Source organism: Oxynema mangrovii CENA135 (assembly GCF_016632315.1).
GTDB lineage: Bacteria > Cyanobacteriota > Cyanobacteriia > Cyanobacteriales > Laspinemataceae > Oxynema > Oxynema aestuarii.
In genome coordinates this window covers 420,066-535,408 of the sequence record NZ_JAEOXH010000002.1, presented here as the reverse complement: position 1 = coordinate 535,408, position 115,343 = coordinate 420,066, and the positions used below count along the sequence as shown (strand labels likewise).

General features: G+C 51.5%; 81 protein-coding genes, 1 pseudogene and 1 riboswitch (1 of these 83 only partly in view). Of the genes and pseudogenes, 44 read left to right on the top strand and 38 right to left on the bottom strand.

The window, feature by feature from the left end; all coding sequences use genetic code 11:
* The 3 genes from JJD41_RS16075 to JJD41_RS16065 form a co-directional block, all read left to right on the top strand.
* Positions 1–209 carry the 3' portion of an HD domain-containing phosphohydrolase gene (locus JJD41_RS16075; RefSeq protein ID WP_200669231.1) on the top strand. The gene continues 1,195 nt to the left of window position 1, outside the view, so 209 of the gene's 1,404 nt are visible here — the last part of the coding sequence; its start codon lies off the left edge, out of view; it ends in the stop codon at positions 207–209.
* A 30-nt stretch (positions 210–239) separates the two neighbouring features.
* Positions 240–842: a pentapeptide repeat-containing protein gene (locus tag JJD41_RS16070; RefSeq protein WP_200668241.1), complete on the top strand. Its 603-nt coding sequence runs from the start codon at positions 240–242 to the stop codon at positions 840–842.
* A gap of 123 nt (positions 843–965) precedes the next feature.
* The gene (locus tag JJD41_RS16065) at positions 966–1,733 is read left to right on the top strand and encodes an LmeA family phospholipid-binding protein (RefSeq protein ID WP_200668239.1); all 768 of its coding nucleotides are present in this window, start codon (positions 966–968) and stop codon (positions 1,731–1,733) included.
* A 102-nt stretch (positions 1,734–1,835) separates the two neighbouring features.
* On the opposite strand, the gene JJD41_RS16060 is transcribed toward JJD41_RS16065, so the two are convergent.
* The 3 genes from JJD41_RS16060 to lepA form a co-directional block, all read right to left on the bottom strand.
* Positions 1,836–3,230 (bottom strand): UDP-glucose dehydrogenase family protein, encoded by a 1,395-nt coding sequence (locus JJD41_RS16060; protein WP_200668237.1) that lies wholly within the window; start codon positions 3,228–3,230, stop codon positions 1,836–1,838.
* A 139-nt stretch (positions 3,231–3,369) separates the two neighbouring features.
* Positions 3,370–4,302 (bottom strand): UDP-glucuronic acid decarboxylase family protein, encoded by a 933-nt coding sequence (locus JJD41_RS16055; RefSeq protein WP_168570992.1) that lies wholly within the window; start codon positions 4,300–4,302, stop codon positions 3,370–3,372.
* Between the two features lie 202 nt (positions 4,303–4,504).
* On the bottom strand, positions 4,505–6,316 hold the full coding sequence (lepA, locus tag JJD41_RS16050) for a translation elongation factor 4 (RefSeq protein WP_200668235.1): 1,812 nt from the start codon (positions 6,314–6,316) through the stop codon (positions 4,505–4,507).
* A gap of 284 nt (positions 6,317–6,600) precedes the next feature.
* Here lepA and JJD41_RS16045 point away from each other — a divergent pair, with 284 nt between their 5' ends.
* The 13 genes and pseudogenes from JJD41_RS16045 to sds all read left to right on the top strand — a co-directional run bounded on the left by JJD41_RS16045 (position 6,601) and on the right by sds (position 24,914).
* A complete protein-coding gene (locus JJD41_RS16045) occupies positions 6,601–6,810 on the top strand; it encodes a hypothetical protein (protein ID WP_200668226.1) in 210 nt (69 codons plus the stop codon).
* Positions 6,803–7,030, top strand: coding sequence for a type II toxin-antitoxin system CcdA family antitoxin (locus JJD41_RS16040; RefSeq protein ID WP_168570990.1), 228 nt, complete (start codon positions 6,803–6,805; stop codon positions 7,028–7,030). Before JJD41_RS16045 ends, JJD41_RS16040 begins: the two co-directional genes overlap by 8 nt.
* Positions 7,031–7,414: 384 nt before the next feature.
* Positions 7,415–9,274 (top strand): GAF domain-containing protein, encoded by a 1,860-nt coding sequence (locus JJD41_RS16035; protein ID WP_200668224.1) that lies wholly within the window; start codon positions 7,415–7,417, stop codon positions 9,272–9,274.
* A 425-nt stretch (positions 9,275–9,699) separates the two neighbouring features.
* Positions 9,700–10,753, top strand: a pseudogene (locus JJD41_RS25755) (RNA-guided endonuclease InsQ/TnpB family protein).
* 119 nt (positions 10,754–10,872) lie between these two features.
* Positions 10,873–11,523, top strand: coding sequence for a DUF3386 domain-containing protein (locus JJD41_RS16025; RefSeq protein ID WP_200668206.1), 651 nt, complete (start codon positions 10,873–10,875; stop codon positions 11,521–11,523).
* A 130-nt stretch (positions 11,524–11,653) separates the two neighbouring features.
* Positions 11,654–11,896, top strand: coding sequence for a NifU family protein (locus JJD41_RS16020; RefSeq protein ID WP_168570979.1), 243 nt, complete (start codon positions 11,654–11,656; stop codon positions 11,894–11,896).
* A gap of 408 nt (positions 11,897–12,304) precedes the next feature.
* Positions 12,305–15,706: a beta strand repeat-containing protein gene (locus JJD41_RS16015; protein ID WP_200668204.1), complete on the top strand. Its 3,402-nt coding sequence runs from the start codon at positions 12,305–12,307 to the stop codon at positions 15,704–15,706.
* A 218-nt stretch (positions 15,707–15,924) separates the two neighbouring features.
* Positions 15,925–18,159 (top strand): glycoside hydrolase, encoded by a 2,235-nt coding sequence (locus JJD41_RS16010; protein WP_200668202.1) that lies wholly within the window; start codon positions 15,925–15,927, stop codon positions 18,157–18,159.
* A 35-nt stretch (positions 18,160–18,194) separates the two neighbouring features.
* Complete coding sequence (locus tag JJD41_RS16005) at positions 18,195–19,091, top strand: TIGR02587 family membrane protein (protein ID WP_200668200.1); 897 nt, start codon at positions 18,195–18,197, stop codon at positions 19,089–19,091.
* On the top strand, positions 19,066–19,551 hold the full coding sequence (locus JJD41_RS16000) for a TIGR02588 family protein (protein WP_370583862.1): 486 nt from the start codon (positions 19,066–19,068) through the stop codon (positions 19,549–19,551). Before JJD41_RS16005 ends, JJD41_RS16000 begins: the two co-directional genes overlap by 26 nt.
* Positions 19,552–20,153: 602 nt before the next feature.
* On the top strand, positions 20,154–21,941 hold the full coding sequence (locus JJD41_RS15995; protein ID WP_370583861.1) for an N-acetylmuramoyl-L-alanine amidase: 1,788 nt from the start codon (positions 20,154–20,156) through the stop codon (positions 21,939–21,941).
* Positions 21,942–22,073: 132 nt separating this feature from the next.
* On the top strand, positions 22,074–22,991 hold the full coding sequence (murI, locus tag JJD41_RS15990; protein WP_200668198.1) for a glutamate racemase: 918 nt from the start codon (positions 22,074–22,076) through the stop codon (positions 22,989–22,991).
* A 951-nt stretch (positions 22,992–23,942) separates the two neighbouring features.
* Positions 23,943–24,914: a solanesyl diphosphate synthase gene (gene sds, locus JJD41_RS15985; RefSeq protein WP_200668196.1), complete on the top strand. Its 972-nt coding sequence runs from the start codon at positions 23,943–23,945 to the stop codon at positions 24,912–24,914.
* A gap of 75 nt (positions 24,915–24,989) precedes the next feature.
* Here sds and JJD41_RS15980 read toward each other — a convergent pair whose 3' ends face one another.
* Positions 24,990–25,481, bottom strand: coding sequence for a hypothetical protein (locus JJD41_RS15980; RefSeq protein ID WP_168570986.1), 492 nt, complete (start codon positions 25,479–25,481; stop codon positions 24,990–24,992).
* A gap of 94 nt (positions 25,482–25,575) precedes the next feature.
* Here JJD41_RS15980 and hetZ point away from each other — a divergent pair, with 94 nt between their 5' ends.
* From hetZ to JJD41_RS15965, 3 genes are all read left to right on the top strand, one after another.
* On the top strand, positions 25,576–26,706 hold the full coding sequence (gene hetZ / locus JJD41_RS15975) for a heterocyst differentiation protein HetZ (RefSeq protein ID WP_200669228.1): 1,131 nt from the start codon (positions 25,576–25,578) through the stop codon (positions 26,704–26,706).
* Positions 26,707–26,750: 44 nt separating this feature from the next.
* Positions 26,751–27,926, top strand: coding sequence for a hypothetical protein (locus tag JJD41_RS15970; RefSeq protein WP_200668194.1), 1,176 nt, complete (start codon positions 26,751–26,753; stop codon positions 27,924–27,926).
* 103 nt (positions 27,927–28,029) lie between these two features.
* Complete coding sequence (locus tag JJD41_RS15965; RefSeq protein WP_200668192.1) at positions 28,030–30,372, top strand: transglutaminase TgpA family protein; 2,343 nt, start codon at positions 28,030–28,032, stop codon at positions 30,370–30,372.
* A gap of 9 nt (positions 30,373–30,381) precedes the next feature.
* Here JJD41_RS15965 and JJD41_RS15960 read toward each other — a convergent pair whose 3' ends face one another.
* Positions 30,382–30,762, bottom strand: coding sequence for a Mo-dependent nitrogenase C-terminal domain-containing protein (locus tag JJD41_RS15960; RefSeq protein WP_200668190.1), 381 nt, complete (start codon positions 30,760–30,762; stop codon positions 30,382–30,384).
* An 83-nt stretch (positions 30,763–30,845) separates the two neighbouring features.
* Positions 30,846–31,100: a hypothetical protein gene (locus JJD41_RS15955; RefSeq protein WP_200668188.1), complete on the bottom strand. Its 255-nt coding sequence runs from the start codon at positions 31,098–31,100 to the stop codon at positions 30,846–30,848.
* A 47-nt stretch (positions 31,101–31,147) separates the two neighbouring features.
* Between JJD41_RS15955 and JJD41_RS15950 the strand changes: the two genes are divergently transcribed.
* Entirely contained in the window at positions 31,148–31,660 is a 513-nt protein-coding gene (locus tag JJD41_RS15950; protein WP_200668186.1) for a hypothetical protein, read from the top strand.
* Positions 31,661–31,859: 199 nt separating this feature from the next.
* On the opposite strand, the gene JJD41_RS15945 is transcribed toward JJD41_RS15950, so the two are convergent.
* Positions 31,860–32,222 (bottom strand): hypothetical protein, encoded by a 363-nt coding sequence (locus JJD41_RS15945; RefSeq protein WP_200668184.1) that lies wholly within the window; start codon positions 32,220–32,222, stop codon positions 31,860–31,862.
* Positions 32,223–32,325: 103 nt separating this feature from the next.
* On the bottom strand, positions 32,326–33,603 hold the full coding sequence (locus tag JJD41_RS15940; protein WP_200668182.1) for a glycosyltransferase family 4 protein: 1,278 nt from the start codon (positions 33,601–33,603) through the stop codon (positions 32,326–32,328).
* 144 nt (positions 33,604–33,747) lie between these two features.
* Positions 33,748–33,910: riboswitch (cyclic di-AMP (ydaO/yuaA leader) on the bottom strand.
* Positions 33,911–35,488: 1,578 nt separating this feature from the next.
* On the opposite strand from JJD41_RS15940, the gene JJD41_RS15935 reads away from it, so the two are divergent.
* Complete coding sequence (locus JJD41_RS15935; protein ID WP_200668180.1) at positions 35,489–35,896, top strand: response regulator; 408 nt, start codon at positions 35,489–35,491, stop codon at positions 35,894–35,896.
* A 272-nt stretch (positions 35,897–36,168) separates the two neighbouring features.
* Here the strand turns inward: JJD41_RS15935 and JJD41_RS15930 are convergent, their stop codons facing one another.
* Entirely contained in the window at positions 36,169–40,875 is a 4,707-nt protein-coding gene (locus tag JJD41_RS15930; RefSeq protein ID WP_200668178.1) for a chemotaxis protein CheB, read from the bottom strand.
* A 526-nt stretch (positions 40,876–41,401) separates the two neighbouring features.
* Between JJD41_RS15930 and JJD41_RS15925 the strand changes: the two genes are divergently transcribed.
* The 3 genes from JJD41_RS15925 (at position 41,402) to JJD41_RS15915 (ending at position 45,537) form a co-directional block, all read left to right on the top strand.
* Positions 41,402–44,602, top strand: coding sequence for an efflux RND transporter permease subunit (locus JJD41_RS15925; protein WP_370583859.1), 3,201 nt, complete (start codon positions 41,402–41,404; stop codon positions 44,600–44,602).
* 138 nt (positions 44,603–44,740) lie between these two features.
* Positions 44,741–44,992, top strand: a complete 252-nt coding sequence (locus JJD41_RS15920; RefSeq protein ID WP_200668176.1) for a hypothetical protein — start codon at positions 44,741–44,743, stop codon at positions 44,990–44,992.
* A gap of 62 nt (positions 44,993–45,054) precedes the next feature.
* The gene (locus tag JJD41_RS15915; RefSeq protein WP_200668174.1) at positions 45,055–45,537 is read left to right on the top strand and encodes a hypothetical protein; all 483 of its coding nucleotides are present in this window, start codon (positions 45,055–45,057) and stop codon (positions 45,535–45,537) included.
* A 57-nt stretch (positions 45,538–45,594) separates the two neighbouring features.
* On the opposite strand, the gene JJD41_RS15910 is transcribed toward JJD41_RS15915, so the two are convergent.
* The 3 genes from JJD41_RS15910 to leuC all read right to left on the bottom strand — a co-directional run bounded on the left by JJD41_RS15910 (position 45,595) and on the right by leuC (position 47,988).
* Positions 45,595–45,852, bottom strand: coding sequence for a tetratricopeptide repeat protein (locus tag JJD41_RS15910; RefSeq protein ID WP_200668172.1), 258 nt, complete (start codon positions 45,850–45,852; stop codon positions 45,595–45,597).
* Complete coding sequence (gene leuD / locus JJD41_RS15905) at positions 45,837–46,436, bottom strand: 3-isopropylmalate dehydratase small subunit (protein ID WP_200668170.1); 600 nt, start codon at positions 46,434–46,436, stop codon at positions 45,837–45,839. Before leuD ends, JJD41_RS15910 begins: the two co-directional genes overlap by 16 nt.
* A gap of 145 nt (positions 46,437–46,581) precedes the next feature.
* Positions 46,582–47,988 carry a 3-isopropylmalate dehydratase large subunit gene (leuC, locus tag JJD41_RS15900; protein WP_200668169.1) on the bottom strand — a complete coding sequence of 469 codons (1,407 nt, stop codon included), beginning with the start codon at positions 47,986–47,988 and terminating at the stop codon, positions 46,582–46,584.
* Positions 47,989–48,221: 233 nt separating this feature from the next.
* Here leuC and JJD41_RS15895 point away from each other — a divergent pair, with 233 nt between their 5' ends.
* From JJD41_RS15895 to JJD41_RS15880, 4 genes are all read left to right on the top strand, one after another.
* Complete coding sequence (locus tag JJD41_RS15895) at positions 48,222–48,518, top strand: hypothetical protein (protein ID WP_200668168.1); 297 nt, start codon at positions 48,222–48,224, stop codon at positions 48,516–48,518.
* Between the two features lie 357 nt (positions 48,519–48,875).
* Entirely contained in the window at positions 48,876–54,443 is a 5,568-nt protein-coding gene (locus JJD41_RS15890) for a tandem-95 repeat protein (RefSeq protein WP_200668167.1), read from the top strand.
* 134 nt (positions 54,444–54,577) lie between these two features.
* Positions 54,578–54,904: a hypothetical protein gene (locus JJD41_RS15885; protein WP_200668166.1), complete on the top strand. Its 327-nt coding sequence runs from the start codon at positions 54,578–54,580 to the stop codon at positions 54,902–54,904.
* A gap of 762 nt (positions 54,905–55,666) precedes the next feature.
* Positions 55,667–56,155, top strand: coding sequence for a DUF4258 domain-containing protein (locus JJD41_RS15880; protein WP_234488863.1), 489 nt, complete (start codon positions 55,667–55,669; stop codon positions 56,153–56,155).
* 168 nt (positions 56,156–56,323) lie between these two features.
* On the opposite strand, the gene JJD41_RS15875 is transcribed toward JJD41_RS15880, so the two are convergent.
* On the bottom strand, positions 56,324–56,797 hold the full coding sequence (locus JJD41_RS15875) for a GNAT family N-acetyltransferase (protein WP_370583858.1): 474 nt from the start codon (positions 56,795–56,797) through the stop codon (positions 56,324–56,326).
* An 803-nt stretch (positions 56,798–57,600) separates the two neighbouring features.
* On the opposite strand from JJD41_RS15875, the gene JJD41_RS15870 reads away from it, so the two are divergent.
* Entirely contained in the window at positions 57,601–58,326 is a 726-nt protein-coding gene (locus tag JJD41_RS15870; protein WP_168571081.1) for a hypothetical protein, read from the top strand.
* A gap of 56 nt (positions 58,327–58,382) precedes the next feature.
* The gene (locus JJD41_RS15865; RefSeq protein ID WP_200668165.1) at positions 58,383–59,240 is read left to right on the top strand and encodes an alpha/beta fold hydrolase; all 858 of its coding nucleotides are present in this window, start codon (positions 58,383–58,385) and stop codon (positions 59,238–59,240) included.
* Here the strand turns inward: JJD41_RS15865 and tsaD are convergent.
* Positions 59,231–60,271: a tRNA (adenosine(37)-N6)-threonylcarbamoyltransferase complex transferase subunit TsaD gene (tsaD, locus tag JJD41_RS15860; protein ID WP_200668164.1), complete on the bottom strand. Its 1,041-nt coding sequence runs from the start codon at positions 60,269–60,271 to the stop codon at positions 59,231–59,233. The genes JJD41_RS15865 and tsaD overlap by 10 nt on opposite strands.
* A gap of 440 nt (positions 60,272–60,711) precedes the next feature.
* Between tsaD and JJD41_RS15855 the strand changes: the two genes are divergently transcribed.
* Together JJD41_RS15855 and psaJ are read left to right on the top strand one after the other, a co-directional pair.
* Positions 60,712–61,194 carry a Photosystem I reaction center subunit III gene (locus JJD41_RS15855; protein WP_168571084.1) on the top strand — a complete coding sequence of 161 codons (483 nt, stop codon included), beginning with the start codon at positions 60,712–60,714 and terminating at the stop codon, positions 61,192–61,194.
* A 115-nt stretch (positions 61,195–61,309) separates the two neighbouring features.
* Positions 61,310–61,441 (top strand): photosystem I reaction center subunit IX, encoded by a 132-nt coding sequence (gene psaJ / locus JJD41_RS15850; protein ID WP_168571085.1) that lies wholly within the window; start codon positions 61,310–61,312, stop codon positions 61,439–61,441.
* A 166-nt stretch (positions 61,442–61,607) separates the two neighbouring features.
* On the opposite strand, the gene JJD41_RS15845 is transcribed toward psaJ, so the two are convergent.
* From JJD41_RS15845 to JJD41_RS15825, 5 genes are all read right to left on the bottom strand, one after another.
* Complete coding sequence (locus tag JJD41_RS15845; protein WP_200668156.1) at positions 61,608–62,552, bottom strand: GDP-L-fucose synthase family protein; 945 nt, start codon at positions 62,550–62,552, stop codon at positions 61,608–61,610.
* A gap of 136 nt (positions 62,553–62,688) precedes the next feature.
* On the bottom strand, positions 62,689–63,759 hold the full coding sequence (gmd, locus tag JJD41_RS15840) for a GDP-mannose 4,6-dehydratase (protein WP_200668154.1): 1,071 nt from the start codon (positions 63,757–63,759) through the stop codon (positions 62,689–62,691).
* Between the two features lie 409 nt (positions 63,760–64,168).
* Positions 64,169–64,876, bottom strand: coding sequence for an undecaprenyl-phosphate galactose phosphotransferase family protein (locus JJD41_RS15835; RefSeq protein ID WP_168571088.1), 708 nt, complete (start codon positions 64,874–64,876; stop codon positions 64,169–64,171).
* A 104-nt stretch (positions 64,877–64,980) separates the two neighbouring features.
* Positions 64,981–66,126, bottom strand: a complete 1,146-nt coding sequence (locus JJD41_RS15830) for a glycosyltransferase (protein WP_200668152.1) — start codon at positions 66,124–66,126, stop codon at positions 64,981–64,983.
* A gap of 440 nt (positions 66,127–66,566) precedes the next feature.
* Positions 66,567–66,812: an RNA recognition motif domain-containing protein gene (locus JJD41_RS15825; RefSeq protein ID WP_168571090.1), complete on the bottom strand. Its 246-nt coding sequence runs from the start codon at positions 66,810–66,812 to the stop codon at positions 66,567–66,569.
* A 393-nt stretch (positions 66,813–67,205) separates the two neighbouring features.
* On the opposite strand from JJD41_RS15825, the gene JJD41_RS15820 reads away from it, so the two are divergent.
* A complete protein-coding gene (locus JJD41_RS15820; protein ID WP_370583857.1) occupies positions 67,206–68,216 on the top strand; it encodes a metal ABC transporter substrate-binding protein in 1,011 nt (336 codons plus the stop codon).
* 125 nt (positions 68,217–68,341) lie between these two features.
* Entirely contained in the window at positions 68,342–69,124 is a 783-nt protein-coding gene (locus JJD41_RS15815) for a metal ABC transporter ATP-binding protein (RefSeq protein ID WP_200669224.1), read from the top strand.
* Positions 69,125–69,184: 60 nt separating this feature from the next.
* Here the strand turns inward: JJD41_RS15815 and JJD41_RS15810 are convergent, their stop codons facing one another.
* On the bottom strand, positions 69,185–69,592 hold the full coding sequence (locus JJD41_RS15810; RefSeq protein WP_168571091.1) for an ArsR/SmtB family transcription factor: 408 nt from the start codon (positions 69,590–69,592) through the stop codon (positions 69,185–69,187).
* 143 nt (positions 69,593–69,735) lie between these two features.
* Here JJD41_RS15810 and JJD41_RS15805 point away from each other — a divergent pair, with 143 nt between their 5' ends.
* Entirely contained in the window at positions 69,736–70,617 is an 882-nt protein-coding gene (locus JJD41_RS15805) for a metal ABC transporter permease (RefSeq protein WP_200668150.1), read from the top strand.
* Here the strand turns inward: JJD41_RS15805 and aguB are convergent.
* The 8 genes from aguB to JJD41_RS15765 all read right to left on the bottom strand — a co-directional run bounded on the left by aguB (position 70,595) and on the right by JJD41_RS15765 (position 85,081).
* A complete protein-coding gene (aguB, locus tag JJD41_RS15800) occupies positions 70,595–71,455 on the bottom strand; it encodes an N-carbamoylputrescine amidase (protein WP_200668148.1) in 861 nt (286 codons plus the stop codon). The genes JJD41_RS15805 and aguB overlap by 23 nt on opposite strands.
* A 103-nt stretch (positions 71,456–71,558) precedes the next feature.
* On the bottom strand, positions 71,559–72,623 hold the full coding sequence (locus JJD41_RS15795) for an agmatine deiminase family protein (protein ID WP_234488862.1): 1,065 nt from the start codon (positions 72,621–72,623) through the stop codon (positions 71,559–71,561).
* A gap of 119 nt (positions 72,624–72,742) precedes the next feature.
* Complete coding sequence (locus JJD41_RS15790) at positions 72,743–74,155, bottom strand: AAA family ATPase (RefSeq protein ID WP_200668146.1); 1,413 nt, start codon at positions 74,153–74,155, stop codon at positions 72,743–72,745.
* Between the two features lie 406 nt (positions 74,156–74,561).
* A complete protein-coding gene (locus tag JJD41_RS15785) occupies positions 74,562–75,014 on the bottom strand; it encodes a hypothetical protein (protein WP_200668144.1) in 453 nt (150 codons plus the stop codon).
* Positions 75,011–77,977: a CHAT domain-containing protein gene (locus JJD41_RS15780; protein ID WP_200668142.1), complete on the bottom strand. Its 2,967-nt coding sequence runs from the start codon at positions 77,975–77,977 to the stop codon at positions 75,011–75,013. The genes JJD41_RS15785 and JJD41_RS15780 overlap by 4 nt, the downstream gene beginning before the upstream one ends.
* A gap of 506 nt (positions 77,978–78,483) precedes the next feature.
* Entirely contained in the window at positions 78,484–79,965 is a 1,482-nt protein-coding gene (locus JJD41_RS15775) for a protein kinase domain-containing protein (protein ID WP_200668140.1), read from the bottom strand.
* A 195-nt stretch (positions 79,966–80,160) separates the two neighbouring features.
* Positions 80,161–82,875: a WD40 repeat domain-containing protein gene (locus JJD41_RS15770; RefSeq protein WP_200668133.1), complete on the bottom strand. Its 2,715-nt coding sequence runs from the start codon at positions 82,873–82,875 to the stop codon at positions 80,161–80,163.
* A 184-nt stretch (positions 82,876–83,059) separates the two neighbouring features.
* Positions 83,060–85,081: a serine/threonine-protein kinase gene (locus tag JJD41_RS15765; RefSeq protein WP_200668132.1), complete on the bottom strand. Its 2,022-nt coding sequence runs from the start codon at positions 85,079–85,081 to the stop codon at positions 83,060–83,062.
* A 351-nt stretch (positions 85,082–85,432) separates the two neighbouring features.
* On the opposite strand from JJD41_RS15765, the gene JJD41_RS15760 reads away from it, so the two are divergent.
* The 3 genes from JJD41_RS15760 (at position 85,433) to trpE (ending at position 89,897) form a co-directional block, all read left to right on the top strand.
* Positions 85,433–87,502: a DICT sensory domain-containing protein gene (locus JJD41_RS15760; protein ID WP_200668131.1), complete on the top strand. Its 2,070-nt coding sequence runs from the start codon at positions 85,433–85,435 to the stop codon at positions 87,500–87,502.
* 175 nt (positions 87,503–87,677) lie between these two features.
* A complete protein-coding gene (psaD, locus tag JJD41_RS15755; RefSeq protein WP_168571526.1) occupies positions 87,678–88,106 on the top strand; it encodes a photosystem I reaction center subunit II PsaD in 429 nt (142 codons plus the stop codon).
* Between the two features lie 258 nt (positions 88,107–88,364).
* Positions 88,365–89,897, top strand: coding sequence for an anthranilate synthase component I (gene trpE / locus JJD41_RS15750; protein WP_200668123.1), 1,533 nt, complete (start codon positions 88,365–88,367; stop codon positions 89,895–89,897).
* Positions 89,898–89,964: 67 nt separating this feature from the next.
* On the opposite strand, the gene JJD41_RS15745 is transcribed toward trpE, so the two are convergent.
* The gene (locus tag JJD41_RS15745) at positions 89,965–91,290 is read right to left on the bottom strand and encodes a septal ring lytic transglycosylase RlpA family protein (RefSeq protein WP_200668121.1); all 1,326 of its coding nucleotides are present in this window, start codon (positions 91,288–91,290) and stop codon (positions 89,965–89,967) included.
* A gap of 175 nt (positions 91,291–91,465) precedes the next feature.
* Between JJD41_RS15745 and JJD41_RS15740 the strand changes: the two genes are divergently transcribed.
* The 3 genes from JJD41_RS15740 to JJD41_RS15730 all read left to right on the top strand — a co-directional run bounded on the left by JJD41_RS15740 (position 91,466) and on the right by JJD41_RS15730 (position 94,588).
* Positions 91,466–92,353 carry a PhzF family phenazine biosynthesis protein gene (locus JJD41_RS15740; protein WP_200668119.1) on the top strand — a complete coding sequence of 296 codons (888 nt, stop codon included), beginning with the start codon at positions 91,466–91,468 and terminating at the stop codon, positions 92,351–92,353.
* Positions 92,354–93,217, top strand: a complete 864-nt coding sequence (locus tag JJD41_RS15735; RefSeq protein WP_200668117.1) for a M28 family peptidase — start codon at positions 92,354–92,356, stop codon at positions 93,215–93,217. It abuts the gene before it with no gap.
* Positions 93,218–93,355: 138 nt separating this feature from the next.
* A complete protein-coding gene (locus JJD41_RS15730) occupies positions 93,356–94,588 on the top strand; it encodes a Caspase domain-containing protein (RefSeq protein ID WP_200668115.1) in 1,233 nt (410 codons plus the stop codon).
* Between the two features lie 21 nt (positions 94,589–94,609).
* On the opposite strand, the gene JJD41_RS15725 is transcribed toward JJD41_RS15730, so the two are convergent.
* The 4 genes from JJD41_RS15725 to JJD41_RS15710 form a co-directional block, all read right to left on the bottom strand.
* Positions 94,610–95,221: a Uma2 family endonuclease gene (locus JJD41_RS15725; RefSeq protein WP_200668113.1), complete on the bottom strand. Its 612-nt coding sequence runs from the start codon at positions 95,219–95,221 to the stop codon at positions 94,610–94,612.
* Positions 95,222–95,326: 105 nt separating this feature from the next.
* On the bottom strand, positions 95,327–96,154 hold the full coding sequence (locus JJD41_RS15720) for a hypothetical protein (protein ID WP_200668111.1): 828 nt from the start codon (positions 96,152–96,154) through the stop codon (positions 95,327–95,329).
* Between the two features lie 122 nt (positions 96,155–96,276).
* A complete protein-coding gene (locus JJD41_RS15715) occupies positions 96,277–97,770 on the bottom strand; it encodes a M16 family metallopeptidase (protein WP_200668109.1) in 1,494 nt (497 codons plus the stop codon).
* Entirely contained in the window at positions 97,770–99,401 is a 1,632-nt protein-coding gene (locus tag JJD41_RS15710; protein WP_200668107.1) for a M16 family metallopeptidase, read from the bottom strand. The genes JJD41_RS15715 and JJD41_RS15710 overlap by 1 nt, the downstream gene beginning before the upstream one ends.
* Positions 99,402–99,661: 260 nt before the next feature.
* Between JJD41_RS15710 and JJD41_RS15705 the strand changes: the two genes are divergently transcribed.
* Positions 99,662–100,288: a TetR/AcrR family transcriptional regulator gene (locus tag JJD41_RS15705; RefSeq protein WP_168571516.1), complete on the top strand. Its 627-nt coding sequence runs from the start codon at positions 99,662–99,664 to the stop codon at positions 100,286–100,288.
* Positions 100,289–100,332: 44 nt separating this feature from the next.
* Here JJD41_RS15705 and JJD41_RS15700 read toward each other — a convergent pair whose 3' ends face one another.
* Positions 100,333–100,797, bottom strand: coding sequence for a DUF4332 domain-containing protein (locus tag JJD41_RS15700; protein WP_200668105.1), 465 nt, complete (start codon positions 100,795–100,797; stop codon positions 100,333–100,335).
* 151 nt (positions 100,798–100,948) lie between these two features.
* Here JJD41_RS15700 and JJD41_RS15695 point away from each other — a divergent pair, with 151 nt between their 5' ends.
* Positions 100,949–102,337, top strand: coding sequence for an aminopeptidase P family protein (locus JJD41_RS15695; RefSeq protein ID WP_200668103.1), 1,389 nt, complete (start codon positions 100,949–100,951; stop codon positions 102,335–102,337).
* Positions 102,338–102,423: 86 nt separating this feature from the next.
* On the opposite strand, the gene JJD41_RS15690 is transcribed toward JJD41_RS15695, so the two are convergent.
* The 4 genes from JJD41_RS15690 to JJD41_RS15675 all read right to left on the bottom strand — a co-directional run bounded on the left by JJD41_RS15690 (position 102,424) and on the right by JJD41_RS15675 (position 111,733).
* Positions 102,424–102,645, bottom strand: a complete 222-nt coding sequence (locus JJD41_RS15690; RefSeq protein ID WP_200668102.1) for a hypothetical protein — start codon at positions 102,643–102,645, stop codon at positions 102,424–102,426.
* Between the two features lie 1,155 nt (positions 102,646–103,800).
* Positions 103,801–104,274: a nucleoside deaminase gene (locus tag JJD41_RS15685; protein ID WP_200668101.1), complete on the bottom strand. Its 474-nt coding sequence runs from the start codon at positions 104,272–104,274 to the stop codon at positions 103,801–103,803.
* Positions 104,275–104,370: 96 nt separating this feature from the next.
* On the bottom strand, positions 104,371–105,762 hold the full coding sequence (locus JJD41_RS15680; RefSeq protein WP_200668100.1) for a glycoside hydrolase 100 family protein: 1,392 nt from the start codon (positions 105,760–105,762) through the stop codon (positions 104,371–104,373).
* A gap of 253 nt (positions 105,763–106,015) precedes the next feature.
* Positions 106,016–111,733 (bottom strand): alpha-2-macroglobulin family protein, encoded by a 5,718-nt coding sequence (locus tag JJD41_RS15675; RefSeq protein ID WP_200668099.1) that lies wholly within the window; start codon positions 111,731–111,733, stop codon positions 106,016–106,018.
* 1,139 nt (positions 111,734–112,872) lie between these two features.
* Here JJD41_RS15675 and JJD41_RS15665 point away from each other — a divergent pair.
* Positions 112,873–115,343: NACHT domain-containing protein (locus JJD41_RS15665; RefSeq protein ID WP_200668097.1), on the top strand; the 2,471-nt coding region annotated here is incomplete at its 3' end.

The window sequence follows — 115,343 nt, the reverse complement described above, 5'->3', positions numbered from 1 at the left end:
GCGATCGCGGCGCCCTGACCCCCCAAGCCGCCTTAGAACAGTGCCAGCAGCGCAGTGAGACTCGTTTCGACCCCAAGGCGATCGAAACCCTCAGCAACGTCGTCCGCCTCGCGGAAATGGGGCTGATGCAACTACCGAACCGTCCCAGTCAACTCCCCAACGTCTGGCTCGAAGAATCTCCCCCCCCTTCCACCACCGTCAAATCGTAAATTCCTCTACTCTGAATTCTCAACTCTCCAATGATTTCCAGCTCTCCAGACCTCGAAGCCATCCGACAGGGCAAAGTCAAAGACTTAGCCGGAATCCATCTGGCAGGCGCCGATCTCTCCGGTGCCGATCTCTCCGGCGCCGATCTGTCCCAAGCGAATTTAAGCGGGGCCAATCTATGCGGCGCCAATTTAGCGGATGCCCACCTACGGGCTAACTTGCGCGGGGCCGATCTCACCGGAGCCGATTTACGCGGTGCCGACTGTCGCAACGCCGATTTACGCGGCGCCCTCTTGCTCGATAGCGAGGTCGGAGGGGCCAGCTTTGCCGGAGCCTTTTTGACTGGAGCGATTGGCAGTGGTCTCGACTGGACGGGCATCGATTTGCGCGGGGCCGATTTACGCGGCGCCAGTTTGGAACGGGCGATTTTGCGTCAAGCCGAACTCGCTCACGCGAACCTCTGCGGTGCGGACTGCACGCAAGCGGATTTAGAAGAAGCCGACCTTACCGGGGCCGTGCTGCACGGGACGAATTTGAGACGCGCTAACCTTTTGTGTGCCATAGTAGAACATGCCGATCGCGCGGGGGCGTTGCTCGACGGGACTTGTCTGGAGGGAACCCCCTGGAGTCTGTAATCTGCGAGCCGTTTCTCGATCGCCGGGACTTTGTCTCTACCTTATAAGCGTCATAAGTTCAACTTAATTTTACATATCTTAATAAATTGTTATAATAGGAAGCGTTGGCAAGCGTCCGAGGAAATGGTATCAGCTTTGTTTGGCAGCACACCCTTCCAGAACCAAGGTGGCGACGCGCTTGTAAGTCAAGTGGCAGGTAAGGCGATCGCGGCCTTGTTCAAGCGATCCGAAAAAGTCGAGGCGAACGTTCGGGCCGAACCTGTTGCCAAGTTGCTCCAGGGAAGTATCGACGGCTTCGATTTCATCGGCCAGGGAATGCTGATGTATAACGGCTTGCGGATCGAGAACATGGAACTGTACTTGCAAGCCGTGGCGATCGACTTTGGCGCCATTTTTTCGGGAAACATCAAATTGCGCCAACCCACCAGCGCCCGAATGCGAGTGGTTTTAACTGAAAATGACTTAACTACTTCATTTAATACGCCGTTTGTCGTCGAGAAATTGCAGCGCCTCCAATATAACGGAGAATCCCTACATTTTCAGAAAACCGAAGTCAACTTGACCAGCGATAAAGCCCTTCGGGTGTCGTCTCAAGTGAAAATTGGCGACGCCGACGAACCCGTGCATCTGGATTTCACCGCACAGGTGGATGTGGAAGAACGGCGCAAAGTGCAATTTGTCAACGTCAAATGTGAAGGGAGCGATCGCGCCGTAGACTTAGGTAATGCGTTAATCGAGCATATTAATAGCCTGCTCGATTTAGATAAATTCGCCTTAGAAGGAACGCAGTTAAGAGTCGATCGCATCCGCATTCAAAGTAAAGCGATCGTCTTTTACGGTTCGGCCAATATTTATCAATTTCCGTCGCGACAACTGCAAAAGAAATCGTAAATTTCAGATTCAACTCAATTCCCAAATTCTAAAAAGATGGGGAGTAGGGTGGGCATTGCCCACCCTACTTTTTCCCAATTAGATTCAATCAATCCGATTCAATTAAGAACAGCCGATGCCCACATAACGGAATCCGGCTTTTTGCAACATTTTGCGATCGAGGAAATTGCGACCGTCAATAATGACCGGATTGTTCATCACCTTCGCCATCGCCGCATAATCCAAGGTCAAGAACTGCTGCCAGTCCGTGACCACAACCAGAGCATCGCAAGCGTAAGCTAACTGTTCGGGGCTCGTTTCCACCACGACCCCACTGAGACCCTGACCGATGCCACTTTGAGAAACGATCGGGTCGTAAGCCTTGACCTTCGTTCCCAAGCGGTTGAGTTGTTCGATCAAATTGAGGGCGGGGGCGTCGCGCATGTCGTCCGTATCCGGTTTGAACGTCAACCCCAACAGACCGACCGTTTTACCTTTGAGGATTTTCAGTTCGTGTTGGAGTTTTTCGATCGCGATCGTGCGCTGGCGCTTGTTGACATCCACCGCCGCTTTGAGCAATTGGGCGTCGTAACCGTAATCGTCCGAGGTATGAATCAGGGCCGAAACATCTTTCGGGAAGCAAGACCCCCCCCAACCGATCCCCGCTTGTAGAAACTTAGTGCCGATGCGCGAATCGAGACCGATCCCCTTCGCCACTTGCACGACATCGGCGCCGACGCGATCGCAGATATTGGCAATCTCGTTAATATAACTAATCTTTGTCGCCAAGAACGAGTTGGCCGCATACTTGATCATTTCCGCCGAACTCAAATCCGTCTTGACCACCGGAACCGGAGGTAACGAAGGATCTTCCCCAAACTTGCGCTTGACAATCGGCTGATACAGTTCTTCCATCATCGAGAGGGCCTTGTCACTGTTACCCCCCAAGACAATGCGATCGGGATTAAACGTATCGTAAACCGCCGAACCTTCCCGTAAAAACTCGGGATTGCTCACCACGTCGAACTCGATTCCCAACTTCGCCGCCGCTTCATCTCCCGAAATGCTATTGCCGCCGCCAGAGGCTTTCTGACGTTCCGCAATCCCGTCGAGAACGATCATGCGTACCCAGTCCCCGGACCCAATCGGCACCGTAGACTTATTGACAATGACCTTATAGCCTTTCTCCAGATGACTGCCGATTCCTCGGGCGACCGCTTCCACATAGCGGGTATCGCTTTCTCCAGTCGGTAACGCCGGAGTCCCGACAGCAATAAATAAAATATCGCCGTGATTGACCCCATAAGCGAGATCGGTCGTAAATTCCAATAAATCTTCTTGAGACGCTTTTTGAATGATATCGGACAAGCCCGGTTCGTAAATCGGGGACTGTCCGGCTTTCATCATCTTGACTTTTTGTTCGTTATTATCGACGCAGATCACGTGATGCCCGGTGTGCGCCAAGCAAGCGCCCGTGACTAAACCTACGTATCCGGTTCCAATGACACAAACGCGCATCGGGGTAAATCCTCCAATTGAAATAGTGATGTCCTTCCGTCCAGCACCCTGATTTCTGGCAAAGTCACTTGTTTTCGGGATAAACCTGCATTTTTAGACAACAATTGGCTTTCCCGGTTAGTATTCCCAGGCGATCGGGTTAACTAGACCTCAAACGGCTGCGAAAATCTTCTATCGTTAACTTTAACCCTTCATCCAGAGGAATCGTGGGTTGCCAACCGAGGAAGGTTTTCGCTTTGGTGATATCCGGCTGGCGCTGGCGGGGGTCGTCTTGGGGAAGGGGTTTAAACTGAATTTCGGCGTCGGGATTGACCGTTTTTTGAATTTTTTCGGCCAATTCGAGAATCGTGTATTCGTCCGGGTTACCGAGGTTGATCGGTCCGGTAGACTCGCCATTCATCAGGCGAATCAAGCCTTCGACCAAGTCCGAGACGTAGCAAAAACTGCGGGTTTGGGAGCCATCGCCGTAAACGGTCAGGGGAATGCCGCGCAAGGCTTGCACGATAAAATTGCTGACCACGCGACCGTCATTTTCTAACATGCGCGGGCCGTAAGTATTGAAGATCCGGGCGACCCGGATATCGACGCCATTTTGACGGTGGTAGTCGAACGCCAGGGTTTCGGCGACTCGTTTGCCTTCGTCGTAACAGGAGCGAATCCCGATCGTGTTGACGTTGCCGCGATATTCTTCAGTTTGGGGATGAACGTCGGGGTCGCCGTAGACTTCGGAGGTCGAAGCCAAGAGGAAGCGTGCTTTCACCCGTTTGGCCAATCCGAGCATGAATAGGGTTCCGATCACGTTGGTTTTGATGGTCTTGACCGGGTTGTATTGGTAGTGAACCGGAGACGCCGGACAGGCGAGGTGGTAAATTTGATCGACTTCCAAACGAATCGGTTCGGTGATGTCGTGGCGGATCAGCTCGAAGTAGGGGTTATCCAACCATTTGAGGATATTGTGTTTGTGTCCGGTGAAGAAGTTATCGAGACACAATACTTCATGGCCTTGGTCCATTAGGCGATCGATAAGGTGGGAACCAATAAAACCAGCCCCACCCGTGACCAAAATTCTCATCGTCAACTGCCTGAAAAGGGGTGAAATTCGACTTCTAACCTAACCTGCCCGAAAGTAACTGTCTAGAGGACACTAGGAGTCTTAAGATTTGCGATCGCCCGTAGTCTTTTTTCGGTGGCGAGCTAAGAACGACCGGGTGCCAATTGTCAAGTACCCGGTCGTTAATTTATATAAAGTATTGGGAGCCGAATCGATGGCCGGATCAACCGCGATCGAGCTTGAGAACGGCCATAAACGCATCTTGGGGGACGTCCACCGTTCCGATCGCCTTCAAGCGCTTCTTCCCTTTCGCTTGCTTTTGCAGCAGTTTCTTCTTCCGGCTGATATCGCCGCCGTAACACTTCGCCAACACGTCCTTACGCAAAGCGGGAATACTCTCGCTGGCAATCACCCGCGAACCGATCGCCGCTTGCAGGGGAACCTTAAACTGATGACGCGGGATCAACTCTTTGAGCTTTTCCACTAACGCCCGTCCCACCGGATACGCTTTATCCCGGTGGACGATCGTCGAGAGGGCATCGACCGGATCGCTATTAATCAAAATATCCATCCGCACCAGAGGATTTTCGCGATAGCCGATCGGATGATATTCCATACTCGCATAACCGCGCGATCGCGACTTCATCTGATCGAAAAAGTCCGTCACCAACTCCGCCAAGGGCAACTCGTATACTAACGTCGTCCGCCCCAAGGTCAGATATTTCATATCCTTAAACTCGCCGCGCCGGGACTGGCTCAACTCCATCAACGCCCCGACATACGTTTCCGGCGTAATCATCTCCACCCGCACGTAGGGTTCCTCGATTTTCTCCCGTTCTTGCGGGTCGGGTAAATTACTCGGATTGTCTACCAGCAGCTCTTCCCCGTCAATCGTCGTGACCCGATAGACCACGGAAGGGGCCGTCGTAATCAAATCGAGGTCGTATTCGCGCTCTAACCGTTCTTGGACGATTTCCATGTGCAGCAGCCCGAGGAAGCCGCATCGGAAGCCGAAACCCATCGCGCTGGAGGTTTCCGGTTCGTAAGACAGGGCCGCATCGTTGAGCTTGAGCTTTTCGAGGGCTTCGCGCAGGTCCTCGAACTGATCCGAGTCCGTGGGGAACATCCCGCAAAAAACCATCGGTTTCGCTTCGGTGTAACCCGGAAGGGCTTCGCTGGCTTGGGCTTTGGCCAGAGTGATCGTATCGCCGACCCGCGCATCTTCCACCGTTTTAATCGCGGCGGCGAAGTAACCGACTTCTCCGGCGTGCAGTTCGTCTACGGGTTTTTGGGTGGGACACAAGACGCCGAGTTCGTCGATTTCGTATTCTTTTTTCGACGCCATCAGGCGCACGCGATCGCCGTGTTTGACCGTCCCATCGACGACCCGGAAATAGACGATGACGCCGCGATAGGGGTCGTAGTAGCTATCGAAAATCAGGGCGCGCAGAGGTTGGTCGATCGTATCTTGAGGCGGTGGCACCAAGTGAACGATCGATTCGAGAATTTCGTCGATCCCGATCCCTTCTTTCGCCGAGGCGAGAATGGCTTGGGAGCAGTCGAGTCCGATCACTTCTTCGATTTCGGCTTTGACGCGCTCGGGTTCGGCTCCCGGCAGGTCGATTTTATTGAGAACGGGGATAATTTCAAGGTCGTGTTCGAGGGCCAGATAGACGTTGGCGAGGGTTTGAGCTTCGACCCCTTGAGAGGCATCGACGACGAGTAAGGCGCCTTCGCAGGCGACCAGGGAGCGAGAGACTTCGTAGGAGAAGTCCACGTGTCCGGGGGTGTCGATTAGGTTGAGGACGTATTGCTGACCGTCTTTGCCTTTGTAGTTCATGCGGGCCGCTTGCAGCTTGATGGTAATGCCGCGCTCCCGTTCGAGATCCATGTTGTCGAGGAATTGCTGTTTCATGACCCGATCCTCGACAGTGCCTGTCGCCATCAGCAGACGGTCGGCCAAGGTGGATTTACCGTGGTCGATATGAGCGATAATGGAAAAGTTGCGAATGCGAGAAACAGGAACGTCGGTCATAAGCTTTAGGTTCGTGGCTAATTGCGTGAAGGAGTACGCGGCAAGGGGAGAACGGCGCGATCGCCGTGCGACCCGTCGAGGTCGTCTCGTCGTTGACGGCTCGAACGGTGGCAATGCTTAACACATTTTAATGGTTTCCGAGACACTCGTGCGCTAGGGGAAGCGATCGCCCCCTCTATCGGCCCCGAGTTGGCTGGGGTATCCTCGGGTCAGGCTCGCTTGGTTCCAAGCCTTGATATAATGGGTTCGGGTTCTTCTCAAAATTTCTACCGACTTCAATCCCTGTGTTCGACGAGCCGCACGGCGATCGCGCCGCTCGAACCGTCCTCCCCTTGAGGGCGATCGGTCCGTTATTCCCTCGGTTCGACTGCAATGGAATCATTTGGCGATCGCCCGGGCGATCTCAAGGTCACGAGTGCCTCATACAACAGAATCTGTTGTTCATTCTACTTTATCCTTATTTTTTGCTGAGAGAATTAATGTCCTATGAATGACCAGGTCGTGCATTCCGATCGGAAAGAAAAAGTAGAAGTTTCTATTCATTTAGATGCCGAACTACTCGAACAAATCCAACATTTAACCAACGATCCGAGCAAAGTCATCGAAACTGCCGTGAGGCAGTGGTTGCGCGGCGAACGCAGCAGAGACAACGACTTGAGTCGAAACTTATTAAGAAATCCTCCCGTTCCCCCACGGGGCGAGTGGAATGATTAGAGCGTGAAAAATCTCTAGGTTGTAGCTCGCCATAACCTAGAGAAATAGACATCTGAAGAGCTGGCGGTCAGTCTCGCCACCGCGCTGGTCGAGCAGTGTTCGAACATTGTCTCAAATCATGAGGGACAACTCCGATCCCCCTAAATCCCCCTGAAACAGGGGACTTTGCCGGGCTTGCCCCCTGTTTCAGGGGGCTTGGGGGGGATGGTCGAGGGAGGAGATCGATCTAGGAAACGTTATAGGAGCGGCGAGCGTCTCCAATAAAATGCTAGCTTGGGGTCAGAATTTAACTGCTGTTAGCGATCGCCGTCGTTTCGCTGCCATTACTTTTGGGAGGCGATCGCTTCATGCCAACCCCTGGCCGTTTACTTTCGGACTCCGCTCATGGCATCTGCCGATCGCTTTTCCGTTTCTAGTAATTCTGCGTCTGGGCCATCCCATCACTCGCAACAAGGGGATAACTGGTTAGAAGCCCTCGGCGCCCCGTTAGCCTTCACCCACGACCGCGAAGGTTATTACCGTGCATTTTATTGGGAAAGGGCCAGCGAGTGCGAACTCGACCCTCAGACCTTGATTGGAACCCGCATCGACGAACAGTTCCAACCCGTGGCGATCGTCCCCTACGGCGATCGCGTCAGGCGCGTCCTGTCCTCCGGGGTTCCCGAACGCTTCAGCTACCCCTTTCGCTATCGGGATTGCTACTTTCTTTTCGACCTGACGATCGCCGCCATACCCGATTCCAACTCGGAAGGTCAGCAAGTCTTGGTGATGGGACGAACGATTCCTGGCGTCCTGAGCGAGTGCGAACTCCCCACCAACGAGAATCCAAACAATACTCACCTGCTCGCCTCCGGGTTGAACCTCCATCAAAAATTACTCGCCGAGATCGTTGGCAGTTTGCGCCGTACTCTCCCCCCGGGATCGGAACTGTATCAAAAACTGCTCGCCCAAATGTCGCGGCAAATTCGGCGAACCCTCGATTTGAATACGATCGCCCGACAAACCGTTAAAGGGTTAGCCGAAGCTCTCGGAGTCAGCCGTTGCTTCATTTGTCTTTACAATAGCGCCAGAAACTGCGTGCAGGTCACTGCCGAATATTGTCCCGGCGATCGCCCGTCCCTCCTCGGTTGGGACTTCCTCCTCGAAGACTATCCGGACTGGCAACGCGCTTTAGACTCTCCGGACGCGATCGCCGTCGAAACTCTGATTCTACCCGGGTGCGCCCCTCAAGCGGCGCTGATCTTCGCCACCCGCTATCAAGATCGTCCGAATGCATTAGTGTGTCTGTGTCAGGAAGCGATCGCAGATGGCGAACGCCAGCGCGATCCCGACCCGGAACCCGATCGCACCTGGGGCGCCGCCGAAATCGAATTTGTCCGAGAACTCGGCGAACAAGTGGGAACGGCGATCGCCCACGCCACCTTATATCAAGAATTAGAACAAGCGCGCGAACAAGCCGAAGCCGCCTCCAAACTCAAAAGCCAATTTCTAGCCAATACCTCTCACGAATTACGAACCCCTCTCAACGGCATGATCGGCTTTTTAAAATTGATTATGGAAGGTATGGCCGAAGATGAAGAAGAAGAAAAACAGTTTATTGAAGAAGCCTATCGTTCCGCCTTACACCTGCTCAATTTAATTAACGATATTTTAGATATCGCCAAAATTGAAGCAGGTAAAATGCACTTGGATCTCAATCCCGTCAATCTCGGCGAATTGGTGACCACGGTCGAAAACCATACCCGTGCTTTAGTCCAACAGAAAAATCTAACCTTACAAATTCACCTTCCCGAAACAGAAGATGAAATTTTGCTGTATGGCAACTATCAGCGCTTGTTACAAGTGATGTTAAATATTGTCGGAAACGCGATTAAATTTACCCACGAAGGCGGAATCGAAATTCGCGCGACGATTGTTAAAAATAAAGTCGAAGTCCGGGGGGTGGAATTGCCCGGTGTAGTGCAGATTTCCGTCACCGATACGGGAATTGGCGTTTCTTTAGACAAGCAAGACAAACTCTTTCAATCGTTTTCGCAAGTCGATAGCGATCGCACCCGACAATATGGCGGAACGGGATTGGGATTGGCAATTTCACAGAAACTGATCGAGGCGATGGGAGGTCGGGTGAATTTTTACAGTCTCGGGGAAGGACTCGGTTCGACGGTGACCTTTGTCGTCCCGCTTTATCAAGAACCCGCGATCGTGTCCCTCGGATCTTCCGATTCCCTCGATTTATTGAATTGAGGGGCGATCGCCTCCCTTCGATCTCCGAACCGTCCTCATTTTCAGTCGGGGCGATCGTGTAGCGTCTCCCCAGGACAATTGCCCCCAAAAGCTCGGAAAAATAGCCCGGTCTCGCCCTCAAGCGCGGTTTTCCGTACTGGGTCGGGGAACCGCAATTCGTTAAAAATGAGGGTTAAAAACAGGGTTTAAATTTTAAATTTCTATCTAAAGTTTCCTAAAATTACTCATTTTTTATGCTCAAATAAGAATTTGAGTAAGTTTAGAATCGCCGAAGCCGCAAAAATCGCGGATTCACCATCTCCATTGTTTTCTGCTAGTCTTTATGGTAGCCGAAGTTAGCCGAACAAAAAGATTGTTGAGCAGTTAAAAAGTGAGTGAAAAGCTTTAAGACCAAACTAGACTTAAATAACCGACAACGAACGCTGATGGCGAAACACGCAGGAGTAGCTCGACCCGCTTGGAATTGGGGACTGGCTACCTGTAAGGAAATATTAGAAGCCGGAGATCGACTGCCAACCGCCATAGACTTACACAAAAGATTAGTCGCCGAGGTAAAAAGTCAGAATCCTTGGTACTATGAAGTCTCCAAATGCAGCCCTCAAGAAGCGTTGCGTCACCTCAATAAAGCGTTTAAGCGAGTTGGGCAAGTCAAAGGAACAGGTTTCCCCAAGTTTAAGAAAAAGAAGGTCAAAGACAGTTTTTACCTGGAAGGAAGCATTAAAGTTTCCGGTTATTGGGTAAAGCTACCTCGGATCGGTTGGGTAAAAAGCCACGAACAGTTACCGCCAGTCCATCCTAAAAACGTCACGATAAGTAGACGAGCAGGGGACTGGTATATTGCCTTCAAAATTGATTTTGAACCCCAGGCCACTTTAAAAGGAAGAGAGCGGATTGGGGTAGATGTAGGAATCAACAAGGAAGAGAGCGGATTGGGGTAGACGTAGGAATCAAAAGGCTACCCTGAGCGATGGTAAAACCTATCCCAATCCGAAAGCTTATCGCCAGGCCCAGAAAAAACTAGCTCAACTCCAGAAAGAACTAAGTCGCCGTCAAAAAGGAGGTAAAAACCGAGAAAAAACTAAAGTCAAGTTAGCAAAAGCCCACCGACGCATCGCGGATATTAGAGCCGACCATTTACACAAGTTAACAACTTACTTAGCCAAGAACCACGGCGAAGTAAAAATCGAAGACTTAAATGTGTCAGGGATGCTCAAAAATCACAAGCTGGCTAGTGCGATTGCGGATGGTGGGTTTGATGAGTTCCGTCGTCAGCTTGAGGATAAATGCGAGTGGTATGGGAGCCAATTAACGCTGATTGGCCCGTGGTATCCCAGTTCGCAGATCTGCTCTAACTGCGGACACCAACAAAAAATGCCCCTGGACAAAAGACAGTATGATTGTCCGAGCTGTCACGTCTCCATAGATCGTGACTTAAATGCGGCAATTAATGTAGAAAACGCGGAGAGCTCAGCCGTGTAAGCCTAGTGATGGAAAGGTCTCGGAAGATCCAAGCTAGGAACTAAACATCAAATGATTAAGTTTGAGTAAGTTTTAGAGAGCGGATAGATGAACAATATTGAGATCGAGACTCAAAAGATATGAGTGAAAATAACGAAGCTCGCGACTTATTCCGTTCGGCTTACGAAAGCCGCTACACTTGGGACGATCGCTTTCCCGGATACAGCGCCGATATCGAACTGAAACAAGGGGATGAAGTCTACACGGGTCAGATTCGGATTAATGGCGATTTGAGCGTCGAAGTCAACGGGATCGAAGACGAGGAAGTCAGCCAGAGCGTTTATACTCAATTGCGCGATGTCGTCACTCACCGCAAGCGCAACACCTTTGAGAACGCTCACGGCAAAAACCGTTTTAGTTTGGGCGATCGCGACGAAACGGGCGCCGTCGAAGTTTTAGTCGAAGGCGATGCGATGGGATCGAATTATAAAGTGCGCGGTACCGAAATTTGCCAGGTCAGCCGCGTCATGGGACGCATGGCGTTTACCATCGACACTCACGAGAGTTTGGATACGGGAAGCGGCTATGCGGCGAGCCATTACGATGCGATTTTCCGCAATCCGCAAACGGGAGAAACGATTAAAGAATTGGAATTTGAGGATCGTTACGATCGCTTCGGCGATTATTACCTCATGACGCAGCAGGTTGTCAAGGCCAAAGAGAAAGGAGAAGTGACCGTCACCGAGTTTAACTACTCGAATATCAAGCTACTCGAACCTGTGGCCGTCTAGAGAAGGCGATCGCGCCTCCCCGACCTCGGTACCGATCCGCGACGAGAGGCGATCGAAGAGTGCCGAGATCCTCGAAGACCCGTTAAAATTTTCAACAACAGCAAGCCCAAAGATTGTACGAGGAGACAACATGTCTGCAACCCTAGCCCTGACCCCCGAGAACGTCGAAACCGTATTAGACGAACTGCGGCCTTATTTGATGGCTGATGGCGGCAACGTAGAGTTAGTCGAACTCGAAGGACCGATCGTCAAATTGCGACTGCAAGGAGCCTGTGGGTCTTGCCCGAGTTCGACCATGACCTTGAAAATGGGGATCGAGCGCAAACTGCGCGAGTCGATCCCCGAAATTGCCGAAGTCGAACAAGTGATTTAGATTGGCCCGCGTCAGTGGGAATGCTTTAATGCGGGGGGAGGGCGATCGCCCCTCCCCTGTTTGTATGATTCCAGTCAATCCAGGGGTTGTCGGCTCGATGGGGATCGCAAGAGAAGCCTAAGTTTGTTGGAACTGCGGATCGAACGAGGTTGGCATGTAACAAGGAGGTAGGAGCGAGATTGCTCTTGCTTGCAGACTCTTACCTTTTCAAAAGGCATAGTATATTATGCCTGCAAGGGGAACAGCCCTCATCTTGTTGGAGTCTAGCGAACCAGAAAAGTTTTAAAACGCTTGTTGTAGCTAGAAATTCAACCTCGGGCATTCTTGCTGTTAACGTACCTAACATATTTAGGCTTCCGTGGATGAGCTTTCACAAGCCATACCTGTAGTGGTGGGAGAAATGGAAATATGACGACTTTAGGAACCTCCGGCAATGACTTTTTCGCCGGAAACTCAGGATTTGACGATTATCTGGCGCTCAATGGAGACGATACCATCTTCGGCAACGAAGGAGGGGATAATTTAAACGGTAACCAAAATAACGATGTGGTCGTTGGCGGTCCGGGCAATGATACGGCTCGCGGCGGTCAAGACAACGACCAAGTCTTCGGTAACGAAGGTGATGACCTCTTGTTCGGCGATCGCGGGAGCGATACCGTCGTCGCTGGAGAAGGAAACGATACCGTTCTCGGCGGTAACGGGATTAACATTACCGATGCGGACAACGAAAACGATTTACTTTTCGGCAATACAGGCAATGACGTCATGTTCGGCGATCGTGGAGCCGACATCATTTATGGCGGTCAAGATAACGACACCATTTATGGCGGCCAAGAAAACGACGAAATCTTCGGCGACCTCGGCGATGACTGGCTCTACGGCGACAAAGGCTCCGACAGCCTGACCGGAGGGGACGGGAGCGATCGCTTCACCCTCGGCAACGGGATCGGCGGACCCACCCTTGACGATGCAGACTGGTTCCTCGACTTTGTGAGCGGTCAAGACACCCTCCAACTGCTCGGCGATTTAACCTTCGACCAGCTCAACATCTTCCAAGGGACCGGCGACTTCGCCAACCACACCATCATCCAGCAGAACGTCACCGGGGAATTTCTCGCCATCCTGCGCGACGTCGATGCCACCACCATCACCGGACAACCCGGCTCGCCCCCGGCGCCGCCACCGCCGCCAGCAGTCACCGACCCGAACACTTTTCCCAACGTTCCGCCCCCGCCGGACGTGACTCCTGGCGCTCCCCCGCCCGTCGTTCCCCCGCCGCCGCCGCCGCCGGGAAGCATCAGCCTCGCTCCTGGAGTCACTCCCCAAGAAGCTGGCCCCGTTGCTGGAACCTTTGTCCTCTCCCGAGGCGGTGAAACGACCCAAGCCTTAACCGTCAACTACACCGTTGGCGGAACCGCCACCGCAGGCACCGACTACACGGCATTGAGCGGAACGGCGACCTTTGGTGTCGGCGAGTCTCAAGCAATTATCGAAGTCCCCACCCTCGACGATACCGACGTCGATGGGGGTGAAACCATCGACGTCACCATTGCTGCACCCACGGGTCTCACCATTGCCGGAGACGCAACTCAGAGCTTGACGATTCTCGATAATGAATCTTCCAGCATCAGCATCGCGGCGGGAGCCACTCCTCAAGAAGCCGAACAGGTCGCAGGGACGTTCGTTCTCTCGCGGGCTGGGGATGCCAGTCAAGAGCTTACCGTCAACTACACCGTTGCCGGAACCGCCACTGCAGGCACTGACTACACCGCATTGAGCGGAACGGCGACCTTTGCGGCGGGTTCTTCCCAAGCTGTCATCACCGTTCCCACCCTCGACGATGCCGACGTCGATCCCGGCGAGACCATTGAAGTCACCCTCACTCCCCCAGCAGGGTTGACAATTGACGGTGACGCGACTCAGACCTTAACGATCTTAGACAACGAAACTCCCTCAATTGCTTTAGAAGCAGCGACAGCACCTGCCGAACCTGCAACCAGTGCGACCTATACAGTCACCTTAAGTACGGCTGCTCCTGCTGGCGGGGTGACGATTCCTTACACGGTAGGAGGAACGGCCAGTGCCGCAGACTACACCGATCCCAACGGTGGAAGTCTCACGATCGCGGAAGGGCAGACCACGGGTACGATTCAACTCGATGTTGTTGACGATACGGAGTTAGATCCCAATGAAACCTTAGATGTCACTCTCGGCACCGTCGATGGTTACATCATTTCGGGGTCTCCCACGGTTTCTCAGACCATCACCGACGACGAACAACCCACGGTGACCATCGCCCCGAACGTTGCAGGTGCGGAATCCAATCCTCTGTTTACGGCGACTCCAGTTGATGGAGAATTCGTCCTCAGTCGTACCGGAGATCTCACTAATGCGCTGACCGTGAACTATACAGTTGGAGGCAATGCCACCGCCGGAACTGACTACACCGATTTTGGTACGAGTGTGACCTTTGCGGCTGGAGAAGCACAAGCGACGCTTGCCGTTCCTATCATCGACGATGCCGATATCGATCCGGGTGAAACGGTGACCGTGACCCTCGACGCAGGCGCGGATTATGCTCTCGGTGCCAACAGCACGGCTACCTTGAACATCATCGACGACGAGATTCCCGAAATCGGTTTCGATGCCGCCAACCCAGTCGTTAGCGGGGAAGAAGCGGGTGCAGTTGCGAGTACCTTCAATTTGACTCGCACGGGTTCGGCGGATCAACTCGCTGCCGCACTCACCGTGAATTATACATTCGGCGGTACGGCAACTGCAGGCACGGACTACGACAACACGGGCTTGGGAACGGCGACCTTTGCCGCAGGTTCTGATACAGCAACGATTACCGTACCGACGATCGACGATCTCGATGTCGATCCGGGGGAAACCATTGATATTACATTGGTTGCGCCTGCTGGATACAACATTGCCAACAATACGCCAACTGCAACGGCAACTATTGTTGATGACGACGCACCGACGGTAACGATTGCCGCAACCGATGCCAATGCCAATGAAAATGGCGATACAGGTGCGTTTGAGATTACCGTTGCTGCCGGAGCGGGTGTTTTCCCGGCAGGTGGGATTACCGTTGCTTATACGGTTACAGGAACGGCAACGGGTGGCACTGACTACGACAACACGACCGCCCCAATTGTAGCAACAGGAACCGTCAACTTTGGTGCTGCCGGAGCGACAGCCTTTACGGTCACTCCCATCGATGACGCGATTGGTGAGGGAGATGAAACGGTCATTATCACCTTGGATACACCAACTACGGCGTCGGGTTACAACTTAGGGGCAGCGACAACAACAACAATCACCATCGGCGACAATGATGGAACGGCTGGAGATGATGTCCTGACTGGTGGAGCCGTGGCTGGCGTTCTTGCAGGCGGCGACGGCAATGATAACATCACTGCGGGTACCGCAGGTGATATCCTTGTTGGCGGTAACGGTAACGACGTGTTGACAGGTGGTGCGGCTGCTGATTCATTCCGTTATAATGCCACGACTGAAGGAACCGATACCATCAACAACTTTACGGTCGGAACGGATAAGATTTCAGTGGCAACTGGAGCCTTTGGCGGTCTGGCGATCGGTTCTAATCCGGCTGCTGGTACCCAATTTATCTCAGGAGCGGGAACCGTAGCTGCCGATGGTGCAGGTGCTCCTCAGTTTATTTACAATACGACGACTGGCGAACTCCGCTACGATGCCGACGGTGTGGCAGGTGGCGAAGTGCTGCTCGCTACTCTGAATGGAACGCCAGCATTGGCTAACACAGATATCGAGTATGTCTAAAATTGGTGCAATCGGCGAATAAGCCATTGAATTAATTGAAGTTGAGGAGGTCAGCAAATGGCCTCCTTTTTTTACGAGTTTAAAGACTTAGCTGAGCTTAACCCGATCGCCCGACCGCAAATGTAAAGTCCCTTATCTAAAATCCGACAAATCCTCCCTGGGGGTGCGTTTTTCGATAGAGTGAACAGGGAAACCCGTTCGTTTCTCATCGGATACTTATGCCTCATCCACTCTACGTTGCGTTCATTTGGCACCAACACCAACCCCTTTATAAAAGTCGCATGGGCGGTGAGTATCGGTTACCTTGGGTGCGACTGCACGGAACCAAAGACTATCTCGATTTAGTGCTGTTGCTCGATCGCTACCCCAACCTGCACCAAACCGTCAACCTGGTTCCCTCCCTCATCCTCCAACTCGAAGACTACATCGCCGGAACCGCCTGCGATCCTTACCTCGCCGTCGCCCTCAAACCCGACGACCAACTCACCACCGAAGACAAACACTTCATCGTCGATCATTTCTTCGACGGTAACCACCGCACCTTAATCGACCCCCACCACCGCTACGCCGAACTCTACGAACAACGGCAAGAAAACGGGAAAAGTTGGTGTCTGGAAAACTGGACGCTGCAAGAATACGCCGACTTGCTCGCATGGCACAACCTCGCTTGGATCGACCCCCTCTTCTGGGACGATCCCGATATCGAAGTGTGGTTGAAACAGGGGCGCAACTTTAACTTAGAAGACCGCCAGCGCATTTACGCCAAACAGCGCGAAATCATGAGCCGCATCCTGCCCCAACACCGCCAAATGCAGGAAATCGGCCAGCTCGAAGTGATTACCAGCCCCTACACCCATCCGATTTTACCCTTGCTCGCCGATACGAATGCGGGACGGGTGGCCATTCCCAAAATGGAGTTACCCGAAAATCGCTTTCAATGGGCCGAAGATATTCCGCGCCATTTAAGAAAATCGTGGGAGATGTACTGCGATCGCTTCGAGCGATCGCCCCGGGGCTTATGGCCCTCGGAACAAGCGGTCAGCCCCGAGATTTTACCCCATATCGCCCGCCAGGGCTTCAAATGGATCTGCTCCGACGAAGCCATTTTAGGCTGGACCCTCAACCACTTTTTCCATCGCGACGGCGTCGGTAACCTCTACGAACCGGAATTACTCTATCGTCCCTATCGCTTGGAAACAGAACAGGGCGACCTGTCGATCGTCTTTCGCGACCACCGCTTGTCCGATTTACTCGGCTTCACCTACGCCACCATGAACCCGTATAAAGCGGCGTCCGACTTAATCGGTCACTTGGAGGCGATCGCCCATTCCCTGAAAAAACGCCAGAGTGAAAGCGTCGAAAGCGGTTTGCAAGACCCCTGGCTGGTGACGATCGCCCTCGACGGCGAAAACTGCTGGGAATTCTACGAACGCGACGGCCAAATCTTCCTCGACGCATTATATAGCACTTTAAGCGACGACGACGAGATCCAACTCGTCACCGTCTCCGAATTTCTCGATCGCTTCCCCCCCACCGAAACCCTACCGAGCGATCGCCTCCATAGCGGTTCCTGGGTCGATGGCAGCCTCACCACCTGGATCGGCGATCCCGCCAAAAACCGCGCCTGGGACCTGCTCGCCCAAGCCCGCGCCACCCTCGCCAAACATCCCGAAGCCACCGAAGAAAATAACCCCGAAGCCTGGGAAGCCCTCTACGCCGCCGAAGGGTCGGACTGGTTCTGGTGGTTCGGCGAAGGACACAGCTCGAACCAAGATGCGATGTTCGACCAATTGTTCCGCGAACATCTCGCCGCCCTCTACCAAGCCTTAAACGAGCCGATCCCCTCAGAAATCGAAACATCCGTCGAAGACCACGTACAACAAGGCGATCGCCGTCCTCAAAGCTTTATCCATCCCGCGATCGATGGCAAAGCCGACGAGCAAGATTGGGACAAAGCCGGACGGATCGAAGTCGGGGGCGCCCGAGGCACCATGCACCGCAGCAGCGCCATTCAAGGCATCTGGTACGGCGTCGATCACCTCAATTTCTACCTCCGTCTCGACTTCAAACGCGGAATCCGTCCCGGGAAAGACTGCCCCCCCGAACTCAATCTGCTGTGGTACTATCCCGATCGCACGATGCTCAACAGTCCGATTCCCCTTAAAAATCTCCCGGACTCCGAACCCCTGAACTACCACTTCCGCCACCACCTCGCCATCAACCTGCTCACCCGTTCCCTGTCCTTCCAAGAAGCGGCGGCCAACTTCCAATGGCACTCCCGCCAAAGTCGCGCCCAAGTCGGACTCGATCTCTGCTTGGAAATTGCCATTCCTTGGGCCGATTTACCCACCGAACCCGATTGGTTCTTGCATGTCCTGCTCGTTCTTTCTCAAGACGAGCATTATTGCGAATATCTCCCGGAAAATCGCCTGATTCCGATTCAAATGCCCTAACCCTAACGCGCGGCGATCGCCCCCGCCAGCCCTCCATGAAACCGCCATCCGTCTCCCCTATTTCTTCCCTGTGGTTACGAGAACTCAACGATCTCATTTGCGGGTCGTTGGGCGGATTTTTATTCGGCATTCCCTTACTCTATACCATGGAAGTTTGGTGGGTCGGTTCCTTTACCAAACCGTGGATTCGTTTGGGGGCGATCTCCTTAACTTATGCGGCAGTTTTTCTCTTCAACCGTACCGCCGGATTTCGTCATTACAAAAAATCCCCCATGAGCTGGCTCGATACCGCCATGGAAAGTATCGAAGCAATGGCGATCGGCTTTACTTGTGCCGCCTACATTCTCATTTTATTGCGGGAAATCAATCAAACCACGCCGCTCACTGAAATCTTAGGTAAACTGGTCTTTGAAGGATTGCCCTTTTCTCTCGGCGTCGCCTTAGCCCGCTCTTTTTTAAGGGGCGATCGCGACTCTTCTATTGCCGATCAAAAGACGATAAAATCGCCAACATCCTCCCAAACTTCTGCTAATTTCAACGATACTTTAACCGATATCAGCGCTACCTTAATCGGAGCGACTACCGTCGCCTTTAGCCTCGCTCCTACCGACGAAATCCCCATGTTGGCGGCGGCAACATCTCCAATCTGGCTGATTGCTATTATTATTTCTTCCTTGTTGATTTCTTATGGTATAGTTTTCATCGCTGGATTTATCAATCAAAACAAACGTTTTCAACACCGAGGCTGGTTTGAAAATCCCTTAAGTGAAACTTTATTATGTTATCTAGTTTCCCTGATCGCCAGTGCGATCATGCTCTGGTTCTTTCAAAATTTAACCTTTAGCGACCCTTGGAATGAATGGTTGCGCCACGTTCTCTTACTGGGACTTCCGGCGACCATTGGCGGTGCTGCCGGACGTCTGGCTGTATGAATTTATGAATTCTCAAGAGTTAAAAGATAGCGTCGAAGAAAGGCGATCGCCCGAACAAAGCGACGCCAAAAGTAACAGAACTAGAGGGCGATCGCTGCCGGAATGGTGTACGTTCGCGATCGCCTTATTCCTCGTCGGAACCGTAATCGGATTAGTGATTTACGACGGGCTGACCCAACCCGCCGATCCTCCTATTCTTTCTATTACATCCGAGGGGTTGATTCGCGAAGAATATGGCCAATTTTACGTTCCTTTTCAGATTGTCAATCGAGGCGGAGAAACCGCATCTTCGGTGCGAATCTCTGCCAAGCTTTTAGAAAAAGGAGAAATCCGAGAAAGCGGCAACCAACAGATCGATTTTCTGTCTCGGGGAGAAACAAAAGAAGGAGCGTTTATTTTTAGTTTAGATCCGAGAAAAAGCGATTTAATTTTAAGGGTGACGGGGTATCAGATCCCTTAACGGCAAAGGCGATCGCCGCTCGGGTCGTCAATCGTTAAACTTTGGGGGTGTTTGGGGGATAGTTTCGACCAATTTTTGACTAATTTTTGACCGATTGAAGCGGTTAAACGCAGTAAAAAGTAGAAAAGGATTAGAAAGAGGGCGATCGCCTCAATCGGAGCGATTGAAACTGGAGTCGAAACGCCTCCGGCGTCGCTTCGCTATCGGGTGTTATTGACCCTGTAAATCGAGTATCCCCAATACGGGTCAGGAAAGTTGAGTCGGTTGCCTGCTTTTTGAGTCGAGTTCGCAAAACATCGGCTTTGAGTTGTTAAAATCGAGCGAATCCCCTCTCGATTCGAGTGCAAAACCCGTTCGCAACCTGCTGGGACGATCTAAAATCGAGGGTCAGTGCCTTCAAACACGGAGGATTTTAACAAGTTGTTGAGAACTTCCCGATCTCTCGGTCGAGGTCTAGCAGCGTTACGCGATTGGCTCAAAACTGAGGACGGAGTTAGACAGGCGCGGGAATTAATCTGAAATCAAGAGAATCAAGGGATCCGGGAGCGAAGTATTGAGAACTTATTTACAACAGATAGAAGATCTCCAGAGGAGTAAATAGGGTGAAGTTGCGCGTATGTTCATGGCTGCTACCGACGGCGATCGCCGTATTGTTGCTGTCGTCTCCGGCGAATGCGGCGAGGCTGGAATCGTGGCGTTTCGATGCTAACGAAAACCGACTCTACTTTACAACCCAAGGGGGAGTCCAACCCAAGGCTCAATTGATTGCCAATCCGACGCGCTTGACGATCGATTTACCGGGAACGACCCTGGGACGACCGTTACAGGAACAGGCGATCGCCAAACCGGGTTTTGATTCGATCCGGGTGGGACAGTTCGAGTCAAATATCACCCGCTTGGTGATCGAATTGAAACCCGGCTATACCCTCAACCCGCAAGCGGTTAGATTTCACGGCGATTCTGCCAGTGAGTGGGTGGTCGAACTGCCCGATCCCGAACCGATCGCCAATCTGTCCGATGGTGGGTTGAACGGGGGAAATCGCGGCGCCCCGTCGAGTACGGGGGAAGGAGGCGCGGGACGGGTTGAAAATATTCAAGTGACCCCCGACGGCTTGTTTATCCGGACCCAGGGCAATGTCGCCGCCGTCGAAGTGCAGCACAGCCGCGATCGCGCCCAAGTCTACATCGACGTGCGCGGTGCGACGATTTCGACCCAACTGCGATCGCGCCAGCAAATGGTCGCCCGTCATGGGGTCAAGCGCTTCACCCTCTCGGAAACGAACAATTCTCCCCCGGTCACCCGCCTCACCTTAGAACTGGAGAACCCGGAGGCCCAGTGGGTCGCCAGCGCCAGCAATCTCGGCGGGATCGTCCTGCTTCCCCAAGATCCGAGCGCCGCGATCGCCCGAGGATCGTCTTCTTCGCCGCCGTCGGTCCCAAGCGATCGTCCCGTGACGATTCGCTCGATCGACTTGGAAAATAGCGGGTCGCAACTGTCGATTCGTTCGGACGGTCCGTTCACCTACAGCAGTGGCTGGGATCGCTCTACGGGAGTCTATCAAATCACGATTCCCGGCGCTCAGTTAGCCTCTGGCGCCAATCGCGCGGAGCGTTTTCCCAACAGTTCGTTATTGTGGGTTCGCCTCAAGCAAGCGGATCCGGAAACGGTTCAAATCCTCGTGCAGCCTGCGGCGGGAGTGCGGATCGGAACTTTAACTCAGTCGAGTCCGGAAATGCTCTCCCTGGCCTTGGAGCGATCGTCAACAACCCTCAATCCTCCCAACCGCGATCTGGCGAATGCTCCCTCAAACCGTCCTTTTCCTGCCCCAACGGCTCAAAACCGTCGCGAACGCCTGGTGGTGGTTATCGATCCCGGGCATGGGGGTCGCGACCCCGGCGCGATCGGGATCGGCGGCTTACAAGAAAAAAATATCGTTTTGCCGATCTCCCAACAAGTGGTCTCGATTCTGGAACAAAACGGCGTTCAAGCGGTGATTACCCGGCGCGACGATCGCGAAATCGATCTGGCCCCGCGCGTCCAACTGGCGAATCGGGTCAATGCGGATATTTTTGTCAGCATTCACGCCAACGCGATCGATATGAGTCGCCCTGATGTCAACGGGATCGAGACGTATTATTACGCCAGTGGCGATCGCCTCGCGCGCACGATTCACAACAGTATTTTGCAAACGACGAGAGCGGGCGATCGCGGTGTTCGTCAAGCGCGGTTTTACGTCCTCCGACACACGGCGATGCCTGCGGTTCTGGTAGAAGTCGGGTTTGTGACCGGAGCGCGCGACGCTCCTCGTTTGGCTGACCCGGCTTACCAGCAGCAAATGGCTTCCGCAATCGCCCGGGGTATATTACAGTACCTTCAACAAAATCGTTAGTCTGTCCTACCCCGATCGCGGTTCGATCGCGGCTCGCGATCGCCAACGACTTGTTTTTCTAAACCCTTGTCAGAATCACCTGTGTATAATCTGTCTGCCTCCGATCCGACTGTTACGAAGGGCGATTGTTCCATGCAAACCGATTTCTCCTCTCTCTCCCCCGACCCCCACAACCGACCGACCGCCTCGGAAGACGCGCGCTCCGCGTTTGCAGGTTCGGCGCCGGAACGCGCCAAAATTGGTATTTTCGACAGTGGCGTGGGCGGCTTAACCGTTTTGAGAGAACTCTACAGACAATTGCCCCACGAATCGATTCTTTATTTTGCCGATACGGCCCGCCTACCTTACGGCAATCGCTCTCAAGCAGAAATTATCCAGTTCGTGCGCGAGATCCTGCACTGGATGGTTCCCCAAGGCATCAAAATGGCGATTATGGCCTGCAATACCAGTTCGGCCCTCGCCCTGGATGTGGTGCGATCGGAATTTGACTTGCCGATTTTGGGGTTGATTTTGCCCGGCGCCCGCGCTGCAGTCAGTCGGGGTCGGCGGATCGGCGCGATCGCCACTCCCGCCACCGCCGCCAGCAATGCCTACCGTCGGGCGATCTGTGAAATGAATCCAGACGCCAGAGTTTGGCAAGTCGGCTGTCCCGAATTCGTCCCCCTGATCGAGCGCAATCGCATTCACGATCCGTACACCATGGAAGTCGCCCGAGAATATCTCGCCCCGTTACAAGAACAACGGATCGATACCCTGGTTTACGGTTGCACCCATTATCCCCTCTTGGCTCCGGTGTTTAAAACGATTCTGCCCCCCTCGGTCGCTTTAGTAGACCCGGCGGTTCACGTGGTCACGGCGGCGGCGCAAGAGTTGGAAATGTTAGGGATACGCGAAACCCTCCCGGCCCTACCGACGCGCTTTTGCGTGAGTGGCTCCCCCGAAGAGTTCGCCCGACGGGCGGTTCCCTGGTTGGGCTGTACGCCTCTGGTGGAAAAAATTTGTTTGCCCAGTGTCGAACAGCAGCCCTTACCCGTGGAAGCGGTGGAGTAGGCACCTCCGGACTGAAAAAATCGCTCCGTATTCCTACGAGAATACGGAGCGATGGGGTTGTCTGGGGAGTCGTCTGGAGATGGCTGTCGCCGTGGACTCTGCCGACTCCTCGGACTGACGGCGGTCAACGGGCTAGGGACGAGAACTCGATCGCCTCGACGTGCGCCCTACAAATGTCAGTAATACGTAAACCGTCAGCAAATAACCCGTGGCAAGAATTGGAATAATCAAAGGCATATCGAGATAATTCATAGTACGGCCAGAAGGTGAATGCGAGGGAGACGGGTTAACAGACAAAGCCATACACAAGCCAGACGAAGGCGATCGGCATTTTCGGCGAGCGGGTGCGCGCCCCTGCTCGGCTACGAGAAAACCGACCAGAACGGCAGCTCTGGAATGGTTCTCATCGGTTGATGGTATCGGAGCGAACCGTCCGGACTCAGGCCGACGTAGCCCGAGCGCGGACTGACCGAAACCGTTGGCTCGCTTGTCTCTGGCGATCGCCCGCTCGCGATCTCGACCCTCCCCCTCCGGGGAATCTTCCCCCGACCCGAGCCTCACCACCAGGATTGTCGTTACGAAATCGTAACCGTCTCGGATCGATAGAGTTTGATAAGTCGCCAACGCGCCACATACTCAGGCGCCCGCCAGCTAAAAACGTATCTTGCTTTACACTTAAGCTACAACACCCACTTGCGGTCTTCAAGGAAAACCCCGTCGTGTCGTGCCGCTTTATGTATGGAATTGTTTAAATTCTTAACTCCTACCCTATCACAAGATCGGCTCGTTTTGGAGTCCCCCAGCCCCTATGCTTAACAATTCTTTACAATCTCCGAATGAGTCTCTGGCATGGATTTTGACGATATTTTTTCGATAAAACTTTCCTATCCGAGAGGCTTCGCTTAGAATATATGTAAAATTTCGTAAATTTACGCCCGAGTCGGCCTATCCATGACGTCAACCACCTCCCTCTTTTCCCCGGTTGAAGCAGACCTGAGGTTGCTCACAGAGAACCTAAAAAATCTGGTCGGGGCCCGCCACCCGATTTTGTACGCTGCCGCAGAACATCTTTTCGGGGCGCGGGGAAAACAGGTGAGACCAGCGATTGTCCTGTTACTCTCGAAAGCCACCCTGCTCGATCGCGAAATCACGCCCCGTCACCGTCGCCTGGCGGAGATTACCGAAATGATCCATACCGCCAGTCTCGTCCACGACGACGTTGTAGACGAATCGGAAGTCCGGCGGGGAATTGCCACGGTTCACAGCTTGTTCGGCAATCGGGTCGCCGTCTTGGCGGGAGACTTCTTGTTTGCCCAATCCTCTTGGTATTTGGCCAACTTAGATAATTTGGAAGTGGTCAAATTACTGTCCAAAGTGATTATGGATTTGGCCGAAGGGGAGATCCGGCAGGGGATGAATCGATTTGACACCGAGTTGTCCATCGAGGCTTACCTGGAAAAGAGCTACTACAAAACGGCTTCGCTGATTGCCAACAGTTCCAAAGCCGCCGGGATCTTAAGTGAGGTCGAGCCGGAAATAGTCGAAGATCTCTATGAGTACGGACGACATATCGGCTTGGCCTTTCAAATCGTCGATGATATTTTAGACTTCACCAGTTCGAGCGAATCCCTGGGCAAACCCGCCGCGTCGGATCTCAAAAGCGGTAATTTAACCGCCCCGGCTTTATATGCCTTGGCCGAAAAACCTGCCTTAGCGGTGGCGATCGAGCGCGAGTTCGCCCAAGAAGGGGATTTAGAGCAGGCGATCGCCCTGATTCACGATTCCACGGGCATCGAGCAAGCTCGCAAACTGGCAACCCACCATGCTAAACTGGCCGTCGGACATCTAGAGTCCCTTGCCGCTTCCCCCGCGCGTCAAACCTTGATAAAGCTTGCTGATTACGTCGTCAGCCGCCTGTATTAGGGGAAGCGAATGCATCCTGAGAAATCCCGATTGAGAGCTTCTCAAGGGCGATTTCTGGGAGTTTGAAACTCAATTTCAGGCCAAATCAGGCGGCAACTGACTCTCTTGAGGGCTACTTCTCTTTTGGAGATGTTTTTGGAGTTCGGCGCGGATCGACTGTTGAAGGGTTTCGCGGCTGACTTCAATTCCGGTGGAGAAGTCCCCGGGAGTTTCAAAAAAAACGAGACTATCTACCGCATCAATGGCTACCATTTGAAACAAAATGTGAGTCACGGGTACGGCTACGGCAATCGTTCCCGCATCTTTGGGAGCGATCGCGTGGTTAGTCGCGTCCTTGAGTGAAGGAAAAGCATAAATCGCGCGTTTCTCTACATCGGGGTGGGCGCGGTTGCTCAAGGTCGTCACGACCCAACGGGAATCTAAAGATTGCAACAAGTAATATTCCCGATGCCGTAACTGTCCCGCCACACTTTTGAGAACGGGTGCGATCGCCGCGACAATTCCAGGCGTTTTACCGTCTTGGGGTGCATTCTCAGTGAGTAGCTGAATTTGTTGGTTTAAATCCATTGCGATATTGATTTTGGCTGGACGTCTTTTTCTGAGTTTAGCCAGAGTGTTGCCCGCATCTAACCGGGGAACAGTCGCTAGCTATTTAGTCATCATGGCGGAGATCGAGAGGGGCGTGGAAGATATTTTTGAGCTGCTATTTACAGAACTCCAACAGTCTACACGAGCGTCAGAGGCGAATTGCCGGGAGGTGAGCGAGCGCATTGCCGCCGAAGTCGAGCGGATTTGCCAGCAGAGCAAACGCATTCAAGCGTCCGGGGAAGTTCGCACCTGGGCGATCGCCCTATCCAGACACCGCCTCCAGCAGTGTTTGAACTACTACAAACTCGGCTCCCAAGCCGGGCGCATCGATTTACACAGCACCCTCAGTGCAATTGTCTACCGTTACATCACCCCTCCCCAAGTTCAATCGAGCTACCAAGCCCGCTTGAACCTAATTGAAGATTTTTTACAAGGATTTTATCTCGAAGCCCTCAACGCCTTTCGGCGCGAAGCCCAACTCGAAGCCACCTTTTCCCCCTCGACCTTACTCGAACTGGCCGAATACATGGCCTTTACCGAACGCTACGGCAAACGGCGGATCCCCTTACCCGGGGGGCGCTCCCAACAGCTCATCGTCCTGCGGGCCCAGACCTTTTCCCAACAACAACCGCCCGAGACGATCGTCGATATGGAGCAAGCCGCCGAGGGCGCCAGCCTCGATTCCGATCGCACCTGGAACGACTCCTCCGTGCAGCAAGTGCGCGAAGCGATGGTCGATCCCGATTCCCTCTCTGCCGAAGATTCCCTGCGCGAAACCGTCATTCAAGAACTGATGACCTACCTGCAAAATCGCGACCAGCAAGATTGCGCCGACTACTTCGCTTTAAGATTGCAAGACTTGCCCACCGCAGAAATCGAAGAAATTCTCGGCTTGACCCCGAGGGAAAGAGATTACTTGCAACAACGATTCAAATATCACTTGATCCGCTTTGCCCTTTCCCATCGCTGGGAACTCGTCCACGAGTGGCTCGAAGCCGACTTAGACCATAACCTCGGCCTCAGTCCCAGTCAATGGCAGACCTTTCAAGAAAAAATCGGTCCCGAACAAGTCAAACTGCTCGAACTCAAACAACAAAACTTACCCGAAACGCAAATCGCCCAAGCCCTCGGCTGTACCCTCAACCAAGTTCAAAAACGCTGGTTTAAACTGCTTGAGGTAGCCTGGGAAATTAGAAACCATTAAGGTTCCGGAAAACGTGCATTTACAGATGAATAGGGGGTTAAGACATGGAATCGAGGGACGCCGAAGCTTTTGAGCGCATTCAACACTCCAAAGCTTTACAACAGCAACTCCTTGAATGGTTGCTCTCAGACGATCGCCACCCGGTCGAGTTATCGCCGCCGGGGACGACCGCCGCGCACCACTCGCCCCTCGGAGTGGAGCGCACGGCGACGGACATCGACCGCCCATTCGATCCGCTCGATTCAGAAGCGTTCGACGATTTCCTCTCGGGTCCGGGCGACATCGAGGCGGGGATCGCGAACCCTGACGAATCGCCTCTCGGAGGAATTCGACCACATCAACCAGGAGAGATACCTGCCGTGCAAGACCGTTTTTACGCGCTCGTCAAGCGCAGATTGCAAACCGAAATCCAGCACCACCTTCCCCTGTTTCCTTGGGAAAACGAAGTGCTAGACTACGACGCTGAAACTTCAGACTTATCCGTCGCCCAACAAGTTCCCGATCGCCTGTGGACGGCGCAATTGGAACGACTCAACTTACCCGTTACCCTGCCCCCTGCCGTATTGACCCGCATTTTCGAGCAGTGTCGCGGCTTGGTGCGCTCCTCCCTGCAAGACGGACTCAAACTGGTGCGGGCCGTTGAAGATCTCTTTCCCGAACAAACCTACACCCTGCATCACCTCGCCGGAACCCTTATAGTCGCCGGAGCGCCGCAACGGAGTACCGACGCGATCGATCGCCTCTCCCAAGCGGCTGCGGACTTTCCCGAAACTTACGAAGCCGCCAGTCCCACCCAACAAATGGTGATGTCCTTAATGGTTGCTCGCGAAATAGTCGGCAATTTAACCTTTTCCGTGCGCGCGGGCGACCCTCCCGTCCAACGGCAGTGGCTGACCGGGTACGGCACCCTCGAACTCGACGTCGAGTATACGCGGCGCGATACGCCGGAGGCGTCGCGAAGCGATCGCCCGTCAACGGCGCCGACCTCCAAAGCCCCCTCGTGCTTGCGCGTCGCAGCCGACTTACCCTGTGGTGGCCGTTTGACCCTCGAAAAAGAGCGCACTCAAGCCAGCAACTGCCGCAGCAATGCCGGATCGTTGAGTGTCGAAGTACACGACGTCCAACCCCATGAAAAATACTTTTTAAAAGTGGAATTGGACGATCCCGACAGTCAACCCTTAATTTTCACGGTTTATCCCCTCGACAATTTCCGAGCATGAGACGGCACGCTTTTGAGAATGGATTAAAGTAGGAAGGAGATCGGCGCACTGCTGATTTTTTCCTTCCTTTTCAATCTGTTCCCCTCGCGACTGCTTCCTTCTCATGTCTCACTCATCAGGGATTTGGCATCTGTTGGACTTTCGAGGCGTTCGCCGTCTGCGACAGAAGCTCGCCGCCTTGCCGCCTCCGGTTCCGGAACACTCGATCGCCTTGCGCGTTCTCGTCCAAACCCTCGTCATTGTCGGCATTATCGCCACGGACATCGCCGCTCAAACTCAAATGAGCTTCTGGGCGATTCCCCTCAGTATTCTCGGGGCCGTCTGGAGTTGGTACCGACGCGACAAACCCGATATTCCCGTCAAATTCGTCCTCGCGATCGCCATGTTGCTCGTGTTGGGGGCGTTTTTTAATCGCCTGATTCGCGAACTCAACGACACGCGAGTCGTTTTAGCCGAACTGCTGATTCGGATCCAAATTATCCATAGTTTCGACATTCCCCGACGCAAAGATTTAGGCTACTCGATGGTCATCGGCCTGATTTTACTCGGCGTCGCGGGAACCTTGAGCCAAACCCTCGCATTTGCGCCGTTACTCTTGATCTTTTTAGCCCTCGCCCTGCCGACCTTAGTCCTCGACTATCGCTCGCGCCTGGGGTTGACGCCCTTATCCCGGCGAGGGGAAAGCCGCTCTCAACCTCGCCAAACCCTTTGGCAACGCTTGAGTCGGGATCTGTCTCCCAAACGCTTGGGCGTCTTTTTATTGGTGACCGTCAGCTTGGGGTTGCTCGTGTTCGCCCTTCTGCCCCGCTTTCCGGGTTACCAACTGCAAACCTTTCCCGTGAGCTCCGAAATCGAATTTGAAGGAGAGTTCGACGGTCGCAGCATTGTCAATCCCGGTTACGCCCGCAACGGTCGCGGCGATGGCGAAGACTTCGGGGAAGGTGAAGGGGGCGACGAACCGGGGGAAATGGATTCGACATTTTACTACGGCTTCAATTCCCGAATCAATCAGAACCTGCGCGGTCAGATGGAACCGAAGGTGGTGATGCGGGTGCGATCGCAGGCTCCCGGATTTTGGCGGGTTTTAGCTTTCGATCGCTACACCGGAAAAGGATGGGAAATTTCCCGCAACGACGATGTTAGAACCCTCGATCGTCCGGGCTGGTCTTACCAATTTCTCATCCCCCGAGACGCTCGCAGTGCGGGGACTGGACTGGCTGAAATAAGCCGGGTGGTGCAGAGTTACACGGTTGTTTCTGACTTACCCAATATCATTCCGGCGCTGTTAGAACCGCGCGCCTTATATTTCCCGACGCGAGAAGTGGCGCTCGATCCGGAAGGCAGTTTGAGATCGCCTCTGGGACTGCTCGAAGGACTGACCTACACGGTTATTTCCGAAGTCCCTCACCGCGATCGCACCGCGTTGGGTAACGCCCCGAAGGATTATCCGCCGAGTATTCGCGACTATTATCTCGACGTTCCGGCGCCGATTCGCGATCGCGTGCGTCAATTGGCACAAGAGATTTTACAAACCTCTCCCAATCCTTTAGATAACCCTTACGAACAAACCCTCTATCTCGCCCAATATCTCAAACAAAATTATTCCATTCCCACCGACCCGTTTGGCTTGCCCTTTTTTGATGAAAACGAGGATTTAGTCGAAAGTTTCCTGTTCGAGCAACAAGGCGGTTACCCGGATCATTTTTCGACGGTCTTGACCGTGATGCTACGCTCGATCGGAATTCCGGCCCGTCTCGCCGTCGGTTTCGGTCCGGGAGAGTTCAACCCCTTTACCGGACTCTACGTGGTTCGCAATACCGACGCTTACGCCATCACCGAAGTCTGCTTTCCTCAATACGGCTGGTTTGGCTTCGATCCGATTCCCGGTCACGAATTAATTCCCCCCTCCGTGGAAGAATACGAACCGTTTGGCGTCTTGCAGATGTTCTGGAAATGGGTAGCGGGGTGGTTACCGTCCCCGGTGACGGGTTTGATTCAAACGGTGGTTTCCGCAGCGATTGGCGGAATGTTGCGCTTTGCGGCGTGGTTGTTGCGCCTGTTCGGTCGCGGTTGGTTGGGGGTGGTTTCCGGGTTGGTGGTCTTTTTAAGCTTTGGGTTGCTCGGTTGGCTCGGTTGGAAGGGCTGGAAATGGTGGCGCTACCGTCGTTTTCTGGCTAAATTACCGCCGTTGGAGTCGATTTACCGTCAGATGGTGGATACTCTCGCGCGGGAGGGGTATCCCAAAAATCCGGCTCAAACGCCGTTCGAGTACGCCCGTCAGTTGCCGCCTCACTATCCGGAGGAGCGTGCGGCGGCGATCGCAGAAATTTCGCAAGCTTACGTGCGCTGGCGCTATGGCGGACGGCAGGAAAATCGCGATCGCCTCTCGCAGGTTTTGAAACGCTTGCAACGACCCCAGAAAGGCGATCGCCCCTCGGCGCGGTAAGCGGGTAGTTCAGCAGTAAAGGCTAATATCTTCGCCGCATTCGTCGGCTAAGTAGCACAAGGCCCGAAAGCGAAGGGTGACGACTTCTTCGTACAGGGGATTGAGTTTGCACATCGGTGGGATGTGAAAGAGGACTTTACCGCCGATGTGTATGTCTCTTTCAAAGGGACATTGTGCGGGGATGTGTTGGCAGAGCCAGTGGGCCATCTGGCGATCGCGGATTTCGAGGCGATCGAGCCAGCGCCGTAAAGGGTGCCAGGGATCGAACCCGGTGGGTCTGGGAGCCGCCGGGATGGCGGTTTTGGTGGTGGGGTTCGATTGATTGAATTTCCAGATTTTCGGCCAATTTGCAGAAATCAGATCGTGTATGGTATATTCCAATACATTCATCTGTCCGCTCCTCTGTTGTAACTGAGTGCAAAGCACTTGTTGCAATCTACTCGGTCGATTTCTGTCAACCCGGAAGGCTCCTTTCAGAATCTGTCGCCTTCGCGTTCGGGAGGTTTCAAAATCGTCCGTTTTGGCGATCGCAACAAGAGAATTGCTGCATCTGGATCGATCTTGACCCACGGATTCGAGGTCGCGGATGATGTCGATCGCGCGATCGGATAACTGGGTTCACTGGAACAGTGCGATCGCGATCGCTGCACGGGCAGATCGTCCGGACAGTTCATGCTGGAGAGGGAGGGCGATCGGACTTGGCGAGTGGCAAGCTGTGGGGGTGCCACGATCGCCGTTCGTCGGCGGTCGATAAGCTGGAAATTGCAATATTGTCATGAAGCCTGTACCGTTATCCGCTTTGCGAATCAGTTCGGCGTTCGTTCTCAGTGGTTTGTTAGCCCTGTTTCACCCCAACTCGACACCGGGATTGGAAATGGCGACCGAACGACCGGGGGAAATGGATCTCCCCGAGTATACCCTCGATGGAGTTATTGTCGTGATGTCGCCGAGTTCGGGGGATCCTTGTGCGACTTCTGGGGAAGGGGCGATCGTTGCAGGTATGCCGATTTGGCTTGAAAATAGTGATGGCAAAGCGATCGCCCGAGGGACGTTAGGGGAGGGTCAGCCGCGATCGTTAACGCCCTACAATTCCGTGATGGTCTGTCATTTTCCTTTTAAAATTACTGGGATTCCCAAGTTACGCAGTTACGACATTAAAATCGATCGTCAATCGACATTTCTCTACGGTCACGACCAACTCGAACAGAAAAATTGGTACATTGAATTGACGTTTATGGATCCTTCCTTTTACGAGCAGTTCCCGGCGGCGACGGCGGGAGAAAATTAAGCATTTATAGCCCTCCCCAAACAGTTGGAATCGTAAGAGGATAGAAATTCATCTCTATGCTTCAGTAGGTAAAGTCTTCGGCGGTTGCATTCTTTCCAAGGGAATGAGTCGTGGAGTGAGTCGGTACATAAACACAAGAACGACACTCAGATCGGATCGTTCTCTCAATTTCTGAACGTCGCCCCTTCAAAAGCGATTTTTAAGGGCGATTTCTCAGTTTGCGGATCTTTTGTTTGGCGACCCATTCAAAATGCTTGCTCAACCCTCTATCGGCGAGCAATAAATCGAGAGAGGCGAATTCTTTGGCTAAAGTCATCTCGTCGTAGAGGTCGTGAATGCCATTGTGGCAAAGCCGACAGATATCGAGACCCCGATTTAACTCGTCTTTAGAGTAATTTTTCTTGAAAAATTCGCGCCGATGAACTTTACGAGGAATTAGATGATGGAAGGTTAGATAGCATTCTCGCTGACAAAGCGGACACAGACCAAATTTTTCGCGACGGTTGGGTTCCATAGTCGGCGCTAGGCGATCGCAAACGTTGTAACCTGTATTGTAGTACATTTTTATAGTCGCTCAAAAATATCAAAAATATAAAAAATATAGGGGCAATTCGCAAATCGCCCCTACATTCAGATTCATCGATTCATTCAACAACCCATAGAGATTATGCAGCGATCGCCGATTCGGGGACGTGGATCGATTCCGTATCGGCGATCAGTTGGCTGTAGGTATGGGCCAAACGAGTAGCGACGCTATCCCAACTGAACGCCAATTCGACGCGCAACCGTCCGGTTTTACCCAGTTCGTCGCGCCATTGCGGGTCTGCGAGGATGCGATCGATCGCCTCGGCAAATTTGGCGTCATTTTTCGGGGGAACGAGTAAGCCGTTGACCTCGGAAACGACGGTAAACTTGAGTCCGCCGACGTTGCTGGCGACGACGGGAGTCGCACTCGCCATCGCTTCAATGGCGACTAAGCCAAAGGGTTCGTAGTGACTGGGAACGACGCAGACATCGGCGGCGGAGTAGTACAGGTGCAGGTCGTCTTTACCCAGACGTCCGGGGAATTCGGCGATCGCCTCTAAACCGAGTTCCTTGACGATACCGTCAATGCGATCTCGTTCGATTCCGTCACTCTGTCCGGGACGATACCCGCCACCGATAATCAGTTTGAGGTTACCATCGCGATGCTGCGATCGCCCGATCGCGCGCACTAAGGTTTCGATCCCTTTGCGGCGGTCGAAGCGTCCGACATAAAGCACGACTTTCGCATCGCGATCGATCCCGAGTTGTTCCCGGGCCGTGGCGCGATCGATCCGTCCGAAACGGTGGATATCGGTGCCGCAGGGAATCACTTCGATCTCGCCTTTGTGTGATACTAAAGTCCGCATGTGCGCTTCTTCCTGCGGGCTGGTGGCGACGATGCGATCGGCGTTTTCGAGACACGCTTTTTCGGTTTCCAAGCGGGTCGAGGCGATCGCGGGTAATGTTTCGACAGCTTTATACTTAACCGCGCCGAGAGAGTGATAGGTGTGAACTTGAACTAAATTATTGTGGCGTTTTTTCAGTTCCATTCCCACCCAAGAAGACAGCCAATAGTGGGTATGAACTAATTGATATTCAATTCCTTCTTGTTGTTGAAACCCTTGGAAAGCATCCACAAATTCCGGCAAACATTCAAAGATTTCATCGCGACTGATGAATTGTTGCGGTCCGGCGTTCAGGCGAATCGTGCGGCAATTTTCGCGGTGAGTGACGATCGCCTTTTGGTCGGGACTGGTTCGCCGCGAGAACATATCGACTTGCCATCCGAGTTCGGCTAAAGCCAAGCCGACTTGGAGGACGTAAACGTTCTGTCCTCCTGCTTCTTCTTTACCGATTTCAACGGCGGGGTCTCCGGTGACGGAGATTAAAGCAATTCGTTTGTTTTTGTTGTTAAACATTGTTTATTTTTTTACCTCATGCCTGACAATCTTTCTCGAAAAACGGCGATCGCCCTCGATGAATGCAATCGGTCGCTTCGAGACGGGCTGAGGACACTGATGAGAAACGCGCGCGATCGTTCAAACCTTTACAATGGCGTTCTTTCAGTCTCCTCTCAATGCCGACGGAGTTAGCTGACGGGCGAGGACTGAGAGATGTCCCTTTTCAACTGGTCAGTTATTTTGTCACACTTTTGTGAATGACTCGTGAATGACTCGTTGAAAATTAGCCCCGATACTGGTTCCCCCGCTTCGGCGTTTCACCTGGAGAAAATCTCGTTATTTTATTAAAGTTTTTCTCCGGTATTGTTACGCCGAATTAGGCTGACTTATTCGAGCTGACGTTATTTAATATATCTCGGTCGCGTTTCCGGTTCAATATATCCCGAGTGGGATTTTTTCGAGGGGTAAAAATCAATTTCATCTATCTAGGGGTAGATTTGTGACTCTTCTTCTAGATAGATTTACACCGACGCGCGATCGCCTCTAGCCCATGGTTGCGGGAGTGTTCGGGAGATCTCGACGCGATCGCACTCAGGAATCGGGGGAGATCGGACTGGAAGTCAATCTACCTCTTTACTAACCGCATCAATTTCTATTTAAAAGCATCATTATTAGCTTCAATAATTTTTACTCAAGCCACGACCGACTCGACAGTCAACCTCAGTTTGTAATTCTCTGTTGAAAATGAGTATAAAAATACTCTGTTTTTTATAGAGGTTCAGCAATTTGTAAGTTTTAAATCAAATATTCCAAGCAGAACCATCGAGAAAGCTTTCTACAGCGCTCGGGCGATCTGATGAGGTACAGTGCCGATCCCCCTATCCCCCCAACCCCCGTTTGAAAGGGGGGTTGGGGAAATTTCGGGGGGAGCGAGGAAAGTCCCCCTTGTTAAGGCGGATTTAGGGGGATCTATAGCGTTTTTTAAGCCAGTGAGGTACATCAAACTAAACCCAATCCCGAAATCAAGAGATTCCGCGATACCTCAGCAGACTGAGAAATGCTGTAATAGAGTAGAGAGTTTTCCTAGTTACTGCAATCATTCTCTATCTCAATCACTTGAAGTGACAGGATTCACACAATATTGCTAACTTTTTGTTTGCGAAGTATACTATCGAATCTCCAGAAAATCTTAATGCTTTTAAAGCAATTAATAAAAAAAACTTAAGACAATCATCTATACAAACCCAAACAAGAAACAATTGAAAAAACATCTATTATAATAAGTTGAGTTTTTGTTGAAAAAACTTTTCCATCTTACAAATTGAAACTTGAAATACTTCTTCGTCACAAGCCGACAATCTTTTGGTATTTTTGGCGATCGCGTCACCATGGTGGCTTCGATCGATTAAAAATACATAACCTTATGTTACATAGCGTACTACACTTTTCGTCAAACTTTTCGCAAAATAAACCAAAATTATAATTGAATGACTAATCAAAAAGTAAATCCTATCGATGACATTACTAACAAATCAAAAAAAGAAAAAATCACAACGATCTAGGGGGAGTAACGACACTCTACCCTTGGACCAAAGTAGCTCAGCCATTTTATCTAATTTTTGCGATTACAGTAATATAAATCACTGAATCGAATTTATAGAAACTTAGAGTCGGTAATTAATTCAGATCTGTATTATTCAGTTTTTGATGCTAAGCTAGACTTCGATCTCGACTCTTTTCTAGGGTGTCGAACAAAACATATCCGATCGCTTGTCAACTCAACTCAATTACAAATAGATACAATTGAAAACCTCTAATTGTCTCCTCAGTTGGATCTAATTCAGTTTAGTTTGTAATTGAGTATTCAATCTAACTCAAAATTGAAAAGAGGTTCAATAAGGATATGATTGACTTTTTGGATGAAGGAAAAACAGTTTTTTTGATTGACGACGATACAGCACTCCTAGAGTTATTTTGTGAAGTACTATCTGATTATGGTTATCAAGTCCGAACAGCTACGAATGGTCAATTTGCTCTGCGATCGATTCGTCAAACTGTTCCTGATTTGGTGATCTTAGATCTGACCCTTCCTGGAATGAATGGAGTTGAGATTTACAAGGAACTTCAACGAGACGAATCCACTCGAAAAATCCCGGTCATTTTTATGAGTGGAGTCGATCCAAATACAGAATCCGACTTCACGATCTTCAACGATTGCGATTATTTACTGAAACCCGTTGACTGTCACCGTCTTTTTCATCATATCAATCGAGCTTTCAAAAAGGAGGCATTTGGCAAAAAGAAAGTTTAGCAGAAGATTAATGAAGTAATCAGGCCACTGAGGCTACTGAGGTGAGGGAATTTGATTGATTAAGCCGATTTAGCTTCCCAGTCAATCGAGTTCCCTTCAAAAACACAAACTTATACTTTTTTCAAAACATTTAGAGAGTGAAGTATTCATCTCTAAAATCCAGGGGGTCTCAAGACTGAAAGAATGCAGTCTAGAAGCTGTAAGGCTAACGATTATAACTCGAAGATAAGATCGTGACCTCATCGGCGATCGCTATTGGATAAAATCAATGATTATTTATCCAAAATTTTCAAAATTCCTTCAAAATCAAATAACTGTATTTTGTTTTTTAGTGCTTCGGCGAGTTTTTCGCAATTTTCAGGGATTTGTTGGATTAAGTCAAGCACTTGATTTCGACTCCCTAAAAGCGTGGCTTCTTCCATCGCTTCCAGCCATTCAGATGGCATATCTTCCAGATAACTTCTTAATTGACTGAGGGATGTAATTGTCGATTGAGATGAAGGATCTTTTTCGGGTAAATCTCGATAAAGATAGCTAATTCCTAAATGTTGAGCTAATCGATCGAATAATTCAAAATCTCGGAAAGGTTTAGTGAGAAAATCATCACAACCAACCTGTCGAGCGCGATCGAGATCGGCTTGCATCGCTAAAGCGGTAAAGGCAATAATTTTAGTTGCGGGAATCGAGCGATCGCCTCTAGCATTTTCCCGCTTGCGGATTTCTTTAGTCACTTCATAACCGTCTAATTCTGGCATCATTAAATCCATAAAAATAAGCTGAGGATTACACTGTTGCCAAAGGTCGATCGCCTCACTCCCATTACTGGCTTCATAAACTTCTAAACCTACAGGTCTTAAGAGCTGAGTAACTAAAAGGCGATTCTCCAAGAGATCGTCCACCACTAAAATGCAATATTTTGGCTGATTGGGAGCTAAACCGATGACTTGATGATTCAAAGATCGCGGTTTTACTTCATTAGGATTCGCCGCAGTAACAGGAATGGTAAAACTGAACTTACTTCCTCTTCCGACGGTACTATCCACAGAAAGACTCCCACCCATCAATCGAACAAATTGATAGCTAATGGTCAACCCCAGACCCGTTCCTTTTTGAAAAACGGTAGTAGATTTAGCTTGAACAAAGGGTTCAAAAATTGCCTCTAGCTCTTCACTGGCAATCCCACAACCCGTATCGGTGACTTGAAAAGAAACTAGATATGAATTTTTCTTTGATTTGTCTGATTTTTTACGCTTGACTTTTAAAACGACACTACCTTCTTGAGTGAATTTAAAAGCATTGCTGAGGAGGTTGGTTAAGACTTCACTAAGTTTATTTCTATCGAGAATACAATATTGAGGTATTTTTGAATCCACTTCGATTACAAAATCGATTTCCCGAGATTGTGCTTTGATTGCGAACATGTTTTCCAATTCTTCTAATAATTGATGTAAATCGCAGGGATTCTCTTCGATTTCCATCTTTCGAGCTTCAATTTTGGATAAGTCCAAAATTTGATTAATTAAAGTTAAAAGATGTTCTCCACTATAATAAATTGTTTGCAAATTCTTCACAATCTCCGGCGACAACTTGGGATAACGCTGCATCAACTGAGTAAATCCTAGAATAGCATTGAGAGGCGTGCGTAATTCATGACTGATATTCGCCAAAAATTGACTTTTTGCTTGGTTGGCACTATCTGCTTCTGCTTTTGCTTTTTGTAGTTCTAACTCGGCTTGCTTGCGATCGGTGATATCATTTGCAATACCTAAAATTTGTTGTACTTCTCCTGTTCCCAGTCTTTTAAACACCACACTGTTATAAGAAAGCCATCGCCAGGATCCCTCTTGATGTCGATGGCGAGCTTCACATTCTAAAATGGAGTTATCACGAATTGTTTCCAGACTGTACAAATAAGCTTTGATTTTGTTTAAATCTTCTGGGTGAATGATTTGCTCGAAGAAATTGGTATCCATGTCCTGAATCGCTTCGAGCGTATAACCCAAGATATTAGTCACCGAACGGTTAAAGTAAACATGCTTTTTTTGCTCGACGTCGTAAATATAAATTATTCCGGGGCTGGATTCGGTAATTTGTTCGATTAAGTTGCGATTTTCTTGTAGCTCTTCTTGAATTTTCTTCAGTTCTGTAATATCGGCAATTACCGTTCCAACCCCTCGTTGGCCATTCAATAGCTCTACCGGGTAATAACTAGCTAACCAGTAGTGTTCCCGTTCTGGATTGGCGGCAGTTTGACCTTTAATCTCCAGATTCAGCAAAGGTGTTCCCGTATCTCTGACGCGCTCTAAAATGGGAGTAACTTGCTGAGATAACTCTGGTAATAATTCTTGTGGATGTTTGTTCAAATGCTCTTCAACGGAAAATCCATTAATGTTGGCGAGTGCTTGGTTGACTTTTAAATAACACAGATGGCGATCGTGTAAACTTAAACCGACCGGGCTCGCCGAAAATAAATTTTCCAAAATTGTATTGGCTCGATGTAGTTGATCCTGAATTTGCTTGAGTTCGTGAATGTTAATAAATGTCAACACTACACCATTACTGGTGCTACCTTCTTGTAAATACGGATTGATCCGCATTAATAGGGCTTCTCCCGTTGATAATAATGTAACTTCTTGCTCGATCGCTCGTTCAGTTTCTGCGACCTCCCGAAGCAAATGTAATAGGTTGGGACAATCCAGATTATGGGTAAAATGAGATAACGGACGATTAATATCTGACGATCGAATATTCAATACTTGGGTTGATGCTGGAGTCAGTTTACGAATATTCAAATTACGATCTAAAAACACGACACCGAGATCCGTACTGCGCAGTAGGTTCCCCATATCATTACTTAATTGGGTCAGTTCTTCAATCTTGCTTTGATACTCCGCATTAACCGTATAAAGTTCTTCATTAACCGATTGTAATTCCTCGTTAGTGCTTTGCAATTCTTCATTTGAAGCTAGCAATTCCTCATTAGTGGCTTGTTGTTCTTCGTTGGCAATTTCTAATTCTTCGATCGTCGCTTGAAGATTTTCTCTGGTTTGCTGAAGTTCGTATTCTAATTCAGTAATTTGTCGAGCTGCTTCTGTAGTGATTTCATATTGAGGAGTTTCTATTAACGCTCCATTGTTTTGAGCTTCGACCTGAAATAAAACAATTAGATAGCGAGCTAGGTCAGATTTACTTGTCTTGTAGGTAACTTGCAGTTTTACTTTCACATCTTGGTCTTCTCGACGAATTTTAATATCGGTATATAGTACGGAATTACGATCTTGTTTCGCTCGATGTAAAGCGGTTGATAATGGTAGCTTAAGTTCCGTAAGAATGAGTTGAGTAACATCTAAACGAGCTTCTCCAGACGACCAACGCAAAAATCCTGCCGTATCACAAAAAACATATCGTAAAACATTATCGAGGTTGACCAAAAAACAGCTAATTGGAGACTCGGAAAAACAAAACTTAAAAACATCTTCTAGAATTGGCTCAAAACTCATGCGATCGGATTTAAACTTAGTCGCTGAATGTATGGTTGAAACGATCGGCGGTCGATTAGAAGACCAAGGTAATTGAATATCTCGACGTTTTTTAAAAATTTTCCAAGTGCTGTTTAACACAACAAACTCCGAGCTTAAATCGCCCAAACTTTCAGAAGCTCCCAGGAATAAAACACCTTTACCTGCTAAGGAAAAATGTAGTAAACGAAGCACTTGTTGCTGAAGTTGTGGCTGCATATAAATCAGCACGTTGCGACAACAAACTAAGTGCATTCTCGAAAACCCGGCATTTTTTGTTAGGTCGTGGGGAGCAATAATCAACATTTCCCGTAAGGGTCGTTTGACTTGATATCGATCGCCAATTTTGTTAAAATATTTTTTCAATCTTTCCGAAGACATTTGCTCGCAGATCGTATGGTTATAAAACCCATACGAAGCCACTTCTAAGGCATGGGTATCCAAATCCGTGGCAAAAATTTTAACCTGAATTGGTCGATTGGCACGAGCAACTGCTTCATCGACTAACATAGCTATTGAGTAAGCTTCTTCTCCTGTAGAACAAGCAGAGATCCAAATTCTTAACTGTTCCTGGGGTTCGAGTTGGCTAATTAATTTGGGTAAAATGACTGTTTCGATCGCTTGCCAAGCTGCTGGATCTCGAAAGAATCGAGTCGCACCAATCAATAAATCTTGACGTAAAAGCTTTTGTTCTGTACTAGAATCTGCAAGCAATCGAATATAGTTTTCTAAATTGGTACTGCGGGTTAAAGCACAGCGATGACTAATGCGACGACTTAAGGTACTAATTTTATAGTGAGAGAAATCAATTTGTTCTCTTTCAGCCAAAATATCTAAAATCTTTTGAAGTTGGAGCGGATCGATTAAAGCAGTATCATCGGTATGAGAATCGCTAAAATCTGCAAATCGAACTAATCCACAAACGGCTTCTGCTAAATCTTGGGGTGAAAGAATTTCATCAACCAATCCTGAAGGTAAGGCACTGGTTGGCATACTGGTGAATTGAGCCGTTTCTGCGGATTGAACTAAAGCAATTCCTCCCGCACGGCTGATGTCTTGTAACCCTTGGGTGCCATCATTTCCCGTTCCGGATAATAGAATTCCGATCGCGCGTTCGGCGCAAGTTCTGGCTAAACATTGAAAGAATCGATTAATCGGATAATTTAATCCTCCTTCTTGCTGGAAGAGTTTGAGTTTTTCATCTTCAAAAGTCAGATTTTTCCCCGGTGGTAAAACATAAACTGTATTCCGTGACAAAGTCATCCCATCTTGAATTTGCCGAACTGCCATCTGAGTTTGTCTTTGTAGCAATTCAGTCATTAAACTGGGGTAATTTGGCGACAGGTGCTGAACTACAACAAAAGCTGCGTTGGGATTTTCTGGAAGATGTTTAAAAAATTGTTCCAGAGCTTGAAGACCTCCGGCTGATGCCCCAATGCCAACTATAAAGAGTTTTTCCATTATTGTGTACCTCTAAGGTTTTTTGATAAAAAGATAAGCGAGTGGTTGGCGTGTCAATCTTCCTGCTTATTTCACAGAATTACTTAAGGAAATAAATAGTATTTTCAATACTATGTCAATGTATTTGTACTCGATTTCAAATTTTTGTAGCAAAAGCAACAGAATTTGTTTATAATATTTAAAATGCGTAAATATAAAACTCAATTTTATCATATTTTTGGATGTATTCTAAAAATAGAAAAGATTTTGAGTTAAAATTGTAAGAAGTAATGGGTTGAGATGGCTGGGAGCCAAGGGACTAACACACCCTTATTAAGATTCTCCGATGTCAAGAATTTGTATTAGCTAGATCGCTTTTTTCTCGGTTCTCAGAAACAAACAGGGTGCTGAATGACCCCTGATGCAGGAATAGAAGTTAAAATGGGTGTAGCGCATCACGATCGGACAAAATCTAACATCTCTGTAGTTCTGCTATTTCAACTCGGATCCCGCTAAAATCAAGAGAACTCCTTCACAAAGCAAAGCGGTGACTCGCCAAATTACCCCCCCCTCGCCGAGTATCAGCACGATCGCCATCCGGCGTTATATCGGCACTTTCATGCTGACCTTAGCCGTCATTGTAGTCGGCTTTTTCTATATCACCCAACTCCCCGTAGATTTACTCCCGTCCATCACCTACCCTCGGATTGGATTGCGGATGGAGGCGGCGGGAATTTCGCCGGAAGTCGCCGTAGACGAGATTACCCGACCCCTCGAACAAGGACTCTCCGCCACGGAAGGAGTCGTGCAAGTGTTTTCCCAAACGAGGGAAGGACGCATCAGTATCAATCTCTATTTTGAACCGGGAGAAGATATCGACCAAGCCCTCAACGACGCAACCGCAGCTCTCAACCGGACGCTTAACCGACTGCCGGAAGGCTTGGAAACGCCGCGCCTGTTTAAATACGACCCGTCCCAGTTACCCGTTTACGAATTTGCGTTAACCTCGCCAACTTTAGCCGACGTGGATCTGCGGGTGTTCGCCGATGAAGAATTGGCGCGGGAACTCAACGTGATTCCCGGGGTGGCGTCGGTGGATGTTTCGGGAGGAGTTCGAGAGGAAGTGAGGGTTAACGTCGATCTCGATCGCCTCCAAACTCTGGGAGTCGGTTTAAACGAACTACTAACCGCCTTGCGAGAACGCAACCAAGATATTTCCGGCGGTCGCTTAGTCGATTCTCCCGCCGAACCCCTGACGCGAACGGTGGGACGGTTTAAAACGGCGGGAGAATTGCGCAATTTAGCCTTTGATGTCGGGAACGGACGAGTCTACTTGCGCGATTTTGCCCAAGTGATCGACGGAACCGAGGACCAGCGTGTTTTAGTCAATCTCAACAGCAATCCGGCGGTGAAAGTGAGCGTCCAGAAGCAACCGGATGCGAATACGATCGCCGTCGTCGATGCGGTCAAAGCGAAAATCGCCGAATTGCGAAATGACGGCACGATCGCCGAAAATATGGAGATGACGACGACCTTGGACGAGTCGGTGTTCATCCGTCAATCGATCGCCAACGTCGCCACCGCCGGGATTTCCGGGGCCGCGTTAGCCGGATGTGCGGTGTTGTTATTCCTCGGATCCTTACGTCAGACCTTTATTATCGTCCTGGCGATTCCGTTAGCGACGTTAATGGCGATTATTTTAATGGGACTGTTCGGATTGTCCCTCAATGTCTTCAGTTTGGGCGGCTTGGCCCTCGGGGTCGGGATCGTGGTAGACAACGCGATCGTCATGTTAGAGAATATCGCACGAGCTTACGAACGGCGCGATCGCGGACCGAACCTCGGGGCCTCTCCTCTGGCGATCGCCGAAAATAGCAGCCGAGAACTGGAATCGGCGTTAGTTGCTTCGACGACGACCAATTTAGTCTCGGTCTTGCCCTTTCTCTTAATAGGTGGCTTTCTGGCGTTATTATTCGGCGAACTGATTTTAACGATTTCCTTCGCCGTCGCCGCGTCCTTAATCGTCGCCTTAACCATAGTTCCGATGTTATCGTCGCGGTTGCTGTCGATCCGGCGATCGAGTGGGGTCAGTCGCTTGTGGTTGTTGCGGGGCTTCGATCGCACCTTTGAAGCGATAACCGGACTCTATCAAAAAGTTTTGGGCTTAGTCTTACGTTACCGCCTCATTTTCATTGCTTGCGCGATCGTCGCGTTAGGCGGAACCAGCATCCAACTCGCCGGACAGATTCCCCAGGAAATTTTACCGCGCATCAACACCGGACAAGCGCGACTGTTCGCCCAATTTCCGCCGGGAACGACCTTGGAAACCAACCAGAAAGTGATGCGAGAAGTCGATCGCATCCTCCTCGAACAACCGGAAACCGAATACGTGTTTACTTCGATCGGTGGTTTTCTGTTCGGCAATACCACCAGTGCTAATTTACTGCGATCGAGTGCCACCATTACCCTCAAACCGGGAACCAATGTCGCCGCCTTCAGCGATCGCCTCGGCAAAGAATTCGAGCAACTCAACCTCGTCGATATCCGCTTGCGCGTCTCTCCCGAATCCGTTCGCGGTCTCATTCTCAATAATTCCCCCGTTCGGGCCGATATCGACATCGCCTTGACCTCCGAAGACCTCGAACGCCTCGACGAAGCCGCCAAATTGGTTCTCGACGCCCTCGACGAACGGGTCACCCTCGCCCAATTCCGCCCGGATGCGGACCAACCGCAACCGGAGGTGCAGATTTTGCCCGATTGGGAACGGGTCTCCGAAGCGGGGTTATCCGCCGAGGAAATTGGCGACACGATTCAAACGGCGATTCTCGGGTCCGTGCCCACTCAACTGCAACGGGATTCGCGGTTAGTCGATATTCGGGTACAACTGGCCCGATCTTCGGTCCGTCAAGCCTCTCAATTGAGCGCAATTCCCCTATTTACGGGCGATCGCCGTCCGATCCGCCTCGGGGATGTCGCCCGCATCGAAACCGGACAAGCCCCCGGAGAGATTCAACGCATCAACCAGCGTCAGGTGTTTTTAATTGCCGGAAATCTCGCGGAAGGGGCCAGTTTGGGGGATGCCTTGGCCGAAGTCGATGCGGTTTTGGCCGAGGTAGAATTACCGCCAGGGGTGCGGATTTTGCCGAGTTCGGCGGCGGAAAGTTCCCAGGAATTACAGCGATCGCTCGTGGTTTTAGGACTGTTGGCAACCTTTTTAGTGTTCGTGACTATGGCCGTCCACTATAATTCCCTCGTCGATCCGTTTGTCATTATTTTGACCGTTCCTTTAGCCCTCAGTGGCGGGATCGTGGGTTTGTACGTCACCCACACCGCCGTAGGGGCGACGGCGATCGTCGGGGCGATTTTGTTGGTCGGGATTGTGGTCAACAATGCCATTGTTTTAGTGGAGTTGGCCAACCAAATTTGCGATCGCCAGGAAATCAGCCGCCGTCAGGCGATCTTGCAAGCGGCCCCGCAACGGTTGCGACCGATTATGATGACGACGGTAACGACGGTCTTGGGTCTGTTACCCTTGGCGTTGGGGGTCGGCGAAGGATCGGAGTTTCTGCAACCCTTGGGTGTGGTCGTGTTTTGGGGATTGTCCTTGGCGACGATCTTGACTTTATTTCTGATTCCGTGTTTCTATACCCTGGTTCACGAAGGGTTCATCGACAAACCGCCGTTTGGCGGTTCCGGTAAGTTCCGGGATAAAGTAGGGGGTAAGTCGCCTTCGACCCTCAAGCAGTGAAGCCGATCGCGGTAAAATTTGTAAAGCCAGATCGGGATTGAGATAGCATTGGAAGCGGCGATCGCCTATCTGTCGATCGCCTGTAGTTTTTCCATTCCTTGAAAGGTTCTATATTTTTTTTCTAATTCATTCGGCTTTATGTTGGATCTGTTGTTGTTGGATATTTTGGTATTAGTGGGTTTGTTTGCGTTGATCGGGCGAAGCGATCGCCAGCATTCGACAAGCCGCAAGGTTCGCCAGCCGGGATCGTCCTGGAGCGATCGCGATCGCTCGGACCATGGGGAAAGTCCTTTTATCTTACAGAAAAAAGCAGCGAGAAAAGCATCGAAACGAATTCAGATCGAGCCGATGTCCAAGCCTGCCGTCTGGCCTTCAGTGACGTTAAAATAACGGCGATCGGCCTTATTTCTTGCAGAAGCACTCAAGCTGCCCGCCCTACAGTGTTGCGATCGATGAGCGATCCTATTGTTGTCCATCTCAAACAAGCATTTCTCAATGCCCCCGGGTTTTGGGAAAGTACGTTATCGGAAAAATCGGGAAATTGGGGCAAAAAAGTCGAAGATCTCGATAAAACCCAAACCGACGGTTATTCGATTTTGGGTGATTTTATTAGCGATATCGACTGCGTAGCCACTCACGAACCGGGATTGTATTTATATTGTGAAAAAAAGGGGCGGCGCAAAGGTCAAGAAAATCGACTGTACACCCTTTTTGTCCTCGAAGCCCATGGCGAAGTACGGGTTTTAAGGGAGATGAAAACGGCGAGTAAGGATTGGGCGATCGAACTTTGGCCGGAGATCGAGGCTCATTTTGCCGTGCGCAATAGTGCGGTGGAACAACGACGTCAAGAGTTACTGTCGGAGATAGAAACGTTGGAGTTTCAGTTAAAGCAAAAACGGGCCCAACTGCTGGCGATCGAAATGCGCGAAAGTTGAGCAAGTATGAGAATCTGTCCTGAAAATTGCCCAAAACTTCTCGGTCGGGAATCGGGGTTATTCAAGATCGAACAGCCGTTGTATTTCTGTTAAGTTATGGCGGGCTTCTGTATACTCGGGATCGAGTTCCGTGGCGCGGCGGTAGGCAGAGACAGCTTCCTCTAGCTTGTTTTGGCGATCCAGAACGAATCTCAACCAAGTATAAGCATCAGTCCCTTCGCTCGAAGTTTGGACGAACTCCGAGGGAGAACGACCGTAGGGACACGGCACTGCCGTGTCCGACCCCCTCGATCGCCCCATCACACGGGTTGCCAAGAAACATAAGGTAACTTAGCCGCAGTCGCGCGAATCTCCTCGGCTTGGGTCACTAACTGGCCGCAGGTGTCCCAAGTCCCGGTCGTCAGCATGTTACGCGGTCCGTCGGGGAGAGTGACGGAGACCGCGAGATCCCCCGCGCGCACTTGCATTGCTTCGAGATCCACCGTTAATTCAAGTTGCGGATTGGCAGCAATAGTATCTTGCAACTGTTTCGCACTTTGTGTATCTGCGGTCAGGCAGGGTACACCGATCGCCACGCAGTTACCAAAGAAAATCTCGGCAAAACTCTCGCCGACGATCGCCTCGATCCCCCACCGGGCGATCGCCTGGGGCGCGTGTTCCCGACTCGACCCACAGCCGAAGTTTCCGTTCACCACCAAAACTTTCGCCTCTCGATACTCCGGTCGGTCGAACGGATGCTCGCCCTTGCTGGCACTGCGATCGTCCGCGAAGGCGTGTTCTCCCAAGCCGTCAAAGCTGACGCAACGCAAAAACCGCGCCGGAATAATCCGGTCCGTATCGATATCGTTGCCTCGAACGGGAATTCCGCGTCCGGTGACTGTTTTGATTTCGCTACTCATGTTTGGATACTAGATTTTAGATTTTAGATATAGAGATGTTCGGGGGAGTTCACCCCTCAATCCCCCCCTTCTTAAGGGGGGTTAGGGGGGATCCCTCTCTTCTTAAGCGGGTTAGGGGCAGGGAGGACAAGGCAGTGCCGTGTCCCTACGGGAGCAACTCGCGGACATCGCTGACCTTGCCATTCACTGCCGCCGCGACGACCATCGCCGGACTCATCAGCAAGGTGCGACCTTCGGACGATCCTTGTCGCCCTTTAAAATTGCGGTTGGACGAGGAAGCACTGATTTGATCCCCTTGAAGCTTGTCTGGGTTCATCGCCAAACACATCGAACAGCCGGGATTGCGCCATTCAAATCCCGCCTCTACAAAGATTTTGTCGAGTCCTTCGGCTTCGGCTTCTTTTTTAATCTGCTCCGAGGCGGGAACGATAAAGGCTTTGATCCCTTGATAAACTTGGCGGCCTTTCGCAAATTTGGCGGCTTCGCGCAGGTCGCTCAAGCGTCCGTTGGTGCAACTGCCGATAAAGCAAACATCGACTTTGGTGCCTTTAATCGGATCGCCGGGTTGTAGTTTCATGTAGCGGTAGGCTTCTTCCGCGATCGCCCGTTCGCTATCGGGCAAGCTGTCCGGGGTCGGGATGCTCTCGTCTACGCCGATGCCTTGTCCCGGGGTAATTCCCCAGGTGACTGTGGGCGGAATCTCGGCGGCGTCGAAGACCACCACATCGTCATATTCGGCGTCGGCATCGCTGCGAATGTTGTCCCACCAAGTGACGGCCTTTTCCCAGTCGTCCCCTTGGGGGGCGAATTCCCGGTCTTTGAGGTAGTCGTAGGTGACGCGATCGGGGTTGATGTAGCCACATCGGGCGCCGCCTTCGATCGACATGTTGCAAACGGTCATCCGTTCTTCCATCGACATCTGCTCGAAGGTGCTGCCCGCGTATTCGTAGGCGTAGCCGACGCCGCCTTTAACGCCGAGTTTGCGAATGATATGCAGGATAACGTCTTTGGCGTAAACCCCCGGGCGCAGGGTGCCATCGACCTCGATGCGGCGAACTTTGAGTTTGGACAGGGCGAGGGTTTGTGAAGCGAGAACGTCGCGCACTTGGCTAGTACCAATGCCGAAGGCGATCGCCCCAAAGGCGCCGTGAGTGGAGGTGTGAGAGTCTCCACAGGCGATCGTCATCCCCGGTTGGGTCAGTCCGAGTTCGGGGGCGATCGCGTGGACGATGCCCTGGCGCCCGGAACCGACGTTATAGAAGGTAATTTGATGCTCTTGGCAGCTCTTTTCCAAGGCTTGCATCATCTCTTCCGCCAGGGTATCGGCAAAGGGACGGGCTTGGTTTTCAGTCGGGACGATGTGATCCACCGTGGCGACGGTCCGTTCGGGAAACAGCACCTTCAGTCCCCGTTCGCGAATCATGGCGAAGGCTTGGGGGCTGGTGACTTCGTGGATGAGGTGCAGCCCGATAAACAGTTGGGTTTGACCGGACGCGAGGGTGCCGACTGTATGCAAATCCCAAACTTTATCGAAAAGGGTCCCCTTACTCATAGACTTTATTGCTCGTCGTCGATCGTGCAGTTTTCTATGATAACTCGTTTGCGGGCTTCTTTGGCGGCAGATTCCCCCGTCGGCGATAGCTTCGCGACACCGTTAGCGAAGCGACTCCGTAGGCGTAGCCGCCCCGAAGGGGCTAGGAGTTAGGCGTATCGCCCGGGAGCCGTTTCGACAGTTTTTAAATTGATTTATATTGTCTTACATTTTTTCGATCTCTAATTTACTTGATGTATATTTTGTATTTTTTCGTCAAGCAGACAATGGCGATCGCCCTCGACACGGACAAAAATCGAGGCTACAACAGAAATATAGGGATGTACGAATCGGGTCGATCGCTATTTTTGAACTCGTTTAACAAGATTGCAATCACCATGCCATTGGGAATTGACGCATCGCCAGCTTTTTTCGTTCGCGCCAGTCTGCACCGACCTCAGCAAATTCACGGTGATTTTTGGCAGCCATATAAAAATCGTGTTAGCATGATGGGGGGTGAAGCCCCTCAGTCGCGTTACCAATGTCAGTAAAACGACTGAGAAGGCCATTATTTTTTTTGATTGCTTTGGGATATTTTTGAGGTTCCAAAATCTTTGAGAAAATGCAACTCAACCGGGGTCTGACTGCATCCCCAGGTTTGCTTATCAACCGATCGCCATAATTAGGTTTCTGACCCGACCACTGAGGGAAAGAAGCACCGTTAGCCAGCCGCATTGACCTTTCTCACGGTTCTTGCCAGTCGAACGACAGGCTGAAAAAGCCCAGTTCGTACCTATACGAAGCTGGGTAGGGGGTCTTTTGCGCTTTTTTGGTGAGAACTCCCCTCAATTGGCCTCAATTCGATCCGAATTTGCTCCAATCTGCTTGAACTTGCCGAGGGTGTAACTATGAACTCCGCTTTTTCGCGCGACGCGCACTCGCGCGGTAGTTTTCCCTACCGTGCTAATTCCGACTCAACGGACTTAGGATCTGAGAAGGCGATCGTATTCGTCGATCGCGGTATCGAAAATTACTCTGACTTAGTGACCGGGGTCAATGCCGGAACCGAGGTCATTATCCTCGATCCGAACCGAGATGGGATCGAGGAAATTACGGAAATTTTACGCGATCGCCACGACCTCGATAGCATTCACGTCGTTTCCCACGGACAAGCGGGAACCGTCCAACTGGGAACGGGCTTGTTGAGCGATCGCACCCTCGACCGCTACCGCGACTTACTCCCCGCATGGGGCGACGCCCTCAACTCTGGCGGCGACCTGCTGTTCTACGGCTGCAACTTTGCCGCCAGCGACAGCGCGATCGCCTTCATCGAACAACTCGCCGACCTCACCGGAGCCGATCTCGCCGCTTCGAGCGATCGCACCGGAAATAGCGCCCTCGGCGGCGATTGGCTGCTCGAACTGACTACCGGGGCGATCGAAGCTCCCCTTGCCTTCCAACAATCCGTTTTAGACGCTTATCGCAGCATTTTCCTACCCGTTCTGCTCGGTTCCGGGGCTGAAGTCACCTATTTAAGCGGCGATCCGGCAACGGCGATCGACAACGCACTCACCCTAGAAGAAGACGACCCCGCCGCCGAACCAATTCAAGGGGCACGGGTCAATATCGAATCCGGTTTCGTCCAAGGAGAAGACGAACTCGCCTTTGACGAAACCCTCGCCGCCGCCGCCAATATCACCGGAACCTATAACGCCGATACGGGGGTGTTAGTCTTTTCCGGTAGCGCCTCCGACGCCCAATATCAAGACCTCCTGCGATCGGTCACCTATCGCAATAGCAGCGACGACCCCACCCCCGGGGAACGCAAACTCACCTTTTCGATCGGGCCGAATACCCTCTATTTCTCCGAAACCGGGCATTTCTACGAGTTCGTTCCTTACCCGGAAGATGAAGATAATCGCAACTGGACGAATGCCAAAGCCTTATCGGACAATCTCAACCTTTACGGACTGCAAGGGTATCTCGCGACCATCACTTCCGCCGCAGAAAACGAATTCGTCTCCTCCAAACTCGAAGGGGTCGGCTGGTTAGGCGGTGCAGATCGATTGCAAGGTGTAGATCAAACAGAAGAAGGAGTCTGGCGGTGGGTCACCGGACCGGAAGGACTCGAAGACGGAGGGAAAGGCTTACAGTTTTGGCAAGGCGACAAAGATGGCAATACGGTCAACGATCTGTATGCCAATTGGGACGATATCGAACCCACCCTAGAACCGAATAACGACAATAATAAAGAGCATTTTCTGCACATGCTCTACAGTGACGAACCGGGGTTTGCGCGTGGGAAATGGAACGACTTTAAAAACGAGGCGAGCACCTTAGAGAACTACAAACCGATGGGGTTTGTGGTCGAATATGGGGGGCTTCCTGGGGATCCGTCGCCGATCTTTCTGAGCATTGAAGTCACGGTTAACGTCATTAATAATAAGCCTCCGGTTCTCGATGCGAGTTTTGCCCCCACTCTGACTCCTATTGACGAAGATGCGACCGATCCGAGTGGAGATAGGATCGCCGATCTGTTGGTGGATGGGGCGATCGCCGATCCGGATGGAACGGTAGAGGCGATCGCCGTCGTTGCCGTCGATAATAGCAACGGAACCTGGGAATATTCCCTCGATGACGGCCAAACTTGGCTCGCATTTGGGGAAACACTCTCGGAAAGCAACGCCATATTACTCGACGAAGCCGATCGCGTCCGCTTCCTTCCCGATCCGGATTATAACGGGATTCTCAGCGAAGGATTGAGGTTTCGCGCCTGGGATCGAACCACGGGTGAAAGTGGAGAAACGGCGGATACCACCACCGGATCGACCCTGTTCAGCACCGAGATCGACACGGCGAGTCTGACCGTCAATCCCATTAACGATTTGCCGCAAGTCGAAGATTTCACTAAGTTCGCTCAAGAAGAAGAGGCGATCGCCTTTACTGTCACCGATTTTCAACAAGCCTATAGCGATCCGGTCGAAGGAGACCCCCTCAAAACCCTGCGGTTCGTCTCCCTCCCGGACAATGGCACCTTATTCTTCAATGGCAATCCGGTCAATGTCGGGGGAGAAATTGACCTCGCCGACGCTGAAAATTTGCAATTTATCCCCGATCCGAATTGGAACGGAACCACGAGTTTTCAATGGAACGGATCGGACGGTAGCGATTTCGCCGCCGCCGACGCTACGATTTCCCTCACCGTCGAAGCACTCAACGATCGCCCCACGGTAGAAAATATCGAAAAATCGGCGAACGAAGACGAAACGATCGCCTTTAGTGCGGACGATTTTAGGGAAGTTTACGCCGATTTGGGCGAGAATACGCCTCTGGCTAAAATTGTACTGCTCGCCCTCCCGGATAACGGCACTCTTTCCCTCAACGGCAACGTTTTAGAAGCGGGGGCGGAAATTGCCAGCGCCGATTTAGATGCACTCGTTTTTATTCCCAATCCGAATTGGAACGGAACCACTCAATTTAACTGGAACGGTTCCGACGGGACGGAATACGCGACGGAAGCGGCGACGGTAACGATAGAAATCGCCCCACTGAACGACCCGCCCACCATCACGGGGGATCTGAACAAATCTGGGGATCCCGATACAGTGATTCCGTTTTCACCGGAAGACTTCAGCGATCGCGCGATCGACGCCGACAACGACCCCCTCACCGAGATTGTCATCACTTCCCTCCCCGATAACGGCACTTTGCTCTTGGGAGGCAACCCAGTCGCCATCGGTCAGGCGATCGCGATCGACGATTTAACAAATCTCACCTTTACCCCCGATCCCAATTGGGAAGGCACCACCCGCTTTGAGTGGCAAGTCTCCGACGGCAACTCCCTTTCTACGAATAAAGGCACGGTGAATATTAGCGTTCCCCTCGTGCCACCCAACGGCGCGCCGATCGCCGAAAACGATAACTACAGTACCCCTAAAAATACAGCATTAATTCTGCCGACCGACACCGGAATTTTAGCCAACGATCGCGACCCGGAAAACGAGTCACTGACAGCAATTTTAAAAGAATTACCCACGAACGGCTCGCTGGAATTGGACTCAGACGGTTCGTTGGTTTATACACCGAACGGCAATTTTGAAGGAGTCGATCGCTTCACCTACCGTGCCGACGACGGCACGAATCTCTCCGAACTGGCGACGGTAACGATTACCGTGCGCGATGGCAATCTCGTACCGATCGCCGCCGACGACCTTTATACTCTCGATGAAGATAGCACACTGACTCTTACACCGTCCGGCGTGCTGGCGAACGACAACGACGGGAACGGCGATCGCCTGACGGCGCGATCGATCGTTTCCCCCAGTTACGGACGCTTGAGTTTCAATCCCGACGGTTCCTTTACCTATACACCCGATCCGAATTTCACCGGAACCGATCGCTTTACCTACCAAGCCAACGACGGCGCGGCAGATTCCAACATCGCCACCGTTACCCTCACCGTCAACAATACCAACGATCCACCCACGGCGAACGGGGCGATCGCCGGACAGGAAAGCTCCGTCGGCAATCGGTTTAGCTTCCAAATTCCCGAGGGAACCTTCACCGATATCGATCCCGGAGATACGTTTACCTATCGCGTCACCCTAGCCAACGGCGATCCGTTACCGGACTGGTTACAATTCGACCCGAGAACGGGAACGTTTAGCGGAACCCCGGGAACCGGGGATATCGGCGAACTGGCGATCGTCATCGAGGCGATCGATCGCGACAATGCCAGCGCTGCGATGCAGTTTGAATTAACAGTCAATCCGACTCTCCCGGAAGGCAGTTCCGGTGGCGGTTCGGTTCCGGACGATCCGCCGCCCGTTATCACTCCTCCCGATGGGGAGAATCCGCCGCCCGTTATCACTCCTCCCGATCCGGTCGAGCCGCCCCCTGTCATTACGCCGCCAGAGCCACCCGAGGAAAATTCCGGGTCGGTTCCCCCAGGGATCGACCCGGTGGATGGCGGCAATGACGGTAATGACGAGGGGACGCCCACCGTCTCCCCCGGTGAAGAAGGGCGCGATCTGGCGATCGCCAAATCGAATACTCAACCCGAACTCGAACCGTTCTCCAGACAAGGGGGCGGATTTTGTCAAAGTCCGAGTTCGGATCCGAACTGCTTCTGTCCGCCGATTCCCGCCCCAGTGCAAATTACCTTCGATCCGGCGGCCCCTCGCGAGACGGGAGGCTTGTGGTCTCTGGGTTCGAGCGAACCGGACACCCTGATCGGTGGCGTCGCCAACGAAGTGATGACGGGGTTTGACAGCCACGACCTGCTCATGGGACAAGAGGGCGACGATCTGGCCTTTGGCGATGTCGGCGACGATACCTTACGGGGGGGAACGGGAAGCGAAACCCCCGTGGGCGATGAGATCGAGCGCGATCGCCTCGAAGGGGGAGCCGGGAATGATTATATTAACGGCAATGAAGGGAACGATACGATTTATTCCGGTTCCGGCGACGATCTCGCGCACGGCGGCAAGGACGACGATCGCATGTTCGGCGATCGCGATGACGATACACTATACGGCGACCTCGGCGACGATACCATGTTCGGCGGTATCGGTAGCGAACGACCCGTGGGCGATCGCGACGATCGCGATTTACTGTTCGGCAATCGCGGTAATGACATTCTCAATGGCAACCAAGGCGACGATACCATGTTCGCCGGAAAGGATGACGATCTGGCCTTTGGCGGCAAAGATGATGATTGGATTTGGGGCGATCGCGGCAACGATTCGGTGATGGGCGATCGCGGTAACGACCGCATTTTCGGCGGGGTCAGCGATCCGGCGGTCGGCGACGAAAACGGTCGCGATTGGCTCTACGGCGGTCTCGGCGATGATTTTATCAACGGCAACGAATCCGAAGATACGATCTGCGGTGGCCCCGGACTCGATACGGTTCGCGGCGGTAAAGGGGACGATCTCCTCGGCGGTTATCTCGGCGACGATCTGCTGTTCGGCGATTTGGGCAACGATACCTTATGTGCGGACGAGGGCAACGATACCCTTTACGGCGGTTTGGGCAGCGATGTCGCGATCGGCGATCGCGGCGAACGGGATTATCTCTGCGGCGGCGGCGGTAACGATTCGCTCCTCGGCAATGAAGGGCGCGACTTCCTCCACGGTAGCGATGGCAACGATACGATCTATGGCGGCAAAGATGACGACACTGCGAGCGGCGGGAACGGCGATGACTGGCTGTTCGGCGATTTGGGCGACGATTCGCTCCTCGGCGGTTTGGGCAGCGATCGCTTTGTGCTGCATTCGGCTAGAGGAACGGATACGATCGCCGATTTTGAGGACGGCATCGACGTGCTGGTGCTCGCTGACGGTTTGCGTTTCGAGGACTTGACCCTCGCCCAAGTCGGCAGTGCGGTTTCGATTAAGTTTGGCGAAACGGCGATCGCTACCCTGGAAAATATCGGCCTCGCGGCGATCGGGGCCAGCGATTTTATGGAGTTGTAGGGAGCATCGACGAGTTCGTAGGGGGCGAGTGAGGAAGCGATCGCTCGCCACCCGGGCGATCTCGTCTACAGTTACGTCTACAGTTATGTCCCGATCTCGGACAATTTTTCAAAACCTTCCCGATTCCCTCCCAGATGTCACGAAAACTTCCAATAGTTGTGCAAGGGAAGTCCATCGTGAGCATCTCTACTTCGATTCTCGTTTCTACTCTTTTAACTGTTGCTTTTATCGATCCGGCGGCGGCGATCGCCTCTCGTTCTTCTCAAGGTTTAGAAGACACGAACAATCAAAGCGCAAATATTGAATCTGTTACTTACAAATCGCTTGAAACCCCAGATAGCTCCCAAACTCTGCAATATTCGAGTACGAGTAAATCGAGAATTAGTCGTGTGTCTGCGGCTAAAAAAGATGTTCAAAAAGATGGACAAGATAACAAGCCCCATCGAGCGAGCGGTCGGTAGTTGAGTATGATTTAGTCCAGTATTTTTGCAAGATTTGGAAAGGTCTATCTTACAAATTTTCTAACTCCTAATTTCGATTCTCCTTAGAGATTCCCCGCGATTTTAACGATCGCGGTTTTTTTTTCGCGGTTCGTTTTGCGATCGTCTCGGTCGGACTAAGAATGATTACATTGTTATGACTTTAACGAAAACTTCGTTTACCATAAAACTAATTATCGAACATTTTTTCCACTTACTCGTCCGTCAGGCGTTGAAAAATCGCGTCGTCGAGCGATCGCCCGTCGGAGAGTAAGGGTGCCATCCGAATCATTTGGGAAAAGCGCGATCGCCTGAAAAGGGGTCATCGTTCGGGCGGTTGACGATTCCAATAGTTCCGTTGCACGACGACGGTCAGCCAGCCAAGCCATCCCCTTGTTTCTTTCCGAGTAGGAGACATTTGAGAAACTGTCACTACTCGTCTGGGTTGCCCTTTTGAGATTGCATAGGATTGCGTTAACAGCCACTGAGGGAAGGTCTTCCATCCCCTCGGGGTGCGATCGCCTTTCCCGACTGTTGAGATTTATTGAAATTTATTGTGTTTTTTTAGTGATCTTAAGGAGGAGTAACGTTTTTAAAAGAAGCGTTGAGGTGTAGGCAAAAGCAATGAGGAGGATCTGCTATCGTGTGAACCAACTGATGTCATCACCCTCAGACTTCTTTAAATTTTCTCAACATTTACAGATGTCTGTTGGCTTACCGAAACTTCATTGAACGTTCAATAAAATGCTGTTGGCTGGCCAACAGTTATCGATTCGTTCCCATGTTCGTCCCCAGATTATTGTTACCGAGATCGTGGAATCGGGAATTTTGAAAATATACAACAACTTCGAGGAGCCACTGGAAATGGATGCCAACAAAAAACTGACCCGACTGTTAGAGAGGGATTCAAACTGCCAGGCGATCGGTACGATCAGTGCAGTACAACGGCGTAAAGATCGCAATCATTTAGAACGCAGACAACAACAACGAGCGATCAGTAACGAAATGATTAAAGTGGCCCTGCTCTACGGTAAAAAAGGATTCAGTCGGGGAGCCACCGTCTTCACCCTCAACGATCGCATTTTAGCCAAAACCCCTTACGCCAAATTCATCGACCTACTCAGAGGCTTGAGAGTCGTATGCTTGGACGGTCCGCCGGATCCGAAAATTCTGACCGCCTACTGGCACGAAGCGACGAAGAGAAGGGGACACAAAGTCAAAGTCTATCATTGAAGCGCGAACGCGCGACCGACGGCGATCGTCGCCCATCCCACCTTATTCACCCCAACAATCAGATGCCAATAGGAACGAGAACCCGCCATCGAGCGGGTTTTAAAATGGCAAAATTCGGCGAATTGCTTTCAATTGCTTTCAATTGCTCTCAATTGCTTTCAATTGCTCTCAATTGTGGTTCGGATACCAAAACATGCCCTTAATCCCTTCCGGGTCCGGCATAAACCCGAGCATCCGATAAAAATCGACCACGTGGGGATCGGCGAACAGCGTAATATTGCTGATGTCCTCATAACGGAGCTTTTTAATCGTGTAGTTCATCAGCGCTTTTCCCAACCCCTTGCCTTGAAAACTCGGGTGGACGACCACATCCCAAATCGTCGCATTAAACGCATGATCCGAGGTCGCCCGGGAAAACCCGATCAGACGCCGACGCTTGCCGCGTACTTCCCACATCGTCACGACTAAAAAACTATATTGAATTGCCTTTTTAACCTTGCGTAACGGACGGCGGGACCAGCCGACAGCATCGCAGAGTTCTTCAAGTTCGTAGAGGTCGAGATCGCGATCGGTACTGAAGCAGATCCGGAAGTCGGCTTCCGGGCGATCGCCCGTGCCGTCGTAACTAGAAAACACTTCCATCGAGCCGCTATTCGGGCTTGAAGGTGCCTCAGAACCGCTAAACAAGTTTTTCCAAAAACCCATCCAGGCAAGCTTGCGTGATAGTAGAACTGGTCAAAAACCTCGCGTCTGCAATCGACGGAAGTCCGTAAAAATTGAGGAGCTGCCAGTCTCGACGACTGGAGCGAGCGACGCCGATTCCCGGCTTAGAGGCCGATCGCCCGTCCGGGGACGAGCGAGGAAAGCGTCGAGAGCGATGTCGTTACTCTGCTTATCTCCTGTTACCGAGTTTAATCCACAACCGCCGATCTTCAGTAGAATTTTTAGAAGATGTTCGCCGAATCGGTTTTCTTGGCCGACCCTGGAGGAGTGCGATCGGCGCGGGTTGCGATCGCGGTCATTTCCCCACAGAAATGCGATCGCCTACAGTTATCATATCAACAGGCTCTTCCGTAACCTTCACCACTTCGAGATCGCTCCAAAATTTCCACCGATCGACCCCATCGGGATCGCCTTCCCGTTAAGAGCGCCGATGGAAGCCCCCACAGGGCCGAGTCCGGGAAGCGATCGCCCCCATGGGTTCGTGTTTAGGGTAACCCGAGCGAGGGGCTGGAAACGGGGGATCGCTCTGCGATCGTTACCTGTTCGGCGTTGCGGCGATACTCCTTTGGAGTCGCGAGCGCGAAGGCGATCGTCACTATCCCCCGAAGCTGTAGGCTTCCGCTCAACTTAAAGAGCGCGCCATTCGTCCTATAGTAGAAGGCACCCGGCTTCTTTTCGATTCTTGCTTTTGACGTGCCACGAGACTTTTTCCTTCCCCTAATATGGCAACGGGTTTAAAATCATCGACTATGGAACTGCTCAAACGCTTCAATCGGGCGTTTCCGCAGTTCTACGAACAATTTGTCAGCAGCGAAATCCAACTGCAAAATCTCAAGCTTGCCTATCAGCTCTACAGAACCAAGCAAGCAGTTATCGAACTGCGACCGGAAGGGAACAAAAGCGCGCTCCATTTTGCCTATCGCAACCAGTCTTTCTTACTCAGCGATATCTTTGGAGTCCTCGCCGCCTACGGTCTGACCATTCACAGCTTGAGTCTTTACGGCCAGATTTACCCGCCGATGCTGGTCTTTATCAAGCTCGTGGTCTCCCGAGGCGGCAAAGCCCTCACCGATAAAACCTCCGAAAATGTCGCCCGCGCCATCCGAGAAGCCCTCGCCGGACATTTTGAGGTGGAAGAAATGCTCGCCGTCGAATTCAACCTCGATGCAGGCTTAGAAGATGTCGAAACCGAATTCTACGTCGATCCGGTCTTTCATTTACCCGCCTTGCTGATCGAAGCCGACAACCAACCGGGATTGTTTTATAAAGTCATGTATGCCATCTGGCAAGAAGACTTACTCGTGGTCAACGCCAACTTGCTCGTTTGGCGCGGGCGCACTCGCCTAATTTTGTACTTGCTCGGTCCCAACGAAAGCTTGATCCCGGAATATTTAGGGCAAAAAATTGCCGAAGGCGTCCGCCAACGCCTCTTAGGACGTCGTTTTTAGCGGTTTCCCCCGCCTCGGGTGTGGATTTGGGAACGCTTCGCGATTACCATAGAAAAATGGCTAAGATTGACATCCTGGGAGTTCCTCACGCCTACGAGTTGACAGCTCCCATTCCTGGGAACCCGGTTCTGGTCTTCATTCACGGTTGGCTGCTCTCCCGTCGTTACTGGCAGCCGACGATCGCCCGTCTCTCGGGTGACTATCAATGTCTCGCTTACGACTTGCGCGGCTTTGGCGACTCCCAACCCTACCCGAATCCCACCTCCCAGTTTCACGCCGGGTACACGCCGAGCGCTTACGCCCGCGATTTAGCCATTTTGTTAGAGACTCTCGATCTGAGTAATGTCTGGCTCGTCGGCCATTCCCTCGGCGGCAGTATCGCCTTGTGGGGCGCCGCCAAAGCCCCCGATCGCGTCCGGGGAACCATCTGCGTCAACTCCGGCGGCGGGATTTACATCAAAGAAGAATTCGAGCGCTTTCGCTTTGCCGGACGGCAGTTATTAAAAATGCGGCCTCGTTGGTTGTGCCATTTGCCCTTCATCGATTTACTGTTTACTCGCGATAGTGTGGCCCGACCCATCGAGAGGGTCTGGGCCCGTCAACGGGTCGTCGATTTCGCCACGGCCCATCCCCAAGCGGCGTTGGGAACCCTCCTCGATTCCACGACCGAAGCGGAAGTCCACCGCCTGCCCCAAATCGTTTCCCAACTGGAACAACCCGTTTATTTCATTGCCGGAGCGGAAGATAAGGTGATGGAACCCAAGTACGTCCGCCATTTAGCGAGCTTTCACCCCTTATTTAACGGTTGCGGCGAGAATACGATCGAAATTCCCGAATGCGGCCATCTGTCGATGGTGGAAAAGCCGGAAGCGTTAGTTGGCCAAATCCGGGAGATCTTGAAGGCTTACCGATAGAGTTGCCCGACCTCGGTGACGGCGAGACGCGATCGCGCCGGGAGGTCGAGGGAGGACTGTTCCCCCCGTTCCCAGTGTTGGGCCGCCGCACAGCCGATCATGGCGGCATTGTCGGTACAGTATTTCAGGGGCGGGAATAAGACGCGCAAGCCTCGTTCGCCTGCCGCCGCTTGCAGGTGCGATCGCAGTCCGCTATTGGCGGCGACTCCTCCGCCGACGACGATCGTCTCGAAACCGTAATCGAGGGCGCAGGCGATCGCCCGTTTGCTCAGGGCTTTGGCGACGGTGGCTTGAAAGCTGGCAGCCAGATCGCCGACGGGCAAGGGTTCTCCCTCGGCTTCCAATTTTTGAACCAGGCGCAGGACGGCAGTTTTCAAGCCGCTAAAACTCGAATCGTAAGGATGGTAGCCTCCTTGGGGCAGGGAAATGCGCCCTTCGGGTAAGGGAAAGGCCCGGGGATTCCCGGTTTGAGCCAATTTGTCGATAATTGGACCGCCGGGATAGCCGAGGTTTAATAAGCGCGCCACTTTATCGAAGGCTTCTCCGGCGGCGTCGTCGCGGGTTTGTCCGAGCAGTTCGTACTCGCCGCAGCCTCGGACGGCGATCGCGCTGGTATGTCCCCCGGAAACGAGCAGGCATAAAAAGGGCGGCTGCAAGGTCGGTTCGCTCAAATAAGAGGCGTAAATATGGCCTTCGAGGTGATGGATTCCCAGAAAGGGTTTGTTATGGTACGCGGCCAATGTTTTTCCGGCACTCAAGCCGACGAGTAAGGCACCGATTAAGCCGGGGGCGCAGGTGGCGGCGATCGCGTCGATTTGCGACCACGACACTCCCCCTTGCGTCACCGCTTCGGCGATCGCCTCGTTGACTGTTTCTACGTGCTGCCGAGACGCCACCTCGGGAACGACCCCCCCGTACTTTTGATGCAAGGCAATTTGCGACGCGACAATATTACTTAAAACTTCACGATTCTTAACGATTGCGACCGAAGTTTCGTCACAACTTGTTTCAATTGCTAAAACGGTTGCCATTGCCTGGTAAGGTCTGATTTGATAGTTAAATTATCGTCATCTAGCTTAATCTTTTACCGGGCCGACGACGACCTCAAAGCCGTACCCGAGGCGATCGGGTCGCCCCTGTCAGGGCGCGCAACTCCCTGAGAAGCTCGGCCATACAGCCCGGAGCGGTTGTAGAATAGGCAAGATTAAGTTCTTCAGGAAAAATGCATTCCCGTGACCCCCACGGGAACTTATGCAAATCCTTAAGTACATTGATGACTTGTTTTCGAGTCCGATCCTTCAAATTATTTGGACTCGACTCCCCAACACTCTCCATCTTTTTCAACAGGAGAGTACCAAAAAATGCTCTTAAAAGAGTATGATTTTCTCGAAGTTGTGCAAGCTTGCTTGTTAAACTAACCCTTCAGTTTGTACAAAAAACTTCTTGTTTCGTAACAAAAGGAAACAATTCTATGCGACGATTGTTTGCGCTGATTCTGACGGTTTGTTTGTGGTTCAGCTTTGTCCCCTCGGCTGCGGCTGAATACTACGCCAATCTCACCCCTTGCAGCGAAACCCCTGCTTTCGTGCAACGGGCGAAAAGTGCCTCGACCCCTCAAGCCAAAGCCCGCTTTGAGAACTATTCCAGCCTGCTGTGCGGCCCGGAAGGCTATCCTCACCTAATTGCCGACGGCAACTTGGCCCACGCGGGTGAATTCTTGATTCCGAGCGTGTTGTTCCTCTATATCGCCGGATGGATCGGTTGGGCCGGACGTTCTTATCTGATTGCGATTCGCGGTGAGAAGAACGCCGAAGAAAAAGAAATCATCATCGATCTGCCTTTAGCGATTTCTTGCTCCCTCGGTGCTGCCGTTTGGCCCCTTGCGGCGTTAGGCGAAGCCACCAGTGGCAAACTCTACGCCAAAGAAGGTGAAATTCCGGTTTCCCCTCGTTAGAACAGTCTGACTCGCGAAGGTTGCGAGATCTTGGATGAGGCGCTCCAATGTCTCGATCGCTCAATTGGCGCCACTGCAATCAATACGGTTTCACAATTTACTTGGGAGAACTTTCATGGATTCTTTCGTGAAATATCTATCGACTGCTCCGGTTCTGGCCACCCTTTGGATGGCGATTACCGCCGGGATTTTGATTGAATTCAATCGTTTCTACCCGGATATTCTCGTTTTCCCCTTCGGCGGCTAGAAAAAATCCTGCGTCGAATGTCCTCAATTGTCTTAAATTAGGGCAAAAAGGCAAAAAAGACGATCGCCTCGCGAACTCTAGGGGCGATCGTCTTTTTTAGATTTTAGATTTTAGATTGGGGGAAATCTGACCACCGAGGGGGCAAGATGCTCGGCTTACGGACTCCCTACTCTCCGTGTTCGCGATACCAGTCGATCGTATTTTTCAATCCTTGGCGAAAATCGACCTCGGCGACGAAGCCAAACTCGGCTTCGGCCCGTTGGGTGTCCAAACAGCGACGGGGTTGACCGTTGGGTTTATCGGTTTCCCAGATAATTTCGCCGTCAAACTCCATCAGTTCGCAAATGAGTTCGACTAACTCGCGAATGGTAATTTCTTGATGGGTTCCCAAATTGACCGGATCGGGTTGGTCGTAGCTTTGGGTCGCCATGACAATCCCGCGTGCGGCGTCGGTGGAGTAGAGAAATTCGCGGCTGGGGGTGCCGTCGCCCCAAACGGGGAGGGTGCGATCGCCCCGTTGTTGGGCTTCGTGGACTTTGCGAATCAACGCCGGGATCACGTGGGAACTACTCGGATCGAAGTTATCCTCGGGACCGTAGAGGTTCACCGGAAGCAGGTAAATCCCGTTAAAGCCGTATTGCTGGCGGTAGGCTTGCAATTGGACTAAAAGAGCTTTTTTAGCAATCCCGTAGGGGGCGTTGGTTTCTTCCGGGTAGCCGTTCCAGAGGTCGTCTTCTTTGAACGGAACCGGGGTGAATTTGGGATAGGCGCAGATGGTGCCGACGCAGACAAATTTCTGAACTCCGGCACGATAGGCGGCATCGATCAGTTGGGCGCCCATCATCAGGTTGTCGTAGAACAGTTCGGCGGGTTTTTCGCGATTTAAGCCGATTCCCCCGACGTGCGCCGCCAGGTGGATGACGAGATCTTGAGCTTGAACGACGTGTTCGCAGGCAGTCATCGAACAGAGATTGTACTCGCGCGATCGCGGGATGGCGATCTTTTGCGGGTCGGCGCCTGCCTTTTCAAGGGCGGCGACGACCCGACGTCCTAGGAACCCCGCCCCACCTGTGACTAAAATTCGCTTGTCTTTTAAATCTAGGGTTGCCATTTTAGTTGCCCTGTCTGGATAATGCCTGCTATTGGAACGAGATCGCTGACGAGTGACGAGCGGCTCGGTCGAGGTGATAGATTGTGGCGATGCACCGCTTGAAGGGAAGCCCGACTCATCACCGATGAAGGGAAGTTTAATCGAACCTCGATCCCATTTCTTGGCGGATAAAAGCGCGATCGAGGATCGGCTTATCCGAGGGAGACTCGACGCCGAGAGCTTGCAAGTCCGCTTCTACCATTAAGCCGACCAACTGGGCGAAGGTCACCGACGGTTCCCATCCTAATTTCTGTTTGGCTTTCGCCGGATCGCCGATTAAGAGGTCTACTTCGGCGGGACGCAGGTAACGTTCGTCAAATTCGACGAAATCGTGCCAGTCTAAGTTGACGTAATTAAAGGCGAGGTCGAGAAAGTCGCGAATCGAGTGGGTTTCGTTGGTGGCGATTACGTAATCTTCCGGTTCGTCTTGCTGCAGCATCAGCCACATGGCGCGAACGTAGTCTTTAGCGTAGCCCCAATCCCGTTTGGAGTCGAGATTGCCGAGATAGAGTTTTTTCTGCTGTCCGGCGAGGATGCGGGCGATCGCGCGGGTAATTTTACGGGTGACGAAGGTTTCGCCGCGTCGGGGGGATTCGTGGTTGAAGAGAATTCCGTTACAGGCAAATAAGCCGTAAGATTCGCGGTAGTTGACGGTCTGCCAGTGGGCGTACACTTTGGCGCAGGCGTAGGGACTGCGCGGGTAAAAGGGGGTAGTTTCTTTTTGCGGGATTTCTTGAACTTTCCCGAACATTTCCGAGGAACCCGCTTGGTAGAAGCGGACTTCGATCCCGGTACGGTGTTGGTAGTCGCGAATCGCTTCGAGGAGTCGCAAGGTTCCCATACCGACGGCATCGACGGTATATTCGGGAGAGTCGAAACTGACGCGGACGTGGGACTGGGCCCCTAAGTTGTAAATTTCGACGGGTTTGACTTCTTCGAGGATGCGACGCAAGGTCGTCCCGTCGGTGAGGTCGCCGTAGTGCAGAAAGAGCTTGGCGTTTTCGTTGTGCGGATCGACGTAAATATGGTCGATGCGATCGGTGTTGAACGTGGAGGTCCGGCGGATGATGCCGTGGACTTCATAGCCTTTTTGCAGTAAGAGTTCGCTTAAGTAGGAACCGTCTTGTCCGGTGATTCCTGTAATTAAGGCGCGTTTGGGTTCGGTCATCCCTCAAGTATTTCCTCCGCACGAAGGTTAAAAGATGTTGATGTTTGTGGGGCGATCGCCCGCGATCGCGGCTTGCACGGGGCAAGGGCAATGGCGGCGGCGATCGCCGCTTCCATAGTTCCCTAGTTCCTCTTGAGAACATCAGGGAACTCACAGCTTTTTCACTCTAACTCAAATCCTTTCAGCAAATTTGAAGGAATTTTAGAGTTTTGGGAAGGAATTGATAAAGGGATGGTCGAGGGAGAATTCAACGGCGGGATAACCCAGTTTCGACCTTCCAAGTCACGGCTGCCGAGTCGAACGGTACTCGTGGGAAATTTCCCGGGGAGCGATCGCCCCTTCACCTCAGCAGGAGCGGCAAAGATTAACTGCACGGGAAAGGGAGTGCAGTTAATCTTGACTCTGGGTCTCAATAGGCTCCGTTATTCTTGGGGAAAATAACGACTCTAATGGTTTTTAAAACAATCCAAATATCCATCCAAAGATGATGAAAATTGACATAGTAAACGTCAATTTGGATCCGTTTCGGATAGGGAATGTCATTGCGACCGGAAACTTGCCACAGTCCGGTAATTCCCGGCTTGATGGTCAGCACCTTATCGATATAACGACCGTATTTCGGGAGTTCCTCTACCACCAACGGGCGAGGACCGACTACGCTCATATCACCTTTGAGAACATTCCAAAATTGAGGAAATTCATCGAGGCTGGTGATTCTCAAAAAATAACCGATCCAGGTAATTCTAGGATCTTTTTTGAGTTTAAAATTATCCTCAAACTCCTCTCGAATAGCGGGAGAAGTTTCCATCAGGTCTTGCAACATTTCGTCGGCATTTTGAACCATTGTCCTGAATTTCAGGCAATCAAAAGTCTTGTAATTTTTACCGACCCGTTTTTGAACGTAAAAAATTGGCCCTGGCGAACTTAAAAAAATGAGCAGAGCCAAAATCAGATAAACGGGAGAGCAGACAACTAAAACGCCGAGAGAAAAGACGATATCGAACAGCCGCTTGGTGAACTCGACGTCCAGGCGCCCGAGTCTTCCCAAAGGCCGAAAGCCGCGTTTCGCAACTGCCCGAATCATTTTGCCGGAGATAAGTTGGCTATCGGCAGTCATGTTACTCCTTCAATTCACACCACACACAGTCCTGATTGTAAAGCCTTCGGACGATTTCCACCGCCTCTGGCTCGGTTCGCTCGCCGCTTGTCGTCGGCGAGCGCTCAACGGCGATTTTCCTCCCAAAATTGACGGATGCACCAGTCCAAAAAGTTCTGGTAACGCTCCCGAAACAAAGCTGGGGTGAATTTGGCCGCTTGCGATCGCCCGTCGTATGGGTCGAGCGCCGTGCGATACTCCTCAAAGATCTCTACCGCCTCGACGATCGCTTCTTCGGTTTGTTCTGAAAATAATATCCCCGTGGCGCGATCGCGATGTTGGCGCAGGTCGATCACGGTTTCCCTGGCTCCCCCCTCCCCGTAAGCAATCACCGGGGTTCCGCACGCTTGCGCTTCGACTAAGGCAATCCCAAAATCTTCGCAAGCGGCATAAACGAACGCTTTCGCCTCAGCCATGTACTGTTCGACGACGCGATCGGGTTGTTCCCCCAAAATCTGCACGTTGGATCCGGCAAGCTCTCGCAAGGCATCGAGTTCCGGTCCGGTTCCGATCGCGACAAGCGGTTTCCCCAAGCGATTGAACGCTTTAACAATCAGAGATACCTTCTTATAAGGCACCAACCGGGAAACCGTCAGATAAAAGTCCTGTTTGCGCGTTTCCAACGCAAAACGATCGATATTGACTGGAGGATAAATCACTTCCGCTTGGCGGCGGTAACAGCGCCAAATCCGCCGCGCTGTATGTCGGGAATTGGCGATAAAATAATCGACCCGATTCGCCGAAATCACGTCCCACTGACGCAGGCGATGGAGCAAGTAGCGGGCGAGGATTCCCCGGATCCCCCGCCCGGCTTTACTCCCGTCGAGATAGTCGAAGGTCAAATCCCAGGCGTAGCGCATGGGAGTATGACAGTAGCAGACGTGCAGTTGGTGCGGTGCGGCGAGTACCCCTTTGGCTACGGCGTGGGAGGAGGAGAGAATAATATCGTAGTCTCGCAAGTCCAGTTGTTCGATCGCCACGGGTAATAAGGGTAAATATTTCTGAACCCCCTGGCGCGCTAACGGCAATTTTTGTAAAAATGTCGTGCCGATTTCCCGTTTGTAAAGATAGCTGTGGGGGTTGCTCGATTCAAAATCAATTAAGGCATATAAATCCCCGTCAATCTGATTGAGGAGTTCTCGGACGACCAATTCCGAACCACCTGTGGCATGAGGGGTCAACCATTCGTGAACCAATGCATATTTTTTCACAGTCTGTTCAGGTTGCTGGCGGTCTGTTAGGCGAAGTTTTCACGAAAACCCGACTCGGTCGATGACTGACGAGCGGTGTTTGCAAATTCGACATTCACGAGATTGTATCAGAATTGACTCGGCTCAATCGAGGGCTTTGCGTTAGAGGCGCACGATCGCCCCTCTCGGTCTGACGGTCGATCCGGGGGAGAATTTATACAGTTTGCCTTGATTGGGAACTCTCGCTCTCTCGCTTCGGAACAACGGTTATTCGATGAGATGTTTGCCGAATCTTCCGCGCGGCGATCGCTCCCGGGTCTTTCAACGCAGAATAAGCCCGGATGAGCAATTCACCCGAGCTTATGAGGTGGTCGATTTGAATTCTTCAGGGAAGGCCGATCGCGCGAGTTACTCGAAATCAACGGAACTGGCGATCGCTACCTCTGAGTTGAATATCGTCTTTATTGTCGAGGTCTGGCTTTGTTAACTCGCATTTGACGCCCCATCCATTGAGCGCCGTCGAGATCTTCAATCGCAGAAACTTCCTCGGTCTCAGCTTCCATTTCTACAAAGCCGAAGCCCCGGGGGCGACCTGTTTCTCGGTCTGTGGGCAAGTAGACACGTTTGACCGTGCCGTATTCAGAAAAAACGTGAACCAAATCATCACGAGTGACCTCGTAAGATAGGTTACCTACATAAATGGACATCAAACATCTCCCGACTCGTCGGACTAACTAGGCATGGAGTCGGTGAGCTGCCTGTCATACGCAATAACAAACACAATTCGCCGAACTCAAACTCTATACCGACCGACACTTTAGCATACTCGATTCACTTTGTCCAGGGTAGCGATCGCTCGGTTTTCAAAGACTTTTGTGAAATAAAATCAAGATTCAGTCTGGGTAAAATTGCTTTTATCGAAATTTACATAAATGTTATGGGTCTTTCCATCTTTGTAAATCAAACACAAAATAAGTGAACGAAATCCCCCGGAGATCGAGTGATAAAAAGGGCGATCGGTAGAATGAGATTTATTCTCATATGCGGTAAAATAAAAATTGTTCTCTTTTTTGGCATCTTGTGACTCGGAGGAAAACGCCGTGAACCGCCTGACCTGGGGAAAGTGGCTGTTAGCGCTGGGGGTTTTACCCGTGGCGATCGCCTGCAGCGAAGCCCCCCCGCCCCGCCAAACCGATCTCACGCAAAGTCAAGAAACGATCGCATCCTCCGGCGATCGCGTCCAAATCGTGGCGACCTTTTTACCCATGTACTGGTTTACCAAAGCGATCGCCGGAGACGTCGCCGATGTCGAATTATTAATCCCTCCCGGTTCTGACGTTCACGAATATCAAACCAAACCCGCCGACGTTCGGGCGATCGCCAACGCCGATCTGCTCGTCAAAAATGGTCTCGATCTCGAAAGTTTTCTCGACGAAACGATCGCCAATAGCGGTAACGCCAAGCTCAAACAGATCGAAGCCAGTCGAGGAATTGAGGCGATCGATCGCCTTTCTCCCGTCGTCGAACCTCTCGAAAAACATGGCGAAGACCACGCTCACGAAGAACACAAAAACGGTCACGACCACAGTCACGAAGCGGGAAATCCTCACGTGTGGATGGATCCGGTTTTAGCGCAACAACAAGCGATCGCTATTCGCGATGGCTTAATAGAGATCGACCCCAAAAATCGCAGCACTTACGAAGCCAATGCCGCCGCCTATATCGAGCAACTCAAACAGCTCGATCGCGAATTCCAAGAAGAACTAAAACCCTATCGTAACTGCAGTTTTATTACTTTTCACGACGCCTATCCCTATCTCGCCCAACGCTACAACTTGCAACAAATAGCCGTAGTTGAAATTCCCGAAACGAGTTTATCTCCCGGGGACATTCAAACCACTATTGAAGCCGTAGAACAGTACCAAGCCAAAGCCCTATTTGGCGAACCGGGAGTAGATAATAAATTATTAGAAAGCCTCTCCCAAGATCTCAATTTAAAACTCTATTCGATCGATCCCTTAGTTTCCGGCGATCTCGATCCCCAGCATTACTTTAAAGCGATGCAGTCCAACCTAGAAACCTTAAAAACCGCCTGCAAACCGTTGTCATGACACCCAAACCTATCGATCGCCTCGACGATCGCCCGAACCCTTCCGAACGGCGATCGTCCCTTATCGAAAACCTATCGAATCTGCAAGATTCAGGCAGGTTGACTGCTGCTTCTCGTTCCTCATTTATGGCAGAAAACCTTACAGTTCAAGTTAAAGATTTAACGGTCTATCGCGGCAACTATCTCGCTCTGCGCGACGTTTCTTTTGAATTACCCGCAGGAACGAACACGGCAGTTGTCGGACCGAATGGAGCGGGAAAAAGCACCTTAGTCCAGAGCATTTTAGGATTGATTCCTCGCGCTACAGGAACGGTGGAAATCATCGGGCGATCGCCGGAGAAATTAGGCGGATTGCGATCGCGGATCGGCTACGTCCCGCAAAACTTTAAATTCGATCGTACTTTCCCCATTTCCGTTGCTGAATTTGTCGGTTTGGGATGGGAAAAACGCAGTAAATCTCGTCAAAAATTCGCAATTTTAGACAAGTTGCCCTGGAGACAAGATCCGCAGAAAATTGCTGCAGTTGAAAAGGCATTGCAGCGCGTCGATGCCGATCGTTTGAAAGAACGGGCGATCGGTCAGCTTAGTGGCGGACAGTTAAAACGAATTTTACTCGCTTACTGTTTAGTCACGCCCAAAGACTTATTAGTTTTAGACGAAGCCTTAGCCGGAGTAGACTTACAAGGAGAAAGCGATTTTTATCGTTTATTAGAAGAACTCAAACGCGAACAAAACTGGACGATTTTACAAATTTCCCACGATTTAGATATGGTCAACCGACACTGCGATCGCGTCTTATGTCTCAATCAAACCATTGTCTGTAGCGGACACCCAGACATTGCCCTCCATCCCGATAATTTACTGGCAACCTACGGCCCCGAATTTGCCCGCTATCGGCATCATCATTGAGGCAAAAATCCCGTAGGACACACATCTAAAATCTAAAAAACTCTAAATTCTCAATTTCCCTCAATCTTTTTCGTCAATATGTTCGGCGACGGCTTCATAAAGGTTTAAAACATGATTGTCTTTCAGCCGATAAAAAACCTTGCGTCCTTCCTTGCGATAACTGACTAAACGGATGGCGCGTAAATTGCGTAACTGATGGGAAACTGCCGATTCGCTCATTTGGACGATCGCCGCTAACTCGTGAACGCACAGTTCTTTGAGGGCTAAAGCGGCAATAATTCGCAAGCGGTTGGCATCTCCTAAAAAGCTGAAAAATTCGGCCATCCGTTGGGCTTTTTCAGAATCGAGTAAACTGGTTTGAAGGTGGTGGATGCAGTCGAGATCGAGAGGATGAGTGGGAGTGCAGTCGAGATCGTCGGCATCGTCGGTGAGGTTACTGGCGCGATCGAGAGAAGAATTGGCAGGCATTGCTAAGAAAGATGAGGATTTAGATGAGAACTCGGACGGTTTAAATTCAGAGATTTCAATAATTTCAATACAATTGGCGATAAATCGGCGCTAGAGTTCGGGCGATCGGGCTTTAGCGACAGATCGAGCTCTATATATTAATTATGATAATCAGTTTATTGGATCTATTCAACATTAACGAATTCGTCGGCGTTACCCATTTCTTCGACTTGCTACAACTGCCGTTCATGCAACGGGCGATCGCCGGAGGGGTATTAATGGGGATACTCGGCGGTTTCCTCGGCTGTTTTGTCACGTTGCGGCAACTCTCATTTTTCAGTCACGCCGTGGGTCATTCTGCCTTAGTCGGGATTGTTTTAGGGGTTTTATTAGAAATTAATCCCAATTGGACGTTGTTACCGTTTACGATCTTGTTTGGATTGGCCGCACTATTTTTAATGGAAAAAACGGAACTCGCCAGCGATAGTGTGTTTAGTATTGCCGTGTCGGGGGCGTTAGCAGTCGGGGTGATTTTAACCAGCTTTTTAAGCGGATATCAAGGTAATTTAATGGGAGTTTTGTTCGGCGATATTTTGGCGATCGATCGCGGCGACATTATTTTAATAATTATCTTATTGCTGGCGAGTATGGGATTTATTTTTGCAACGTGGCGATCGCAAATTTTACTGACGCTCAATCCAGAGTTAGCCAAGGTTCAAGGGGTTGCGGTAGATACCCATCGCTATTTATTTGTTGTTTTACTGGCCTTGACGGTTGCAGTTTCGATTAAAGCGATCGGGATTTTATTAGTGAATGCTTTTCTCGTGATTCCAGCAGCAACTGCTAAGTTATTAACTCATCATTTTGCTCGGTTTATGGCCATTTCGATCGCCTTGGGAGTCCTCAGTAGTTTGCTCGGAATGCTCGGATCCGGCGTGTTTAATTTTGCTTCCGGTCCGAGCATTGTTGTGGTTCAATTTTTAGGGTTTTTAGGCGTGTTGAGTTGGCACCAGTGGTGCCAAGCTAAAGCGTTCCGTCAGCCGTAGTCAGAACACTGTATAACTCCGGACGGCGATCGCGGAAAAAGCCATAGGACGCGCGAGTGCGAGCGATCGCCCCGAAATCAAAACTCGCACAAACAAATCCGGTCTGACTGGCCCCGAGTTCGGCGACCTTGTCGCCGCGTGGGTTGGCAACGAACGAGTGACCGTAAAAGGTCTGTCCCGCTTCGGTTCCGATGCGGTTGGCGGCGACCACAGGCACCACATTGGCCACGGCATGACCGATCATGACACGCTGCCAGGGATCTTTTGTATCTAACTCAGGGTCTTGAGGTTCGCTGCCGATCGCCGTCGGGTATAACAGCACGTCGGCGCCCATGAGAACCAGCGATCGCGCGCATTCGGGGAACCACTGATCCCAACAAATGCCGACGCCGATGGTGCCAAAGTGCGTTTTCCAGACCTTAAAGCCCGTATTTCCCGGTCGAAAATAGAACTTTTCCTCGTACCCCGGACCGTCGGGAATATGACTTTTTCGATAAACGCCGAGTAAGCAACCGTCGGCATCGACGATCGCCACACTATTGTAATAGGCTTGTCCCGCTTTTTCAAAGAAAGAAATCGGGAGCACTACCCCCAATTCGGCGGCGAGTTTTTGGAAATGGGCGATCGTCGGATGATTCTCTACGGGATGGGCCCACTCGAAATAGTTATCCCGTTCTTCTCGACAGAAGTAATAGCCTTCAAAGAGTTCGGACGGTAAGATAATTTGAGCGCCGTTCGCCGCCGCTTCTTTCACCAGTTCGTCGATGCGGGCGACATTGGTCGATCGCTCTTCACAAAAGGCAGTTTGTAAGGCAGCAACGGTAATCAGATCGGTCATGGTTTTTTTGGCAAAATAGGGGGTCTTTTAGCCCTGAATCAATCCCTAAATTCATCGCTAAATTGGTATGGGGTCGGGGCAAGATGCCCGCCCCAACGGAGGTCTAAGGTTTAATGGCAGGTTGCTGTTGGGTAATGCAATGAAAAGCACCGCCACCGAGTAAAATATTTTTTGCCGGACATCCGACGGTGTGGCGATTGGGGAAGAATTGACCGATCGCCTCTACGGCTTGCGCGTCATATTTGCTGCCGTAGGTGGGAACGACGACGGTGGTATTGGCAATGTAGAAATTGAGGTAACTGGCGGGCATGATTTGGCCGTCGCGATCGCATATTTTCCCCGGAGAAGGAATGAATTTCACATCGAGTTGGCGACCGCAAGCATCGGTCATTTGCGATAAATCTTTGGCGATTTCTGCTAATACTTCGGCATTGGGATCGTCGTGGGTTTGCGGTTCCATACACAAGACCACTCCCGGCGCGACAAAACGGGCGATCGTGTCGATATGTCCGTCGGTATGATCGTTGAGTAAACCGCGATTTAACCAGAGAACTTTACGGACGCCAAATGCCGATCGCAACACCTTTTCTAATTCGGCTTCTGTTGCTTGAGGGTTGCGATTGGGATTTAACAAACATTCCCGGGTCGTTAAGGCAGTTCCTTCGCCGTCAATTTCGACGGCGCCGCCTTCCATGGTATAGGGAAAATAGATTTGAGGAACGTCTAAAATGCCGCTCATTTTTCCGGCAACATCGCGATCGCCCTCTAAGATATATTTTTCACCCCAACCGTTAAAATTAAAGCGAATAGCGGCTAAAGTTTTATCCGGTTGAACTTGGAAAATTGCGCCGATATCGCGCAACCAAATATCGCCGAAGGGGATAATATGAAAGCGGGGGGAAAGATCGCCGAGTAACGATCGCGCTTCTGCTTTTCCTGCTTCATTTAAAACGAGGATTTCTAGCCGTTCTCCCCGTCGTCTGCCCGTTTTCGGATCGAGATCGGCGATCGCCCGACATAATTCTACAAACTCTTGGCGAACCGCGTCTAAGCGGTCTTCCCACAGTTCCTCGTGACTCGGAAACGCCAACCAACAGGCTTCGTGAGGTTCCCACTCGGCGGGAACTCCCGCTTGGGTGACGTCGGGACTCAAGGTAGTCAAGCGCATTCCTCCATCATCGATTGCGATCGCTAGAATGGACTATTCTATAAGATTTTAGAGCGAAATGACTTCCGCTAAATCAAGTAAATCTGAAACCTTCGCCGCCAGTGCACGTGATGTTGTCCTTACGGTCGAGATTGACCGTTATTGTTTAGAAAGGCTTTAATATACACCAATAACCAACACAACAAAGCAATCAAGATCGGCACCGATCCGATCGCCAGACTGAAAACGAATTCTGGGGATTTTAAAAAAGCGAGATCGCCATAGTTTTTCGGTTGTTTTACCGAGACGACTGTAGCGGTAACTGCACTTAAAGCGAGGGCGCTACTGGCGATCGCGATTGTTCCGGTTAAGGCGCGATCGCTCTTGGTTTGTTCGAGTTGAACGATACCTTCAACCGTTTTAATTGCATTTTCTAATAAGCGGAAATTGGCGCTCAAACTGGCGAGGTCGCTTTCAATTTGGGGCAAGTACTTTTCACTCGCATAGTCGGCGAACGGTTCTAAAAAGTCAAAGGCGCGATCGCTCGCCTCGAGATCGAATACTTTGGGAATCTGTTTAAGCCGTTTTTTATAGTTTTCTAAATTTGTGGCGATCGTTTGTTTTTGTTCTTCTAAACGGCCTAAATAATTACCATAAATAGATAGAATTGTCAACAACTCGGCGAGATTGTTTTGTAATTCTTTAAGATTGACTTTTTTTGATTTAACTTTAGCGGGTAAAGCTTTAACCAGAATTTGAATCTTTTGTGCGGCTTCTTTCATATCCGCCTTGAGGCTGCGACTTTGATGGTAAGCCCAAATGCTTTTATTGCGATATTGAAATAAGCGGAGAAATTGCACGTGAAGCTGACGAATCATCTCGATGATTTTAGGATCGTCGAGAATCAATTTGCCGCCATTGTAGGGAAACAAATAGATTAGTAAGTGACGATTTTGGTTGAGGTTGCCGCGATCGCCCCCAAAGTGGGATAATTCATAAAAGTGGATTCCTTTAAATTCTCCCTTGTTGTCGAGGTGATTGTTCCAGTCGGGAGCATCAAATAATCTTAGGGCGTGATAACAGTTTTGAGCCGTTTTCAAAAAATCCTGGTCTTCAGCAGCAAGTTGTCCGTAAATCGTCCAACTCTCACCGATAGATGCCTCAGTATGATGTAATTGTTGGTCGATAATTGATTTAATCTTAACAATTGCGCCTAGAATACTTTGGGGTTTTAATTTTTCGTCCTTTGTGCTGTTTTTACCCGTGCAATCCATCTGCAAGGCATAAGTATCGCCAATTTTTACCGGGTAATAAAAGCCGTCGAAGGCCGAAGGAAAATCGATGAAGCCCAAAAGTTCAATATAGTTTTTCTCTTGTGCTTCTGCGGTTTTGACTTTCTGGATATATCGATCGAAGTTATCAATATCAAGTTTCTTTAAAAAGTTTTGACGATTTTCATCGACTTCTCGATCGGACTGACCCAAACCGTCGGCGAGATCGTAGATAAATCGATCGACGGTGGGATAAATTAAACGATCGCACTCAGCAGACATAACGAAATTTACCAATTTTTGAATATTGAAAATGTCGGAATAGGGCATTATTCTAAGTAGGGGTTTGGTTGCCAAACCCCTCTTCTAGGTTGAAGTTGCTCAGCAGACATAACGAAATTTACCAATTTTTGAATATTGAAAATGTCGGAATAGGGCATTATTCTAAGTAGGGGTTTGGTTGCCAAACCCCTCTTCTAGGTTGAAGTTGCTCAGCAGACATAACGAAATTTACCAATTTTTAAATATTGAAAATGTCGGAATAGAGCATTATTCTAAGTAGGGGTTTGGTTGCCAAACCCCTCTTCTAGGTTGAAGTTACCAAACCCCTCCTCTAGGTTGAAGTTACCAAACCCCTCCTCTAGGGTTTGGATTGACTTTCTATTTATCCCGACGTTAAGGCGATCGCTCACCCCAATTTAAACTCGAATTTTAGAATAAATTTCGCTTGTTTCACCGAATCCGAACTTTTACAAACATCTTTCATCGCGGGTTGGGCTTGACTTTTCCCTAATTTTTGCTTAATTTGTTCCGTAATTGTCGGTAAATCCGTCAAGTCGTCGATCGCGCTAGCAGCGTTATCTACTTCAGTTGTTTTACTATCTTCTAACTCAAAACGGGCATCGGGTAAAACATCGCGTCCCATGCGAGTGTGATTGCTACTGTTGAGCAATTGAGCATGAGCTAAACTGTAGACCTTTTCCAACGGCGCGTAGCTTTCTACCAGGCGATCGATCGCGTCGCTGTCCGGACGATCGCCGAGTTGGTTAATTTGGGCTTGGATAGAGTCCGGTAAAGGGTTTTGCTGTTGGGCGAGGGCCACCAGAAACGCTTGAAAAATCTGGAGATCGGAGTCTTTCATCGTCCACACAAGATAAACGCCGACCAATAATAAGGATCGGCAAAGGGCGTCTCTTTCATTGTAGCGATTGAACTCGACCAACTTTTGAAATTACGCAGCAGGGAACGGGGAAAATTCGGATCGTTCTCGAATCGTTCAATTTGTTGCCGATACCAATCCCCTAACCGATCTCGGGTGACGGTTTTGAGCCATTGTTGGGCGTTAGCAAAGGCGACGGGTTCCGGATGTCCTCGTTCTAATTCCTGATAAAAATAGAGGGCGAACAACGTACTTCCGAGGGACTCGACAGACCATAACGTACTCACGATGTAAGCCACCCGCGATCGCGCAAAGGCGCTGGTCAAACCGACATATTCGCTGGTGATAGTTTGGTCGCTACTGACCGCCGTCTCGCAGGCGGACAGGTAAACGAGGCGGTAGGCGCTCAGATCGAGTGAGAGAATCTCCTCGACTGCCAGCCGATCTTCCCCCTGCAAGCATAAAGCAGAGGCGATCGGATTGCTAAATTCATAATAGCCGTGTCCGCTAAAGTGAAAAGCGCTGTGAGGCTGTTGCAATGCGGCTTTGAGCGCGGCGGCGGTGGCGTCAGTTCCGGCGAGGCGGGTGTTGCGCCCAAACAGGCGGGCGACGATCGCCGATTCGACCTCGGCGGCGGGGAGGGGGGCGAGGTCTTTGTGAGAACCATCCGTCGTTTTGGTCAGACTCGGCGGATTTTCGACGCTGAGGAGGGCGTCAAACCGGGAGGCGTCCGACGGCGTGGGTGCCTCGGGACGGGCAAAGGCGGCACTCGGCAGGTAAGTGAGGGTGCAGGTGTCGGGAAAGCGATCGCTGTTGACAAATAAGCCATGGAGGGGAAGGCGATGCAAGTCTTTATGCGGAATCAGAATCAGATGCTGGTACTCCCGGCAATCGTCCAATTCGTCTAAAATAGCGTCAATCTGCACGATCGCGGCGAGGCGATCGAGTTGTGCTTTTAAGCCCTTTCGCCAAGAGTCGCTTTGGGTGGTGGTTTTGTCTTTTTTATCCTTGGGATTGCGGTGATAGATTCGATTCCACTCTTCCATCCAGTCTTCTAGGTCCGGCAAATTGCCCGTATATTCGCTTCGGTCCTGAAAGCGGTTGTGGTTTAACACCGTCGGTTCGGGCCGATCCGGTTTGAGGATAAAGGTGGTGAGGGCGTAGGGACTCCAATGCCAGTACACGGCGGCGGTGGATCCCCCCCCCGCCCCCCTTGGAAAGGGGGGTGCTGGAGGATTCTCTCCAGGGGGCGAGTTCAAATTCACCCCTTCTAAGCCCCCCTTATTAAGGGGGGTTGGGGGGATCTCTCCTGCCAGAAACTGCCGCATTTGCGCCCAGTCCAGTTCGGTCACCGCGTCGGCCCTACCGTAGAATAACCAAGACAAACAGGCATTTTTCCCCGCTTCCGCGATGGCGAAGGCGCGCCCGAACTCACCCCGTCGCACGCACAAATCGACGGTTAACTGCTTGAAATCGGCAAACTGGAGGGCGAGTTGGCGTTGCTTCCCGGGACTGGGGCAACAGTCCACCAAACGGCGCACCAGATCGGTTCCCCGCCGTTGCAACTCCTGCGCCTGTTCGATTTCGTCTAAGCTCAGCAAGAGGCGAATTAAGGGGCGTAAAACCTCTAAATGTGTTTCGGGATAGGCGGTTTCCGTAAGGGTTTCGAGGGCGAGATTGTAATATGTGAATGCGGTTTGTCTGTCCTGATGGCGGTGTGTGGCTTCTCGGCGCGATCGACTGGAATAGAGATTGCCGATCTCAAAATGCAAATAACCCCACCCTTCCGGATGGGTGTCTTTCTGGCAATACTTCAAGCCTTCTCGGTAAGTGAGCAATGCCCCTTCAAACCCTCTCCGGTTTAAATCTGGGTTTTGGAGGGCCAGCTCAGAGGGCAAATAGGGAGAATTTCGTCTGTCTTCTACCTGGTTTGCAGCCCGACCCCGCATAGCCCAAGCTTGCCATATATCGCGTTTGAGAATTAAGGCTGCATCAAATGAGGCGATCGCCTCCTCATATTTTCCTAAGTTATTCTGCGCATTCCCTCGGTTGCCATAAGCCTCGGGGAAATCCGGTCGGAGGCGGATGGCTTCGTTGTATGAGGCGATCGCCTCCTCATATTTTCCTAAGTTATTCTGCGCATTCCCTCGGTTGTAATAAGCCTCGGGGTAATCCGGTCGGAGGCGGATGGCTTCGTTGAATGAGGCGATCGCCTCCTCATATTGTCCTAAGTTACGCTGCGCTACCCCTCGGTTGACATAAGCCTCGGGGTCATCCGGTCGGAGGCGGATGGCTTCGTTGTATGAGGCGATCGCCCCCTCATATTGTCCTAACATAGCCTGCGCATTCCCTCGGTTGTTATAAGCCTCGGGGAAATCCGGTCGGAGGCGGATGGCTTCGTTGAATGAGGCGATCGCCCCCTCATATTGTCCTAAGTTACGCTGCGCATTCCCTCGCGCAAACCACACCTCAGCCTCATCTTTCTCCTTCCCCTCCGGTTCTGCAACCTTCTCCCCCGGTTCTGCAACCTTCTCCCCCGGTTCTGCAACCTTCTCCCCCGGTTCTGCAACCTGGGCTAACACTTCCCTGCCGATTTTCGCTGCAAGTGCGCCCCATTCCTCCCCATAAAGTTCGCCAAACTGCACCATCCGCCGCGCCAGTTCTCGATGCTGGGTGGGATTGTCGGACAAGCGATTGGCGAAACCTTCTAACCAACTCGTCCACTGCGAGGGTGCAATTCCTTTGGCGATGAGGAACCCCTTCATCTGTCCGCGACTGGCCCCCTGTTCCATCCAATCGAGCAAATGTAGAAACGTAGACTCCAATTCCGTCGCCGAGATTGGCGGACGCGATGGTGGGGGTGGCGGGGTCGGGGTCGGTTTGTGCCACCATTGCCGCAGTCGGCGATAGAGTCCGGTCAGCCAGCGCCACAGTCGATGCAACATAGTTGTGAGGGAAAAGTTAGGAAATTGTTTTTATTTTATGGCTTTTCCGACCTTGGTGTGTAGGATAAATGCTTGTAGCCTATATCTGGCAAGGAATTTCGCGATTTGAGCGACCTTTTTATACAGTTTAGCAAAAACTCCCGGTCTAAAACCCCGTCTTTTTAGGACGGCTTTATGTTGGAGTATAATGCAGTCGGTGACTCTGGGAACGCAAGAAACAAGAGACACTCCGTAATCCCTAAATCCCTAACTCTCTAACTGTCAACGGTAAAGCCCACACAGTAAAAGCGTACCCAAATCAAATACGGTGGGGCACATCGGAATTCACGTTTGGGGAGTAGATCCGCGCTTGTGGCCTAAATAGCGATATTTGTGTCGGACTAGAAATGAATGTGTAAGACCAAAACCACTTGAGTCGAGGAGTTGCCAAGAAAGCCTAGAAAACAGTTGGCTTTGTAAGGGGGGTTGAGGGGCATCGGGTCGGTACCGACTTGGTTTGAAACCTGCTATATCCGAGCCCTCGGCGATCGCGATCGAATCAGCATTTCCCAAGCTTGCATCACCATCGTATTCGATTCGGATTGGGGCAGGAGTTTTTGGGCGCGATCGAAGTATTTTTCGGCTTCAGGATCGCGCCCGCATAATTTAGCCACCAAACTGCAATGCAAGCAAACAAAAGGCTGATTGGGATCGAGTTCTAAACACCGTTCGTAACTTAAAAAAGATTGAGCATAGTCTTTTAAAATAAACATCAACAACCCCCGATCGCCCAAGCAGCGAACGTGATTGGGTTTGAGTTCTAAAACCTTTTCATAACACTGTTTGGCTTCCTCGTAACGTTTTAATTCCAAACAGGCGTGTCCTTTTTTATACCACGGTTCCGGGCGATCGGGATTGGCAGAAATAGCCCGGTCGTAAGCGGCGATCGCCCCGTCGTAATCGCCTAATTTTTCCACCAACCATCCCGTCACCAGTTGTCGCGTTCCCCCGAAAAAACTGGCGATCGGCGATCGATAGGGGGGCGATCCACTCGCCGCCGAACTCCCCGGCGGTGGCGAACTTTTGTAAGTAGGAAGTGGCGGCAAATTTTGCACCCGTTCGAGTACTTCCTTCGCCGAATGAAAGCGTCGATTGAGATTATTTTCGACCAAACCATCCAAAATCTCGCCGAGTTGGGGACTCATCGGTTCGTTGAGGTAATCTCGCCAGACCCACACCCCGCGATCGAAATCGTATAAATCGAACGGGGCGATCGCCGTCAGCAAGTGCAAACAAGTGACCCCCAAACCGTACAAATCGCTAGCCGTAACCGCCTTACCGATCGTTTGTTCCGGGGCCGCATATCCCGCAGTTCCGATGACCGTTCCCGTCCGTCCTAACGCCGTTGCGGTGGCAAATTTAGAGGCACCAAAATCGACTAAAACTAATTGAGATTGTTCGGTTTCGCGATCGCCATTTCCCGCGAAAATTGGACGGCGAATGATATTTTCCGGCTTAATATCCCGGTGAATCACCTGTTTCTCGTGGACGAACTGTAGAACGGGTAGTAAATCGGCTAAAACTAAGCGGATTTCTCGTTCGTTAAAAGTACCGCGATCGGCTAATTCTCGTTCTAAGGTTTCCCCCGGGATAAACTCTTGAACTAGATATTGATAATTATTGACCTCAAAATGGGCTAATAATTCGGGAATTTGGGGGTGTTTCCCTAACTCGTCCAGACGGATTGCTTCTTGTCGAAACAGTTCCGCCGCTTTTTCGGGTTGACGGCTACTTTGCGATTGGGGAAAAAATTGTTTGATCGCGCAATAAGGCTGAGACGGTTTATATTCGTCTACAGCGAGAAATGTGCGTCCGAATCCTCCTTTTCCAATCGATTTAACCGCCCGATACCGATCGCCCAAACGCAATTTTTGCCCGCAAGATTGGCAAAATTGACCATCTTTAGGATTGAGCGGTTGTTGACAATCGGGATTTAAGCAATAGGACATTTTACGATCGATATTTAAAGCGATGAGAGTCGAACAAATTCACTAATCCGCTATCGGCGATCGCCCCTCGTCAGCGATCGAGATCGGGTGAACTTTAATTTTAGCGTATGTTTTGATTCCCCGGAGTCGCCGTCACTGGACTTAAATCTTTCCGAAATGAAAACCAGGTCAGTTGACAACGGATTACAACGGATCTCATGATTTCGATTCAGCTTTCCAAACTTTAATCGTTTTATCCCCACTGACACTCATTAAATAATTGCCATCCGGGGCGATCGCCAAATCGTTAATGCGATCGGAATGACCGCGTAAAGTTTGCACGCATAACCCCGTTTCCAGTTGCCAAACTTTCATAGTTTTATCCTCACTGCTACTGATGAGAAATTCACCGTCGGGAGTGACGGCGAGGGCGGTAATTCCCGCTAAATGTTCGTTGAGTTGGAACGTTTCCGCCCCTGTTTTGCGGTTCCAGACGCGGATAGTTCCGTCACTCGTCCCGCTTACGATCGTGTCGCCGTCGGGGGTTGTCGCGAGGCAACGAACCGCCTCTGAATAGCCTTTTAAGGTTTTAATTTCCACCCCATCGTAGACTTGCCAAATTTTGACCGTGCGATCGCCACTGGCGCTGAGTAAAAGTTGTTCGTCCGGGGTAATGGCGATCGCATAAATTGCCTCGGTATGACCGCGCAAACTGCGAACTTCGCGACCGCTTTCGACATCCCAAATTTTGACGAGATGGCGACTATCTCCCGTGGCAACTTGACGACCGTTATTGACAAAATGCAGGCTATCGATCGTTGCGGATTGACCGGAAATGACCTGTAATTTTTCTCCGGTTGCGACAGTCCAAATATAGAGATTTTCCCCGATCGCCCCAGCGAGGCGATCGCCGTCGGGACTGAAGGCGAGGGCGTTAACGGTGGCAAACCATTCGTCACCATTAAAAACGCGAACTTCTTCCCCAGTTTCGACCGTCCACAGTCGGATCGTATTATCGCGATCGCCCGTGGCGAAGCGTTCGCCATCGGGAGAAATGGCCACCGCTTGCACCGCATCTACATGGGCTTTTAAAGTTTTAATACACTTCCAATGACTCGCCCCACTGTCTCCGGCGCGATCGGATCCTTTGCCCGGAATAGGAATACCTTCCGGCGTTTTAATTTTAGAAAATAGATTGCCGACAAATCCTTCGACTTCACCGACAATTTCACCGAATGAAGATTCAAAGCCGCCGAGGAATTGACCGGAGGAGGGGCGATCGCCTGAATTGCGTTTTTCTTTTCTTTCTTCGTTTAATTCATCGTCGAATTCATCGCCAAATTCATCGCCGAATTCATCTCCAAATTCATCGTCGAATTCTTCCTCATCCTTGCGGTCTGTCGGGGCCGACTTCGCCGGACTCCCAAACGTTTCTTTCCGATATTGATTGAGAACGGGGGGCGGTTGATGGGGATTGGTGGCGGGGGGTGGCGTCGGTTCCGGTTCGCTGGCGGGAGGTGGCGGCGGTGGCGCCGATGTGGTTAATTCGGGTAAAGGAGTGGCAGGCGGCGGCGGTTCCGGTTCGCTGGCGGGGGGTGGGGTCGGTTCGTTTTGCCAGGCGTCGTCCCAGTCGTCCCACTCGTCGCGAGTGACCGATACATTGGATAGATCGGCTAAATTTAAGCGGGGAGTCGGCGGGGAACTCGGTTGATTTTGGGCGAAGGATTCGAGACGTTCCAAGCGGTCTTGGATGTTGGCGAGACGTTGGAGAACGTCGGAGATCGCGCCTTGGTTATCTTCTTGGTGGGCGTCGAGGCGGTCGTTATACTGAGTGCGTTCGCGTTCGATTTGTTCGGCCTGCGATTCGAGGCGATCGAGGCGTTGGTAAGTGGCTTCGAGATTGGGAGAATTGGGGAGAGATTTAATCAGATGGTGTAATTGGGCGCTTTCGGCGGTCTCTTCGGAGAGGTTGAAAAGTTGCGAGAGTTGTTCGAGTTGCAATGCGGTGGTTTCGGCGAGTTCTTGCAAGGTCGTTTCCAAATGGTCGAGGCGTTTTTCGACGCGATCGATTGGTTCTAAGGCTTGCAGGGACTCAATTTCAGCCTTAAGCGGCCCGATCGCCGCTTGTTGAGTGTCGATCGCCGCTTGCAGGGTTTCGATCGCGCGATCGTGGTGTTCGCGGGTCTGTTTCCAGTCGTCGGCGATCGCGTCGAGTTGTTCCAAACGGCGATAAATAGCGTCTAAATTCGGCAACGGCGGTAACGATTCCATGAATTGGTGAACGCGATCGATCGCCTCTTGGGTTTGTTCGAGAATGGTTTGCTTGAACCGATCGAATTTAGCTTGAGTTTCCGCATCGATCGCCGGACGATTTTCTAAGGTGTCCAGGCGATCGCCCCAGGCAGAAAGGGTTTTTTCTAAAGTGGTTTCGAGACGTTGTTCGAGGTCTTGAGTAATTTCGGTTTTTAAACGGTCAAATCGTTCGTTCGTTTCCCGTTCGAGATCGGCGACAAATTCATCTAAAGCGTCAAAATTTTCTTGCAGGGGATTGAGGCGATCGTAAATCGGGGCGATCGCCGCTTCCAGTTCCCCGCGTAGGTCTTGTTTTAAGTCTTTAATCTCGGTTTTTCGTTCGGAAACGAGTTGTTGTGCTTCCCATTCCACCCCTTGCATTCGACGTTCGATCGCCTCTAGATTGGTGGCTTCCGGTAGAGATTGAATCGATTCGTGTAAATGGGCGATCGCCGTTTCCGTTTCCAAGCGATCGCCGCGATCGATCCGTTGTCGGTTCGCTAAATTCAAACCGACGGCAAGGGTTAACGGCGTCACTGCATAAACAAATTGTCCGGTTCCCGTCGCGGCGATCGTCCCGAGAATCGATCCGGCGATCGCGATCGTTTCGCTAATATCAAGCCAATGTCGTTTAGTCATAGAATTTTAGATTTTAGAGTTTAGATTCTAGAGTTTAGATGTCGGATAGGTTAGAGTAAATTATCAGTCAATTTTAAACGATCGTCGAGGCTGGCCTGTGGGAAGAACGCGGGGCGATCGTGGCCGTCTCTTTTTAATTTTACGACCGATCTCAGCAAGGGATAACTGGGGCGTTTGGGAAACCTCAACCCCACCGCCATAACTTCGCCGTCCCGTCGTGACTGCCACTGGCTAAAGTCGTCCCGTCGGGAGAGAACGCCAAGGCGACCACACTTTGAGAATGTGCCGTTAACGTGGCGAATTCTGTCCCCGTTTCGAGATTCCATAGTTTAATTGTGCTGTCATGACTGGCGGTTGCACAAGTTTGACCGTCGGGAGAACAGGCGATCGCCCCTACGGGCAGGACGTGACCCGTTAAAATATGAGTTAAGGCGGGCATCATGAGAGGATCGTCCCCCCACTGCCAAATTTTGACTGTCCGATCCCAACTGCTGCTGACGAGATGGCGTCCGTCACCGGAAACCGCCACTGCATAGACTTCGCCCCGATGGCCGTAGAGGAGATGTTGTAGCTCACATTTATCAATTTGCCAGAGGGCGATTTCGCCATTCGCACTTGAGCTAACCAGGCAGTGCGATCGCTCCGGGGTAGTTGTCGCCCACTGCGGGTTAAAGGCCACTGAAGTGACGCGATCGCCGTGTTCCGCGAAGGTTTGGCGGAGGCGACCCGTTTGGAGATCCCACAACTTGAGAGTGCGATCGCGGCTGCCACTGGCCAGGGTCTGCTTGTCCGGACAGAAGGCGACGGATCCCACCAAACTCGTGTGACCGGATAAAGTGCGGACGAGAAGCGGGGCGAGCCCCCGGCGCAGATCTTGGGGACTCAACTGCCACAACTGCCACAGGTCGATGCGCCCGTCTGCCTTAGCGCAGGCCAACAAGCGACCGTCCGGCGCGATCGCGATCGCCAACGGTCCCGAGGGTTGAGTGCGGATTTCCTGCAACTCTTCCCCGGTGGCGAGATCCCAAAATTTGACCGTCCCGTCACCCCCTGCCGTGGCGATCGCCTGGGCTTGAGGGATGAGGGCGATCGCACAAATACCACTCACGCTCCGATGGGCGATCGTCGTCACACATTGCCACCTCGGCGCCGGATCCGGTGGGGCGGGGGGCAGGGTCGGATCCGTTTGAACCGGGGGAAGGGGCGCCGATCCTTCGACGGACTGAGGGCGGACCGTCGGCGTCACTGCCGGGGCGGGGGGCGGCGCGAGGGGTTGTGAAACATAGACCGCTTGAGACCGTTGTCTTCGTACCGGAGGGGCGATCGGCGATCGGGGATCGACCGCCTTGAGAACCTCGCGCGCCGATTGATAGCGTCCTCGTAAGTGAGAGCATAATAACTTGTCTAAAATCTCGCTCAATTCGTCGCTGACGGGTTCGAGCAGATAATCGCGCCACCTCCATTTCCCCTCAAATGGATCGAACAAATCGAACGGCGACAGATCCGAGAGCAAATGAATGCAACTGACTCCCAAACTGTACAAATCGCTGGCAAACGTCGGATGACCCCGCAACTGTTCCGGCGCCGTATATTCCGCCGATCCGATTAACGTCCCCGTTTTCGCCAACGCCGTCGCCGTCGCCCGTTTCGCCGCCCCAAAATCGACCAAAACCAACAGTTGCGTATCCTGACGGCGAATAATATTGTCCGGTTTGAGATCGCGATGGATCAGATCGTGCTGGTGGAGGTAGTGGAGGACGGGAAGCAATTCTTTTAAAATTTGGCGAATTTGGCTTTCGTCAAACGTCCCGGTGGCGCTCAATTCTTGTTCTAAGGTTTGACCGGGGACGAACTCCTGAACCACGTAATCGCGATCGCCCCCCTGGAACGCATCTAAAAACTGCGGAATTTGCGGATGTTCGCCAATCGCTCGCAGGCGATCGACTTCCTGGGAAAATAAATGAGCTTGAGTTTCGGGGTCTTCGCCTCGCCAGCGAATTTGTTTGAGAATGCACTGCGGTTTGCCCGTTTTGGACTCGTCGAGGGCAATGAAGGTTTTACTAAATCCCCCGGCCCCAATTTGCCGTAAAGGACGATACCGCGCGATCGGATCCCCCAATAACAACCGCGTCCCGCAATACTGACAAAATTGATGACGATCCGGGTTTTCAGGATGCGGACATTTGGGATTGAGACATAGTGACATTTTTAGAGTTTATTTTTAGCGTTTAGAGTTTAGATTTTAGAGTTTAGATTCGGGGCGGGGGGATTTTAGAGTTTGGATTCGGGGTGTCGGTAACTCGATCTTTGCTCTCGACTCCACTCCCCACTCTCTATTCTTTCCTCCCTTCTTCCCCGCCCCCTCTTGTACGATAAGTTGATAAAGGAAATACCCGACACCCGAGCAAAGCTTCCTTTCACCGAGAGGGACTCGTGTTTGAATGGGAAAGAGGCCATCTCGCGATCGCGCGCGTCCGGCGCAGTGCGGTAGCTCCATCGGGATCGAGTCGAAATCCAACCAAAATTTTGCCCAGAGTGGACTGAAAGAGACTATTACATGAGCATTGCCACTTCCGTACTGGACCAGTTGCTCGAACACTGGCCCGGACTCCGGTCTCAAGTTTATTTCAAAACTTCTTTAACCGCGCTGTCTCATGCGATGGAAGATCAAGTCTTGGCTGGGGAAACGACTCCCCTGGTGATTGCTTGCTTCCAAAGAGAGCGGTTTTACCGCCAAGAAGCCCACCGCTACAAGCGAATTGCCGCTAAAAGCGATCGGGTTTTTATTTTGGCGGCGCCGGAAACGGATTTTAAAAATAGTTCTGAAGTTCACGAAACCATCGCCTTCGACCCGGATGATGCCCTGGCGCAAGAATGGCATTTGATCGTTTTGAGTTCGGCTTATGCGACCTGTTTGGTCTGTCGGGAGAAAGAAGGGTCGCCCCTCCGAGTTCCGGAGGCGCCGGGGATGGACCAAGCCCGTCGCTTTGAGGGGATTTGGACCTTCGATCGCCAGGTGACGGGTGACGTGGCGCGCTTGCTGCTCGATCGCATCCGCATTTACCGACCGGAGTTAGAGGCCAAAATCGAGTCTACGTTGGATTTGTACGGGTTGAGGGAGTCCTCGGACGATCGCGAGGTCGAAAGCGGCTTTCAAAATGTCGATCCCGGTCCGTTTGCCCAACGTTTGGTCACTTACCTGCAAGCGGGACAGCACAAGCTGTTAAAAACTTATCGATCGATCGCGGCCCAAGAACGCCGGGAACGGCTGGTCAACTCGATCGTGATGGCGATCCGCCAATCGCTCAATCCGGCAGAAATTTTCCAAGTGGCCGTCCGCGAACTCGGTCAAGCCTTGGGTTCTTGTCGCTGTTTAATTTATCGGTGCAAGTCAACGGACGCCACGGCGGCGATCGCCCACGAATTTTTAGGCAGTTCGGTCGCCTCCCTCGCGGGTCAAACCTGGCCGTTACAAGACAATCCCTTATTCGACGACGTGGCGATCGCCGCAGAGCGCATTTACGTCGAAAACACCGCCACCGACCCCCGCATCGAAAACTCGCCGACCTTACAACATTTAATCCAACAGTGGGAAATCGCCGCTTGGTTGATGGTTCCGGTTCTTTACCAAAACCAACTCGTGGGGATGGTCGAGTTGCACCAATGCGGCGACTGTCCCGGACAGTGGGAAGACGAGGATTTAGCCCTCGTGGAAGCCGTCGCTACCCAAGTCGGCGTCGCCTTGATTCAAGCGGAAGCCTACGCCAATCTCGAAGACCTCAACGAGCAACTCGAAGCCCTCGACTTGACCCGCAGCAATTTAATCGCGATTACCGGACACGAATTGCGAACGCCCCTGTCTACGATTCAAGTTTGCCTCGAAAGTCTCGCCAGCGATCCGGACATGCCCGCCGAACTGCGCCAGGTGATGCTGAGTACGGCCCTCGACGATGCGGACCGGATGCGAAAACTAGTGCAGGATTTTCTCACCCTGTCGCGGTTGGAAAGCGGACGGGTGGAGTGGAATCCGGAAGTGTTGCCCGTGGCTGAATGTATCGAATTGGCCTTGAGTAGCGTCCGGGCGCGATCGTCCCAAGAACATCCCTTACCGACGATGGAGGTCGAGATCCCCGAAGACTTGCCGTTAGTGCGGGCGGACGGCGAATGGTTGGTGGAGGTGCTGTCAAAACTGCTCGATAATGCCTGGAAATTTACGCCCCCGGAAGGTACGGTTTCTATCGGCGCCGAACCGTTCGACGAGAGTTTTTTAAAAGTGACGATCGCCGATAGCGGACGGGGGATCCCGGGCGATCGCCTCGAAGCCGTTTTCGACCGCTTTTATCAGGAAGAAGGCGCCCTGCGACGCTCTACCGGAGGTACCGGATTGGGATTGGCCATCTGTCGGCAAATTGTCAATGCTTGGGGCGGCCAAATTTGGGCAGAGTCCGAAGGGAAAGATTGCGGCAGTCAATTTTACTTTACAATCCCGACGGTCGAAAGTGGCAGCCGCAGCCCCGGCGGCGAGATCGCCTCCGATCGCGAAGTTGGCTCGAAAAATTCCGGAAAACGAAAGAAAACGGAAAAATCGCAGAAAAATTCCCGCTCCCGTCGCACGACCTTGCGCTAACAAGCAAAGAAGGGCTAAAAACGCTCTCCGACGGCTACAGGCAAGGCGATCGCCGAGTGCGGACTCGCCAAATTTCTCTAAGAACTGTAACAGTTCCTTACAAAGTCGTTAGATTTAACGGGGGTGAGTGATAGGATTCCCTAAAAATCGCCTCAGATAAGAGAGAGAGTCATTCATGGCAGAAACTCTGACAGGAAAACCACCAAAGTTTGGCGGTAGCACAGGTGGGCTGCTGACCAAAGCTAATGTTGAAGAAAAATACGCCATCACCTGGACCAGCTCTAAAGAGCAGGTCTTTGAAATGCCCACAGGTGGGGCGGCCATTATGAATGAAGGTGAAAATCTCCTTTATTTAGCTCGGAAGGAGCAATGTCTCGCTTTGGGAACTCAATTGCGGACGAAATTTAAGCCCAAAATTGAGGATTTCAAGATTTACCGGGTTTACCCCAACGGTGAAACCGAGTATCTCCATCCCAAAGATGGCGTCTTCCCCGAGAAAGTCAATGAAGGTCGTCCCTTCATGGGCAAAGTGGATCGCAACATTGGCAGCAATCCCGAACCCGCCAAACTCAAGTTTAGTGGCAAGAAAACTTACGACGCTTAAGTCTTAGGGCTTAACGCTTGAGACTGCCGCCCTCGTGGCGGTTTCTGTCGTAACTGCGCCATTAAATCCTATCGCAGGAGGGTAGCACAATTGTGTTACCCTCCTTATTATTCGCGCCCGTCCCGGCTGACAAACTCCGGCGACAGGCGATCGCTGTTTATCGGTTTGGGCTACAAAAATGACCGATAACTTGACAAAAACTAAAGTATGTGATATGGGAAATCGTCCCTACTGACTCCTGAGATCCCCGTTAAAACTATGATTTTTCCGAGTTTTTCCAAGTTTTCCGAACTGGCGAAAGAGGGCAATTTTGTTCCGGTTTACCAGGAATGGGTCGCGGACTTAGAGACTCCCGTATCGGCTTGGTATAAGGTTTGCTCCGGTCAGCCGTATAGTTTTTTATTGGAATCGGTCGAAGGCGGCGAGAAATTAGGACGCTACAGTTTTCTCGGCTGCGATCCGTTGTGGATACTCGAAGCGCGCGGCGATCGCACCACCCAGAAACACCGGGACGGGGCGATCGAAACCTTTGACGGCGATCCGTTTGCGGTCCTCTCGCGCTGTCTCGAAACGATCGATCCGGTTCAATTACCCGAACTGCCTCCCGGCGTCGGCGGTTTATTCGGCTTTTGGGGATACGAATTAATTCGCTGGATCGAGCCTCGGGTGCCCGTTTACCCCCCCGCCGAGGGCGACTTACCCGATGGATTGTGGATGCAGGCGGATACCTTGCTGATTTTCGATCAAGTGAAGCGCAAGATTTGGGCGATCGCCTATGCAGATTTGCGCGACCCGGACACCAACCGAGAAACCGCTTACCAGCAAGCGTGCGATCGCGTCCGCCGTTTCGTCGATAAATTACAAATGCCCCTCTCCGGTAAAGATACGGTACTGGAGTGGCATCCACCCACCAGCCCCACCGACGCCGAGGACGCCTTAGCTTGGACGAGCAACACTTCCAAAGCAAAATTCTGCGAAAACGTCCTCAAGGCCAAACAATATATTACCGACGGCGATATCTTCCAAGTCGTCCTGTCTCAACGACTGGCAGCCCGCTACGACGGCGATCCCTTTGCCCTCTACCGATCTCTGCGTCTGATCAATCCTTCGCCGTACATGGCCTATTTTAATTTCCAAGATTGGCAGATTATCGGGTCGAGTCCGGAAGTCATGGTGAAAGCCGAACGCTCTCCCACGGGCGATCGCCTCGGGATCGTCCGCCCGATCGCCGGAACCCGCCGCCGGGGCGCCACCCCCAGCGAAGACGAAGCCCTCGCCACCGAACTGCTCGACGACCCCAAAGAAGTCGCCGAACACGTGATGCTCGTCGATCTCGGACGCAACGATTTGGGCCGAGTTTGCCGCAAGGGAACCGTCAGCGTAGACGAATTGATGGTGGTCGAGCGCTATTCCCACGTCATGCACATCGTCAGTAACGTGCGCGGTTATCTCGACCCGGAGAAAACCGCCTGGGACTTACTCAAAGCCTGTTTTCCCGCCGGAACCGTAAGCGGGGCGCCCAAAATTCGAGCGATGGAAATTATTCACGAATTAGAAGGCACTCGTCGCGGTCCGTATTCCGGCGTCTACGGATTTTACGACTTCGAGGGACAACTCAACAGCGCGATCGCCATTCGCACGATGGTCGTCCGACCGGATCCCAACGGAGGACACCGCGTTTCCGTGCAAGCAGGGGCCGGATTAGTCGCCGATTCCGACCCGGAAAAAGAATATGAGGAAACCTTGAATAAAGCGCGAGGATTGTTGGAAGCGATTCGCTGTTTGAGTTGAGAGCAGGGAAAGCATCTGCAGTGCGGGCATCTTGCCCGCTTCTTCCCGATTCCCTCCTCTCGATTCCCTATTCCCCGGAAAGCGCAACCACTTTCTGACCCGGTTTCATGATCGTGGCTTCGTAGGGGACGACTCCGGCTTCTTCGCTGCCGATCGAACGGGCGGCGCCCAAGGCTAAATCCAAGCTTCGCGGGGGGATGTAGGGGCCGCGATCGTTAATGCGGACGATCACTTCCGATCCGGTTTGCAGGTTTTTGACTTTTAAATAGGTGTCGAACGGTAAGGTTTTGTGAGCGGCGGTCAGTTCGTTTTGATCGAAAATTTCCCCGGTGGCGGTCAGTCGTCCGTGGAAATAAGGGCCGTACCAAGAGGCAGTTCCACGCAGTTTTTGAGACGTTTCGACCAAGCCGTACATCTGCGCTTGGGCTTGGGTGACGGAGAGACGAGGGACGCCCAGGGCGAGGCGGAGATTGTCGATCCATTCGATCGCCACTAAGTCGCGATGGCGTTTGAAATGGCTCGCCAAATCGGGATCGATCGCGAATAAATAGAGATCGCCAATCCGGGCGGCGGGTAAACCCCGCACGAGGGTCGGTTCGAGTTTAGCCGCATCTTCGGGGACGTCGAGCAGTTCTTCGATGCGTTGGGCGAACATTTCGGCGCGCAGGCGATCGGGGAATTTGGCAATTAAATAGCCGTTGACCCAGACTTGAAAGGGCTTTTTCGCCGAGGAGCGCGACCGTCGGGTGCTGGGTTTGCGAACTTCACGAGTCCAAGAGACGGTTTGCAAGGCATTGGGGCGATCGCCCCAAATGACCACCATGTCCTCAATTTCAACTTCATCCGCACTGACGACGATCGCCTCGACGGGACGGCGGGGAGACCAGACGGGTTCGATCCAGCCGCGATGGGGGTCGATCAGCCGCTCGAACACGTGCTGTACTAACGGCGATCGACTCATGGGTTCGCTCGTCGGGAGCGATCGGCTCGCTTTCCCTGCGTACCAGGGATTGGCGCGATCGCCCCCGGTCCGTGCGTCCGCCGTCGAAAAGCTACAAATCCCGCGATCGGAACTAGGCTTTTCTTGGGGTTGAGCGCTCGTTTGGCGAACCCCAAACCCCTGGGAATTGCCTTGAAATAAGGAACGCGATCGCTGTTGGGCCAACAATTTGACGCGATCGCCCGTTCGGCGAATCAATTGGCGTCTCTTTCGTTTTTTCAATTGCAAGCGATTATGTCGTTCTCTGCGTCTGTCTACCGGACGAGCGATCGCGGAGAAAACATCACCCTTTAGGGGGTTGCCAAGTGGATTCGGAGAACTCAATAATTCTCCACTAGAAGAAAATACACAAGTCAAACAAGAGGCAATTCCGAGGGATACCAAAAATGACATAACCTTTTTTTCTTGATAAGAAATGATTCGTGTTTGCGGTTAATTCGTAATAGAGTATATCGATGTTTATTGAAGATCAAGAGGCACTTGGGATCGACGAGCCAGCCTCTCGCGTCCCTGTTGAGTCGGCGATCCCTTGACGGTACTCGATTTCACCCAATGAGAAGAGGCTCGAATGACGTCCCTAAATTTTTACATTGTCGATGTTTTTGCCGAAGAAAAATATAGCGGCAATCAACTGGCGGTCTTGACTGTTGCCGACTCCCTCACCGACGACGAAATGCAGCGCATCGCCCGGGAGGTCAATTATTCGGAAACTACGTTTATTCTCTGCGATCGCCCTAACAAGGGCGGCTACGATGTCCGGATTTTTACCCCGAAAAAAGAATTACCGTTCGCCGGACATCCGACTTTGGGAACGGCTTTCATTCTTCAGCAAGAGATGATTCGCAACCCCGTGGAGACGGTGAATTTGAATCTAAAAGTCGGCCAAATTCCCGTCCAGTTTTCTTATCGGGAAGGGAAACCGGACGTCTTGTGGATGCGGCAAAATGCGCCCACGTTTCACCGCCAGTTATCGATTGAGGCGATCGCCCCCGCCTTGGGATTGGCGATCGAAGATTTTGATCCCCGCTTTCCCATTCAAGAGGTTTCCACCGGGATTCCCTTTTGGATCGCCCCCCTCGCCAGCCTCGACGCCCTCAAACGGGCTAAAATCGATCTCGACCGCTATAGCGACGTCGTCGCCAGCAGCGACGCTCGCGAAATTTTGCTGTTCGCGCCGGAAGCTTACCAAAGGGACAGCGATTTAAGCGCGCGGATGTTCGCCCCCTTGTTGGGGGTTCCCGAAGATCCGGCAACGGGCAGCGCTAACGGCTGTCTGGCGGCGTATTTAGTGCAACATCAGTATTTTGGGACAGAGGCGATCGACGTGCGCGTGGATCAAGGCTACGAAATCGATCGCCCCTCCCTGCTGCTGTTGAACGCCCGTAAAACATCGGAGGCGATCGCCGTGCGCGTCGGCGGTCGGGTCGTGGCGATCGCCCGAGGAACGTGGGGATAAGTGAGTACGAGTAACTTAAGTGAGTTAAAAGCCCGGTTGCGATCGCACCTTGTCGAAGTCGCCCGCGATCGCGACCCCTACCTCGCCACGGGGGGTCATTTTTACGTGCGCCAATATCTGCGCGATCGTCTCCAACAGTGGGGAAGGGTCGAAACTCACCTTTTTCACCTGCGCGGACAACCCCACGAAAATCTCATTCTCAATCTTCCCGCCCGTCCTGACGCCCCTCACTCGCTCCCACCCCTTTTAATTGGCGCTCATTACGATGCCGTACCCGGTTCTCCCGGCGCCGACGATAACGCCACTGGACTCGCCGTTTTACTCGAACTCGCCCGCTTTTTCGCCGCCACACCGATTCGATTTCCCCTCCGTTTCGTCGCCTTTGATTTAGAAGAATCCGGACTGTTAGGCAGTCGTGCTTATGCGGAATACTTGTGGAAAAAACGCGAACCTCTACGCTTGGCGATCGCCCTAGAAATGCTCGGTTATTGCGATGAAACCCCCGGTTCCCAATCCTACCCTGCATTTTTAAACTATTTCTATCCCGATCGCGGCAACTTCATCGCCTTAATTGCTAATTTACCTGCAATTGGCGACGCGATCGCCCTCTCCCGTCAGATCCGAAAAACCGATTTACCCTGCGAGTGGTTGAGCGTCCCCGGGCGCGGTTTTCTCGTTCCCGATACCCGCCGCAGCGACCACGCCCCCTTTTGGGACCGGGGATATCGCGCTGTGATGGTGACCGACACCGCCAATTTGAGAAATCCCCACTACCATCAACCCAGCGACACGATCGCCAACCTTAATTTAGATTTTTTAGCGCAAGTTTGTCACGGATTAATCTGCAGCTTGCAGAACTTATAAAAGAGTAGGGCCAAACGATCCGATCGACCGATCGCGATCGCCCCCCTCTAAAATATAAAGATTTTTCACCTAAAAATCTAAAATCTAAAATCTGAAATCTAAAATAATCTTGTCGCGATCGCCGAGGAATATCGATCGATGCGAAGCCTGTCTATTTTTCAGCCCCTTTGTTGTGCCTTTTTATCAGCCTTACTCGGAGGAACTCACGTTACACCCACTGTTCCATTAACCCACTCTTCCTCCGTCCGTTCGACGGCGCCAACTTGTCAAAATCGCAGCCACCATTCCCCCGAGTTTTTAGTCGTCGGGGGCGGGAGTAATCCCTATTCCAACGAAATCGCTTTAGAAAAAAATGTTCTCTACTTTCAACGTACCTTAGAAACCCTCGGTTATTCGCGATCGCGAGCGACCAGCTTTTTCGCCAACGGAGATGACGGACAAGCGACCGTACGCTATCTCGACGAAACCGGAAACTATCAGCTTAAAGCCCCAGAAATCCCCGATCTCGCCGGAGCATCCACCTTAGACAATTTAAGTGAGTGGTTCTCACAATACTCTTCCCAAGACGGCGATCGCTCCTTCTTTTTCTACTTCACCGGACACGGTTTACCCCAAACCTTCCTCTTGTGGGGACAAGACGAACTCAGCGTCGGACAGTTTGTCGATTTTCTAGACCGACTTCCCCAAGAAACCACGATCGTCACGATGATGGCACAATGTTACTCCGGCTCCTTTGCCGATGCGATCTACGAAGGCGGCGATCGCGCGCGACCCGTCGCCTTGCAAACGCGCTGCGGCTTCTTCGCCACCGTCGGAACGCGCCCGTCCGTCGGCTGTACCCCAGAAGTGAACGAAGCGGACTATAAAGATTACAGTTCCAGCTTTTTCGCCGGATTGAGCGGGATCGATCGCACGGGAAACCCGGTGGCGTCCGCCGACTATAACGGGGACGGACGAGTTTCTTACGCCGAAGCGCACGCCTTCGCCAAAGTCGATGAAGAAACGATGGACTGGCCCGTTTCTACCTCGGAAGTTTGGTTGCAAGAACGCGCCTCTGAAGCGGATAAAGACGGATTTTTAAATCAGGCGATCGCCTCTTTTTTGCCGAAAGCTCGTCCCGAACAGCGCTATGTCGTTCGCGAATTGAGCGCAAAGTTTAATTTAGATTTGAATCGGTCTTATTTAGACAATTTAGAACAGTTAGACCCGGCAGAAATTAACTCCGATGTCCAAGAAGCTTATTTAATGCGCTTGGGAATGGAGTTGATTAATATTGGCATGGGCGATCGCATCCGCCACTCAAATGATGCAGAATCGATCCGCATTTTTAATCAGTTGATCGACTGTGAATCGGGCTTTCTGAAATCTTAAAAGATTCCAGCGATGGCAATATTAATTCTCGGGTTCGCTCCCTCGTTCTTTCGTTTCACTTTTCGTGAAATCGAGAGTTGCATAAATTTCTGATAAAGGAGTATCGATCGCCAAACTTTCAACACGGGCGATCGCCTCCAATCCTTCATAAGTTTGTAAAATCCATAAATTATTTTCCATCCGCCGAAAAATCTCGACTAAATATTCTTGACAACTGACTAAAATATATTCTTGTAAACTGGGAATCGTGCGATAATATTGAAACTTTTTACCGCGATCGAACGGTTCCGTCGATGGTGAAAGGACTTCGACAATTAGCTTGGGAAATTTGACCTCATAGCTATTCATATCTTCGTCATCATTACAAGTCACCACAAGATCGGGGTAGAAAAAACCTTTTTGTTCAGTGACATTGACTTTCACATCTGCCATAAAAGTTTGACAGGCAGAATTGCGTAATTTTTCGCGAAACAGCATAGCCAAGTTGAGGCTAATGGCGTTGTGTGCTTTCGTTGTTCCCGCCATTGCGTAAATTTGGCCGTCAATGTATTCGTGTTTGATCTCGCTTTGGCGTTCGAGTTCGAGGTATTCTTCGGGAGTGATGTAACCGTCATGAGATGTTACGGCAATCATGAGAGTTCCTCCTGGGTTTACTTTTAGTTTAAACCCAATTCGGCGATCTTTGGACGATCGCGCATTGACGATCGGGAAGGGTCGCTTAACTCTAATCTAGCTGGATTATTCCCATTCAGCCGAGCGATCGCGCGATCGCCTTTTCCAGTTCAGACCTGCCCAAGATCCGAACAATAGCAAACCAAAACAGAATGAAGGTTCCGGGACGCTGACTTCGGCATAAGTGCGTTTCAATTCGACCAATCGCAAATCGGTCGGTTGCTCGAAACTCCGTTGCCAACTGCCGTTTAAGGCGGCGATCGCCTGTTCTCGATTTACTTCTAAAGAGGTGATATTTTCACTGCGATCGACGACCACGCCATCGGTGAGAGTGAAGGAGAGAAAATCATCGTCGGACGTACTCGATAAATAACCGGATAAGTCGAATCGGTCTAAAATGCGATCGGTGGCCAGATCGATTAAGAAAAAGGAAAAATCGCCCCCAGCTCTTGCCGCTTCTTGACGGGGAGAATCGACGTTTGTTTCTAAAGATAAAAACCCATTAAAATTAAAACTGAAGGGGCGATCGTCGAGAATAGAAAAATCGCCGATGATTTTAGCGGAACTTTCGCCAATACCGAAGTAGTGGCGACCGGATCCCGTGGCAAGATTGCGGGTGAAATTGGCGATATATTGCTCGCTTGACGGCTCGTTGATGAAAAGACCAGTGGCGTCGGACATGGCAGTCACTTCGCTGGCCCGATCGCCTTTCACGACAAAGCTATCGGTGTTGAGCAAAACTTCGCCGGAAATTGCTCGATGGCTGAAGTTATAAAATTCTAAGGAACTTTCAGAACGGGCCAAGGTAGCGGCACCAACTGGGGAAGCGGCGATCGCGAGGGTTCCGGCGATCGCGGGGGCGAGGGAGAAGATCCGAGGGGCTTGAGTGTTCATAGTGAATATCGAACTTTATCAAGACTTTTGTATACAACAAAAGATAGCCAAATCTCCATAAAAAAACCTGCCAAAATGGCAGATTTTTTGCGATCGAATCTTGAATGGGGTTTGAACCCGTTTTAACTATTCGGGGCTGGAATGGAAATATCAATCGCCGTGACCTCGGTTCCATTGCCGAGACTGCTTAACGGCGGCTCGATCGCGCGATCGTTGCCCACCACTAAAGTAACGAGTTGCTCCGGAGTGAGATATTTCTGGGCGACGCGCTGCACGTCGGCGATCGTGGTGGCTTCGACCCCGCGACGGTATTCAAAGATAAAATCCGAGGGATAGCCGTAATATTCGTAACGCATCAGCCGCGAGAGGGTTTGGGCGGGATTGGCGAAATTAAAGATAAACGAATTGAGAGTCGAATCCTTGGCGTAGGCGAGTTCTTCCGGGGTGACGGGTTCGGAACGGACGCGATCGATCTGGGTGCGGATGGCTTCGATAAACGGAACCGTCGCATCGGAACGAGTTTGACCCCCTGCGACAAAGTAGCCGGGATAGTCGTAACGGGCGCTCCAAAAACCGTATACGGAATAGGCGAGACCTTGACGCGATCGCACTTCGTTAAACAAGCGTCCGCCAAAGCCGTTGAGGACGCCGTTGAGGACGGACAGGGCCGGATAGTCGGGACTGTCGAATTGACCGCCGAGATGGCCGAGTTGGATGTAACTTTGGGTCAGTTGGGGGCGATCGATCGCGTAAACCCCCTCAGTTTGGGCTTGAGAGACCGGGGGTAGAGAGGAACGATCGCGCTTGACGCGGCTCTTTTGCGGGTTCCAGTCCCCGAAATATCGAGTGACGAGCGATCGCATCTCGTCGGTGTCGAAATCGCCGACAATACCGAGGATGACGCGATCGGGGTGGAAATATTGGCGATAAAACTCGATAACGTCGGCGCGATCGATATTGTCGAGGGTGCGATATTCGATCGTGCGGGCGTAAGGGCTGTCATTGCCGTAAATCAACTTTTGAAACTCCCGACTGGCGATATCGTCCGGGTTGTCGTTGCGACGGGCGATCGCCCCCGCCCTCTGGGTTTTGGCCAGTTCCAATTGTTGGGCGTCGAAAGCGGGATAGCGCAAGATTTCCGCAAATAAGGCGAACACTTCCTCTAAATCTTCGCTGAGGGTATCGAAACTCGCCCGTCCGGCGGTGGTTTCGATTTCCGTTTCCACCGACGCCGCCCGTTGTTCGAGCAATTGGTTGAGCTGTTCGGGGGTGTGAAACTCGGTGCCCCCGGTCCGCAGAACCTGACCGACCATCGACGCCAAACCGACCTTGCTTTCCGGTTCGAGGCGATCGCCCGTTTCGATTAAAGCGGTCCCGCGTACTAACGGCAAATCGCGATCGCCGACCAAATAGACCACCATCCCGTTATCGAGTTGGTAGCGATCGTAATCCGGTAATTCCAATTCCGGTAACGGCGGAAACTCCAATTCCGTGTAATGTTTGGCCTCTTTCGCCGTAGCGGGTCGCAAAACCAGCAAAACGATCGCCACCGGAACCACGAACAACAAAATCAGACTTTTTTTCCAGTCAAACGACGGGGGTATGAACTTCGACATTAAGATTCCTCCTCGGGTAGCAGACGGCCCACGGTGCGATTTTCGGGGCGGAAGGTTTCGCGGGCGACTCGTAAAACATCCTCGGACGTGACGGCGGCGAATGCCTCGATTTCTTGAAATAAATTGCGCCAGGATCCGGTTTTGACTTCGTACTCGACGAGCAAACTGGCCATGCCTGAATTAGAATCGAGCGATCGCAGTAACTGCGCCCGGGCTTGGGTTTTAACCCGTTCCAATTCCTGCTCGGAAACGGGTTCGACGGTGAGGCGTTCGATTTGTTCGTGCAAAGCTCGGGCGACTTCTTCCACCGTATGACCCGGCGCGGTCAAGGCATAAAAGAGCATCAAATTGGGATATTTATTCCCCGGGAAGCCGTTAAACCCTTGGGCGTTGAGGGCGAGTTGGCGATCTTCGACGAGGGATCGATACAGTCGCGAGGTGCGTCCGTCGCTGAGGATGCTGGTAATTAATTCGTACACGGCGCGATCGGGATGATTCATGGGCGGACGGTGATAGCCTTCGAGATACCACGGTTGCGAGGGCAATCTCAAGGTCACTTCTCGCGGTTCGGTCTGCACGGGTTCGACCGCTTCGACCTTCGGCGGCGCGGGTTTGGACGGGTAGCGACCGAAGTAGATTTGTGCCAGTTCGCGCACTTGGGCCGGATCGACATCGCCGACGATCGCCACGGTCAGGTTATTGGGGACGTAATAGCGCTCGAAAAATTGCCGCACGTCTTCCCGGGTCATGTTTTGCAAGTCCTGGGGATAGCCGATCACCGGACGGCGGTAGGGGTGGACTTGATAGGCGGTGTCTAAGAAGGCTTCGATGGTTTGACCGATGGGAGAGTTGTCGGTTCGCAGTCGTCGTTCTTCTAAAATGACCTGTTTTTCTTTATAAAATTCCCGAAATACGGGTTCGAGGAATCGTTCCGATTCGAGAGACATCCACAGTTCTAATTTGTTCGACGGGAAACTGTAGAAGTAGCGGGTGGCGTCGGCGGAGGTGCTGGCATTGAGTCCGACACCTCCAGATTTTTGGACGATTTGGCCGAATTCATTTTGAACGACGAGTTCGGCGGCTTCATTTTGAATTTTTGCGAATTTTTCTTGCAGTTTTGTGACGTTTTCCGTATTTCCCGTATCGGCGGCGGCTTTAATTTCGGCGTTGAGGCGATCGAGTTGGGCGAACAGTTGGCGCTCTTTTTGATAGTTTTTGGTGCCGATTCGCGGGGTTCCTTTAAAGGCCAAATGCTCTAAAAAATGGGCGACTCCGGTGTTTCCTTCCGGTTCGTTGGCTCCGCCGACATCGGCATAGGTTAGAAAGGAGACCACCGGGGCTTCGTGTTGTTCGAGAACGATGAATTTGAGGCCGTTGTCTAGGGTAAATTCACTGACGCGATCGATGGCACTTTGGAGGTAGGGTTGGATCGAACCGGGGGAATTGGACGGGTCGGGCATCGATCGCGCCAATGCCGGAGCTGCGGGCCATTGAACCCACAAGAAAAGACATGCCAGAATAGAGGTGAAAAGGCGAGGCCAAAATTGACATTTCTCCCCAAAATTTGGAGAGGTTTGGCGAGCGACGTCAGCCGCGCAAAGCCTAGAAAATGATTTGAGAATTTGAGTCATAACTGCTTTGAAGTGTTCGGGAACGTCCGGCGAGATCGAGTTTGATTTTGGCTGCCTTTGGGCTTCGGCGAAAGGTCGAAAGCCACTCTAACTTTTGCGGGGTTCCCTGAGTTGTTGTCCGTCGGCGATCGATTCTTGCTCGGGGAGCGTTGAGAGTAAGCTCGTGACAATCTGTGAAATTTTTGCAGATTTCCCGCAAAACCGTTAGAAAATAACCCTAACTCCTCCCAATTTACGCGCTTTAGCACGATTGATTTCTTATGAGAATTCTCAGTCAGTCACAACCTGCCGAAACCCAAACGCGCACGCGGATTTTAGAAGCCGCCGGACGCTTGTTTGCCAAACGAGGCTACAACGGGACGACCACTCGGGATCTCGCCCGAGAGGCTAAGGTCGCCGAAGGAACTCTATTTCGTCATTTTGCCAATAAAAAAGCAATTTTGGTAGAGTTGGCTACCCAAGGTTGGGTAGAAATTCTGACCGACTTGCTGACGGAATTGAGCGAAATGGGCAGTTACAAAGCGGTGGCCCAAGTGATGCGGCGGCGGATGTTAAATCTGCACAAAAATGCGGATATGATGCGGGTATGCTTTTTAGAAGCTCAGTTTCATCCGGAGTTGCGCGATCGCATCCAAGAGGAGGTGATCGAGAAAATGACGGATGTGGCGGAAGCGTTTTTTGAAACGGCGATGGAACGCGGTATTTACCGCCGCATGAATCCGAAATTAGTGGCGCAGATCTTTTTAGGAATGTTCGCGATCGCCGGGTTTAGCAAAACGACGATGCTCGGCGAAAATGCCAGCGAAAAAGACATGCAGGAAATGGCCGAAGGATTGGCCGATATTTTCCTCAATGGCGTTTTAGCCAAGCCGGAAGGGGTCGAGTGAGGGCGCCTTTTACGCCGACGGTCGATTCTTCCTTTGGAGACGCTTTAGCGTTCGCCCCGGGCTTTTTGCTGGGCGTTGACCAGCATTCGGGCTTCTTGGATCCAGCGTGCTACTTCGTCTACGGGAGGGCACAGATCCCGCCTTTGCATGGTCGCCACTTGTATCCGCAACACTTGTTGGTGAACCCGGGCGGCGGGGAGTGTAGCAAGCTGCGCGATCGAACTGACGCCAGCATGAAGTAACAAGCCGCAGTATCGAGACCCCACACTGGGCAAACACGCTAATTGCGCCATAATTCCCCATTTCTGAACGTCGCGAACCGCAATTTTCAGTTGGTTGGCGATCTGCTGTTGTTGTCGGTCGGTGCGGGTTTTGCGGATTAAGGTTTGGGTCGTCGCGATGCCGCAGTGGTGAAGGTTTTGTTGATTTTCGCGACTCAGTCCCGGCAGTTGCTCGATCGGCCAGTCGAGCAGTTTGAGCGATGGGGTCGAGTTGGACGGGGAAGCCATAGGATTTTAGATTTTAGATTTTAGATTTTAGATTTTAGATTGGAATTTGGGTTGGGTCGGCGCGATCGCCGCGTTGCGTTTTGCTTGTCGGTTCCTGATTTTTCTTCTTTGACTTTATAAACTTCAAGCCCTACCTGGATCGAGGCGTGCTATGCAAATTTTGCCATCTCTTTCTACTCTCGCCCCTACGTTGCGCCAACGACGGGAAAAATTGGCGCAACGGGTTGATTTTCCCGCGATCTTGTGGTCCGGTCAGCCGAGTCCGCGCAATTTTCCCAAGAATTTATATCCCTTTCGCGCCAGCAGCCATTTTATCTATTTTGCCGGGATTCAGTTGCCAGATGCGGCGATCGCCCTCGATCGCGGCCAACTGCACCTGTTTGCCGACGAGGCGCCCCCGTCGAATACCCTCTGGCACGGGGAAACTCCCAGCCGCAGCGAAATCGCCGCAGCCATCGGCGCCGACGCTCACTATCCGAAAACGGAATTGCGATCGCGCCTCGCCGAAGCGGCGACCCTTCCCGCATCGGACCGACTCACCCAACTCGAACAAGCCGATCTCCTCGGACGGTCCGTGCTTCCCGTCGCCGATTTACCGCCAGAACACCGCGATCGCCAACTCGCCGAGGCGATCGTCAGCTTGCGCCTGATTCACGACCTCAGCGCGATCGCCGATTTGCGCCAAGCTGCCGCCTGTACCGTAGAAGCGCACTACGCCGGAATGCACGCTACGGCCCACGCCACCACGGAAGCGAAAGTCAGGGCCGCCATGGAAGGGGCGATCTTGGCTCGGAACTTTACCTGCGCCTACAACAGTATCGTCACCGTTCGCGGCGAAATTCTCCACAACGAAAGTTACGCCAACCCCCTCAATACCGACGACCTCATCCTCGCCGATGTCGGCGCCGAAACCCCGACGGGATGGGCGGCGGACGTGACCCGCACCTGGCCCGTATCCGGGCGCTTTTCGGCCACCCAGCGCGACTTGTACGAACTCGTGCGCCTCGCTCACGATGCTTGCATCGCGAAAATCGCTCCCGGGGTCGAATATCGCGAGGTTCACCTGCTCGCTGCGGAAATTATTGCCGAAGGATTGGTCAATTTGGGGATTTTGCGGGGCAAACCGGAAGATTTGGTGGCAATGGATGCCCACGCTTTATTTTTCCCCCACGGGGTCGGCCATTTGCTCGGTTTGGACGTTCACGATCTGGAAGATTTAGGCGATTTGGCAGGTTACGCCACCGGACGAGTCCGCAGCGATCGCTTCGGATTGGGCTACTTACGTCTCGACCGTCCCCTGCAACCGGGAATGTTGGTGACTGTCGAACCGGGGTTCTATCAGGTTCCGGCGATCTTGAACGATCCCGAACGGCGATCGCGCTATAGCGAAGTGGTCAACTGGGATCGGCTCTCCCGGTTTCAAGACGTGCGCGGAATTCGGATCGAAGATGACGTTTTAATTACTGAAAATGGTTCGGAAATCTTGACCGATGCCCTTCCTGTAGAAGCGGCGGCGATCGAGCAAATTGTCCGTCAGTGATATTCCCCCAGCATTACAAAGCCGTTCGTAAAACTCCGCGAGGCGGGAATTTTCCCGCCCCCCCCTTTTTGTCTCAATCGACGGCGTTAACGTTCTTCTCCACTACCGCGATGGTGATCGCATTTTTGATTGTTTTTCGTATCGCATTCGGTATCGGACAAGATCGTCGAATCGATTGAAATTCCGGTCACGACCGGAGTGTTCTCCCCCTGCCAAATGAGATTGACCCCGCTCAACGTCGTTGCCATGTAAACGGCAACACACAACGATACGGGCGTCAATGTCAATTTGGCGTTTGTTAGCATCATCATCATTCCATCCCTAAGAGTAATAATGTTAGTAGTCTAAGAAAAGAATGGCTTTGGATCTACAGCCTGAATTTGTCTGGATTTGTTTAGCACTATCAACGTTTTGCGTCCAATAGTCAACTCTTTTTTCCAGCCAGACTCAACATCGCAAAAACCAGATCGGACAAGAATCAAGATTCATGAAGTTTTGTTGAAGTTTATTTTTTTCTACAAACTTACTCGATGGCGAACCCCAATGATGTGATTGGAATCACCCCCCAACCGTAAGCGAGATTCTGCGGGTGGGGCGCCCAGGCTTGGCAATTTTGAAAAGCGATCGCCCGAGAGATTGAACTATTAACATTGTACCTTCTAAGGGTTATGCGATCGGCAGCTTGACTGGAGTGATGTTAGATGAAAAGTTGTGCGATTTTCACAAAAGTTCGATCGCCGCTTTCGCGATCGCTACCGATTGAATCGGGGTATAAATAGACGCTTAAGTGCCGAGATCCCAGCTTTCCTCGAAGATCCAGCCGATCGCGCAGGGGTTAACCGAGTTGACGGTACCTTGAAGCCCGATCGGTTTTAAAAAATATCAAAAATCGATTACACGGTTTATTTTTAGCATTTTACATCCTCGCCTTACCCTTTTCAGTCTCAAAATAAATTATGAAAATCAGTTAATAAACTTATAAGTTTGGCGTTAATTTTTATTGGTTCTTGGGAATTTTAATAATATTTTAATTTTGGGATTTATTCGCAAAAACATTTTTTTAATACGACCCTTTAAAAATTTAAAATGACTAGAGCGGAGCGGTTCGATCTCCCTGGATAGGTTTAACTAAATCACCATTGATGGGCGATCGCATCCGTCATTTAGCTTAAAAAAGATCGGCGATCCTCCGTAAGTAACGCAATCGTAAACCCTTTGCAGTCAAGACTTTCGACTGCTTCAAGGGGGAAGTTATTCGGGGGAGTGACCCACATCGGTACCTCGGGACGACGCCAGCAACGAACAGCTTTTGCGGATTAAAAACCGTCAAATGACCCCAAAAATACGGAAACATTTATAAATTTTTCATGTAGACTCCGTGAAACCACGGATATAACAAGACGACTGCGGGCGATCGAGGCCCTGCGATCGCCACGGGTAAAACTCGATAATCTCGAAAAAGTTCAATAAGAAGAACTGATGTTGAATGTCTGCCAGGTTTTAAAAACTTCTAGAGATTCCGCACGCATAAAGTCGCCGTGAAGGGCGATCGCGCTACCGCCAAGCTGTTTCATTTGTTCGCAAGAAATACTCAACTCACTAAATCCCAAAGCCTTAGCGTCGGCGATGCGCGTCCCGAATACAATTTTGTCCAATTTCGCCCAGTGACAGGCGCTGAAACACATCGGACACGGTTCGCAAGTCGAGTAAATCGTGCAACCGGATAAGTCTACGGTATCGAGGACGCGACAGGCGTCGCGAATGGCGTGGATTTCCGCATGTGCGGTGATATCGGTACTGTCCCAAACGATATTGTGTACGCACGAAACGATCTCGCTTTCCCCTCGGACGATACAAGCACCAAAAGGGGTTTGACCCTTGTGGATCCCTTCGAGGGCTTTGGCGATCGCCTGTTGCATGAAATATGTATCGTTCATCGGTCGGATTCCATCGGATAACGGATTGATTTGGGGGGATTGTCTCACAGTTGGGGGCGATCGCCTCACCTTGGCAAGGAGACCGACTCAACGCGCTCAGATCCCGCAACCCACCGCTTCCGTGTCTTCGTCAAAACTGATGAGATCCAGATATTGAGGGTTTTCTAATAAAGCATTGGCGAGTAAAAAACCCGCGATCGACCAAGTTTGATACTTGCGCGCCGCTTTTCCTACCAAACGTCCATTTTTTCCGTCATAATACTCGGGCCAGCCGTCCTCGGCGAGATTGTGCGCCGCAATGGCGATCGCCTTCTCTCCCAATTCCGTTCTCCCCGTTTTCTGTAGCGCCGCCACAAGGGGCCACAACAGGACGGGCCAACTCCCGCCATTATGATAAGACCAGGGACGATTTTTCGGGTCGCATCCCGTAATAATTTCCCACTCCAAGCCTTCCACCGCCGGGAAACAAATTTTCATCGGCATTCTACCGACTAAATCGTCCCATCGTCGTTCGATCGAATCGACGATCGCCTGACTTTGCGCCTCCGTCGCTAAAGAAGAGGTAATCGAGAGTAAATTACCGAGGCTAAAAAAGCGAAAATCCATCCGTCCCGGACCGAGATTACCCGCGAGATAGCCGCCTTTATCCGGCATCCATTCCGTCAGCCAATAGGGAATCGATTCGGGATAAATATTAAATTTATTCACCGCCACTTCCCCGAACTCTTCTCCCTTATAGCGGTGAATTTGATTGAGTCGTTTGAGATCGAGCCAATAATATTCGCGAATGTGGAAAATTAACGGCCCCAAACGCTTATTAATCCCATCAATATAGTCCTTGCCGATCTCGTTGGCAATCAGTAATTCTCGTGCAGCCCGCAAGGCGGTATAAAATAGGGCTTGAATTTCTAAAGGATGCCCGTAAACCCCCATGCGGCGGTCAATGGTAAACGATCCGTCGGGAACTAAGAGGGTCGGGTACATCTCGAACCGAGAGACCAAACACATTTCTAAAATGAGTTGAATTCCCTCTTGAAATTCTGCCCGCCGCGCCAGTTCTTCGTCTCCCGTGGCTTTGGTATAGGCGCGCAGTAAAATAATCCACCAAAAAGATGAATCAATTGGGGGAACGCGACCGATCGCGCGATCGCCGAAATCGGCGGTTAAATACTGTCCTCCACTTTTCGATTCAATTTTAAAACTCGCAGGCATCAACCCCGGCCCCGGTTCGTAACAATCCATGCGTTTGTCATGGCGCTGTAATGCGAGAGTTTGAATGAGAAAATTACGAACGATCTCCGGTTTACCTTCGATCAGAAACACTAAAGCCGAGGAGATGAAATCGCGAATAAAACATTGGTCGTAGTTGAGGGCGTCGGCGCCGACATCCCGCGCCGCGACCGTGCCGACGGCTTGTTTTCGATAGTAAACAATCGATTTATCGAGCAGTTTTCGACCTTGTTTGAGGAGGGTTTCCAGGGATGTCATATCAACCGCAATCCAATAAGTTTTTGAGTTCCAAGACAACGGGGATCGTTAAAACGATCCGATCGGGGAAAGATTGGTGCTGAATTAAGCCTTCTCTCGATCGGCGGCAACGCGATCGCCCTTGCTACAACTCTTCTTTTCAAACTAACACTTTCCCGACAAATCGAGGCGGGTTTGGAGTTCCAGAAACGGGCGATCGCCGTCCCGGTGACTCCAAAACCCGCCTCTCAATCGCGCTGCGATCGCCGCAGGACTACTTCACTTCCAAAGTTGCAGACGCCGATCGCCCGAACTCTTCGGGGGCATATTGTAAGTGAACTTCGGCCCCGGGCCATTCGTACTGACCGGGGGTGACCGATCGCACCAGGTAGTGCAACGTGTACGACCCCGGTTCCAAGCGGTCGGCGTAGGCGACGATCCGATCTTTGTAGATCTGCTGATAGCCGATTTCCCAGCTATCCGCTTGCGCTGCCATCGCTTGGGTGGAGGTTTGGAAACTCGTATCGATCGCCTCGAATCCGGCGGGGAGGGGGTCGGTAATGACCACGCGATCCACCGGGCGATCGCAGATCGTCTCCACGGCGATATCGAACACCTGTCCGACCTCCACACTCAGAGGCTTGTCCGGTTTTGCCAGACCGAGGGTGGCGATCGCCTCGTCCTCGCCGACGGGCTTGATTTGGCGTTCGACGCGCAACCCGTTAAACCGTCCCGGCTGGTTTCCGGGCAATCGGTAGCTGTAGTCCACCACATAGTGCAACGTCCCGCTACCGGATTTCGCCAACACCAACTCGGACGACCCTTTCGGGAGGCGATCGATCGCCACGTTCAGAAAGCGGCGGGGATTCTCGTAACCCCGGAACTGCATCGAATCGAGGGTTTCGCCACCTAAAACCACCGTCGCCGTGAAATTCGGCGGGGTCGGCTGAGTTTCGCCGTATGCCACCAGTGCGTTTAACGCTTCGGCGTTGGCGTAGGTACTGCCCCAAGTGCCATCCCGGCGCAAGTTGAGTAAGCCTTGCAGCAGGCGATCGATCGTCTCCGGTCGGGTATTGGCGGCGAGACCCAGGCGTAAGGTGTGCGCCTGTAGGGCCGTCGCATCACTCAGCCAACTCCAACCGCGCGGCAAATTGACCGCCGCCGATCGCGCCGTTTCCGAAACCGTCTCGAACAGTTCGTCCGCCAACGATCGCCCTTCCGGTTGCCATTCGGGGAACTGTAGCAAGTAGCGCGCCAACTCACTTTGTCCGGCGCGATCGAGATCCGCCCGTCCTTCGTAAATTTCCGCGAGAAAATCGTTGCGGGTTTCGCCCAATTCCGACAGTGCGATCAGCGTTCCCAGGCGGATTCGACCCTTGCAACTCGGCGTATCGCACCAGTCGTACTGACCGGGATCCGCCAGCAGTTGTTTTAAATACCCCTGCAATTGAGACACCATCGCCCCATCGACGGCAAATCCGGCTTGTTTTGCTTTCGCCAAACTTTCCGCCGCATAAGCACTCATAAACGGGTCGGACCGTTGGTAACCGGGCCAACTGGCAAAACCGCCGTCGGGAGTTTGCAGTTTTTGCAACTGGATTAACGCTTGAGTGGCTTGTTGGCTGGGGTTGAATTCGGCAAAAGCTTGAGCGTATCGTTCTCCCAACTGTTGCAAGTTGGCGGCGATCGCCAATTGGGAAGCGGTCGGTTCTAAAAAGGGTAAAGTCTGTTCGTCGAACACCCGCCGCGCCGGGGCCGTAATTTCGGGAATCAACGTGCTGGCGAGGTCGAGTTGCAAACCGCCGATATCCGTCATGACTTGCTCGTCAATATTGAGGGGAATCGTGGCACGATCGCCCGTGGTTCCCGTATCGACGACGTTTTCCGTAACGGGCAGTTGTAGCACGGGCAGTGGCACCTCGAAGGCATCCGCTTCCCGGTTATTCAGTTGGGCTGCAAAGCGGATGTTTCCTTCCCCGAGTTCGGTTGCGGCGATCGCGAACCGATAGGCATGGGTTCCCGCGTCTAATTTCTCCCGTCGCGAGGTCGTCTGCGTCGCCTTTTCTTCGGCAAATTGCAGGTTTTGGCTGACGGCAGCTTCAATGTCCAACCTGCCGCGATCGCTCGTGGTATTGGTCACCGCCAGACCGCCTTGGAAGCGATCGCCGGGTCGCGCGAACTGCGGTAACAGGGGATTCGCCATCACGGGTTTAGTCGTGATAAAGGTGCTGTCCGCCTTGCCGAAGCGCAGGTCTTCCGTCGTCGCCACCGCCATTACCCGCCAGGTGGTCAGGTCGTCGGGAAGGGGAAAATCGACTCGGGCTCGTCCCTGACGATCGCTGACGATCGATCCGTTGTAATAGGCGAGGGGACTAAATTCGGTGCGAACCCGGGTCTCGCCAATTCCGGCAGAAAAACCGCCGCCGTAGCCCCATCCTTTGTCCAACGGCGACGCCAAAGCTTGCAAGATTACCTCAAAACGGCTGTCATCCCACCGCGTGGCGATCGGCTGTTCGGCGTAAACGGTCTCGACCAAATCCGGCGGACGGTAACCCGTCAGTTGCAACACCGCCTCGTTGACCACCATCACCGTGAATTGTCCCCGGACGGGTTTTCCTTCGCGGTCGGTCACTTGCAGTTGCACCCCTTCCGTCGCCCCGGGTTCGAGTTGCGATCGCACCGGATCGACCGTGACTTGCAGGTATTTGTCCTCCAAACTGGTCGTAAACGGGGCAAATCCCACTTTTACCAGGTCTTCGACGCTGCCGGGTTCGACGCGATCGATCGGCGTTCCCTGGCGAACGAGTACCGCCTGCACCGCAGCATTCGGTAGCATCTCTTCGGTCACTTTAAACCGGACTTCCGGCGCGCCGCCACTCACTTTTACCGTGGTTTGATATAACGGGCGATCGCGTACCACGGCGAAATACAATTCCGCTTCCGGATAGGGAGATTGAATCAACGCCGTCGCCGTTTCTCCCGGTCGGTAACTCTCTTTGTCTAACTTGACTTCGAGGAAGTTCTCGCTGTCACTGCGATCGCCCCAGACCACCGCATTGGATCCGGTCACCCACAGTTGCAGGTCCGTCACCGCGCGATCGTCGTTCTCCGAAGTGGCACGAATCCGGTAAGACCCGGCCTCTGCGGCTTTCAGCGAGACGCTGACGGGTTGCCGACTCGATTTGACCGTTTGGCTGTCCTGGGTTTGATATTCGACCTGATAGCGTTGCTGGCGACTCCCTTCGACCACCCGGGTCACCCGGCTGTAGTCCATTTTTTGCAGTTCCAATCGCACGTTGTTTCCGGCGATCGCGTTCCCGTCCGCATCGGTAACCACCACGTCCACCGGAAAACTTTCCCCCGCTTCGGCGACGAAATTCGTTTTTAAACCGATGAGGCGATCGCTGGGTAAAGCGGTAATCGTCTGAGAATTGGCCACCGAAAGATTAGAAACGTCGCTGACTTCTGCATCGACTCGGTAAGTCGTAGTATAGGGTAAATCTTTATCGATCGTAAAGCCGAAACTATCCCACCCCGTCCCATCTAAATTATCAGTTTCTTGCAGGACATCCGGACTAATTTCCGGTTCTTCTTCCGGCCAAAACCACTGTTGGCCGAATTGATAGTTTTCCCAACCTTTCGGGCTAAAATCGGCGCGCGATCGCGTCACGTAGTAAGTGACTCGACCTTCGGAAACAGGGGCGCCAAACAAATAATCGCTTTGCGTTTTCGCTTCAACTCCTTCGTTAGCGACGACCACCTGTTTATCCACACTCAACTCAACTTTAAAGTTGGGCGGTTTAAATTCAGCCACTCGGAAATCACCGAAAATCTGCGCTTCATTCTGAGCTTTTGCTTCTACCGTATAGTAACCGAGAGATTGAGTTTCCTCTAAAGGAATTTCGAGGGAAAACGTACCGAAATCGTTAGTCGTTTGTTGTCCCAGATCGATTTCGTTGCCGTCGGGGTCTCTCAAAATCAGGGAATAAGCATCATTTTTATCGAGAACCAATTCCCCTTTATCCAGATAAGAAGCAACCCCCGTTAACTCCACCGTTTCGCCGGGTTTGTACAGTTGGCGATCGGAAAAAATCGTCCCTCGCGAAAGCGGTCGATCTTCGTACCAACCGCCAAAAAATCCATAACCGTAATTGCCACTATAGGCATAGGTACGAACAAATGCCCAATCGTTATTTTCTCGGGCAATAACTAACAATTCTGGGGCTTCCGTCGTACTTTGCCGACATCGACGCATTTGCGCCGCATTCAGTTGTAATAACCCCGTCGCATCGGTTCTTCCCGTCGCGCAAGTTTGCGGCATTGTTGTTGCATTACTATTCAGTCGCGACTGGTAAATTTCAACCGGAATGCCACTCGCTGCGGAACCGTCATCTAAATGATTGACTTTGACAATTCCCGACTCGGGGAACCATTGAGCGAATACGCCTAAATTGGTTAACTCGACCAGTCCATAATAGGTTGCTTCTCGCCAGCGTTGTCGTCCATTTTCTTGATAAGAATTGGTCTTAGCTTGGACGCCATACGCCAGCAGTCCCGTTTCTGCATTCAGTTGTTCGCGAACGGGAACGGTAATCTCAACGGTTTGATTTGTTTGACCGGAAATGGGAAAGATCTGCCAGGTATTCGGCGAGGGTAACAAATCGTTGCCTTCCCCTCGCGGATAGGCGGAATCGGCATAAACTAAATCCGTCGGTCGTATCCTTCGATAGACTGCTTTATATTCGGAGTCCGGTAAATTAATGGCGCTAAAGTTAAGATTGAGATCGGTTCCGGCGGGAAAGATATTGAGCTCGGAAGGCGCCCAAAAATCGGCGGCTAAATCTCCCGTTTCGTAAGTTAAGCTAACGGGTTCACCTAATTTTTGTCCGAAGCGGTCTTCGAGATCGGCCCCTAGAGTAATTTGATAGCGAGTATTCGGTTCAAAAGCATAAGGGTTGAGGTTAACTAAAGTTTCTTCGTCGTAAGCTTGGATGGCTTGCGGTTCCTCTTTAGGGGAAGGGGCGATCGTGATATTGTTGAGAGCAGAATCTGCATTTAACCCGTTATTAAATTGTAATTGTGCCGCCCCTCGAACGAAGCGACCGTAAGCCCCTCCCGCATCCGGTTGTCCGAAAAATTGTAATTCGTTAAAGGCTAGGGGGGCATAGGTTTGAACTTCGCTAGAGAAGGTTTTTTCGCTGGCTAGATTGCCCCGTTTCGGTTGAATTCCGGCGGCAAATTCGATCCGATACGTTGTTGCTTTCTCTAGTTGTTGTTTGGGGGTGAATTCGTAATGCCACGATCGCCCTTCACTATTGAATTCATCGATCGCGAGATCGCTGTCTATTTCTCGTTGGCGAACCCTAGCGGCGATCGCGCGATCGCTGTTTTTAGGAATAAATCGCAAATGTTGTTCGAGACTGCTTAAATCGAGTTCGACATTCGAGGTAAACTCTAAATTGGGTTCGAGGGCGATCGCCCGAATTTCATCCTCTGAATAAGGAACAGTTGAAGTTGGTAAATTACTCAGTTGTATCGGTTCCGTCGTAAAAGTCCAGGCGAGATCTTGCCCCAGTCGATTTTGATTGACATCTTCTAACCCCGCTTTAACTTTTACTTGAATGCGAGTTGCACTCGGTAAAGCTTCCGCCGCTTGAAATCCCACCATTCGAGGCGTTAAAAAGCGAAATTCACCGGGTAACTGGGGTGTAATTTCAAAATAAGTTAATTTGTCTTCTCGATTCGGCGAATCCAAACTTGCGATCGGAATCACCGGATTTTGAAAGCGAATGCGAATTTGTGCTAAATTTTCCGCTTCTCCTGTCGGACTGATTTCTTCAATCCAAGCGGGGGGTTTAGGCGTTTCTAAGGGCGCTACCGAGGGCAGTTGTTCGACTTGCGCCCCCGGATTAAACACTCCACACGCCGCAATCCCAATTGCGGCGAGAAAACCCAGGAGAAACCATTTCCAAGTTTTCCGAATAATATGCATGGTTTTAAATCGTCGGCTAATTCACGGACGGACGACCCGTAACTGTTTCAATGCAAGCATTTGAGCGTACCGATCCTCCCAATTTGGCGATCCCCCCAGTCCAGCACGCACGGGTACATCTGCAATTTAAACAAATATTTTTCAACTCCTCCGGATTTTGTAGAATTTCTTAATCCTATACAGGAGATAGTAGAGGCGGATAGTAGGGGCGGATAGTAGGGGCGATCGCCTTTCCAACAACAATGGTTTTTTCCTAAAATAGTTATTAAATAGCCATCCTAAGTAGTTAGATATTTAAACAGCATCAATCAAGCCAGTAATCCCCCTAAAAACACCATAAAATCAGATTGTCGGTAGGGGACTCCTCCGACTCACCGCGTTACTCCTTTGCATTTTAAAAAAGCAACTTCTTAGGGAGTCAATCTACTCTTTTACAGCACTCTGGCGTCTGATGAGGCACAGTGCCGATCCCCCCTAACCCCCCTTCGCACCCCTTTCAAAGGGGGGTTGGGGGGATAGAGGGGAGAACGGGCAAAGTAGGGGTTTGGTTACCAAACCCCTACCTGGCGAAGGGGATTTAGGGGGTTCTAAATGTCTTGCATAGCAGAGAAAAGTGCTATAAACATTCATTTCCTTGAGAAAAACTTAACCGCCGATCTTGGACTTAACTCCCTCCACAATTGGCTTGACATTCTATCCCTTTATTCTTCCAACCAACCAAGGATGACTATCAATTCGATATGACTATTTCCGAGTCATCCGCAAACGAGTTGACAGACAATAAACACCAGTTAACAACAGCCAGATCGACACCGAATAAAAACAACTCGGAAAGACAGAATTAACAGGACGAACAGTTGCTGCATCCACCTTGACCTCAATCAAGCGATTAACATGCAGTTCAACAAAATTGCTATAGGCATTCTCCAACGCTTCCCGTTGTTTGAACTTATCTTGTACCTCGTCCATGACTAACCTCATTGGTGTCTTTGAGGTCAGTGTTTTTTTGGGCTGTTACCCAATCAAACTTATTCCTAAAATCCTGAAACCCTTGCTACAATGGCTTTACCTGGTTTGGGCAACCCCCCCGTTTGGGCAAGTTTGCCCAAGCCAGCAGAATTTTTAGCTATAGTGCTGTCATGGTGAAAAAATCGGGTCAATCCTCCGACGGAAAGCGCAAGTATGGAAAAAGTGCCGATGACTTGCAAGACCGTCTCGATTTCGTAGCGGCATTGTTAGCACTGGCGGATGAGGAGATAACGATTTCCCCGGACAAAACACTCAAGGCTCAATTTAAGCTGGAGTGGGTGAAGGAAGATGAGTTGAGGGTTTCTGGAACTATTGAGCAAAAACAGGGCAATGGACAGACAAAACAGATAGAAAAAGGGATTACCAAGAAAGATTTAGGGGTTTTGTTAGAAACCTATCGCCACACGACAATCTTGGAATCAGCGAGAGATGAACTAATCCAAAATGCTTTGGCTTGCCTCCGAGATTTGGAAATTCTTAAAGAGCATAAATCACCCAAAAACCAAGGATTTTGGAAGTTTTCCCTCTGTCTCAAGCATCAAACAGCTACGAGAGAAGAAAATTTACAGATTATTCGAGACGCATGGAAAGAAGCGTTTGGGAAACTTCCCGAACCTAATCATCCTCCCCAACCCTCGGAAGTTCTAAATCGTTGCATCTTAGGACTGAAGGGCAACTACCAAGACGCGCAACAGAAACTCAGGGAAATCACCGAAACTCTGCAAAACCTCCTCAATGACAAAACCCTCTCCATTGTCAAAGTTGAAGAAGGTAGTATTATCCTGATTGTGGAGAGTTCCCAAACCGGGTACGAGCAACTTAAACGCCTGATTGGTCAAGAAGTTGCCGGGTTTCCGGTGGAATATGCGATCGATGAATGGCAAGATATCTGCCGTCGGATGTTGATAGACCGCAAACCCTTAACCAGCAATACGGTTTTAGGTCAGGTTTATGGGAATCGCAACTTAATCGATGATGATTTATTTGTCGATTTAGCCCTGGTGAAACCGAAACGGAGTGAGAACCCAAAACACCCCCAAGAGATTGACCCGGACAAGGGTTCAGATTTGTTCACCCGTCAGGAAGAAACAGTTGAGAAACGGTTTGCTTATCAGGAGTTTCTCGACGAAATCATCGGCAACCGCACCGAGAAAAATATTGCCATTATTGGGGAACCGGGGGCAGGGAAAACCACCTTACTCCAGAAATTAGCCTTTTGGTTATTGCAACAAACCGATGATTTAGTAATTTGGGTATCCTTGGCAGAATTGGGCAATCAACCCCTGGGAGAGTATTTAAAGCAAAAATGGCTCACAGAGGCATTGAGGCAGTCCAGAGCGGAAATTAAAGCGGACTGGGGGAATAAATTTGAGGGGGGTGCAGTCTGGTTACTGTTGGATGGTTTGGATGAGATGAGCCAGAGCGACCAACAGGCGTTAAAATTCCGAGGTTGGGTGATGAATGCCCCGATAATTGTCACCTGTCGCTTGAATTTGTGGCAAGCGAACCCCAGCCAGTTACAGGGGTTTCAAACCTATCTCACCCAACCGTTTCAGGATGAACAAGTGCAGGAGTTTATCCGGAGGTGGTTTCCGGTGGAAGCGGATGCGGAGTCGTTGTGGTCACAGTTGCAGGCGGCGGGGAAGGAACGGATTAAGGATTTATGCCGCAATCCCCTGCGGTTAACCTTGTTATGTGCGACTTGGAAAGTGGAGGATGCGCTACCGGAAACAATGGCGGAATTGTATGCGGAGTTTGTCGAGGCGATCTATAAGTGGAAGAAAAAAGCATTTACTGTGACAAAAGAGGAAAAGAAACAGTTAAATGCAGCTTTGGGAGCCTTGGCGAAGGCATCCCTAGAGGCAGAAACTAGCCGATTTCGCTTAACTCATCGGTTGGTGTGTGAGTATTTTGGAGAACTCGATGAGGATTCCTTGGTATTACGGTTGGGTTGGTTGAATGAGGTAGGAGTGGCGGAGGAAAGTCTCCGAGAAAAGGTCTATACGTTTTATCATGCGACGTTTCAGGAGTATTTTGCAGCGTTGGCGGTGGAGGATTGGGATTATTTTCTGCCTCGGAATCATGTAGATAGTCCGGTGGAGGGGAATCGGTATCGGATTTTTGAACCGCAGTGGAAGCAGGTGATTTTGTTATGGTTGGGGCGTGATATTGCTCAGGATAATAAACAAGCTTTTATTCGGGTGTTGGTTGAGTTGGAGGATGGTGTCGGAGATTTTTATCAATATCAAGCCTATTTTCTAGCGGCTGCGGCAATTAATGAATTTAAGGCTTGTTCCCTGGCAGATGAGATTGTGCGACAGGTGGTGAGATGGGGATTTGGTGAGTTCGATATTCAGAAGCAAAAATGGACAACTTTTTTAGACATGATCGCAAAAGGAGCGAGAACTGTTCTAGGTGAAACAATTAGGCAAAAGGCGATCGCCGCCTTAGTGGAAATCTTACGGGATGCTCGTGCTGATAATTCCACCCGTAGGGTAGCAGCCAAAAGTTTAGGGAAAATCGCCCCAGGGAACCCCCAGGCGATCGCCGCCTTAGTGGAAATCTTACGGGATGCTGGTGC

Excerpts from the sequence above, each read along its gene's own strand:
- JJD41_RS15875 (WP_370583858.1), bottom strand. The coding sequence starts at position 56,797 with ATGGAAGTGTTTTCTAGTTACGACGGCACGGGCGATCGCCCGGAAGCC.
- JJD41_RS16025 (WP_200668206.1), top strand. The coding sequence starts at position 10,873 with ATGAGTGAAAATAACGAAGCTCGCGACTTATTCCGTTCGGCTTACGAA.
- JJD41_RS15715 (WP_200668109.1), bottom strand. The coding sequence starts at position 97,770 with ATGTCGAAGTTCATACCCCCGTCGTTTGACTGGAAAAAAAGTCTGATT.
- JJD41_RS15825 (WP_168571090.1), bottom strand. The coding sequence starts at position 66,812 with ATGTCCATTTATGTAGGTAACCTATCTTACGAGGTCACTCGTGATGAT.
- leuC (WP_200668169.1), bottom strand. The coding sequence starts at position 47,988 with ATGAGTAAGGGGACCCTTTTCGATAAAGTTTGGGATTTGCATACAGTC.
- JJD41_RS15870 (WP_168571081.1), top strand. The coding sequence starts at position 57,601 with ATGGCAACGGGTTTAAAATCATCGACTATGGAACTGCTCAAACGCTTC.
- JJD41_RS16020 (WP_168570979.1), top strand. The coding sequence starts at position 11,654 with ATGTCTGCAACCCTAGCCCTGACCCCCGAGAACGTCGAAACCGTATTA.
- JJD41_RS15795 (WP_234488862.1), bottom strand. The coding sequence starts at position 72,623 with ATGCGCTTGACTACCTTGAGTCCCGACGTCACCCAAGCGGGAGTTCCC.
- lepA (WP_200668235.1), bottom strand. The coding sequence starts at position 6,316 with ATGACCGACGTTCCTGTTTCTCGCATTCGCAACTTTTCCATTATCGCT.
- murI (WP_200668198.1), top strand. The coding sequence starts at position 22,074 with ATGCAAACCGATTTCTCCTCTCTCTCCCCCGACCCCCACAACCGACCG.
- JJD41_RS15810 (WP_168571091.1), bottom strand. The coding sequence starts at position 69,592 with ATGCCTGCCAATTCTTCTCTCGATCGCGCCAGTAACCTCACCGACGAT.
- JJD41_RS15775 (WP_200668140.1), bottom strand. The coding sequence starts at position 79,965 with ATGTCCTATTGCTTAAATCCCGATTGTCAACAACCGCTCAATCCTAAA.
- JJD41_RS15720 (WP_200668111.1), bottom strand. The coding sequence starts at position 96,154 with ATGAACACTCAAGCCCCTCGGATCTTCTCCCTCGCCCCCGCGATCGCC.
- JJD41_RS15980 (WP_168570986.1), bottom strand. The coding sequence starts at position 25,481 with ATGGATTTAAACCAACAAATTCAGCTACTCACTGAGAATGCACCCCAA.
- JJD41_RS15895 (WP_200668168.1), top strand. The coding sequence starts at position 48,222 with ATGTATATTTTGTATTTTTTCGTCAAGCAGACAATGGCGATCGCCCTC.
- JJD41_RS15695 (WP_200668103.1), top strand. The coding sequence starts at position 100,949 with ATGCAAATTTTGCCATCTCTTTCTACTCTCGCCCCTACGTTGCGCCAA.
- JJD41_RS15930 (WP_200668178.1), bottom strand. The coding sequence starts at position 40,875 with ATGGAAAAACTCTTTATAGTTGGCATTGGGGCATCAGCCGGAGGTCTT.
- JJD41_RS15865 (WP_200668165.1), top strand. The coding sequence starts at position 58,383 with ATGGCTAAGATTGACATCCTGGGAGTTCCTCACGCCTACGAGTTGACA.
- trpE (WP_200668123.1), top strand. The coding sequence starts at position 88,365 with ATGATTTTTCCGAGTTTTTCCAAGTTTTCCGAACTGGCGAAAGAGGGC.
- sds (WP_200668196.1), top strand. The coding sequence starts at position 23,943 with ATGACGTCAACCACCTCCCTCTTTTCCCCGGTTGAAGCAGACCTGAGG.
- JJD41_RS16060 (WP_200668237.1), bottom strand. The coding sequence starts at position 3,230 with ATGCGCGTTTGTGTCATTGGAACCGGATACGTAGGTTTAGTCACGGGC.
- JJD41_RS15760 (WP_200668131.1), top strand. The coding sequence starts at position 85,433 with ATGAGCATTGCCACTTCCGTACTGGACCAGTTGCTCGAACACTGGCCC.
- JJD41_RS15960 (WP_200668190.1), bottom strand. The coding sequence starts at position 30,762 with ATGAATGTATTGGAATATACCATACACGATCTGATTTCTGCAAATTGG.
- tsaD (WP_200668164.1), bottom strand. The coding sequence starts at position 60,271 with ATGGCAACCGTTTTAGCAATTGAAACAAGTTGTGACGAAACTTCGGTC.
- JJD41_RS16035 (WP_200668224.1), top strand. The coding sequence starts at position 7,415 with ATGGCATCTGCCGATCGCTTTTCCGTTTCTAGTAATTCTGCGTCTGGG.
- JJD41_RS15675 (WP_200668099.1), bottom strand. The coding sequence starts at position 111,733 with ATGCATATTATTCGGAAAACTTGGAAATGGTTTCTCCTGGGTTTTCTC.
- aguB (WP_200668148.1), bottom strand. The coding sequence starts at position 71,455 with ATGACCGATCTGATTACCGTTGCTGCCTTACAAACTGCCTTTTGTGAA.
- JJD41_RS15890 (WP_200668167.1), top strand. The coding sequence starts at position 48,876 with ATGAACTCCGCTTTTTCGCGCGACGCGCACTCGCGCGGTAGTTTTCCC.
- leuD (WP_200668170.1), bottom strand. The coding sequence starts at position 46,436 with ATGAGTAGCGAAATCAAAACAGTCACCGGACGCGGAATTCCCGTTCGA.
- JJD41_RS15920 (WP_200668176.1), top strand. The coding sequence starts at position 44,741 with ATGTTGGATCTGTTGTTGTTGGATATTTTGGTATTAGTGGGTTTGTTT.
- JJD41_RS15740 (WP_200668119.1), top strand. The coding sequence starts at position 91,466 with ATGACGTCCCTAAATTTTTACATTGTCGATGTTTTTGCCGAAGAAAAA.
- JJD41_RS15805 (WP_200668150.1), top strand. The coding sequence starts at position 69,736 with ATGATAATCAGTTTATTGGATCTATTCAACATTAACGAATTCGTCGGC.
- JJD41_RS15790 (WP_200668146.1), bottom strand. The coding sequence starts at position 74,155 with ATGTCTGCTGAGTGCGATCGTTTAATTTATCCCACCGTCGATCGATTT.
- JJD41_RS15730 (WP_200668115.1), top strand. The coding sequence starts at position 93,356 with ATGCGAAGCCTGTCTATTTTTCAGCCCCTTTGTTGTGCCTTTTTATCA.
- JJD41_RS15765 (WP_200668132.1), bottom strand. The coding sequence starts at position 85,081 with ATGTCACTATGTCTCAATCCCAAATGTCCGCATCCTGAAAACCCGGAT.
- JJD41_RS15770 (WP_200668133.1), bottom strand. The coding sequence starts at position 82,875 with ATGACTAAACGACATTGGCTTGATATTAGCGAAACGATCGCGATCGCC.
- JJD41_RS15705 (WP_168571516.1), top strand. The coding sequence starts at position 99,662 with ATGAGAATTCTCAGTCAGTCACAACCTGCCGAAACCCAAACGCGCACG.
- JJD41_RS15880 (WP_234488863.1), top strand. The coding sequence starts at position 55,667 with ATGCTGTTGGCTGGCCAACAGTTATCGATTCGTTCCCATGTTCGTCCC.
- JJD41_RS15690 (WP_200668102.1), bottom strand. The coding sequence starts at position 102,645 with ATGATGCTAACAAACGCCAAATTGACATTGACGCCCGTATCGTTGTGT.
- JJD41_RS15745 (WP_200668121.1), bottom strand. The coding sequence starts at position 91,290 with ATGTCATTTTTGGTATCCCTCGGAATTGCCTCTTGTTTGACTTGTGTA.
- gmd (WP_200668154.1), bottom strand. The coding sequence starts at position 63,759 with ATGACCGAACCCAAACGCGCCTTAATTACAGGAATCACCGGACAAGAC.
- JJD41_RS16010 (WP_200668202.1), top strand. The coding sequence starts at position 15,925 with ATGCCTCATCCACTCTACGTTGCGTTCATTTGGCACCAACACCAACCC.
- JJD41_RS16040 (WP_168570990.1), top strand. The coding sequence starts at position 6,803 with ATGAATGACCAGGTCGTGCATTCCGATCGGAAAGAAAAAGTAGAAGTT.
- JJD41_RS16055 (WP_168570992.1), bottom strand. The coding sequence starts at position 4,302 with ATGAGAATTTTGGTCACGGGTGGGGCTGGTTTTATTGGTTCCCACCTT.
- JJD41_RS16065 (WP_200668239.1), top strand. The coding sequence starts at position 966 with ATGGTATCAGCTTTGTTTGGCAGCACACCCTTCCAGAACCAAGGTGGC.
- JJD41_RS16005 (WP_200668200.1), top strand. The coding sequence starts at position 18,195 with ATGAAACCGCCATCCGTCTCCCCTATTTCTTCCCTGTGGTTACGAGAA.
- JJD41_RS15950 (WP_200668186.1), top strand. The coding sequence starts at position 31,148 with ATGAAGCCTGTACCGTTATCCGCTTTGCGAATCAGTTCGGCGTTCGTT.
- JJD41_RS15785 (WP_200668144.1), bottom strand. The coding sequence starts at position 75,014 with ATGAAAGACTCCGATCTCCAGATTTTTCAAGCGTTTCTGGTGGCCCTC.
- JJD41_RS15915 (WP_200668174.1), top strand. The coding sequence starts at position 45,055 with ATGAGCGATCCTATTGTTGTCCATCTCAAACAAGCATTTCTCAATGCC.
- JJD41_RS15700 (WP_200668105.1), bottom strand. The coding sequence starts at position 100,797 with ATGGCTTCCCCGTCCAACTCGACCCCATCGCTCAAACTGCTCGACTGG.
- JJD41_RS15725 (WP_200668113.1), bottom strand. The coding sequence starts at position 95,221 with ATGATTGCCGTAACATCTCATGACGGTTACATCACTCCCGAAGAATAC.
- JJD41_RS15845 (WP_200668156.1), bottom strand. The coding sequence starts at position 62,552 with ATGGCAACCCTAGATTTAAAAGACAAGCGAATTTTAGTCACAGGTGGG.
- JJD41_RS15680 (WP_200668100.1), bottom strand. The coding sequence starts at position 105,762 with ATGACATCCCTGGAAACCCTCCTCAAACAAGGTCGAAAACTGCTCGAT.
- JJD41_RS15685 (WP_200668101.1), bottom strand. The coding sequence starts at position 104,274 with ATGAACGATACATATTTCATGCAACAGGCGATCGCCAAAGCCCTCGAA.
- psaD (WP_168571526.1), top strand. The coding sequence starts at position 87,678 with ATGGCAGAAACTCTGACAGGAAAACCACCAAAGTTTGGCGGTAGCACA.
- JJD41_RS16015 (WP_200668204.1), top strand. The coding sequence starts at position 12,305 with ATGACGACTTTAGGAACCTCCGGCAATGACTTTTTCGCCGGAAACTCA.
- JJD41_RS16070 (WP_200668241.1), top strand. The coding sequence starts at position 240 with ATGATTTCCAGCTCTCCAGACCTCGAAGCCATCCGACAGGGCAAAGTC.
- JJD41_RS15815 (WP_200669224.1), top strand. The coding sequence starts at position 68,342 with ATGGCAGAAAACCTTACAGTTCAAGTTAAAGATTTAACGGTCTATCGC.
- hetZ (WP_200669228.1), top strand. The coding sequence starts at position 25,576 with ATGGCGGAGATCGAGAGGGGCGTGGAAGATATTTTTGAGCTGCTATTT.
- JJD41_RS15710 (WP_200668107.1), bottom strand. The coding sequence starts at position 99,401 with ATGACTCAAATTCTCAAATCATTTTCTAGGCTTTGCGCGGCTGACGTC.
- JJD41_RS15835 (WP_168571088.1), bottom strand. The coding sequence starts at position 64,876 with ATGACTGCCGATAGCCAACTTATCTCCGGCAAAATGATTCGGGCAGTT.
- JJD41_RS15940 (WP_200668182.1), bottom strand. The coding sequence starts at position 33,603 with ATGTTTAACAACAAAAACAAACGAATTGCTTTAATCTCCGTCACCGGA.
- JJD41_RS15855 (WP_168571084.1), top strand. The coding sequence starts at position 60,712 with ATGCGACGATTGTTTGCGCTGATTCTGACGGTTTGTTTGTGGTTCAGC.
- JJD41_RS15945 (WP_200668184.1), bottom strand. The coding sequence starts at position 32,222 with ATGTACTACAATACAGGTTACAACGTTTGCGATCGCCTAGCGCCGACT.
- JJD41_RS15970 (WP_200668194.1), top strand. The coding sequence starts at position 26,751 with ATGGAATCGAGGGACGCCGAAGCTTTTGAGCGCATTCAACACTCCAAA.
- JJD41_RS15885 (WP_200668166.1), top strand. The coding sequence starts at position 54,578 with ATGTCACGAAAACTTCCAATAGTTGTGCAAGGGAAGTCCATCGTGAGC.
- JJD41_RS15965 (WP_200668192.1), top strand. The coding sequence starts at position 28,030 with ATGTCTCACTCATCAGGGATTTGGCATCTGTTGGACTTTCGAGGCGTT.
- JJD41_RS15935 (WP_200668180.1), top strand. The coding sequence starts at position 35,489 with ATGATTGACTTTTTGGATGAAGGAAAAACAGTTTTTTTGATTGACGAC.
- psaJ (WP_168571085.1), top strand. The coding sequence starts at position 61,310 with ATGGATTCTTTCGTGAAATATCTATCGACTGCTCCGGTTCTGGCCACC.
- JJD41_RS15780 (WP_200668142.1), bottom strand. The coding sequence starts at position 77,977 with ATGTTGCATCGACTGTGGCGCTGGCTGACCGGACTCTATCGCCGACTG.